The 82,351-nt window shown below is 62.7% G+C and carries 75 protein-coding genes, 1 pseudogene and 2 riboswitches; of the genes and pseudogenes, 54 read left to right on the top strand and 22 right to left on the bottom strand.

Annotation, left to right across the window (positions count from 1 at the left end; genetic code table 11):
- On the top strand, positions 1–229 hold a 229-nt coding region (locus FB481_RS23265), incomplete at its 5' end, for a hypothetical protein (protein ID WP_218571909.1).
- A 238-nt stretch (positions 230–467) separates the two neighbouring features.
- On the opposite strand, the gene FB481_RS18300 is transcribed toward FB481_RS23265, so the two are convergent.
- Entirely contained in the window at positions 468–686 is a 219-nt protein-coding gene (locus tag FB481_RS18300) for a hypothetical protein (RefSeq protein WP_013790309.1), read from the bottom strand.
- A gap of 315 nt (positions 687–1,001) precedes the next feature.
- Here FB481_RS18300 and FB481_RS18295 point away from each other — a divergent pair, with 315 nt between their 5' ends.
- Positions 1,002–2,558, top strand: a complete 1,557-nt coding sequence (locus FB481_RS18295; protein WP_178109897.1) for a YdgA family protein — start codon at positions 1,002–1,004, stop codon at positions 2,556–2,558.
- A gap of 63 nt (positions 2,559–2,621) precedes the next feature.
- Here FB481_RS18295 and FB481_RS18290 read toward each other — a convergent pair whose 3' ends face one another.
- Positions 2,622–4,802, bottom strand: coding sequence for a TonB-dependent siderophore receptor (locus FB481_RS18290; RefSeq protein WP_147177276.1), 2,181 nt, complete (start codon positions 4,800–4,802; stop codon positions 2,622–2,624).
- Between the two features lie 179 nt (positions 4,803–4,981).
- Here FB481_RS18290 and FB481_RS18285 point away from each other — a divergent pair, with 179 nt between their 5' ends.
- Positions 4,982–5,503 (top strand): GNAT family N-acetyltransferase, encoded by a 522-nt coding sequence (locus FB481_RS18285; RefSeq protein ID WP_147177275.1) that lies wholly within the window; start codon positions 4,982–4,984, stop codon positions 5,501–5,503.
- On the opposite strand, the gene FB481_RS18280 is transcribed toward FB481_RS18285, so the two are convergent.
- Complete coding sequence (locus tag FB481_RS18280) at positions 5,463–6,710, bottom strand: MFS transporter (protein WP_147177274.1); 1,248 nt, start codon at positions 6,708–6,710, stop codon at positions 5,463–5,465. The genes FB481_RS18285 and FB481_RS18280 overlap by 41 nt on opposite strands.
- Before the next feature lie 225 nt (positions 6,711–6,935).
- Between FB481_RS18280 and FB481_RS18275 the strand changes: the two genes are divergently transcribed.
- Both FB481_RS18275 and FB481_RS18270 read left to right on the top strand, forming a co-directional pair.
- Positions 6,936–7,301, top strand: a complete 366-nt coding sequence (locus FB481_RS18275; protein ID WP_147177273.1) for a hypothetical protein — start codon at positions 6,936–6,938, stop codon at positions 7,299–7,301.
- A gap of 141 nt (positions 7,302–7,442) precedes the next feature.
- Positions 7,443–8,990: a sensor domain-containing diguanylate cyclase gene (locus FB481_RS18270; protein ID WP_147177272.1), complete on the top strand. Its 1,548-nt coding sequence runs from the start codon at positions 7,443–7,445 to the stop codon at positions 8,988–8,990.
- A 26-nt stretch (positions 8,991–9,016) separates the two neighbouring features.
- On the opposite strand, the gene FB481_RS18265 is transcribed toward FB481_RS18270, so the two are convergent.
- Complete coding sequence (locus FB481_RS18265; RefSeq protein ID WP_013790316.1) at positions 9,017–9,919, bottom strand: LysR family transcriptional regulator; 903 nt, start codon at positions 9,917–9,919, stop codon at positions 9,017–9,019.
- A 91-nt stretch (positions 9,920–10,010) separates the two neighbouring features.
- Between FB481_RS18265 and FB481_RS18260 the strand changes: the two genes are divergently transcribed.
- The 6 genes from FB481_RS18260 to FB481_RS18235 all read left to right on the top strand — a co-directional run bounded on the left by FB481_RS18260 (position 10,011) and on the right by FB481_RS18235 (position 17,030).
- Positions 10,011–10,787, top strand: a complete 777-nt coding sequence (locus tag FB481_RS18260; protein WP_093506042.1) for an SDR family NAD(P)-dependent oxidoreductase — start codon at positions 10,011–10,013, stop codon at positions 10,785–10,787.
- Between the two features lie 54 nt (positions 10,788–10,841).
- Positions 10,842–11,597, top strand: coding sequence for an SDR family NAD(P)-dependent oxidoreductase (locus tag FB481_RS18255; protein ID WP_093506040.1), 756 nt, complete (start codon positions 10,842–10,844; stop codon positions 11,595–11,597).
- Between the two features lie 40 nt (positions 11,598–11,637).
- Entirely contained in the window at positions 11,638–13,029 is a 1,392-nt protein-coding gene (locus tag FB481_RS18250) for an aspartate aminotransferase family protein (RefSeq protein WP_147177271.1), read from the top strand.
- A 66-nt stretch (positions 13,030–13,095) separates the two neighbouring features.
- The gene (locus FB481_RS18245; RefSeq protein ID WP_147177270.1) at positions 13,096–14,463 is read left to right on the top strand and encodes a glutamine synthetase family protein; all 1,368 of its coding nucleotides are present in this window, start codon (positions 13,096–13,098) and stop codon (positions 14,461–14,463) included.
- A gap of 17 nt (positions 14,464–14,480) precedes the next feature.
- Positions 14,481–16,187 carry an amidase gene (locus tag FB481_RS18240; RefSeq protein ID WP_147177269.1) on the top strand — a complete coding sequence of 569 codons (1,707 nt, stop codon included), beginning with the start codon at positions 14,481–14,483 and terminating at the stop codon, positions 16,185–16,187.
- A 186-nt stretch (positions 16,188–16,373) separates the two neighbouring features.
- Entirely contained in the window at positions 16,374–17,030 is a 657-nt protein-coding gene (locus FB481_RS18235; RefSeq protein ID WP_147177268.1) for a hypothetical protein, read from the top strand.
- 244 nt (positions 17,031–17,274) lie between these two features.
- On the opposite strand, the gene FB481_RS18230 is transcribed toward FB481_RS18235, so the two are convergent.
- Positions 17,275–18,240, bottom strand: coding sequence for a LysR family transcriptional regulator (locus tag FB481_RS18230; RefSeq protein WP_027905836.1), 966 nt, complete (start codon positions 18,238–18,240; stop codon positions 17,275–17,277).
- Positions 18,241–18,406: 166 nt separating this feature from the next.
- Between FB481_RS18230 and FB481_RS18225 the strand changes: the two genes are divergently transcribed.
- From FB481_RS18225 to FB481_RS18195, 7 genes are all read left to right on the top strand, one after another.
- Entirely contained in the window at positions 18,407–19,720 is a 1,314-nt protein-coding gene (locus tag FB481_RS18225) for an MFS transporter (protein WP_147177267.1), read from the top strand.
- Positions 19,717–20,472, top strand: a complete 756-nt coding sequence (locus FB481_RS18220) for a class II aldolase/adducin family protein (RefSeq protein ID WP_147177266.1) — start codon at positions 19,717–19,719, stop codon at positions 20,470–20,472. Before FB481_RS18225 ends, FB481_RS18220 begins: the two co-directional genes overlap by 4 nt.
- On the top strand, positions 20,456–21,409 hold the full coding sequence (locus tag FB481_RS18215) for a glyoxylate/hydroxypyruvate reductase A (RefSeq protein WP_147177265.1): 954 nt from the start codon (positions 20,456–20,458) through the stop codon (positions 21,407–21,409). The genes FB481_RS18220 and FB481_RS18215 overlap by 17 nt, the downstream gene beginning before the upstream one ends.
- A gap of 59 nt (positions 21,410–21,468) precedes the next feature.
- Positions 21,469–22,485 carry a histone deacetylase family protein gene (locus FB481_RS18210; protein ID WP_147177264.1) on the top strand — a complete coding sequence of 339 codons (1,017 nt, stop codon included), beginning with the start codon at positions 21,469–21,471 and terminating at the stop codon, positions 22,483–22,485.
- Positions 22,486–22,678: 193 nt separating this feature from the next.
- Complete coding sequence (locus FB481_RS18205; RefSeq protein ID WP_147177263.1) at positions 22,679–23,107, top strand: DUF2231 domain-containing protein; 429 nt, start codon at positions 22,679–22,681, stop codon at positions 23,105–23,107.
- A complete protein-coding gene (locus FB481_RS18200) occupies positions 23,104–24,396 on the top strand; it encodes a sorbosone dehydrogenase family protein (RefSeq protein ID WP_147177262.1) in 1,293 nt (430 codons plus the stop codon). Before FB481_RS18205 ends, FB481_RS18200 begins: the two co-directional genes overlap by 4 nt.
- A gap of 194 nt (positions 24,397–24,590) precedes the next feature.
- Entirely contained in the window at positions 24,591–25,073 is a 483-nt protein-coding gene (locus tag FB481_RS18195) for an OsmC family protein (protein WP_147177261.1), read from the top strand.
- 37 nt (positions 25,074–25,110) lie between these two features.
- On the opposite strand, the gene FB481_RS18190 is transcribed toward FB481_RS18195, so the two are convergent.
- Both FB481_RS18190 and FB481_RS18185 read right to left on the bottom strand, forming a co-directional pair.
- The gene (locus tag FB481_RS18190) at positions 25,111–25,350 is read right to left on the bottom strand and encodes an Atu4866 domain-containing protein (protein ID WP_027909276.1); all 240 of its coding nucleotides are present in this window, start codon (positions 25,348–25,350) and stop codon (positions 25,111–25,113) included.
- A 128-nt stretch (positions 25,351–25,478) separates the two neighbouring features.
- Positions 25,479–25,994 (bottom strand): nuclear transport factor 2 family protein, encoded by a 516-nt coding sequence (locus FB481_RS18185; RefSeq protein ID WP_093506016.1) that lies wholly within the window; start codon positions 25,992–25,994, stop codon positions 25,479–25,481.
- A 298-nt stretch (positions 25,995–26,292) separates the two neighbouring features.
- Here FB481_RS18185 and FB481_RS18180 point away from each other — a divergent pair, with 298 nt between their 5' ends.
- From FB481_RS18180 to FB481_RS18165, 4 genes are all read left to right on the top strand, one after another.
- The gene (locus FB481_RS18180) at positions 26,293–27,216 is read left to right on the top strand and encodes an AraC family transcriptional regulator (RefSeq protein ID WP_147177260.1); all 924 of its coding nucleotides are present in this window, start codon (positions 26,293–26,295) and stop codon (positions 27,214–27,216) included.
- Positions 27,217–27,413: 197 nt separating this feature from the next.
- On the top strand, positions 27,414–28,418 hold the full coding sequence (locus FB481_RS18175; RefSeq protein WP_147177259.1) for a TerC family protein: 1,005 nt from the start codon (positions 27,414–27,416) through the stop codon (positions 28,416–28,418).
- A gap of 46 nt (positions 28,419–28,464) precedes the next feature.
- Positions 28,465–28,776 (top strand): hypothetical protein, encoded by a 312-nt coding sequence (locus tag FB481_RS18170; protein ID WP_147177258.1) that lies wholly within the window; start codon positions 28,465–28,467, stop codon positions 28,774–28,776.
- 74 nt (positions 28,777–28,850) lie between these two features.
- Positions 28,851–29,402 (top strand): GNAT family N-acetyltransferase, encoded by a 552-nt coding sequence (locus FB481_RS18165; protein ID WP_147177257.1) that lies wholly within the window; start codon positions 28,851–28,853, stop codon positions 29,400–29,402.
- Here the strand turns inward: FB481_RS18165 and FB481_RS18160 are convergent.
- A complete protein-coding gene (locus FB481_RS18160; RefSeq protein ID WP_147177256.1) occupies positions 29,380–30,240 on the bottom strand; it encodes an NUDIX domain-containing protein in 861 nt (286 codons plus the stop codon). The genes FB481_RS18165 and FB481_RS18160 overlap by 23 nt on opposite strands.
- A 122-nt stretch (positions 30,241–30,362) precedes the next feature.
- Here FB481_RS18160 and FB481_RS18155 point away from each other — a divergent pair, with 122 nt between their 5' ends.
- Positions 30,363–31,385: a GlxA family transcriptional regulator gene (locus tag FB481_RS18155; RefSeq protein WP_147177255.1), complete on the top strand. Its 1,023-nt coding sequence runs from the start codon at positions 30,363–30,365 to the stop codon at positions 31,383–31,385.
- Positions 31,386–31,394: 9 nt separating this feature from the next.
- On the opposite strand, the gene FB481_RS18150 is transcribed toward FB481_RS18155, so the two are convergent.
- Complete coding sequence (locus FB481_RS18150) at positions 31,395–32,300, bottom strand: LysR family transcriptional regulator (protein WP_147177254.1); 906 nt, start codon at positions 32,298–32,300, stop codon at positions 31,395–31,397.
- 92 nt (positions 32,301–32,392) lie between these two features.
- Here FB481_RS18150 and FB481_RS18145 point away from each other — a divergent pair, with 92 nt between their 5' ends.
- The 6 genes from FB481_RS18145 (at position 32,393) to aroQ (ending at position 36,878) form a co-directional block, all read left to right on the top strand.
- The gene (locus tag FB481_RS18145) at positions 32,393–33,343 is read left to right on the top strand and encodes a ketopantoate reductase family protein (protein ID WP_147177253.1); all 951 of its coding nucleotides are present in this window, start codon (positions 32,393–32,395) and stop codon (positions 33,341–33,343) included.
- Entirely contained in the window at positions 33,340–33,741 is a 402-nt protein-coding gene (locus FB481_RS18140; protein WP_147177252.1) for a VOC family protein, read from the top strand. Before FB481_RS18145 ends, FB481_RS18140 begins: the two co-directional genes overlap by 4 nt.
- Complete coding sequence (locus tag FB481_RS18135) at positions 33,738–34,196, top strand: MaoC family dehydratase (protein WP_147177251.1); 459 nt, start codon at positions 33,738–33,740, stop codon at positions 34,194–34,196. Before FB481_RS18140 ends, FB481_RS18135 begins: the two co-directional genes overlap by 4 nt.
- A complete protein-coding gene (locus tag FB481_RS18130) occupies positions 34,193–35,425 on the top strand; it encodes a CaiB/BaiF CoA-transferase family protein (RefSeq protein ID WP_147177250.1) in 1,233 nt (410 codons plus the stop codon). Before FB481_RS18135 ends, FB481_RS18130 begins: the two co-directional genes overlap by 4 nt.
- Entirely contained in the window at positions 35,422–36,240 is an 819-nt protein-coding gene (gene aroE, locus FB481_RS18125) for a shikimate dehydrogenase (protein WP_093505994.1), read from the top strand. Before FB481_RS18130 ends, aroE begins: the two co-directional genes overlap by 4 nt.
- 191 nt (positions 36,241–36,431) lie before the next feature.
- On the top strand, positions 36,432–36,878 hold the full coding sequence (aroQ, locus tag FB481_RS18120) for a type II 3-dehydroquinate dehydratase (protein ID WP_256662772.1): 447 nt from the start codon (positions 36,432–36,434) through the stop codon (positions 36,876–36,878).
- A gap of 244 nt (positions 36,879–37,122) precedes the next feature.
- Here the strand turns inward: aroQ and FB481_RS18115 are convergent, their stop codons facing one another.
- On the bottom strand, positions 37,123–38,046 hold the full coding sequence (locus tag FB481_RS18115) for a LysR family transcriptional regulator (RefSeq protein ID WP_147177248.1): 924 nt from the start codon (positions 38,044–38,046) through the stop codon (positions 37,123–37,125).
- 104 nt (positions 38,047–38,150) lie between these two features.
- Here FB481_RS18115 and FB481_RS18110 point away from each other — a divergent pair, with 104 nt between their 5' ends.
- Positions 38,151–39,341 carry an aspartate aminotransferase family protein gene (locus FB481_RS18110; RefSeq protein WP_147177247.1) on the top strand — a complete coding sequence of 397 codons (1,191 nt, stop codon included), beginning with the start codon at positions 38,151–38,153 and terminating at the stop codon, positions 39,339–39,341.
- A gap of 5 nt (positions 39,342–39,346) precedes the next feature.
- Here the strand turns inward: FB481_RS18110 and FB481_RS18105 are convergent, their stop codons facing one another.
- On the bottom strand, positions 39,347–40,093 hold the full coding sequence (locus FB481_RS18105; protein ID WP_147177246.1) for a sulfite exporter TauE/SafE family protein: 747 nt from the start codon (positions 40,091–40,093) through the stop codon (positions 39,347–39,349).
- 110 nt (positions 40,094–40,203) lie between these two features.
- Between FB481_RS18105 and FB481_RS18100 the strand changes: the two genes are divergently transcribed.
- The 3 genes from FB481_RS18100 (at position 40,204) to FB481_RS18090 (ending at position 42,677) form a co-directional block, all read left to right on the top strand.
- Positions 40,204–41,124: a LysR family transcriptional regulator gene (locus FB481_RS18100; RefSeq protein ID WP_147177245.1), complete on the top strand. Its 921-nt coding sequence runs from the start codon at positions 40,204–40,206 to the stop codon at positions 41,122–41,124.
- Positions 41,125–41,384: 260 nt separating this feature from the next.
- Positions 41,385–42,080 (top strand): response regulator transcription factor, encoded by a 696-nt coding sequence (locus tag FB481_RS18095; protein ID WP_147177244.1) that lies wholly within the window; start codon positions 41,385–41,387, stop codon positions 42,078–42,080.
- Positions 42,081–42,677 carry a recombinase family protein gene (locus FB481_RS18090; protein ID WP_147177243.1) on the top strand — a complete coding sequence of 199 codons (597 nt, stop codon included), beginning with the start codon at positions 42,081–42,083 and terminating at the stop codon, positions 42,675–42,677.
- Between the two features lie 111 nt (positions 42,678–42,788).
- On the opposite strand, the gene FB481_RS18085 is transcribed toward FB481_RS18090, so the two are convergent.
- Positions 42,789–43,223, bottom strand: a complete 435-nt coding sequence (locus tag FB481_RS18085; protein WP_147177242.1) for a GNAT family N-acetyltransferase — start codon at positions 43,221–43,223, stop codon at positions 42,789–42,791.
- 497 nt (positions 43,224–43,720) lie between these two features.
- On the opposite strand from FB481_RS18085, the gene nhaA reads away from it, so the two are divergent.
- A complete protein-coding gene (nhaA, locus tag FB481_RS18080) occupies positions 43,721–44,986 on the top strand; it encodes a Na+/H+ antiporter NhaA (RefSeq protein WP_147177241.1) in 1,266 nt (421 codons plus the stop codon).
- A 47-nt stretch (positions 44,987–45,033) separates the two neighbouring features.
- On the opposite strand, the gene crcB is transcribed toward nhaA, so the two are convergent.
- Complete coding sequence (crcB, locus tag FB481_RS18075) at positions 45,034–45,411, bottom strand: fluoride efflux transporter CrcB (protein WP_093505974.1); 378 nt, start codon at positions 45,409–45,411, stop codon at positions 45,034–45,036.
- A 59-nt stretch (positions 45,412–45,470) separates the two neighbouring features.
- Positions 45,471–45,531: riboswitch (Fluoride riboswitch) on the bottom strand.
- A 246-nt stretch (positions 45,532–45,777) separates the two neighbouring features.
- Between crcB and FB481_RS18070 the strand changes: the two genes are divergently transcribed.
- A complete protein-coding gene (locus FB481_RS18070) occupies positions 45,778–48,387 on the top strand; it encodes an ATP-binding protein (RefSeq protein WP_256662770.1) in 2,610 nt (869 codons plus the stop codon).
- Positions 48,388–48,435: 48 nt separating this feature from the next.
- Here the strand turns inward: FB481_RS18070 and FB481_RS18065 are convergent, their stop codons facing one another.
- On the bottom strand, positions 48,436–49,533 hold the full coding sequence (locus FB481_RS18065; RefSeq protein WP_147177240.1) for an AbrB family transcriptional regulator: 1,098 nt from the start codon (positions 49,531–49,533) through the stop codon (positions 48,436–48,438).
- 110 nt (positions 49,534–49,643) lie between these two features.
- On the opposite strand from FB481_RS18065, the gene FB481_RS18060 reads away from it, so the two are divergent.
- The 3 genes from FB481_RS18060 (at position 49,644) to FB481_RS18050 (ending at position 51,773) form a co-directional block, all read left to right on the top strand.
- A complete protein-coding gene (locus tag FB481_RS18060; protein WP_147177239.1) occupies positions 49,644–50,546 on the top strand; it encodes a LysR family transcriptional regulator in 903 nt (300 codons plus the stop codon).
- Positions 50,547–50,665: 119 nt separating this feature from the next.
- Positions 50,666–51,235 carry a TetR/AcrR family transcriptional regulator gene (locus FB481_RS18055; RefSeq protein ID WP_093506241.1) on the top strand — a complete coding sequence of 190 codons (570 nt, stop codon included), beginning with the start codon at positions 50,666–50,668 and terminating at the stop codon, positions 51,233–51,235.
- A gap of 61 nt (positions 51,236–51,296) precedes the next feature.
- The gene (locus FB481_RS18050) at positions 51,297–51,773 is read left to right on the top strand and encodes a nuclear transport factor 2 family protein (protein ID WP_013790358.1); all 477 of its coding nucleotides are present in this window, start codon (positions 51,297–51,299) and stop codon (positions 51,771–51,773) included.
- Positions 51,774–51,884: 111 nt separating this feature from the next.
- Here FB481_RS18050 and FB481_RS18045 read toward each other — a convergent pair whose 3' ends face one another.
- Positions 51,885–52,589, bottom strand: coding sequence for an SDR family oxidoreductase (locus FB481_RS18045; protein WP_147177238.1), 705 nt, complete (start codon positions 52,587–52,589; stop codon positions 51,885–51,887).
- Positions 52,590–52,823: 234 nt separating this feature from the next.
- On the opposite strand from FB481_RS18045, the gene FB481_RS18040 reads away from it, so the two are divergent.
- The gene (locus FB481_RS18040) at positions 52,824–53,477 is read left to right on the top strand and encodes a TetR family transcriptional regulator (protein WP_093505966.1); all 654 of its coding nucleotides are present in this window, start codon (positions 52,824–52,826) and stop codon (positions 53,475–53,477) included.
- 15 nt (positions 53,478–53,492) lie between these two features.
- On the opposite strand, the gene FB481_RS18035 is transcribed toward FB481_RS18040, so the two are convergent.
- From FB481_RS18035 to FB481_RS18020, 4 genes are all read right to left on the bottom strand, one after another.
- A complete protein-coding gene (locus FB481_RS18035; protein ID WP_147177237.1) occupies positions 53,493–57,038 on the bottom strand; it encodes a molybdopterin cofactor-binding domain-containing protein in 3,546 nt (1,181 codons plus the stop codon).
- Positions 57,029–57,523: a (2Fe-2S)-binding protein gene (locus tag FB481_RS18030; protein WP_147177236.1), complete on the bottom strand. Its 495-nt coding sequence runs from the start codon at positions 57,521–57,523 to the stop codon at positions 57,029–57,031. Before FB481_RS18030 ends, FB481_RS18035 begins: the two co-directional genes overlap by 10 nt.
- A gap of 486 nt (positions 57,524–58,009) precedes the next feature.
- Entirely contained in the window at positions 58,010–58,459 is a 450-nt protein-coding gene (locus FB481_RS18025) for a MarR family winged helix-turn-helix transcriptional regulator (RefSeq protein ID WP_093505959.1), read from the bottom strand.
- 116 nt (positions 58,460–58,575) lie between these two features.
- Positions 58,576–59,628 (bottom strand): 2,5-dihydroxypyridine 5,6-dioxygenase, encoded by a 1,053-nt coding sequence (locus FB481_RS18020; RefSeq protein WP_147177235.1) that lies wholly within the window; start codon positions 59,626–59,628, stop codon positions 58,576–58,578.
- A gap of 318 nt (positions 59,629–59,946) precedes the next feature.
- Here FB481_RS18020 and FB481_RS18015 point away from each other — a divergent pair, with 318 nt between their 5' ends.
- The 13 genes and pseudogenes from FB481_RS18015 to FB481_RS17960 all read left to right on the top strand — a co-directional run bounded on the left by FB481_RS18015 (position 59,947) and on the right by FB481_RS17960 (position 77,898).
- Positions 59,947–61,095, top strand: a complete 1,149-nt coding sequence (locus tag FB481_RS18015) for an FAD-dependent monooxygenase (protein WP_045735553.1) — start codon at positions 59,947–59,949, stop codon at positions 61,093–61,095.
- Positions 61,092–61,913: an alpha/beta fold hydrolase gene (locus tag FB481_RS18010; RefSeq protein WP_147177234.1), complete on the top strand. Its 822-nt coding sequence runs from the start codon at positions 61,092–61,094 to the stop codon at positions 61,911–61,913. The genes FB481_RS18015 and FB481_RS18010 overlap by 4 nt, the downstream gene beginning before the upstream one ends.
- Positions 61,910–62,662, top strand: coding sequence for an Asp/Glu racemase (locus tag FB481_RS18005; RefSeq protein ID WP_147177233.1), 753 nt, complete (start codon positions 61,910–61,912; stop codon positions 62,660–62,662). The genes FB481_RS18010 and FB481_RS18005 overlap by 4 nt, the downstream gene beginning before the upstream one ends.
- A 10-nt stretch (positions 62,663–62,672) precedes the next feature.
- A complete protein-coding gene (locus tag FB481_RS18000; RefSeq protein WP_075930846.1) occupies positions 62,673–63,311 on the top strand; it encodes an N-carbamoylsarcosine amidohydrolase in 639 nt (212 codons plus the stop codon).
- Between the two features lie 173 nt (positions 63,312–63,484).
- A complete protein-coding gene (locus FB481_RS17995; protein WP_147177232.1) occupies positions 63,485–64,801 on the top strand; it encodes an MFS transporter in 1,317 nt (438 codons plus the stop codon).
- 380 nt (positions 64,802–65,181) lie between these two features.
- Entirely contained in the window at positions 65,182–67,653 is a 2,472-nt protein-coding gene (locus tag FB481_RS17990; RefSeq protein WP_147177231.1) for an ATP-binding protein, read from the top strand.
- On the top strand, positions 67,643–68,701 hold the full coding sequence (locus FB481_RS17985) for an HD domain-containing phosphohydrolase (protein WP_147177230.1): 1,059 nt from the start codon (positions 67,643–67,645) through the stop codon (positions 68,699–68,701). The genes FB481_RS17990 and FB481_RS17985 overlap by 11 nt, the downstream gene beginning before the upstream one ends.
- Positions 68,702–68,757: 56 nt before the next feature.
- Positions 68,758–69,528 (top strand): annotated as a pseudogene (locus FB481_RS23705) (MCP four helix bundle domain-containing protein); the annotation flags it as partial.
- Positions 69,523–70,386 (top strand): methyl-accepting chemotaxis protein, encoded by an 864-nt coding sequence (locus FB481_RS23700; protein WP_372239577.1) that lies wholly within the window; start codon positions 69,523–69,525, stop codon positions 70,384–70,386. The pseudogene FB481_RS23705 and the gene FB481_RS23700, both read left to right, overlap by 6 nt.
- Positions 70,387–70,449: 63 nt before the next feature.
- The gene (locus tag FB481_RS17975; protein ID WP_147177229.1) at positions 70,450–74,532 is read left to right on the top strand and encodes a CHASE domain-containing protein; all 4,083 of its coding nucleotides are present in this window, start codon (positions 70,450–70,452) and stop codon (positions 74,530–74,532) included.
- A 4-nt stretch (positions 74,533–74,536) separates the two neighbouring features.
- Positions 74,537–75,526, top strand: a complete 990-nt coding sequence (locus FB481_RS17970; protein ID WP_147177228.1) for a diguanylate cyclase — start codon at positions 74,537–74,539, stop codon at positions 75,524–75,526.
- 723 nt (positions 75,527–76,249) lie between these two features.
- Positions 76,250–76,414: riboswitch (yybP-ykoY riboswitch) on the top strand.
- Between the two features lie 8 nt (positions 76,415–76,422).
- Complete coding sequence (gene mntP / locus FB481_RS17965; RefSeq protein WP_093505943.1) at positions 76,423–76,989, top strand: manganese efflux pump MntP; 567 nt, start codon at positions 76,423–76,425, stop codon at positions 76,987–76,989.
- 3 nt (positions 76,990–76,992) lie between these two features.
- Positions 76,993–77,898 carry a hypothetical protein gene (locus FB481_RS17960; RefSeq protein ID WP_256662769.1) on the top strand — a complete coding sequence of 302 codons (906 nt, stop codon included), beginning with the start codon at positions 76,993–76,995 and terminating at the stop codon, positions 77,896–77,898.
- An 80-nt stretch (positions 77,899–77,978) separates the two neighbouring features.
- Here the strand turns inward: FB481_RS17960 and FB481_RS17955 are convergent, their stop codons facing one another.
- The 3 genes from FB481_RS17955 to FB481_RS17945 form a co-directional block, all read right to left on the bottom strand.
- Entirely contained in the window at positions 77,979–79,598 is a 1,620-nt protein-coding gene (locus FB481_RS17955; RefSeq protein ID WP_147177227.1) for a methyl-accepting chemotaxis protein, read from the bottom strand.
- A gap of 199 nt (positions 79,599–79,797) precedes the next feature.
- The gene (locus FB481_RS17950; protein ID WP_147177226.1) at positions 79,798–80,877 is read right to left on the bottom strand and encodes an NAD(P)/FAD-dependent oxidoreductase; all 1,080 of its coding nucleotides are present in this window, start codon (positions 80,875–80,877) and stop codon (positions 79,798–79,800) included.
- 42 nt (positions 80,878–80,919) lie between these two features.
- On the bottom strand, positions 80,920–81,261 hold the full coding sequence (locus FB481_RS17945; RefSeq protein WP_013790362.1) for a helix-turn-helix transcriptional regulator: 342 nt from the start codon (positions 81,259–81,261) through the stop codon (positions 80,920–80,922).
- 208 nt (positions 81,262–81,469) lie between these two features.
- Here FB481_RS17945 and FB481_RS17940 point away from each other — a divergent pair, with 208 nt between their 5' ends.
- Positions 81,470–81,817, top strand: a complete 348-nt coding sequence (locus tag FB481_RS17940; RefSeq protein WP_093505939.1) for a metalloregulator ArsR/SmtB family transcription factor — start codon at positions 81,470–81,472, stop codon at positions 81,815–81,817.
- A 57-nt stretch (positions 81,818–81,874) separates the two neighbouring features.
- Positions 81,875–82,345: an arsenate reductase ArsC gene (locus FB481_RS17935; RefSeq protein WP_013790364.1), complete on the top strand. Its 471-nt coding sequence runs from the start codon at positions 81,875–81,877 to the stop codon at positions 82,343–82,345.
- Positions 82,346–82,351: the final 6 nt, after the last annotated feature.

Below are 82,351 nucleotides of genomic sequence, written 5' to 3'. Positions count from 1 at the left end.
TGCATTCTTTATCGGCGCTTTGGTGAAGGGGTGGGGCGAGGTCTCCTACCGTCTGTACTGCTGCGAACAGTCAGAATTGGCTTTGTCGTCCCACCCCCCCTTCGAGTATCACCATACAAGCGGCTTTAGCCGCGAGCTCTTTGTTTGCCTTGAAAAACTCGCGGCTAAAGCCGCTCCCACAAGATCGCGAGCAGCAGCAAAATGGCGTAAGCGGACGCAAGGCCCCTGACTGTGGAAGCGGGTCATGCCCGCGAAAAATCACGGTATGGACTGAGCGTTCCCGCCCGCTGCCACAATGAGTCCGCCAGCATTACCGTGTTGCTTGCACGCTCAGTGATGTAGGGAGGACAACGCTTTTTTTGTCCACCATTGCGATTGCAAAACGGTGGATGGGTGAAGCTCCATCCATCCTACGAATGGCTACACCTGCCTTGTAACTGCCGCTTCATGTACATAGAGATCGTGACTCAAATCCTCGGCGCGCTCTTGATCGTCGACAGGGCGCGTTCGATGGCTTCGTGGGGCGTCGAAGGCATGGCCTGCTCGACGTAGTTGTACTTGCTGTTGTCCAGAACCAGCATCTGGGCCTTCTTCGCCAGCTTGTCGATGTCGTAGCCCAGGTCGATGCAGGCACCCATCAAGGCCATGATGGTCTGCTCCAGCACCCTTTCATTCTGTGTCGCCATTTACCCACCTCGGTCATGGCCAGTCAGCGGCCGCATCGAGCGCGGACAATTCCGTGCTCCACTGCTGAGCTATGACTGCACGCCCTGCAGAAGGATTCAGCACAAGTTGCGCAGCTCCAGACACTTGCCGATGAGTGACCTGCCGCTGCGCTTACCACGTTATGAGCGATAGGCCGCGCGATAAAACAGCGAGCGCTCGCACAGAGCGGCAGGTGCCGGAGTGCTAAGATTGCCGCCGCCTTTCGCAGCACCGCGCACCACGCGCCAGGCCAGGAAGGCCGCATAAACTCATCATGGACAGGCATCGAACAGACGATGAAAAAATCAGCAGCACTAGCAATCGCGTTGGTAACGGTCGGCGCAATCAGTACCGGCGGGGCCTGGTACACCGGTACCCAGTTACCGGGTGTTCTCGACAATCTGATCGCCGAGGCCAACCGGCAGAGCGCCGATGCGCTGCTCGGCACCAGCGTTTCCAGCAAACTCGAACTGCTGTCGCTGGATACGCGGCTGTTCAGCAGTACGGCGCACTACCGCTTCTCGCTGGACGCACCAGACAAGGACGGTGAGCCTCGGCATATCGAGATCCTGTTGGTGGACAACATCGAGCACGGCCCGCTGCCGCTTTCGCGGCTGGCGCGCCTGAACCTGTGGCCGGTCATGGCCGCCAGCAACTATCAGCTGGAGCCTAACGAGCTGACCCAGAAGTGGTTCGACGCTGCCAAGGGCGCCGCGCCGCTGACCGGTACAGGCGTGCTGGGTTACGGCGGCGCGACCCAGGGCACTCTGGTGCTGACGCCGCTGGACTTCGCACCTTCGCCAACCGCCACGGTCAAGTTCTCGGGCATGAACCTGGATATCGAAGCCAGCAAAAATGCCCGGGACGTGCAGGTCAGTGGTGGCATGGACAGCCTGGTCGTCAGCACCACGGATGACACGCCCATGCAGGCTGACCTGCGCGGCCTGACCATCAGCAGCGAACAGCGCCTGGGCAGCGGTGATTTCTACGTGGGCGAGAGCAGCATCAAGCTGGCCACTTCGCAGATCAAGTTCGGCGACAAGCCGGCGTTGTTGATCAAGGACATCGCCCAGACCGGCAGCCTGCAAGAGGCGGGTAGCGCGCTCAATGGGCAGATCGGTTACGACATCGGCAAGGTCAGCTATGACGGCAAGGACATCGGCGGCCTGCGCATGCTGTGGTCCATCAAGAACTTCGACAGCGTGGCGATGCAGTCGCTGATCAAGCTCTATCAGGACAAGCTGACGCCTGCTCAGCAGGCCGCGGCCCTCGGTGAAGAAGCGCCGAAACCCGAGCTTTCGGCCGACGAAGAAGCGCGCATGAAGGCCGATCTCGACAAGCTGCTGGCCGGCAAACCACAGCTGGCGCTGGATAACCTGACGCTCACTACCGAACATGGCCAGGCCTCGCTGCATGTGGCGGTGGACTTGGACAAGCCTGAGTCCTTCGACCTGCCACCTGACGAACTGGCCCGCCAGGTGATCGACAAGCTGGACGCCAAACTGTCGGTCGCCAAGGCGGTGATCGGTGATGGCGTACGCGTTCAGGCGCTGGTCGAAGGCGTCACCGATGCCAAGGCCGTCGAAGAGCAGGCAGCGATGATGACCGAGATGGGCAGCGGCATGGCCCTCGGTACCGGCCTGGTGACCCTGGAAGGCGATGCCCTGCAATCCAGCCTGCATTACGCCGACAACAAGGTGACCTTCAACGGTCAGGACATGAGCGTCGATGAGTTCGTTACCCTGGTGATGGCCAAGACCGGCGGCATGGGCGGCGGTCTGGGTGACGATCCTTCGGCTTACGATTCGCAAGACGGATCGCAGTACGATGAAGGCGCTGAACAGCCCGAGTAACGCGCGCTGCTGATGCAAAAAAGCCAGTCATATCGACTGGCTTTTTTATGCGCTGGTGTTGGCTTAGAAGCTGTACTTGGCGGTCAGCATCAGGTTGCGTGGGGCGCCATAGGTGTCGCCGCCGTACTGCGTGGACGTGGAAATCGACGAGTAGTACTTCTTGTCGAAGATGTTGTTGGCGTTGAGCTGTAGATCCAGATTCTCGTTCACCGCGTAGCCTGCCATCAGGTTGGTGAGGGCGTAGGCTTGTTGCTTGAGACGGTAGCTGCTGCCGTTGTCCAACGGGATATCGTTGTACATCCGGCTCTGCCAGGAAAGGTTGCCGCCGACGCGCAACTTCTCCAGCGGGCCCTGGAAGCGATAGACGGTTGAGAGTTTGAACAGGTGCTCTGGCATATCGGTATCGAAGCGCTGATTCTCATTCTGCGGATTCTTGGCGTCCTTGATGGTGTGCACACGGGCGTAGGTATAGCCCGCGCCCAGTTGCCAGTTCTCGGTCAGCGCCCCCTGAACCTCAAGGTCGATACCCTGGCTGCGTACCTCACCGGCGGCGTCGTAGCATTTGGCCTGCGGGCAGCCCAGCGGCGTGGTTTCAACCGCACGGTTTTCCTGGTCGATGCGGAACAAGGCTGCGCTGGCATTGAGTGCGCCATCGAAGTACTCGCCCTTGATCCCCACTTCGTAGTTCTTGCCAACGATAGGGGTTACCGGGGTCCCGCTGCTGTCCTTCTCGTCTTGCGGGGTGAAAATGTCGCTGTAGCTGACATAGACCGAGTGGTGGTCATCCAGGTCGTAGATCAGCCCGGCGTAGCGGGTGACGTTGCGGGTAACCTTGTAATCGGCCGTCGAGCTTTCCTTGTCGTCGTAGTCGTACCAATCCAGGCGACCGCCGAGGATCAGTTTCAGCGGGTCTGCCAGGCTCAGGCGGGTGGTGACGTAAACGCCATCTTGGGTGGTGACGGTGCGCTTGCTGCCGGTACGCGTGAAGTCCGGTTTGCCGCCGTCTACCGGCCAGGTTGTTACATAAGGGCTGTAGCTGTGGGTGTTCATGTCCGCGATGCGTTTGCTGGCACCTACTACCAGTTCATGAGTGCGCCCGAGAGCCTCGAACGGACCACTGACGAAGCTATCCAGACCGATCTTGTGCTCGTCGTATTTGGCTTGCCAGACGGTGCGCTGCAGACTTCTGTCTGCGGCGAATCGTGATTGGTATGAGCCCGAAAAGATCGCGTTCAGGTCGGAGTAATCGGCATTGACCTGTAACTTCCAGTCATTGGCCAGCTGGTGGCGCAGTTCGGCGAACAGCGTATTGGTTTCCTGCTCCTTGTTTTCCCAGCTGGTGCCCGGGTTGTAAGAGCGCGGCAGGTCCTGGTGGCGACCATCGAGGCCGACCAGCGAGGCACCCCAGAAGTTGTTGGTCTTGTCCTTCTGGTGGGAGAAGCCGACGCTCAGGGTGGTGAAGTCGCTCAGGTCCGCCTCGGTGATGGCGTAGAACAGGCCGTGATCTTCTTCGGCGCCGTCGACGTAGCTGTTGGCATCGCGATAGGACGTCACCACCCGACCGCGCAGGGTGCCACTGTCGTTGAGCGGGCTGGAGGCGTCGACTTCGCCTCGGTAGTCGTCCCAGCTGCCGGCCGCGCCGGTGAGAGTGACGCGCTGATCGGCCAGCGGGCGCTTGCGTACCATGTTGACCGCTGCCGAAGGGTTGCCTGCACCGGTGACCAGGCCGGTGGCGCCGCGCACGATCTCCACCCGGTCGAACATCGCCAGGTTTGGTTGCACGCCCACACCGACACCGTTGTAGCCGCTGGGGATGCCGTCATACATCAGGTTGTCGATCTCGAAACCACGGGCGTAATAGGTTTGCCGGCCCGGGCCGCTGGCATAGCTGAGAAACACACCCGGCGTAGCGTCGATGGCGTCGTTGATGCTGGTCATGCCCAGGTCGTCCATGCGCTGACGGGTGATCACAGTGGTCGCCTGGGGCGTTTCGCGCATGCTCATGGGCAGCTTGGTGGCAGTGGACATGGCGCCGGTGGTGTAAGAGCGCGAGCCTTCGGTGGTGCTGCCCAGTTGAGTGTTGGTGATCTCGGTCGCGCCGAGTTCCAGCACGCCGCTTGCGGCTCCGTCCTGTATTTCTTGGCTTTCCTGAGCCATGGCCGGCGTCATAGCGGCCATGCAGATGGCCAGGGCCAGGTGATTGCGGGACGAAGCGAAGCAGCGGGGCGGGGTGAGGCGCGACATGGAGGCTTCCCTGAATATGTATTTGTAGACGTTATGATTTTGAGAATCGTTACTATTATATTGCCGAAAAGTTCCCCGATGACAACGCATCCTGATCAAATACCTCGGTTGATCAACGGTTTAATGTGTCGAGAGGCGCAAGCAGTGGCCGCTCGGCCTATGGCTACCAAGGGGGCGAGATGACACGTGAGCTCGAAAATAGTCTTGCGGTGGTGGTGCTTCGGCCGGCGCGGGTCACCGACCTGCCGGCGATCTACCGGGGCGAACTGGGCTATATCCGCCAGTGGGAACCGCAGCATGAGCACGACTGGCGAATGGTTGCCGAGCGGCATATCGAGCAGTGGGTCGAGAACTTCGAGCGGCTGACCATCGCCTGTATCGATGGCGAGCTGGTGGGTTATTCGCTATGGCGAGAGGAGCAGGGCAGTGCCGAGCTGTGCACACTGCACGTCAGCGAGGCGCACAGGCGCAAGGGGATTGGCCGCAGGTTGATGGAGGGTTATATCGAGCAAGCGCGACAGGCGGGCTTGGAGAGACTGAACCTGGATGTGCGGGGCGACAATCCGGCCCGGCTGCTCTATGAGCACGCCGGGTTCGTCGCGGTTGGCGTCAATGCTCGCGGCTACCTGCAGTACGAACTGTTGAGCCGCGGGCGGCAGCTTATCGACTGGCTGGCGTCGCCACGGGCGCCTGGGGCTTGAGCGGCTGGGTGCGCGGCAGCAGCGCGGTGGCCAGGCCCAGCAACGGCAGGAAGGACACCAGATGGTAGACCCAGACGATGCCGTGCACGTCGGCCAGCTCACCGAGTGCGGCCGCGCCGATGCCGCCGATGCCGAACATAAGGCCGAACATCAATCCAGACACCATGCCCACGCGGCCCGGTACCGCTTCCTGGGCGTAAACCACCAGGGCGGCGAAGGCCGAGGACATCACCAGCCCGATCATGATCGCCAGCACCGCCGTCGCCGTGGCGCCGACGTAAGGCAGGGCCAGGGCGAAGGGCGCCACGCCCATGAAAGAAATCCAGATCACCGCCTTGCGGCCAATGCGGTCGCCCACCGGGCCGCCGGCGAAGGTGCCGAACGCCACCGCGGCGAGGAAGATGAACAGGTAGATCTGGCTCTGCTGAACGCTCATGGCGAAGCGCTCGATCAGGTAGAAGGTGAAGAAATTGGTGAACGCCGCGATGTAAACGAATTTGGCGAACATCAGCACGCAGATCACTGCGATGGCCTGGATCACCTGGGCGCGGCCCAGGCCAGCGGTCTGCTTGCCGGCCAGGCTCTTCAGCTTGGCCTGGCCGTGGTGCACGCTCCAGATGGTCAGGCGGCAGAGCACGAAGATCGCCAGCGCGGCGGCCAGCATGAACCAGGCGATGGCGTGCTGGCCGTAGGGGATGACGATGGCCGCCGCCAGCAGCGGGCCGAGCGCCGAGCCCGAGTTGCCGCCGACCTGGAAGGTAGACTGCGCGGTGCCGAAGCGCCCGCCTGAAGCCATCCGCGCGATACGCGAGGCTTCCGGGTGGAAGGTCGCCGAGCCCACGCCGACCACCGCCGCGGCCAGTAACAGCATCTCGTAACTGCTGGCGAAGGCGAGCAGGGCGATGCCGATAAAGGTCATCAGCATGCCCGAGGGCAGCAGGTAGGGTTTGGGATGCTTGTCGGTGTACATGCCGATCCACGGCTGCAGTAGCGAGGCGGTGATCTGGTAGACCAGGCCGATCCAGCCGATCTGCGCGAAGCTCAAGGAGAATTGAGCCTTGAGCATCGGAAACACGGCGGGCATCACCGACTGGATCAGGTCGTTGAGCAGGTGCGAGAAGGCGGCGGCGCCGACCACCGGCAGCAGAAAGTTCTGGGCCTGCGGGGTGGAGGTGGCGGGGGTGAGATCGGGTGTCGTGGATTTCATGGGTAAGGCTTCATATGACGGTCGGGCCTGCTGGCGTTTCGAACCAAGTCACCCGGATGGCGGAACAGGGCGCCAAGCTTAAGGCCGCAAGCGCCGCCTGTCTTGCCCGATTCGGCAATGGCTTAAACTTCCGTGCTGCCAGGCGGGTCGACTTCCAACACACCGCGACCGATGGCAAGACTCGATGCATAACCATCAACAGCTACTGCAGGCGGCCTCTAGCCGATGAGCCGACGCAAGACTGCCGCTCTGACCACGCCCGACGGTCGTTACCTGATCGTCCGTGGTCGGCTGTGGCGCTGTTCCAGTCCGGAGCTGAACGAGACGCAGCGCCAGGCACTGGTGGGCGAGCTGATGGAGGCCCGTCGTCTGGTCAAGGCCGCCAAGGCATTGGACGACGCCGAATCGCTTCGGCAGGCACGCGGCCAGGTGCAGGCCAGCAAGGTCGCGCTGGGCGAGCGCGGGCCGGTGTGGTGGCGCGATGGCGCGCCGGACTACAACCGCTATCTGGTCGCCAATAGTCCCTACGCCGAGTGGTTCGCCAGCCTCGACTGCGCAAGGGACGAATCGTCTTGTTCGACACAACCGTGACCGAGATCTATATCGCCTGCACAGGGGGCTGGGCACTTCGCCTATCTGTGCGTACGCTGTGCGCGCCCGATTGCTCAGTGCTTGTTCGGCCAAGGGGCAGGGGCCAGGCGATGGCAGGGCGGCGAACAGGGAGTATCAGACGTGCATGATTCCGGTCGACGGCAATTCGACCTGCCTTCCGGTGCGGGTAATCCACGCAGCCTGCTGATCGCCGCGGTGGTTTTCGTCTGCGCCATTTTGCTGCTGTCCACCGCATTGCACGTGCGCTGGGACAAGGCCCAGGCCCTGGCCAAGAACACCGAAGCCATGCAGACCCTGGCGGCGGCGCTGAACAGCCAGGCAGAATCGACCATCCGCGTGGCCGATACCGTGCTCACTGCGCTGGTCTCCATGCACCGCTCCGGCGGCCATGGTGAGGCCAACATTCGTAAACTGAATCAGGTGGCCAGAACCCAGATACGTGAGCTGGGCGAGCTGGATGGCCTGTACATGTCCGACGCTCGTGGCCAGTACTTCCTGGCTACCAATGGCGACACCCAGGCGCTCAATAACGCCGATCGCGTGTATTTCCAACACCACCGCAAGAGTGGCGGCAGCGAGCTGTACATCGGCCAGCCGGTGCTGGGCAAAACCACCGGACAGTGGGTCATCACGTTGTCGAAAGGCATCTATGACGATGACGGCACCTTTCAGGGCGTCGCCCTGGCCACCCTCAGCGTCGAACGATTCCGCACTCTGTACCGTTCGCTGCCGCTTGGCGAGCAGGGCATCGTGGTGCTGGCCAAACGTGATGGCACCATCCTCGCCCGCTCCGAAAGCGATGCACAGACCTACCTGACCAACATTTCCCAGAGCCCGATGCTGCAGGCCATCAACAGTGGCACGCCAAGGGGAGCGGTAACGTTGAACGCCATCGTCGACGGCGTGCGGCGGGTCTACGGCTTCGATTCCAGCCTCAAGTACCCGATGCTGGTGGCGGTCGCCGCCCCCGAGGAGCAGGCGCTGGTGGCCTGGCGGCAGCGTGCCTGGACGATGTGGAGCTTTGCCGTTGGGGCGGTGTTCGGCGTCGGCATAATGGGCTTGCTGGTGCTGCGTGCGCTGGGCCGGCAGTCTGCCATGGCCCTTGAGCTGCGCGCTGCTCATAAGTCCCTGGCGACCGCCAATACCACTCTGAAAACCCTGGCCACTGAGGATGGGCTGACCGGTCTGGCCAACCGCCGACATCTCGACGCCTATCTGGCCAGCGCCTTTTTACGCGCTCGACACGAGGGCACTTCGCTGGCTTTCGCATTGGTCGATGTGGATTTCTTCAAGGGCTACAACGATGCCTACGGGCACCAGCGCGGCGACCAGGCGCTGATCGAGGTCGCCAAGGCGATGCGCGCCCGGGTGCGCCGTGAGGGCGATCTGGTAGCGCGTTACGGCGGCGAAGAAATGGCCATCGTGCTGCCGGGCGTGTCCGCCGAACAGGCCCTGGCCATGGCCGAACAGGTGCGGGAGGCGGTGCAGCATCTGGGTATCGAACATCGTCAGTCCGCCTATGACCAGATCACCGTGAGCGTCGGTGTGGTAGCCGGCGTGCCTGGCGTCGATTTCAGCGACGCCGAAGCCATGGTGGCCGCTGCCGACCAGGCGCTCTACGCCGCCAAGGGTGGCGGGCGCAACCGCGTGGTACTGGCTGCGCTTTAAGCTGCCGATCCGTTGCCCGTCACACCCTATGAGCGCGCCGGGCCGGCCTCCACTTGCTCGCGCAGCAACTGTAGATAACGGCGTGCGCCGAGGCCCAGCGGGCGGCTCTTGTACCAGATCACATCGACCCACAGGCGGATCTGGCTGGCCATGTTGTCGAACTTCACCGCCGCCAGCACACCCGAGTCGATCATCGGCTGTACCAGTGGGTGAGGCAGGTACGCCCAGCCCATGCCGGCCTGTACCAGATCGAGGGTGGCCATGTAGCTGTCGGTCAGCCACACCCGGTGCGACAGCACGATCTGCGGCTCCGAGGCCTGGGGGTCACCGCTGGCCACCACGATCTGACGGGTGTCAGCCATCTGCCCGGCATCCAGCCGCTTGCCCTCACTGTCGAACGGATAGCCCGGCGCTGCCACCGCGGTGAGCAGTTGGCTGCCGGCCTCGGCGAAAGCCTCGCGTTCATCGATACCGGGGCGCTCGAACATCAACGCCACCTGCGCGCTGCCCTCGTGAATCATGCGCACTGCGTCGGTCTGTGCGGCCGAGCGGATTTCGATTTCCAGGGTCGGGAATTCCCGCGCCAGGGTAGTCAGCGGCCGGCTCCAGGCGCCGGTCTGCAGCTCCGGCGCCATGGCGATCACCAGGCGCCGCTCCAGGCCCTTGTGCAGTTGCAAGGCGTGAGCATCAAGCAGGTTCAGCTGGCTGACCACCTGCCGCGCCTGTGGCTCCAGAGCGCGGGCGGCGGGCGTAGGCAGTGCCTTGCGGGTCGAACGGTCGAACAGCTCCAGGTCCAGCTCGGCCTCCAGTTGCGAGACAGCCATGTTCACGGCCGAGGGCACACGGCCCAGCACCCGGGCGGCGGCGGAGAACGAGCCTTCGTCGATGACGGCGAGAAAGACCCGCAGTGATTCGCTGGTGAAGACCATGATTGTCAGATTTCCTGATAACAGTTGTCTTTTTGTATCAGATTTATGCGCTTAGCATCCAGCCCATCAGAACTCGATTCATGAGGTGGGTATGTTCAGGGCAATGGCAGGTCAGGTCGCGTTGGTCAGCGGTGCCGGCAGCGAGAGTGGCATCGGTATGGCCATCGCGCGTCGCCTCGGTGCTGCGGGCGTCAAGCTGATCGTCACCGCCAGCAGCGCGCGCATTGCCGAGCGAGTGGCCGAGCTGCGCGCTGCGGGCTTTGAAGCCGAAGGCCGCGCGGTCGACCTGACCGACGAGGCCCAGGTGCAGGACTTCGCCCGTTGGGCCGAAGCCTGCTGGGGGCAGATCGACATCCTCGTCAACAACGCCGGCATGGCCATGCAGGGTAGCCCCGAGCCTTTCGTCGAGGTCTCCAAGATGAGCCTGGATATCTGGAACCTGTCGATCTCGCGCAACCTGACCACCGCCTTCCTGCTTACCCGCGCTGTGCTGCCGGGCATGCAGCAGCGCGGTTATGGCCGCGTGGTGCACGTCAGTTCGGTGACCGGTACCCGCGTCGGCAACCCAGGTGAGGCCGGTTACAGCGCGGCCAAGGCCGGCATGGTCGGCCTCAACCTGTCGCTGGCGCTGGAGGTGGCTGGGCAGGGGATCACCGTCAACTCAGTTGCGCCAGGCTGGATCGCCACCGGCGCCACCCAGCCGGAAGAACAGCGCGCCGCCGCCTACGTGCCGGTGGGGCGCGCCGGGCATCCCGAAGAAGTCGCGGCCGCGGTGGCCTTTCTGGCGTCGCCGGAAGCCAGCTACATCACTGGCGAGACGCTGACCATCGATGGCGGTAACGCGCTGATCGAGAACAAGGCGCCCTGAACACAACCTGTCAACCGATTACCAAACGGCTTGCAGAGCCGAGGAGTGAACCTGATGCAACCTGTCGTTCTGATTACCGGTGTGCTCGGCGGAATCGGCCAGGCCGTGTGCGAGCGTTTCGCCGCCAGCGGCTGGCGCGTGTTCGGTACCGACCTGGACGCAACCGGCCTGGCTGGCCTGCAGGCCGCTGGCAAGGTGGTCGGCGCCCACGCCGCGGACATCCGCAAGCCCGGCGCCTGCCGCGAGGTGGTCGCCGCGCTACTGGCCAGCACCGGCCGCCTGGACGCCCTGGTCAACTGCGCCGGTGTGTGGCGTGAAGGTCCGGTGGAGACATTCAGCGAAGAAGACTTCGACATCGTGCTGGACGTGAACCTCAAGGCCACCTTCTTCATGTGCTCGGCCAGTATCCCGGCGCTGCGCGAGAGCAAGGGCGCCATCGTCAACATCTCCAGCGACGCCGGCCGCCAGGGCAACCGCAACGCCGCTGCGTACTGCGCGAGCAAGGGCGCGGTGACCGTCATGACCAAGGCGCTGGCGCTGGACCTGGCCCCCGATGGCGTGCGCTGCAACAGCGTTTCGCCGGGCGATGTGGAAACCCCGATGCTCAAGTTCCAGGCCGAGCGCTACGGCAATGGCGACATGAGCGCCTACTACCAGGAGCTGCTCGCCAAGTATCCGCAAGGCGAAGCCGCCCGTTTCATCCAGCCCGGCGAAGTGGCCGATCTGGTGTTCTTCCTCTGCCAGAGCAGCACCCGCTCGATCACCGGCGCGGACCTGGCAATCGACTGTGGTGTGTCGGCCGGCAACTGAGTGTTGCGCCGACCCAATTGACAACAACAGGAGCCTTCCCATGTACCAGAGTGGCATCAACGATAAAGCCGTAGAAACCTTCGCAGCCCGTGAGCGCGAGGTTTTCCTGCAACGCAACCCGAAATCCGCCGAGCTGGCCAAGCGTGCCCGCAACTCCCTGTTCGGCGGCGTGCCGATGCACTGGATGAACGACTGGTCGATGCCCAGTTCGTTGTTCGTCAGCCGCGCCAAGGGCGCGCGTTTCTATGATGTCGACGGCCACGAGTACATCGACTTCTGCCTGGGCGACACCGGCAGCATGTTCGGCCACTCGCCGGATCCCATCGCCAAGGCTCTCGCCGAGCAGGGTGCCAATGGCCTGACCACCATGCTCCCGGGCGAAGACGCGATCATCGCCGGGGAACTGCTCGCCGAGCGTTTTGGCCTGCCGTTCTGGCAGGTGGCGACTACCGCGACCGACGCCAACCGCTTCGTGGTCCGTTGGGCCCGCGCCATTACCAATCGTAAGGTGCTGCTGGTGTTCGACGGCTGCTACCACGGTACCGTCGACGATGTGATGGTGCGCTGCAAGGAGGGCCGTACCGTGCACCGCGGCGGCCTGATCGGTCAGGCCCGCAACTTGGCCAAAACCAGCCGCGCCGTACCGTTCAACGATGTAGCGGCGCTGGAAGCGGCCCTCGCCCAGGGCGACGTGGCAGCGATTCTCTGTGAGCCGGCGATGACCAACATCGGCATGGTGTTGCCCGAGCCAGGCTTCATGGAAAAGGTCCGTGAGCTAAGCAAGAAATACGGCAGCCTGCTGATCATCGACGAAACTCACACCATCTCCACCGGCCCTGGCGGTTGTACCAAGGCCTGGAATCTGAAACCGGACTTCATCACCCTCGGCAAGCCGATTGCTGGCGGCGTGCCGTGCTCGGTGTACGGTTGCAGCCACGAAATGGCCCAGGCCATGCGCCTGGCCCAGCAGCACGCCAGCGAAACCAGCAGTGGCCACGGCCACAGCGGCATGGGCACTACGCTTTCGGCAAACGCCCTGGCGATGCGCTGCATGCGGGTGAACCTGGAGCAGGTGATGACGCCTGCTGCCTACGAGCACATGCTGTCGCTGTCGGCACGTCTGGCCGAGGGCCTGCGTGGCCTGGTCAGCAAGCACGGCCTGAACTGGTCGGTGACCGAGCTGGGCGCGCGCTGTGAGTTCCAGTTCTGTGCCACTTCGCCGAAAACCGGTGCCGAGGCCGAAGCGGCGTTCCACGACAACCTGCAGATGGCCATGCACCTGTACCTGATCAACCGCGGCATCCTTATCACGCCGTTCCACAACATGACCCTGTGCAGCCCGGAAACCACCGCTGCCGACGTCGACAAGCTGATCGCCACCCTTGATGAGGGGCTGAGCGAGCTGCTGGCGATTCCCGGTGCCCGCGCCTAACCCTGCTGGCCGGCGCGATCGCGATGATTGCGCCGGTGTTTCCGTCATCCTTTTCGAGTACTGATCATGCAATTCGCCGACATTCAGGAAGCCCGCGATTTTCTCGCTGCCCACCCCGAGGTGCGCAGCATCGAACTGATGCTGATCGACGCCAACGGCATTCCGCGCGGCAAGCTGCTGCACCGTGAAGAGCTGCTGGCGATCTACCAGAACGGTCGCCCGCTGCCCAGCTCCATCCTGGCCCTGACCATGCAGGGTGAGGACGTCGAAGCCACCGGCCTGGTCTGGGAAGTGGCCGACGCCGACTGCTGGACCTACCCGCTGCCCGGCAGCCTGACCCTGCAACCCTGGCGCAGCACGCCAACCGGGCAACTGCAGGTGAGCATGCACCCGACTCAGGGCCTGCCTGCCGCGCCAGCCGATCCGCGCCACGCGCTGGTGCGGGTTATCGACCGACTCAAGGCTGACGGTTTCTACCCGGTAATGGCTGTGGAGCTGGAGTTCTACTTGCTCGACAAGCATCGCGACGCCAGCGGCCGCCCGCAACCGGCGGTACAGATGAATGGCGTGCGCCCCGAAGCACCCCAGGTTTACGGTGTGTACGAGCTGGAGCAGGTGCAGCCGTTTGTCGATGATCTCTATGCGGCCTGCGAAGCTCAGGGCCTGCCAGTACGTACGGCGATTTCCGAATACGCACCGGGCCAGCTGGAGCTGACCCTGGAGCACCGCTTCGACGCGCTGCAGGCCGTCGATGAAGGCCTGCGCTACAAGCGCCTGGTCAAGGGCGTGGCCAACAAACACGGCCTGCAGGCCTGCTTCATGGCCAAGCCGTTCGGCGACCTGGCCGGCAGCGGCATGCACATGCACGTCAGCCTGGCCGACGAACAGGGCAACAACCTGTACGCCAGTGAGGACCCGCAGGGCACGCCGCTGCTGCGCCACTCCATTGGCGGCATGATGGCCACGCTGCTCGACTCCCTGGCGATCTTCTGCCCCAACGCCAACTCGTTCCGTCGCTTCCAGGCCAACAGCTACGCGCCGCTGGCCAAGAGCTGGGGCGTTAACAACCGCACCGTGTCGTTCCGCGTACCGGGCGGCCCGGCGATCAGCCGCCATATCGAGCACCGCATCTGCGGCGCCGACGCCAACCCGTACCTGGCGGCCGCGGCGATTCTCGCCGGCATCCATCACGGCATCCGTGAGCAGATCGACCCGGGCGCCGCCATCGTCGGCAATGGCTACGAGCAGGCCACCGAGTTCCTGCCCACCGACTGGCTGACCGCATTGCGCGCGCTGGAAGCGTCGACCTGGGCCCGCGAAGCCCTGGGCGAGGAATTCCTCAAGGTGTTCTTGGCGATCAAGAAAACCGAGTACCGTCAGTTCATGGCTGAGGTCGGCGAACAGGACTGGCGCTGGTATCTGAACCACGCCTGAGTGGAAAAGGTGACGATATGATCGAAGTAACCGAAGTCTCCATCGCCGAGCTGCGTGCGGCGCTCGAGGCTGGCCACACCACAGCGGTCGAGCTGGTGAAGGCCTACCTGGCGCGGATCGACGCTTACGATGGCGCGCACACTGCCACGGCGCTCAACGCCGTGGTGGTGCGTAATCCCGATGCCCTGAAGGAAGCCGAAGCCTCCGATGCCCGCCGCGCCTGCGGCGAGCTGCTGAGCCCGTTGGACGGCATCCCCTACACCGCCAAGGACAGTTATCTGGTCAAGGGCCTGACTGCCGCTTCCGGCAGCCCGGCCTTCAAGGACTTGGTCGCCCAACGCGACGCCTTCACCATCGAGCGGCTGCGTGCTGCCGGCGCCATCTGCCTGGGCAAGACCAATATGCCGCCGATGGCCAATGGCGGCATGCAGCGCGGCGTGTATGGCCGTGCGGAAAGCCCGTACAACGCCAACTACCTCACCGCACCGTTCGCCTCCGGCTCGTCCAATGGTGCCGGCACGGCAACGGCGGCGAGCTTTTCCGCCTTTGGCCTTGCCGAGGAAACCTGGTCGAGCGGACGCGGCCCGGCGTCGAACAACGGCCTGTGCGCCTACACACCCTCGCGCGGGGTGATCTCGGTGCGCGGCAACTGGCCGCTGACCCCGACCATGGACGTTGTGGTGCCTTATGCGCGCAGCATGAGCGACCTGCTAGAAGTGCTCGACGTGGTAGTCGCTGATGACCCTGATACCCGTGGCGACCTGTGGCGTCTTCAGCCCTGGGTGCCGCTGCCCAAACCGTCCGAGGTGCGCCCGGCGTCTTACCTTGCTCTGGCAGCCAAGCCTGAAGCGCTGAAAGGCAAACGCCTGGGCGTGCCGCGCATGTACATCAACAAGGATGAGCTGGCCGGCACCAGCGAAAAGCCGGGCATCGGCGGCCCCACCGGCCAGCGTATACATACACGTGCCTCGGTGATCGCGCTGTGGGAACAGGCTCGTGCCGCGCTGGAAAGCGCCGGTGCCACGGTGATCGAAGTGGACTTCCTGCTGGTCTCCAACTGCGAGGGCGACCGCCCAGGTGCACCGACCGTTTACAACCGTGGCCTGGTGCCGCACCAGTTCCTGCTCGACGAACTGGGTGAGCTGACGGCGTGGGCCTTCGATGATTTTCTGCGCGCCAATAACGACCCGAAACTCAATCGTCTGGCCGACGTCGACGGCCCGCAGATCTTCCCTCACGAGCCGGGCACGTTGCCCAACCGTGAAGATGACCTGGCCGTGGGCATGGACGAGTACGTGCGCATGGCCCAGCGCGGTATCACGCCGTGGAACGAGGTGGCCAGCGCACCGGAAGGCATGCGCGCCTTGGAAAAGACCCGCAAGCTGGATCTCGAGGACTGGATGGACAGCCTGCAGCTCGACGCGGTGATCTTCCCGGCAGTGGCCGATGTCGGCCCGGCGGATGCGGACGTCAATCCGGTATCCGCCGATATCGCCTGGAGCAATGGTATCTGGGTCGCCAACGGCAACCTCGCCATCCGCCATCTCGGTGTGCCGACCGTGACCGTGCCTATGGGCGTGATGGCCGATATCGGCATGCCGGTCGGTCTGACCTTCGCCGGCCGCGCCTACGACGACAACGCGCTGCTGCAACTGGCTTCCGCCTACGAGGCGACCGGCAACAAACGGCAGATCCCGCCGCGCACGCCGCCGCTCGGAGTCTGACCCTCACCAGACGTTGCCGCGTTCGGCAACGTCTGGTCCGTGGAATACCTCCCTGGGCCCTGAGTTTCGGGCTGTTGCATTTCCCGCGTTTTCATCGCCTGCGACGCATTGGCGCAGGTGAATCCAACGCCTCATATCGAGTAGCCTTGCGCCTGTATTTTTGCAGCAGTCGCTGGGAGTCGAGCTTTGAGTCACAAGAGCAAAACCTTTCTCTGGGGCGGTGTAGGCCTGAGCCTGCTGGTGCTGGTCATCGCGTTCCGGCTGTTCTTCGTCTGGGCCACCACGTTGCCGCTGGACGCCCCGGTGCGCCTCGATCAGGGCGAAACCGTCGAGCTGCCGGTAGAGACCCGGACCCTGGAATTCGACACCCTGGCCGTGGTGTTCTCCACCGCCGAGCTGCCGCTGTTCACGGTGCGCAAGCTGTCCGGCGGGCCGATCTGGGAGAACGAGCAGTGGGTCGAATACCCGCCAGCGCCGCTGACCCTGGCCTGGAAACTGCTCACCCCAAGTGGTGAACTGGTGTCCGAAGGGCAGGGTTCGCTGGGCGCCGAGCTGACCAGTTACGGCAGCGACCAGATCACCCGCGCCGTGGCGCGCCTTCCCATGCAGCCCGGTGATTACCGTCTGCAGGTGCAGGTGCTTAACCCGGATGCTCGCTTTGGCGAAGTGGATACCCGCCTGGCCTTCGTGGCCGCCGGCAAGGGCCAAACCTGGCAAAGCGGCGTGGCCTGGTGGGGCTCGATCATCGCCGGCGTGCTGCTGATTCCCTTCGTGATCATCTGCGGCCTGCTGGCCCTGCACAACTTCATTCGCTGGCGCTATGGCGAGCCGTCGGCGGACTGAGTTGCTGGCGGGCGGCCCTGGCGGCTCGCCTTAGAACCTCTTCACGATCCTTGTGTGCCTGAAGCGGCAGGTACCAGGCAGAAGCGGACATCAATGATCCATTGTGGGAACGGGCGGGGACGCCCAGTCCATGCCCGCGAAAAAATCACGGGCATGGCCCGTTCCCACAGGATAGTTGGACGGCCCCTTGCGCCATTTTGTTGCCAAAATCGCCGAACCTGAACTGAAAAATCATGACAGGCTCTCAGAACCTGTTGCGCACGTCGGTGGCCAGAAGCGCCTGTTCGAAGCGCTCCAGAAACACCGCCTCGGCGTGGGTGCGCTTCTGGTCGCGGTTCCATAGCAGGTAGACGTTCACGTCGATCACTCCCTCCGCCGGCGGCAGGCGCCACACTTCGCCGGCTTGCACGTCCTTGGCGACGATATGTTCGGGCAGGCAGCCGATGCCGTAGCCGGCGGCGACCAGGCGACGGATTTCGTCGAGGCTCGACGATGAGGCGACGATGCGCCCGGTGAAGCCCTGCTGGTCGCGAAAGATGGTCAGCGGCGACAGGTTGCCGCCAATCTGGTCGCTGGTGAAACTCACGAAGTTCTCGCTTTTCAGATCCGCCAGCTTCAGGTCGTTGCGCCCGAACAGGGCGTGGCGCTTGCCGCAGAAGAACGCATAACGCTGCTTGAGCATCACCCGTTGCTCCAGCCGCGGCTGTGGCGTGCGGCACAGGCTCAGCCCGAACGAGGCGGTTTTCTGCAGCAGGGCACTGACCACGTCGGAGCTGCGCAGCACGTCGAACTCGAACTCCACCCGTGGGTAGTCGACGTGAAAGTTGGCCAGGAAGTCGTCGTAGAAGCTCGACTCGATGCGGCTGATCATCAGAATGCGGATCTTGCCGGCGACGGTTTCTTCCGGCGCGTCGAGTGCCGGGCCCAGACGCGACACCGTGCCGTACAGTTCGGCGGCGATCTGCATGACTTCCTCGCCTGCCTTGGACAGCGTGATGCGCGGCCCGCTGCGGATCACCAGGGCGCTTTCCAGTTGCTCCTCGAGGCGCTTGAGCGCCTGGCTCACCGCCGGCTGGCTCAGGTGCAGGCGCGCAGCGGCGCGGCTGATGCTGCCTTCCTGGCCGATGACGAGAAAGGTGCGCAGCAGGTTCCAGTCCAGCCGGTCGTTGAGAAAACGGCGTGCTTCGGCGTGGCGGTAGCCGGCGTTCATAGGCGTTTAAGTATCCGTTTTACTTATACTTGAGTATTGAAATTAGAAGCTTTGCTTAGCATAGGATCGGGGGGCATGATCTGACAATGCACCGCCAGAGTGCGACCGATCCCCACCGGGGATGAGCTTTTTCTCCTGCCTATAAAAACGAATCCGGGAGCCTGCGATGACCACCCCTACCTCCACGCCGCGTCGTGCCGCGGCGGCCGCCTTCATCGGCACCACCATCGAATTCTACGATTTCTACATCTACGCCTTCGCCGCGGCGCTGGTGCTCGGGCAGCTGTTCTTTCCCAGTGACAACGCGATGCTGAGCACCATGGCGGCGTTCGCCACCTTCGCCGTCGGCTTCATCGCCCGGCCATTCGCTGGCGTGGTGTTCGGCCACTTGGGTGATCGCCTGGGGCGCAAGAAGATGCTGTTGTTCACCATGGTGCTGATGGGCGTGGCGACCACCTGCATCGGCCTGCTGCCGACCTATGCCCAGGCTGGCATCTGGGGCCCGATCGGCCTGGTGGCGCTGCGTTTCCTGCAGGGCATTTCGGTCGGCGGCGAGTGGGGCGGGGCGGTGCTGATGGCCAGCGAACACGCGCCCAAGGGCCGCAAGGTGTTCTTCGCCTCCTTCGCCCAGCTGGGCAGCCCGGCGGGCCTGCTGCTGGCGCTGATCGCCTTTCGCGCCATCAGCGAGATGGATCAGGAGGCGCTGATGACCTGGGGCTGGCGCGTGCCGTTCCTGCTCAGCGGCGTGCTGATGCTGGTGGGCCTGGCGATTCGTTTCGGCGTGCCCGAGTCGCCGGAGTTCGCCAAGGTCAAGGAGCAGAAGCAGACCTCCAAGAGCCCGGTGAAGGACGTGCTGCGCCACAACTGGCGGCAGATCCTGTTCGCCGCGGCGGCGGTGACCATCGGTTCGGGCGGTTTCTTCTTCACCAATACCTTCATGATCACCTACGTGACCCAGTACCAGGGCATCTCCAAGTCGACCATTCTCGATTGCCTGTTCCTGGTCACCATCCTGCAGTTCCTCTCCCAGCCGTGTTCGGCACTACTGGCCGAACGTTTCGGTGAAGGGCGCTTCCTGAAGGGGGTGGCGGCGCTGTGCATGCTGGTGCCGTACCCGATGTTCCTGCTCGTGCAGACCGGCAACCTGGTCTACATGACCGCCGGTATCGCCCTGGCCGTGTTGCTGCTGGCGGCGCTGTATTCGGCGATTGCCGGCTACATGGCCGAGGCCTTTGCCGCCCAGGTGCGCTACTCGGGCATTTCCATCGCCTATCAACTGGGCAGCGGCCTGACCGGCGGTCTCACGCCGCTGATCGGCACCTACCTGGCCGGGCAGTTCGCCGGGCAATGGATGCCGCTGGCACTGTTCTTCAGCGTGCTCGCCCTGATGTCGCTGGTCGGCGTGATCGGCCTGTCGCGCCTGCGCGCCGAGGAGCGCCGCCACCCTAGCCTGTCCAACCCGGAGGTCGTGACCCCATGAGCAAGCCCGAGATCATCAGCGATGCCGAGTGGCAGGCGCGCTGCGAACTGGCCGCCTTGTACCGGCTGGTCGCCTACTACCGCATGACCGATCTGATCGACACCCACATCACCCTGCGGGTGCCGGGGCCGGCGCATCACTTTCTGATCAACCGCTACGGCGTCGCGTTCGAGAAGATGCGCGCCAGCGACCTGGTGCTGATCGACCTGCACGGCAATGTGGTGGATCGCCTGGGCGGTGAGCGGCGGGTCAATGCCGCCGGCTTCGTCATCCATTCGGCGATTCACGAAGCCCGCCCGGACATGCACTGCATCGTGCACACCCACACCGCTGCCGGCATGGCCGTGGCTGCCCAGCGTGACGGCTTGCTGCCACTGACCCAGCATGCGCTGAAGTTCTACGGCAACCTGGCGTATCACACCTACGAAGGCATCGCCCTGTCGCTGGAAGAACGCGTGCGCCTGGTGGCGGACCTGGGCAGCCACAAGGCGATGATCCTGCGTAACCATGGTCTGCTGGCCGGCGGCCAGAGCGTGGCCCACGCCTTTCACGAGATCTATTTCCTGGAGCGTGCCTGCCAGGCGCAGATCCAGGCGATGGCGGCGGGCGTGGCATTGAACGTTCCCAGCGAAGCGGTGTGCGAGCACACCGCCGCGCAGTTCGCCCGCGACGGCATCGACGGCATCATCGACCTGGCCTGGCAGGCCGCTCTCAGCCTGATCGAGGAGCAGCGTGATGACTGGTGCCGCTGAAACCCTGCCCAGCGTGGTGCTGCTGTGCCGTGAGCGGCCGCTCGAAGACTGGCTCGCCGAGCTGTTCGCCCGCCATGCCCCCGAACTCAGGGTGCTGCGCCCCGATGAACCGGGCGCCGAACGGGCTCAGGTCGCGGCCTGCTGGTACCCCGCCGAGGGCAGCCTAGGCCGCTTGCCGGGGTTGCGGCTGATCCACTCGATCGGCTCGGGCGTCGACCATCTTGAACATGATCGCTCCAGGCCTGCCGGGCTTCCCGTGTGCCGGGTGGTCGACCCCGATCACTCGCAGGGCATGGCCGAATACGTGCACTGGGGCGTGCTGCATTTTCATCGCGGGTTCGACCAGGTGATCGAGGGGCGCGCGAGCCGGCAATGGCAACGGCCGGTGCAGCGCGCGGCGCGGGATTATCGGGTCGGCGTCATGGGCCTGGGCGCCATCGGCACGCCAGTGGCCGCGCGGCTGGCCCAGGCCGGTTATGGAGTGCGCGGCTGGGCGCGGACGTCGCGGGAGCTGGAGGGCATCGCCACCTTTGCCGGCGCCGACGCATTGCCCGCCTTTCTCGATGGCCTGGACCTGCTGGTCAACCTGCTGCCGCTGACCGCCACCACACGCTGCCTGCTCGACCATGAACTGTTCGGGCATCTGGCCCAGGGCGCGGCGCTGATCAACTGCGGTCGCGGCGAGCACCTGGTGGAGGCCGATCTGCTCGAAGCGTTGGCCAGCGGCCAGTTGCGCGGCGCCTTGCTGGACGTGTTCGCCAGCGAGCCGCTACACCGCGACTCGCCGCTCTGGCAGGCGCCCGGCGTGTGGGTCACGCCGCACATGGCGTCGGCGGCGTCCGACGCCTGCATCGCCCGGCAGATCGCCGACAACCTGCAGCACCTGCACGCCGGCCTGCCGCTGAACCATCAGGTCGATCCCGCGCTGGGTTACTGAATTGCCGACGGGCGCCGCCAGGGTGCGCGCCCCCTCTGTCACGACTACGGACAATCGCCATGAAAACCTTTTTCCACCCTCAGCAACGCCTGCATCATCCCCGCAGTTACCTGTCCCGTGGGCAGATGCGCGAGCCCCAGGAAATTCCGGCACGTATCGACCCGTTGCTGGCCATGGCCCGCCAGCTCGGTTTCGCGGTCGTCGAGCCGGCGGATCACGGCCTCGCGCCGCTGCGCGCGGTGCACAGCGACGCCTATCTGGACTACCTGCAAAGTGCCTATGCCCAGTGGCACGAGGTCGACGAGGACTGGGGCGACGAGGTGATGTCGAACATCTTCATCCGCGAGAACAATCCGTTGCGCGGCATCCTCGGCAAAACCGCGCGCTACCTCGCTGACGGCAGTTGCCCGATCGGCGAGCACACCTGGACGGCCGCCTACTGGTCGGCCCAGGCCGCCGTCGCCGCCGCCCTGGCGATACGTGATGGCGAGCCCCAGGCCTACGCGCTGTGCCGCCCGCCGGGTCACCACGCGCGGGCCGAGGCGGCCGGCGGCTTCTGCTTTCTCAACAACGCGGCCATCGCTGCCCAGGTGCTGCGCGCCAGTTTCGAGCGGGTCACCATCCTCGACACCGACATGCACCACGGCCAGGGCATCCAGGAAATCTTCTACGAGCGCGACGACGTGCAGTACGTCTCCATCCACGGCGACCCAACCAACTTCTACCCGGTGGTGGCCGGCTTCGACGACGAGCAGGGCGCAGGGGCCGGCAAGGGTTACAACCTGAACCTGCCGATGGCCCATGGCGCCTCCGAGGCAGACTTCTTCACCTGCCTGGGCCAGGCCGAACAGGCGATCAGCGCGTTCGCGCCGCAGGTGCTGGTGCTGTCGCTGGGCTTCGATATCTACGAGAACGACCCGCAGTCCAAGGTCGCGGTCAGCCACGCCGGGTTCGAGGCACTGGGCCGGCGCATCCGCGCCCTTGGCCTGCCGTGTGTGGTGGTGCAGGAAGGCGGGTACGACATCGCCACCCTCGACGAAAACGCCTCGCGGTTCTTCAAGGGGCTGCTGGGCTGAGCAGGCGAATTTCAGCCAGCATGAGCCGGGCCGGATGTTACTGGATCTTTCAAGATATTTCCGCCCTGAAATGGAGGTGAACTAAAGTTCCGGCAGCGCAATCTCCCCCTATGCGCTGTCAGCGCGAGCCAGATGGGCCGGTGCAGGTGCGCCGGCTTCCAGCCCCGGGATCGCTGAACGATAAGGAGCCACCGTGACCGTTACCACTCACCCCGACTACCGCTACAGGCCAGGGCCGCTGCACGCGATGCTGCTGGCCGGCACCGTTCCGCTGTTTCTCGGCGCGCTGCTGAGCGATATCGCCTATTACAACAGCTTCCAGGTCCAATGGGCCAACTTCGCGGCCTGGCTGATCGCCGGCGGCTTGCTGTTCGCCGGCCTGGCGCTGCTGTTTGCCCTGGGCAACCTGATCGGCGCACAGCGCAAGGCCGGCCGTCCGGTGCTGTATTTCCTGCTGCTGCTGGTCACCTGGGTAATCGGGTTGATCAACGCCTTCGAGCACGCCAAGGACGCCTGGGCGGTGATGCCCACCGGGCTGGTGCTGTCGGCTGTCGTTGCCGTGCTGGCGGTGATCACCGCCTGGCTGGGCCTGAGCAACCTGCGTTCGGGAGGTGAGCGATGAAAACGGCAAGTGCACTGACCACCCTGAGCATGGCGCTGCTGCTCGGCGCCTGCGGCGGCGAAGCGGACACCACCCTAGAACGCGGCCCCAACCCGAAACTGCCCGAGCCACAACGCGGCCTGCTGCCAAGCATGAAGATCGCCGAGCCGGCCGAGTGGGGCGATAAGCTGCCCACCGTGCCGGAAGGCTTCAGCATCACGGCGATCGCCACCGACCTGAAGATTCCGCGCCAGACCCTGGTGTTGCCCAACGGCGACATCCTCGTGGCAGAAGGCCGTGGCGGCAATGCGGCCAAGCTCAAGCCCAAGGACGTGATCGCCAGCTACATCAAGGCTCAGGGCAATACCAAGGTCAAAGGCGGTAACCGCCTGACCCTGCTGCGTGATGCCGACGGTGACGGCACCTACGAAACCCAGACGGTATTCGCCGAGAACCTCAATGCGCCCTACGGCCTGGCCTTCCACGAGGGCAACCTGTACGTGGCCAACCAGGATGCCGTGGTGCGCTTCGACTACCAGGACGGTCAGACCCAGGCCAGCGGCGAGCCGGCGAAGGTCACCGACCTGCCGAAAGAGATCAACCATCACTGGACCAAGGCGATGACCATCAGCCCCGATGGCCGTTACCTGTACGTCGGCATCGGCTCGAACAGCAACATCGGCGAGCGCGGTATGGAAGTCGAGGCCGACCGTGCGCTGGTCTGGCAGATCGATGCCGAAAGCGGCATGCACAAACCCTACGCGACCGGCCTGCGCAACCCGACCGCGCTGACCATCCAGCCGGAAACCGGGCAGCTGTGGGCGGTGGTCAACGAGCGTGACGAGCTGGGCCCGGACCTGGCGCCGGATTACCTGACCTCGGTGCAGGAGGGCAAGTTCTACGGCTGGCCTTACGCCTACTGGGGCCCGAACGCCGACACCCGCGTGCAGCCGCACAAGCCGGAAATGGTCGATATCACCATCAAGCCGGACTACGCCCTCGGCTCCCACGTGGCGGCGCTGGGCGTCGACTTCTCCATCCCGGAGATGGGCGAGCAGTTCGCCAACGGCGTGTTCGTCGGTGAGCACGGCAGCTGGAACCGCGACAACCCGGTGGGTTACAAGGTGATCTTCGTGCCGTTCGCCGATGGCCGTCCGGCTGGCGAGCCCATCGACTTCGCCACCGGCTTCCGCGGCGAAGATGGCAAGACCCGCGGCCGCCCGGTGGGCGTGACGGTCGACCCGAAAGGTGCGCTGATCATCGCTGACGATCTGTCCAACACCATCTGGCGCGTAACGCGCAATCAGTGAGCCTGATGTCTCGGGGCGGGCCACCGCCCCGAGATTCACTCAATCACAGCAGACGATCGAGCTGTACCGCGCTGGCAATGTCAGTGCTAAGTCGTCCTGCCGCGTTCTCCAATCACCTCGAAATCGCCACTGCCAATGCGTTTACGCGCTACGCTCGTCTGCCTGGATCAGTCATCCATTTTCAGGAGCAGCAGATGGCGGACAAGCAGCACCACTACGACGTACGCGTGACCTGGACCGGCAACGAGGGCAGCGGCACGTCCTCCTATCGCGGTTACAGCCGTGCCCACAGCATCGAGGCCGCGGGCAAGCCCGCCATCGCCGGTTCGTCCGACCCGAGCTTTCGCGGTGACCCGGCGCGCTGGAATCCCGAGGAGCTGCTGGTCGCGTCGCTTTCCGCCTGCCATAAGCTCTGGTACCTGGGCCTGTGCGCCGGTGCCGGCATCGTGGTGAGCGCCTACGAGGACAACGCCCAGGGCGCGATGCTCGAACAGGCCGACGGTGCCGGGCAGTTCACTTCGGTGGTGCTGCGGCCCAAGGTGACGCTGGCCGCCGGCAGCGATCTGGAAAAGGCCCGTGCCCTGCATCATCAGGCCCACGAAATGTGCTTTATCGCACGCTCGATGAATTTCCCGGTCAGCCACGAGCCCGAGCTGGTGATCGAGACTCCCGCCTGAAAAAGGCCGCCCCGATACCGAGGCGGCCCGCATCCCGTTAGCGGCGGCGGAAGATCATGCCGCCGTGATGCAGCGTGTCGCGGTCGACGAACTCGCCATCGGCGGTGAAGCCGGTATCGTCCCAGTAGTCGATATGGGTGCCGTTGACTTCATAGCGCCCCTGATAAGCGCTTTCTCGTGTGCCGCGTGCTTCGTCGTAGCGGTTGTTGGGCAGCAGCTCGTGGCGGATCTGACCGTCGTCGGTGACCCACATGCCGACGTAGGGATGGTTGGCCATGGTGTTCTCCTGGCTGGGCGGCGTGGTCGCCGCTGTTGACGAGGCGGCGAGCACCACTGCGGGTGTCGCCAAAAGGAGCGCACCCAGCAGCAGGGCGCGCAGGCAGATAGCTCGGCGATTCATGGTCATCACGCCGGATCGGGGATGCGCTGCAGCACATCGTCGTAGGCCGGCAGGTCGAGGTACGCCGATACCTCGTAGGCCTTGCCGTCGCGCATGCGGAAGATCCACGCGTAGCTGTTGCGATAGGGCTGGCCATCGCGGGCCACGCCGGTGCCGTCCCACTGGATGATCACGTGGTCGCCATCGGCCCACACCTGCTTGCTCACCGGCCGCACCGGCTCGGACAGGCGTGCGGCGAACGGCTGGACCGCCTGGCCTACGAAGGCGTCCACGCCGTGATGGGTGCCGGCGCTGGGTCCCGAGCCTTTGATGGTCCACACCACGTCGGGCGCCAGGATGTCGCGGAAGAAGGTATTGCCGCCGGCTGCCCAGCGATCGAACGCTTCGCTGACGGCCTGCTTGTTGCGGGCTTCGACTTCGCTGTTCACGTCCGCCTGTGCCAGGCCAGGCAGCAGAACGCCGAGCAGCAGGGCACCGCCAAGTGCCGCGGCACGGGTGTGACGCAAGGTTGCAATACGCATGGTTGATTGCCTCTCTTCCAGTTGGTCTGTCTGATCGGCGCGCCTGACCTATGCTGGCCGGCGTCGCCAATTTTGTGGAACCTGCGAACGGATCCGCCTGCCTGATCGTCTGAGTTCGTGCTGCTGTGCAGTGTTGTCCACTCAGTACGAATCAAGAGCCATACCCGCTGGCTGCCGATCTGTCGTAGAGGAGTCTGCCGGTGCGGCGCGTTATGCTCGTAGCCGGATCGTCCCGGATACTTACCCGATCATCCGCTTGAAAAACCTTGTAAAACCCTGGTTGAGCAAAGGAGACGCCATGAATTCGCTGGAGAAGCTGGTACAGATCATCGGCCGTCATACGCCGGGTAACGGCATTCAACCGACGCCGATTCCCGGTGTCAGCCTGGTGCGTTCCGCCACGCCGACCGTGCCGATGCCGGTGGTCTACGAGCCGACCCTTTGCCTGATCGTCCAGGGCCGAAAACGGGTGACAGCCGGTACCACGACCTATGTCTACGATGCGGCCAACTACCTGATCGCCTCCGTGGACGTTCCGGTGATGGGCTCGGTGATCGAGGCGAGCGAGGAGCGGCCCTACCTGTGTCTGGTGGTCGACCTGGACATGAGCGTGCTGAGTGATCTGGCCCTGCGCTATCCAGCCGACGACAAGGACGGCGCGCCTGCAGCCGGCATCCAGCTTGGTGAAACCACAGCGGAGCTGCTCGATGCCGCCGCCCGACTCGCCAGCCTGCTGGACGCGCCCGGCGATATTGCCGAGCTGGCGCCGCTGACCGTGCGCGAGATTCTTTACCGCCTGCTGATCGGCAAGAGCGGCACCATGGTGCGGCAGATGGTCAAGGCCGACAGTCGCCTGAACCAGATCGCCAAGGCCATCGTCTGGCTGCGCAGCCATTACGCCGAGGCCTGTCGGATCGACGACATGGCCGATATCGCCGGCATGAGCCGCTCGACCTTCCATGCCCACTTCAAGGCCGTCACCGCGATGAGCCCGCTGGAATTTCGTACCCACTTGCGCCTGCAGGAGGCCCGCCGCCTGATGGTCGCCGAAGCACTGGATGCAGCCGGCGCCGGCTACCGCGTAGGCTACGAAAGCCCCTCGCAGTTCAGCCGTGATTACGTGCGCCTGTTCGGCCTGCCGCCGGCCAGGGATGCCAGCCGCCTGCGCGACAGCGCCTGGGCGCCAGGCGGTAAACCAGACGCCATTCGGGAAAGCGCCTGAAACAACTTTTTACCCGCCTGTTGGGAACTTTTAAGCGAATTTGCCGGGCGTTCGCCTCGTTATAATTTGCAACGAGTCTCCCCTTGAGAAGCCCACGGCGCCTGCTAGATTGGCGCTGCGACGCCGGGCCCCTCTGACAGCTACCCAGCTGCCATGTCGGAGTTGCAGTTTGTACAACTCTGACTTAGGAGGGGCTTATGAGCACCCTAGTACCGTTCCTCACCGCCGAGTTTCTCGGCACTGCCACCTGGTTGTGGCTCATCTTCATCACCATCGTCATCAGCCTGCTGGTCTTCGACCTCGGGGTGCTTCACCGTGAGCACCGCGAAATCGGCGTCAAGGAAAGCCTGCTGCTGTCCGGCGGCTACATCACTGCAGGTCTGCTGTTCGGCCTGTGGGTCTGGCACATGAAGGGCGCCGCCTCCGGTATGGATTTCTACACCGGCTTTCTGATCGAGAAGTCGCTGTCCATGGACAACGTGTTCCTGATGGCGATGATCTTCAGCTTCCTGGCCATCCCGCGTAAGTACCAGCACGAGGTGCTGTTCTGGGGTATCCTCGGGGTGATCGTGCTGCGTGCCCTGATGATCGGCCTGGGCGCCGCGCTTATCGCTCAGTTCAGCTGGATCCTTTACGTGTTCGGCGCCTTCCTGCTGCTCACCGGCGTGAAGATGCTGTTCAGCAAGGTCGACGATCACCCGGACCTGTCCGAGAACGTGCTGGTGAAATTCCTGCGCAAGCACATGCGCGTCACCGACCGTTTGCATGAGGGCCGCTTCTTCGTCCGTCAGCCCGATGCCAACGGCAACATGGTGCGCTGGGCCACGCCGCTGTTCCTGGCCCTGGTGCTGATCGAGTGCGCCGACCTGGTATTCGCCATCGACAGCGTGCCGGCGATCTTCGCCATCACCCAGGACCCGTTCATCGTCTACACCTCGAACATCTTCGCGATCCTCGGCCTGCGTGCGCTGTACTTCGCCCTGGCCGCGATGATCCATCGCTTCGCCTACCTCAAGTACGCCCTGGCTCTGGTGCTGGTGTTCATCGGCGGCAAGATCTTCCTGGTCGGCATCATCGGCAAGACCCCGCCGGTGATTTCCCTGAGCGTGACCCTGGGCCTGTTGATCGGTGGCGTGCTGCTGTCGCTGTGGAAGACCCGCAACGACCCGCCAGCTCTCGACGCTGAAAAGACCCCTCATTGACGTCAGACGCCCCGGCGGCGCCGGGGCTTTTCACTGGAGATATGCCATGAACCCATCACCTCTTTCCGCACTGGTGCTGACCGCCGTGATCGGCCTGACCCTGGCCGGCTGCGAAATGGCCGAAGAGTCGGCGCAGAAACTCACCGAGAAAGCCGAGCAGGCCGTGCAGGAAATCGCCCGCGAAGCGGTCAGCGATACGGTCAACGCCTTCAACGAGCAGATTGACGAGGTGCAGAAATCCACCAACGAAATGCTTGGCAAACCGGAGAAGGAGGGCGCCAAGGAGGAGGGCGAACAGCAGGAGAAGCCGGAGCAGGAAAAGCCGCGCAACTTTCCCAATGACAGCGTGGAAACCTGATCGGCGATTGTTGTAATGGGGAAGGGATGCCCCCGCAATCTGTAGTCCACTTCAGCCTGCGCTAAGCTCAGCGCATGTCATCCAACTCTCTTATCGTTCGCCCAGCAACCTCCGCCGATGCGTCAGCCATCGCCAGCGTTCAGGTGCTCAGTTGGCAGCAGGCCTATGCCGGCCTGATCCCGGATCAATACCTTGGTGCTCTGCAACGCTCGATCTCGCGACGAGAGGCTTTCTGGTGCGAGTCCATCGCCGCGGGACGAACGCATTTGAGCCTCGTCTGTGTGAATCAACAAGTAATCGGTTTCATTGCCATCGGCCCCTGTCGTGACGAGGGCGTTAGTGCGGGCGAAATGGGGGAAGTTACTGCCCTCTACCTGTTGCCAGGGTATTGGCGAACCGGTGCCGGTCGTGCCCTGTGGGCGGCAGGTCTGCGCCGGCTCGTCGAGCAAGGCTATCGCCAGGCCATGCTCTGGGTACTGAGCGAAAATGTCCGGGCCCGGCGCTTTTACGATCAGGCCGGCTGGTTGCCCGAGCCTGACAGCGAGCGAAGTTTGTTGATCGGCGGGGCGAGCCTGCGGGAAATTCGCTATCGCTCGCCGATGCTCAGCTCAATGCCTGGCCGATGATCTCGTCCAATTCTCTGTAAACCCTCATCCCTTTATCTTGCGCCAACGCCACCAGCCTGTCTGCCTGACCGGACGGCCCCGCCAAACGCAGCACTGCATCACAGCGGCTGAGCAACAGTTGTCCGTAGCGCTCGGTATCCACCGGTGAATTGCCCTGCGTCGGCCAGGTTGCCGTGACTGGCAGGTGCCCGGCCTGCAGCAACCTGGCCGCGCAGCACTGCACTTCGTCATCGGCGCCAGCGATCAGGATCATCTGCGGCGCGGCGGGCATCAGCGTTTTCAGGTACTGCAGCAGGATGATGGTCTTGCCGTCCATGATGCGGCCGTCGTCGACCATCGCCAGGGCCTCGGCGAAGGGCAGTTCCAGCACCTCGATGTCTTCGCCTTCCTCGGCCAGCCCGCCACCGTCGGTGACGCGGTCCTCGGGCTGGTATTCGCCAACGAAGAAGTGCACGCGCTCGGTCACCGAGCCCGGGCTCATGAAGGCCTCGAAGATCTTGCGTACCGACCTGACCCGGTAGCCGGTTTCTTCCTCGGCCTCCAGGCGGATGCGTTCCTCGGGGCTGGCATTGTCCAGCAGCCCGGCGGCCGCTTCGATCAGGTAGCCATGGTGTTCGTTGACGAACGCCGGAATGCGAAATTGCCGGGTGAGGATCACGGTGCGCCGGGCCCGGTTGTACAGGCCGATGGTGGCACCATTGCCGCGGTCGTACACCTCGCGGGTTTGCGGCTGCCAGCTACCGTCACGGCGCTGCAGCTCGAAGTCGATCTTCTTGAGTACGTACCAATTGTCCGAAAGCAGGTGCTGCTTGAGGATGCGAACGTTGGGGCTGCTCACCGGCGGTGTCCTCGCGGGCCATCAGAGCGCTGCAGTGTTTCACAATCAAATGACCACCCCAAGTGCCGCGCCAGCTGCCACAATCGGTCAGACGTGATCGGGGCTTGCAGGCAGGGCGCACAATGGCGGAAAGACGCAGTTTCAGCGAGACGCTGCAGGGGCAGAACCTGCGCTTCGTGGCCGCGAAGAAGGATGCCTCGCGGCAGACTCGCGTGGGCTTTCTGCTGCAGGAGCACTTTTCCCTGCCGGCCTTCACCCAGGCGCTGGACGTGCTGGTCACCGCCAACCTGATCGACCGCGGGCTGTTCGTCACGCGCACCTTCAGCCTCGACGGCCATGCGGTGACCAGTGATCTGGGCATCGTCATCTGCCCGGACGCCGAGCTGACCGGCCAGGAGCTCGCCGAGCTGGATCTGCTGGTGATCTGCGCCGGCCTGCGCACGCCGCTGCGGCCGATTCCCTCGCTCAGGCAACTGTTGCGCACTGCTGCCGACAAGCAGGTGGCGCTGGCCGGTTTGTGGAGCGGCGCCTGGTTCATAGGCCAGGCCGGGTTGCTCGATGGCTACCGCTGCGCGATCCACCCCGAGCACCGTGCCGCCCTGGCGGAGATCGCCCGGCACAGCCAGGTGACCGCGGAGAGTTTCGTGGTCGACCGCGACCGGCTGACCGCGGCCAGCCCGACCGGGGCGTTCCACATGATTCTGGAGTGGATCGGCGCGCTGCATGGCAACGATCTGGTCGAGGGTATCGTCGGCATCCTGGCGTTCGAGGAATCGCGTTACAAGCGGGTCAAACCGACCCTGCACGCGAAGATGAGCGAGCCGCTGCGCACGGTCATCAACCTGATGAGCGCCAATATCGAGGAGCCGCTGAGCACCGATCAGCTGGCTACCTACTCGGGGCGCTCGCGGCGGCAGATCGAACGGCTCTTCCAGCAACAGCTCGGCACCACGCCGGCGCGTTATTACCTGGAGCTGCGCATCACCGAAGGGCGCCGCCTGCTGCAGCACTCGGACCTGCCGGTGCTGGACGTCAGCGTGGCCTGCGGCTTCGTATCGCCGAGCCATTTCAGCAAGTGCTACACGGCCTATTTCGGCAACTCACCGTCCAGGGAAATCCGCCACGGCAACGTGAAGTCTCGTTAGGGCGCTGCTTCAGCTGCCCTGAAACAGCAGCGAAAGAGTCGTGCGTAACCAGCGGTTGCCCGGGTCCTGGTGGTAGCGGGCGTGCCAGTGCTGCTTGACCAAGAAGTTTTCGATCGGGAATGGGCAGGCGTGCACCTTCAGGCCATGGGGACGGGCCAGGGTTTCGCCGATATGGCGGGGCAGGGTGGCGATCAGGTCGGTGCTGCTCACCACTGCGCCGAGGCCGAGAAAACCGGGTAGCTCCAAGACGATCTGCCGCTCGATTCCGTTGCGCGCCAGAGCTGCTTCCAACAGTTTCTGGCCGGTGCCGGCGCTGACGAACACATGGCTTTCACCCACGTATTCATCGAGCTGCATTACATCGCCAATGCGCGGGTGATTGGGGCTGACCAGGCACACCCAGTCCTGGGGGAACAGCACCTGCTGGTAGATACCTCCGCCCAGCCAGGGCACGAAGCCGACTGCCAGGTCGGCCTCGCCGGTTTCCAGGGCGCGTTCGGTGTTGCCGTCGATACGTGCGACTTCCAGGCGGATGCCCGGCGCGTCCCGGCGCAGCAGTTCGAGAATCTTCGGCAGCAGGGTGATATGGCTGGCGTCGCTCATGCACAGGCGAAAGCGCCGCTTGGCGCTGGCCGGGTCGAAGCCGATTTCCCAGGCGGTCAGCCGGCGTAGCGACTCCAGTACCTCGCGGCACGGGGTGATCAGCGCTTCGGCCTGGGGCGTGGGCGCCATGCCGGTGGGCGTGCGCACGAACAACGGGTCGCCCAGTTGCTCGCGCAGCTTGCCCAGCCACAGGCTGATGGTCGGTTGGCTCTGGCCCAGCTGCTCGGCGGTGCGGGTCACGCTGCGGGTGTCGTACAACACGTCGAACAGGTGCAGCAGCTTGGGTTCGGGCAGGGCGTCTGTCTGGATCATTATTTAATTTTCTGATAGCGCTATTGATTCCATTGTATAGCTCAACAATGGGGGCGTGTTTAAGGTGAGGAAAAAAGCAGGAGCGCCTCATCTTGAAAATCTGCATCCTCGGGTCCGGTGCGCTGGGCAGCACCTTTGGCGCCGCGCTCAGCGAGGCCGGCCATGAAACCTGGCTGCTCAACCGCGCAGGCGCACATATCGACGCCATCCGGCATAACGGCCTGGCGGTGATCGAAGACGACGTCGAGCGCAGCGTGCGCATCAATGCCACTTCGCGTGCAGAAGAGGTCGGTGCTGTCGACCTGCTCATCGTGCTGGTCAAGTCGTTCGCCACCGCCCGCGCCATCGCCGATGCCGGCGCGCTGGTCGGCCCGCAGACCGTGGTGATGTCGCTGCAAAATGGTCTGGGCCACGAGGATCTACTCGCCGAAGCGGTCGGCCGCGACAAGGTGATCGCCGGCAAGACCTACGTGGGCGGCGTGCTGCTGGCGCCCGGGCGTATCCGCTGCGGTGTGGACGGCAAGCAGACCTACATCGGCGAGCTCGATGGCCAGGTCAGCGCGCGCGTGAGCCATATCGCCGAGGTGTTCCGTGGCGCCGGCCTGGATACCACGGTCAGCGAAAATATCCTCGGCACCATGTGGGACAAGCTGCTGGTTAACGTCTCCACCGGCGCGCTGACCGGCATCACCAGGCTCACTTACGGCCAGCTCTACAGCGAGCCGCTGCTGCGCGAAACTGCCCTTGCCGCGGTGGCCGAAGCCATCGCCGTGGCACAGGCGGCGGGTGTCACCCTCAGCCTCACCGAGCCGGAGCAGGCCTGGAACCTGGCCAGCGCCGGGCTGCCGGCCTCGTTCAAGACCTCCATGCTGCAGAGTCTGGAAAAGGGCTCGATCACCGAAATCGATTTCATCAACGGCGCCGTGGTGCGGCTCGGCCAGCGCCATGGCATCGCCACGCCCGTCAACGCCACGTTGGTGGCCTGCATCAAGGGCATCGAACGGGCAATGGCCGATCAACAACAAGAGGAAACCAAGCGATGAGTATTCCCAAAGCCTATCTGGAGCACGTGGCCTTCTGGGTCAGTGATATCCACTGGTACATCAAGTTCTTCCACGACGTGTTCGGCATGACCATGCGTGAGGTGCACGGCACGCTCGAAGCGCCGACCCAGTACTGGACCCTCGGCGGCATGCAGTTCATCAGCCAGCCCGGCTTCGCCGGCCCTGAAGGGCGCATGGGCCACCTGGGCATGATGTGCGAAGACATGGAAGCGGCGCTGGCCGCTGCCCTGCGGTTCGAAGGCGTGACCGCGATGCCGCAAGGACGTAACTGGCTGCGCCTGCCCGATGGCCTGGCCGTGGAGTTCATTCAGGCCTCGCCAGCTAGCGCGGTGGCCGAAGCCCTGGCAGTGAATGCCCGTGTGGAGGTGTCGGCATGAGCATTGTCGAGAAGTACTGGGACGATGCCCAGGAGGGCGACGAAGCCATCACCCCCAGCTACACCGTGACCAAGGAACGCATCCTGGCCTACGCCGACCTGACCGGCGATCACACGCCGGTGCACGTCGATGAGCAATACGCCAAGGCCAGCCATTTCGGCGGCCTGGTCGCCCACGGGTTGATGGGCCTGTCCATCGCCGATGGCCTGAAGACCCAGTGCCATTACCGCTTCCTGCCCGGCATGTCGCTGGGCTGGACCTGGGATTTCCTGCTGCCCATCCGCGTCGGTGACGTGCTGCACGTGAAGATGCGCGTCGGCTCCATGCGCGCCAGCAAGAGCAAACCGGGCTGGGGCATCGTGGTGCTGCCCTCGGAGTTGATCAACCAGAAAGGCGAGGTGGTGCAGCGCGGTGAACACCGCCTGATGGTGCCGCGCCGGGAGTCCAGCGTATGAGCCAGCCACTGCCACTCAAAGGCATCCGCGTCATCGATTACAGCCATTTTCTCGCCGGCCCTTATGTGGGCCGTTGCCTGGCGGCCCTGGGCGCCGAGGTGATCAAGGTCGAGCGGCCGGGCAGCGGCGACGCTGGCCGGCAGCATTCCTTCATCCTCGACGACCAGCAGAGCGGCTACTTCCTGCAGCTCAACATGGGCAAGCAGGGCGTCAGCGTGAACATGAAGGACCCGCGCGGCAAAGCCTTCATGCAGAAGCTCTGCGACAGCGCCGACGTGTTCATCGAGAACTATCGCCCTGGCGCGCTGGACAAGCTCGGCCTGGGTTACAAGGAGCTCGCCGAGCGCAACCCGAAGCTGGTGTATTGCTCGATTTCCGCCTACGGCCACACCGGCCCGGATGCGCATCGGGCGGGTTTCGGGCTGATCGCCGAGGCCAAGAGCGGCATCATGCAGATGGTCGGCACGCCCGGTGAAGCGCCGCCGCTGCTGCGCATTTCCCTGGGCGACATGTACACCGGCATCCACGCGGTGGCGGCCATCAACGCCGCCCTGCTGGGCCGGGTGAACAGCGGCAAGGGCCAGCATATCGACATGGCGCTGTACGACACCCTGGTGTCGATGCACGAGTACGCAGTGCAGTGCTACACCCTGTCCGGCGGGGAGATCCTGCCGCAGCAGACCGGCCATGACATGCCGACCTCGACGCTCTACGGCGTATTCCGCGCCGCCGACGGCGACCTGGTGATCGCTGCCCAGGTCGACGACTCCTGGAAGCGCTTCGCCGCCCTGGTCGAGGCCGACGCTGGCGTTGCCGGGTTCAGCAGCGACACGCGCTTCCACACGCTCAACGGGCGCAACGAACACCGAGAGGAAATCCTCGCCGTCGTGCGTCGCTGGGTCGGTGCCAACCCGGTGGCCCGCCTGCTATCGCTGCTCGACGAGGTGGACGTGCCGAGCGCCAAGGTGCAGCGCATCGATGAAGTGGTCAACGACCCGCAGATCCAGGCGCGCGGCATGCTCATCGAGCAGCAGCATCCACGCTATGGCACCCTGAAGTTGCCGAACCTGCCGTTCCGCTTTTCCGACTGCGACACCACGGTCACCCGCGTCGCGCCGGACCTGGGTGAACACAACGCACAGGTCGCCGCTCAGCTGGGCTTCAGCCTCGAGGAAATCACTCAGCTGCAGGCCGACGGTGTGTTGTACAGCCATGGAGACAAAGCATGACAGACCAATACGCTGTGATCGGTAACCCCATCGGTCACACCAAGTCGCCGCTGATTCACGGGCTGTTCGCCGAGAGTTGCGGGCAGCAGATCGCGTACACCGCCATCGAAGGTTCGACCAGCGATTTCGCCGGTGACGTGGCGCGTTTCAAGGCCAAGGGCGGGCTCGGCATGAACATCACCGCGCCCTTCAAGCTGCAGGCCTTCGAGCTGGCCACCCAGCCCAGCGAGCGGGCGCGCCTGGCGCGTGCCGCCAACGCCTTCAAGTTCGAGGGCGATGCGGTGCTGGCCGAGAACTTCGATGGCGTTGGCCTGCTGCGCGATATCGAGCACAACCTCGGCCAGCCGCTGGCTGGGCGCCGGGTGCTGCTGCTCGGCGCCGGTGGTGCAGTGCGCGGCGCCTTGCTGCCGTTTCTGGGCGCCGGCCCGGCGCGCCTGGTGCTGGCCAACCGCGACATGGCCAAGGCGCGGGTGTTGGAAAGCGAAGTGAATGATCCGCGCCTGCTGCTCAGCACCTATGAAGAGCTGGCCGGGCAGTCGTTCGACCTGGTCATCAACGCCACTTCGGCCAGCCTCATCGGCGAGTTGCCGCCGGTGCCGGAATCGGTGTTCGCCAACGCGGCGCTGGCCTATGAGCTGGCCTACGGCAAGGGGCTGACGCCGTTTTTGCAGGTGGCCAAAAAGGCCGGCGTAAGCACCCTGGCGGACGGTGTCGGCATGCTCGTCGAGCAGGCGGCCGAAGCCTTCGAGTGGTGGCGAGGCGTGCGCCCGAAAACCGGGCCGGTGATCCAACGGCTTACCGTGCCACTGGTGTAAGAACCTGTTCAAAGTCTGCTGCGCGTCGGCACTGCGGCGTTAAAACAGGCTGGATTGCCAGCCCAGTCGGACTGCTCATTTACAGCTCGTAAAGTCGAGCGCGATTCCGACCGGTCCTCGCCTGTTTTTGCGGGGCCGCCTAGGCCTTGCATTTCTCTAGCTCGCGAGCCTTTGAACAGGCTCTAAGGGAACTGATGATGAAAGTACTTATGCTGCACGGCATCAACCACAACATGTTCGGCAAGCGTGACCCGGTGCAGTACGGCACCATCACCCTGGCCGAAATCGATGCGCGCCTGGGCGAGCTGGCCGCAACCCTCGCCGTGGAAATCGAGAGCTTCCAGAGCAACTACGAAGGCGCCATGTGCGAGCGCATCCACCAGGCCTTCCTGGAAGGTACGGACGCCGTGCTGATCAACGCCGGGGCCTGGACTCACTACAGCTACGGCATCCGCGACGCGCTGGCGATCCTTACCGTGCCGGTGGTGGAAATCCACATGTCCAACATCCACGCCCGCGAAGCCTTCCGCCACCACTCGGTGTTCGCCGACGTGGTGCGCGGGCAGATCAGCGGCTTTGGCGTGGACAGCTACCTTTTGGGCTTGCGCACCGCAGTGACGGCAGTACGCGGCGAATGAACTGGCCGCTCAGAACCTGTTCACGATCTTTTTAGGCGACATTAAATAGGCTGCTACAAGGCAGAAGCGGACATCGGGCGACCTCGTAGGAGGGGCTTTAGCCCCGAGCTTTTATCAAGGCAAACAAGAGCTCGGAGCTGAAGCCCCTCCTACAAAAGCCGCACATTTACCGACCGCTCCTGCCACTTAGCTGCTAAAGTCGTGAACGACTATGAACAGGTTCTCAGGGACGAGCGGCCCAGTTTCATTGCGCTGACGGGATCTGCTGGCCCCAGCGCGCCAACGCAAAGTCGACGAAGCTGCGCAGCTTGGGCAACTGATAGCGATCGGGCGAGTAGATCAGGTGCATCGGTCTGCTGGGCAACTGGTAGTCGGGTAGTAAGGCGACCAGTCGGCCCTCACGTAGGTCCTGTTCGGCATAGGCGTCGGGCAGCATGACGATGCCGCCGCCTACCGTGGCGCTTTTGTACAGCGCAGCGGAACTGTTCATCACCATGGTGCCGCTTATCTCCACGGTGGTTTCACCGTCCCGCCCCATCAGCCGCCAGTGTTTGTCCACGCCACTCCAGTCATCGCTGGCGGGGTAGGCGAAGGTCAGGCAATTGTGCGTCTGCAGGTCTTGCGGCTGGCGGGGGACGCCACGGCGCGCCAGGTAATCCGGCGAGGCGCATAGGGTCATGGTGTAGTCCTGCAGGGGCCTTGCGATCAGGCGGGCGTTGTCCTGCATGTTGCCCATGCGGATCGCGGCGTCGAAGCCGCTGTCGAGCAGGTCCACCCGTAGGTTGCTGAGCACCAGGTCCAGCTTGACCTTGGGAAACTGCTGCGAGAACTCGCACAACGCGGGGGCCAGCACTTCCGAGCCGAAGGTCAGCGGCGCGGTGATGCGCAAGGTACCTGCGGGCTCGGCCTGGGCCTGTTCGGCCAGGCGTTCGGAGGCGGCCACCAGCCCCAGCACTTCCAGGCAGCGCTGGTAATAGGCCATACCGAACTCCGTCAGGCGCTGACGGCGGGTAGTGCGCTTGAGCAGGCTCATGCCCAGGCGTTGCTCCAGAGCCCGCAGGTGGTTGCCGACCATGGTGGTGGAGATTGAGCACGCCTGGGCGGCGGCGGTCATGCTGCCGGTTTCCACGACCTTCACGTACACCGACATTGCCTGGAACAAGTCCATTATCAAGCCCTGGTTGAGGATTATTGAAGTTTTGCGAGGTTTATCCAGCTCAGGTGGCTAACGATACTGCAAACACCACCTGATGACTTCTGGAGCTTTACGTCATGACCACCGACTGCCTGATGTCCACCTACAAGCCCCTGGCCCTGAGCTTTGTCCGTGGCCTTGGCGCGCGACTCTGGGATCAGGCCGGTCGCGAGTATCTGGATGCCGTGGCAGGCGTTGCCGTAACCAACGTCGGCCACTCCCATCCCCTGCTGGTCGCCGCCATCAGTGAGCAGGCTGGGCTGCTGCTGCATACCTCCAACCTGTACAGCATCGATTGGCAGCAACGCCTGGCCCACAAGCTCACCCGCTTGTGCGGCCTTGACCGGGCGTTTTTCAACAATTCCGGGGCGGAAGCCAACGAGACGGCCCTCAAGCTGGCGCGCTTGCATGGCTGGCGCAAAGGTATCGAGCAGCCACTGGTGGTGGTGATGGAAAACGCCTTTCACGGGCGCACGCTGGGGACTTTGGCTGCCAGCGATGGCCCAGCCGTGCGGTTGGCGTATGGCGCCTTGCCGGGAGATTTCGTCAAGGCGCCATTCGGCGACCTGCCTGCCTTCGAGCGCATCTGTGCACAGCATGGCCAGCGCATCGCTGCCGTGCTGGTCGAGCCGGTGCAGGGCGAGGGCGGTGTACAGGTGGCACCAAAGGGCTATCTGCAAGCGCTGCGCGAGCACTGCACGCGGCGCAACTGGTTGCTGATGCTCGATGAAATCCAGACCGGCATGGGGCGTACCGGGCAATGGTTCGCCTTTCAGCATGAAGGCATCGTGCCCGACGTCATGACCCTGGCAAAAGGCCTGGGCAACGGCGTGCCCATCGGCGCCTGCCTGGCCAAGGCTGGCGCCGCCGATCTGTTCACGCCCGGCAGCCATGGCAGCACCTTTGGCGGCAACCCGCTGGCCTGCCGCGCAGCCTGTACGGTGGTGGAGATCATCGAGCAGCAAGGCCTGGTGCAAAACGCGCGTGAACAGGGGCTGCACTTGCTCGAACGGCTGCGCGAGGCGCTGAGCGGACACCCGGCGGTGGTGGCCGTGCGCGGCCTGGGCCTGATGATCGGCATCGAGCTACGCAAGCCGATCCCCGACCTGGTTACGCTGGCCGCTCGCGATCACGGCTTGCTGATCAACGTGACACGGGGCCAGACCATCCGGCTTTTGCCACCCCTGATCGTGGGTGCGGCGGACGTTGAGGCGATCGTGCAGGGCATCGCCGATACCCTGAAGGGCGCCGAGGACGTTCGCGAATGAGCGCCTCAGAACAACGGCCGCGCCGCCAGTTCCAGGCCGAGCAGGATCAGGAACGCCATGAAGCACTGCCGAAAGCGCACGGGCCTGATCCGTGCGCGCAGCCGCTGGCCCAGCCACATGCCGAGCAACGCCGGGACGATGGCCGCGGTTGACGTGCCGAGCTGGCTGACCTGAAACGCGCCGTGCCAGTAGAGGCCGATGGCGAGCGCCAGGGTGGACACGCTGAAGGACAGGCCCAGCGCCTGCACCAGCTCGTCGCGGCTCAGGTTCAGCGAGCCCAGGTAGGGCACCGCCGGCATCACGAATACGCCGGTCGCGCCGGTCACCACACCCGTCGCCAACCCCACCACTGGCGATAACCAGCGCTCCAGCCGCGCCGACACGCGCAAGGCCGGTGCGAGCAGAGCGTAGAGCGCGTATACGATCAGCGCGATGCCCAACCAGAACCCCGACCAGAGCGGAGTGGCCACCACCAGCAAGGTCGAAGCGGCCAGCGTGCCGAGCACGATGCACAGCATCATCGGCCACAGCCGGCGCAGCAGTGGCGCCAGTGCAGGGCCGCTGAACAGTTGCCAGAGGTTGGTCACGAAAGACGGCACGACCAGGATCGCCGCTGCTGCCGCAGGCGCCATCACGGTACCCAGCAACCCCATGGCCACGGTCGGCAGGCCCATGCCTGTCACGCCCTTGACCAGCCCGGCGGCGAGAAAGGTGCCGAGCAGAAACAGCAAGTAGAAGGTGGCGTCGTGCATGGGGCAAGGCTCGATTGAGTGACCTGTGCAATTGAAGCCGCTCAGGGGACTCGGCACAATGCGGAAAACTCAGTGCAGCCTTCGGCAAAACCAGAGGCAGAGAGGCTCCGATGCGACTCGATCTGGCAGATTTGCAGCTGTTCCTGTGCATCGCCGATGCCGGCAGCATTACCGCGGGTGCGCAGCGGGCGAACCTCGCACTGGCCTCCGCCAGCGAACGGCTGCGCAAGATGGAACGTGCCGTCGGAGTAGCCCTGCTGGAGCGCCGCGCCCGCGGCGTGACCACCACCGAGGCTGGTGAGGCGCTGGCCCATCATGCACGGCTGATACTGCGCCAGCAGGACACCTTGAAGGGTGAGCTGCTGGACTACGCAGCCGGCGCCCGAGGCACCCTCCATCTGTACGCCAATACCGCCGCGCTGGCGGTGTTCCTGCCCAACCGGCTCGCGCCGTGGCTGGCCGAGCGGCCGCGCCTGCGCATCGAACTCAAGGAGCGCACCAGTGTGGATATCGTGCGCAACGTGGCCAGCGGCCTGGCCGAGGCGGGCATCGTGTCCAGCGCCGTCAGTGCCGAAGGCCTGCACCTGCAGCCGGTGGCCAGTGACCATCTGGTACTGGTCGCCGCGCCCCATCACCCGCTGGCCGATCGCCGCAGCCTGGCGTTCGCCGAGGTGCTCGGCGAAGCGTTCGTGGGGTTGGCCCAGGGCAGTGCGCTGCAGGATCACATCAACGAGCACGCACGGGTGGCCGGTCGGCCACTGGATGTGCGCATTCGCATGAACAGTTTCGAGGCGCTTTGCCAGATGGTCGCCCATGGCATCGGCCTCGGCATCCTGCCGCTAGGCATCGCCCGGCTGCACAGGCGCCGCCATGGCCTCAGGGTGATCGCCCTGAGCGACGCCTGGGCCCGGCGCGAGCTGTGCCTGTGCTTCAGGGATTGGAGCGAGTTGTCGATGCCGATGCGCAGCCTGCTCGGCCATCTGGGTGGCCATCCAGGCCCCGCTGAAGCGGGCTGGCCTGCAGGCAGATAACCGCCGAAATACGTCGATTGCTTCCCCGGGAAATACGCCTCCGCATCCACTATCGGTGGGCTTTTCAGCCCACTGCAAGGCAAAGAAAAATACGTTTTTTTTACGCGCCTGATGGTTTTTCGCCCTCGATAATTCGCCCACTTCCCAACGACTTTTCACACCTCGGGAATTTCTATCCGGGGAGCGAGCGATGAATCATCTCCATGCCAACTCCCAGCCTCAGTCACTGGTCTGCCGCGTCGACGTGGCAGGAAGCTCCGATGAATGAGGCGCCGCGTGTGCTGCTGATCGACGATGACAAGCCGATGCGCAAACAATTGCGCACCGGCTTGGCGAGTCAGTCGTTCACCGTGCTGGAAGCCGCTACTGGTGCCAGGGGCCTGACGCTGGCGGCCAGCCAGGCGCCACACCTGATCATTCTCGATGCCAGCCTGCCGGACATGGACGCCAGCCAGGTGCTGCGCGAGTTGTGTGCCTGGTCGACGGCGCCATTGCTGGTGCTGTCAGCACGCGAAGGCGAGGAGGAGAAGGCGCGCTTGCTCGACCTGGGTGCCACGGACTACGCCGCCAAGTCCGTCGCCATTCAGGAATTCGTCGAGCGCGCCCGGGCGCTATTGAGCAATACGGCTCAGGCGCTGGTGCTGCAACCCGCCGTGCGTTCGGGGCATCTGCACGTCGACCTATCCCGACGCCTCGTGACCCTGCGTGGCGAAGAGGTGAGCCTGAGCAGAAAGGAATATGCCGTTCTGGAAATTCTGGCCCGTAACCACGGGCGCATCATCGCCGCCGAACATCTGATCCGCCTGGTGTGGGGTGCCAGCCACCTGGGCGACAGCCGCAGTCTGCGCACGGTCGTCGGCCGGCTTCGCCACAAGCTCCAGAACGGCGCCGGCAGCGTGCGGGTGATTCAGACCATCGTGGGCGTCGGCTACCGCCTCAACGCCGAGGAGTGTTGAGTGCAGCGCACAGCCACCACCGGCATACCTGAGACAGCAGGACGCCTTATCGGCTACGCCCGCGCCAGCCGCGACGAGCCGGATGCGCAGGCGCAGGTGCTCGCGCTCAAGGCCGAAGGCTGCGCTGAGCTTTACGTAGAGCAAGGCCAGAACGCCTGGCGCAGCCGACCCGAGCTGGCGCGCCTGCTGGATGCCATCCAGCCCGGCAACACGTTGATGGTCACCCGGCTCGACCGCCTGGCGCGTAGTACGCGGGACCTGCTGGAGATCGCCGAACACATTCACGCCACCGGTGCACGGCTCGCCAGCCTCGCCGAGCCCTGGGTCAGCGGTAATGCCGCGGTGCTGGCGGTGTTCGCCGGCATCGTTGCCTTCGAGCGCTCACTGATCGTCGAGCGCACCAGCCTCGGCCGGGAAGCCGCCAAGGCGCGCGGCGTGCAATTCGGCGCCAAACCCTGCCTGGCCGAGGAGCAGATATGCCTCGCCAACCAGATGATCGCGCAGGGCAGCTCGGTCAGCGAGGCCGCCAGCAAACTGGGCGTGCACCGTTCGACGCTTTACCGGGCACTGGGGCGAGTGAAACAGGCGGCACGCTGAGCGTATGTCCACTTGCCGTGCCCCAGCGTTGGGATGCGTGGCTAACGCACCGGCCCGGCCGCTTGGTTTTACCGGTAGAGCAGGGCGGTGCTGCCTTGCATCGCCCGGCGATCAGGCGTTCTCGTTACCCGAGCGGATAAACGAATAACGGTCGATATCGGTCCGCAGCTGCCAGCCCTGGCTTTGCCAGTAATCGGCCGCTGCCTGGTTGGTCCTGAGAACGTCCAGATGGCACTTGTAAATGCCGACCGCCTCCAGGCTCGCCAAACAACGTTCCACCAAGGCATTGGCGATGCCCTGGCGCCGATAGTCCGGGAGCACCAGCAGATGCTGCAGATACCCGCGCCGCCCGTCATGCCCGCACATCACGCAGCCGCACAGCACGCCGTCGACCTCGGCCACGAAACTCATACCAGGGTTACGCTGCAGATACCGCGCGGTCGCTTCTCGCGAGTCGGCATCGCGTAGCGAAATCCCGGGTGTCGAGCGCATTAGGGCGATGACGACGTCGTAATCGGCCAGGGTCATTGTGCGGATGTTGAGCATTGGGGCCTCGGTCTAGGATGTTGTGACGGCGGTGTGGCATTGATGAGTGGCGGTGGGGGGCAGAAGATCCGCGTTTGGCGGAAGTAAGCTCTAGCTCTCGTCTGCTTTCGGGCAGAAGCGGACATTCGAGGTCGGAAGGTTCTCTCCGTGCGCAATGAAATAGCCTGCAATGCTGCCGGGTTGAATCCCCCCTGAGAGCCACGTTAAAATTCTGCTCACTACGGCGTGTGCTGCGTGCGCCCGGGGTTAGCCCCGTATACGGAGAACGATTAGTCGTTTTCCGTGAGGCTTTCCAGAGACATGCAGCAGTCCAACTTTTCATGGCAACGCCCCGCTTCTTTGAAGCTCCGCTGGTTACATCCTGCCAACTCAACATTCCGCATTCATACCGCTGACCAGCGTACTTCCTGGCCAGCGTTTCGCTGTATCCGCTATTTAACGGCTGCGTGCTCCGCGCGATACAGCGCCAGTTTTCATTCGCTAAAGGAGAATCCTGCGTGACCCAATCGTCATCCTCCCTAAGGCAGTCGGCGCTCAAGCGCTTTCTCGCTAGCGAGGCATCCGGTGGCATACTGCTGATGATCGCGGCCGCAGCCGCCGTGATCGTTGCCAACAGCCCGCTTGCCAGCACCTACTTGCACCTTCTCCATGCTGAAACAGGCCCTATGCTCAGCGACAAGCTAGGCCCTATGACTCTGCATCTGTGGGTCAATGACGGCCTCATGGCAGTATTCTTTCTGCTGGTTGGCCTGGAAATCAAGCGCGAGCTGGTAGATGGACGTCTATCTTCTTGGGAGCAGCGCCGGTTGCCGGCCTTGCCAGCTCTGATGGGTATGGCAGTGCCGGCAGTAATCTATTTGACGCTAACCCAGGGCGACCCTCTGTTGACTAATGGCTGGGCCATTCCCGCCGCTACCGATATCGCTTTTGCCATCGGTGCCCTGGCTCTGCTGGGGCGCCATGCACCGCTATCTCTCAAGCTGATGCTGGTTTCCGTGGCTATCATCGATGACATGGGTGCAGTGGCCATCATTGCAGTCTTTTACACCTCCTCAATCAACCTAATGGCGCTGCTCGCAGCAGCAGTGACCATCGGCGTGCTGTTCGTGCTCAATCGCATGCGAGTGATGGTGCTCTGGCCTTATCTGATCGGCCTGGCCCTGCTTTGGTACATGACTCTTCTCTCAGGAGTGCATGCCACCATTGCAGGCGTCGTGGGTGCATTTCTGATTCCCTACATACCTTCACTTGGAGAGCCGGACGCCGCTAACTCGCCCTTGCACCGCTTGGAGCACGGCATCGCACCATGGGTGGGCTTCTTGATCGTCCCCGCCTTCGGCTTCGCCAACGCAGGAGTATCCTTCGTAGGCTTTTCCATGGCGGACCTTCTCGCGCCACTGCCGCTCGGCATCGCAGCAGGACTTTTTATCGGCAAGCAACTAGGGGTGTTCGGCGGCGTACTGCTGGCGGTGAAATCAGGTTTGGCGGCCAAGCCTCGCGGCTGCACTTGGTTGCAGATCTATGCGATATCGATGCTCTGCGGGATTGGCTTCACCATGAGCCTTTTCATCAGCGGCCTCGCTTTCCCTGGCCACCCTGAGTTAGTCGAAGAATCCAAAATCGGAATTATGCTGGGCTCGCTGCTATCCGCCGCTGTGGCTTGCCTGATCTTGCGCCTTGCACCCAAAGCGCAGGATCAGTTGCAGGAGGAGGAGCAACAGAAAGTCGAGATTCAACAGGACGGAGACGTGCAACGGATCTGATCCCGATGCCGAAAAGACCCGTCACAGACGGTTCTTTTCGCTGGGCTCTACGAGAGTTTGGCAGCCACGTAATAGCCGGCGAAGCTCATCAGCAACGAGCCCAGCACGTGTGTTGTTATTGTGACCGCCGCCCACCCTAAGCGCTCCTGCTGAAGCATGAACATCACTTCGGCAGAAAACGCGGAAAAGGTCGTCAGCCCGCCACAGAAACCAGTGGTGATCAGCAACTTCCACGCTGGGTCAAGATTCGGAAAACGGGCAAAAAACGCCATCGCCATTCCAATGATGAATCCGCCGATCAAGTTGACCATCAGAGTGCCCAGCGGCAGATTCGGAAACAGGTGGTTGAGCTTCATCGATAGAAGCCAACGACTCACGCAACCGAGAGATCCGCCGATGATGACGGCAAGCAGAGAACTATACATAGGCTTTCCAAAAGAGGGACTGGTACTGGAAAGCGCGCAATAACCTACGGCCCTTTCCAGGGTTCGTAGGCATCATTAGCCAGAGGCGGTTTGAGGAGGAATGCCATCTCCTTAACCAGATCTTAGTTGCAAATACATGCTAGATAAAGTGGTGCCAATGGCCGCTTTCGGCCGAAAGCAGGCACTAGCTACTGGTCTCAAGCAGCCTTCATTACCTCTCCCTAACTTCCCAACCGCAATACCGACCAATCACCTTCCCGGCGACCCGAAACCCAACCATACTCAGCAGGCCACGCCACCACTCCTTATTCCACCTTCACATAAACCAGTCTGCGGTCCACGAGCCGTAGCCGTTGGGAGATCCATTTGCTGACCGTTCCGATGGATCTCACCGCCGATGACCGCCTGTCTCATGTGCTCAGTGCCAGCGAGCGGCTGGCGATGGCGGCTTCGCTGGACGAGGTGGTTGCCATCCTGCGTGATACCGCGCGGGCCACGGTGGGCGCCGAGGGCATTGCGGTGATCATCGAGCAGCAGGGGCGCTGCGCCTATGTCGCCGAGGATGCGGCTTCACCACTTTGGCAGGGCCAGAAATTCGCGAGCGATGCGTGCGTTTCCGGTTGGTCGATGCTTAACCGTGAGACGGTGGCGATCCGCGATGTGCGCGACGATCCGCGCGTTCCGCAAACGGCCTATACGACAACTTTCGTGCGTAGCCTGGTGATGGTGCCCATCGGCCGGCCTGCACCTGTCGCGGCACTTGGCGCTTACTGGGGCGATGTGCGTGACCATCATCCCGATACCATCGCGCGGTTGGAAAGCCTGGCACGGCTGGCGACCATCGCCATCGAAAACGCGCGCCTGACCCAGGCGCGCAATCGCGAGACGGCCATCGGCGCTGCGCAGCACCGCATTCTGGAGCTGGCAGTCGCGGAAAGGGCGCTCAGTGACACGCTCGACGGCGTCGTCCACGAAGTGGACGCGTTGTCCGTATCGGGTTTTCTGGGCGGCATCCTGCTGCTCAACGAGGGTGGCGAGCACCTGGAGCATTGCGCGGGGCCGAGCCTTCCCCGCGCCTACAAAGAGGCCGCCAAAGGCATCGCCATTGCCCCGAGCACCATCACCGCCGCGGCTGATATCGGTGGCGACCCTGATTGGGGCGCCTTGCGTGAGCTGGCCGGCAGGCATGGGCTGCACATCTGCTGTTCGATCCCGATCCGCTCGGCACAGGCTGCGCTGCTCGGGGCCTTCGTGCTCTATCACCCCAAGTGCCGCGAGCCGCTGGCGGCTGATACCGAGATCATCGACTTCGTGGTGCACACCGTGGGGCTGCTCGTGCATCGCACCCGCGCGGATTCGGCGATTCGTATCAGCGAGGCACGTTTGCGCCTGGCCGTCGACCATGCCGATGTGGGTTTCTGGGATGTGGATTTCGTGGACAACACGCTGGTCTGGCCGGTGCAGACCAAGACGATGTTCGGCATCTCGCCCCATGTGGATGTCACCCTGCAGGACTTCTATGACGGCTTGCACCCCGATGATCGTGAAGCGACGATTGCCGCCTTCACCGCTGCAGCCGACCCCGACCGACGCGCACTTTATGAGGTCGACTACCGCACCATTGGCCGCGAAGATGGCATCGTGCGTTGGGTTGCGGCCAAGGGGCGGGGCGTGTTCGACGCCGCGGGCAAGTGTTTGCGAGTGACCGGCACCGCCATCGACATTACCGCCCGCAAGGTGGCCGAGGAGGAGCTGCGCGAGCTTAACGACACCTTGGAAAAGCGCGTCACCGCGGCCATCGCCGAGCGTGAGGAAGTCCAGAAAGCGCTGCGCCAGAGCCAGAAGATGGAGGCCATGGGTCAGCTCACCGGCGGCGTCGCCCATGACTTCAATAACCTGCTAACGCCTATCGTCGGCACGCTGGACATGCTTCAGCGCCGCGGTGTGGGCGGCGAGCGCGAGCAGCGGCTGATCTCTGGCGCCATGCAGTCCGCCGAGCGTGCCACAACGCTGGTGCAGCGGCTGCTGGCCTTTGCGCGTCGGCAACCGCTACAGACTGTGCCGGTCGATGTGGCCAAGCTGGTCAGCGATATGGGCGACCTGCTGGCCAGCACCACCGGGCCGCAGATCCGGGTGATCGTCGACGCGCCGGACAATCTGCCTGCGGCCATCGCCGATCAGAACCAGCTGGAGATGGCGCTGCTCAATCTTTCGGTGAACGCCCGCGACGCCATGCTCGAGGGCGGCACCATCCGTATCTCGGTGAGCCTGGCGACTGTCGACGACGGCCACCGCTGCAAACTGCCAGCGGGCGAGTATCTGTGCCTGTGCGTCGCCGATACCGGCACGGGTATGGAGGCGGCAACCCTGGCCCGCGCGGTGGAGCCGTTCTTTTCCACCAAGGGTGTGGGCAAGGGCACCGGCCTGGGCCTTTCCATGGTGCATGGGCTGGCCTCGCAATTGAATGGCGCGCTGACCATCCAGAGCGCGCCTGGGCTCGGCACCAGTGTGGAACTGTGGTTGCCGCGCAGCCTCGCCGAGCCAGCCGCTGCGCTGCGCCTGGTCGGGGTCGTCGAACCGCGATTGACCCGCGGCACTGCGCTGCTGGTCGATGACGAGGAACTGGTGCGCACCAGCACCTCGTACATGCTGGCCGAGCTGGGGTATCGGGTGATCGAGGCTGGCTGCGGCGAGGAAGCCATGCAGCGGGTGGCCAGTGGCGAGCCTTTCGATCTGCTGGTTACCGACCACCTGATGCCCGGCATCAACGGCACCGACCTGGCCCGGCTGGTGCGCGCCTCGCGTCCTGGCATCGACATCCTGCTGGTGTCCGGCTACGCCGAACGCGAAGGTCTCGACCCGGAACTGCCGCGGCTCACCAAACCGTTTCGCAAGAGCGAGCTGGCGGCGAGCCTGGCTCGGCTGCGCGGCGAGTCATGGGAGGAGGCGCTCGAGGCGCAAGCCGTGGCGCCCTGAGCCAGCGGCTCGCACTGCCACGTGACGGCAGGGGCGTATCACTGCCAGTCAGACCGGCCTGTCCCGTTCTTCCTGCCTTGGGGCTGCTGGTGCCGTCAAACGAATGATCTGCCTGGCCAAGAATGCCCCGGTGAGGATCACACCGAACAATCTCAGCGTTTGCATGGCCAGGACCAGGCCCGCGTCGGAGTGGGTTTCCACCGCGATGATCGCCATTGCATCCAACCCGCCGGGACTGGTCGCCAGGTACATCGATAGGAAGTCCGCTCCGGTCAGCGCAGCGAGCAGCCCGGCGAGCCCGGCGCAGAGCATGATCAGCACCAGGGCGCCGATGATCATCGATGGCAGGCGCCGCCAGACGTAGCGCAGGGTTTCGCGATCGAAGCGCAAGCCGATGTAGCAGCCGATGGCTCCATAGCCGAACGCCAGCAGCTCGCTGGGCAGGGTGATGGTCAGAAGGCCGGCCAGCTGCAGTGCGGCGCCGAGCAGCAAGGGCACCAGCAGCGCCCCGGCGGGCAGAAACGCACCGGCTGCAACGCCGGCCAGGATCACGCCGATACCCAGCACCAAGTTCCCATGGCTCGCCACTGCTGCGCTGGCGATGGCCTGGCTCACCCCGGTCGTTGCGCCCAGCAGGTGGCTGACCAGCGCGCCTACCATCACCACGCACACCACTCGTACGTACTGCATGGTGGCCACCAGACGCGAGTCGGCGCCGTAATCTTCGGCCATGGCAACCATCGCCGATGCCGCGCCGGGCGCAGTTCCCCAGGCGGCGGTATGGCCGGGGATGCCGCCGAACCGCACGGTACCCAGGCCCACCAGCGCACTCAGGCAGACCGTCAGCACCGTCGCCAGCAGCATGATGTGCCAGGAGGTCGCCAGCGACATCAGCACCGACCAGGTCATGGTATGGGCGACCAGCAGCCCAACGCAGCCCTGGCCAAACCGGAAGACGTTCTTGTGCAGGCGCAGCCCCGCACCACACACACCGAACACGATGGCCACCAGCATGGGGCCCAGAAATAGGCCCGCCGGCACCTCGACGGCATGCAGGGCTTGCCCGGCAACCGCGGCGCTGAGGCTCAGAGCGAGCCAGCGCAGTGCCTGGCCGGACGATGTGAGAGGGGGATTGGGCGCTGACATGGGCATCCTGTAAATCACGCGCGTGAACGCTTTGATGCAAATTATCGACAGGCCAATTCATCACGTCTATTTTCTAATTTTTCTTAAACGATAACTTTTGTGAATGAATTATGGATCTGCGTGACCTCGGTTATTTCGAAACTATCGCCGAAATTGGCCATCTGGGCCGGGCTGCCGACAAGCTCAATCGCAGCCAGCCGGCCCTGACCAAGAGCATCCAGCGGCTCGAGGAGTCACTGGGTGCGCGGCTGTTCCAACGTGAGGGGCGGGGCATCAAGCTGACCGAGGTGGGCGAGCTGCTGCTGATCAGAAGCAAACAACTGCAGATGAGCGTTTCCGAGACACAGCGCGAGGTGCGGGACCTTGCCAACGGCCTGATCGGCAACGTGCGCCTGGGGTGCGCAGCCAGCATGGCCGAGTATCTGCTGCCGCAGTTGGCGGCTTCGTTGCTGGAGCGCGCTCCCGAGGTGCGGCTCAGCCTGTCGATCGCGCAGGACGACGTGTTGAAAAACTCGCTGAAATCCGGGCAATTGGATGCAATCATCAGCCCATTGCATGCCGAGGATCCGCAGTTCGTCACCTACCCGATCCTGCAGGATGAAGCGGTGGTGGTGGCCAGCGTCGATCATCCGATTTTCGCCGCGCCCTACGGCCTTGCCGATCTGACCCGCTACCGCTGGATATTGCCGTCGCCAGCGGTTTCGTCTCGGCGTTGGGTGGACAACGTGTTCGCCGCCCACAAGTTGGCCGCACCCGTAGTGCAGATCGAGACCAACACCATCTCCATGCTTCCCAGGCTGATCGCCCGCACCAACCTGCTGAGCTTTCTGGCCAGGGAGACGCTGCAGTTCAGCCAGGGCATGAACCGGCTACGGGAAGTGCAGTTGCCGGAAACCACCATGCAGCGAACCGTAGCGGTGACGGTCCGAGCAGAGGGCTATCTGCCGTCGGCGGCGGCTACCCTGGTCTCGATGCTGCGTGAAAATGGCCGTCAGTTCTTCAGTGGCGACTGAGCGACGGTCGAATAGGCAAGCGCCGTTGCCAAGGTCTTTTGGCGGCCGCTATCCGCTGCGCGAAAAAGAGTTTTCAGCTGATGCTTGACGAGGTAGAACGATCGTTCTACCTTTGAGCCATGAACAAGACGACGACTGATACCCGCGAAAAGATCCTGGCCACCGCCGAGCAGCTCATCTATCAGAACGGCATCCATGCCACCGGCATGGACCTTCTGGTGAGAACCTCAGGCGTCGCCCGGAAAAGTATTTACCGCTACTTCGTAACCAAGGACGAAGTGGCCGAAGCTGCGCTGAAAGCCCGCGATATCCGCTGGATGTACTGGTTCAGAACCGAGTGCGACAAGGCGGATACACCCCAGGCGCGCATCCTGAGCATGTTCACCGTGCTCAAGGGCTGGTTCGAATCCGAGGGTTTCTGCGGTTGTGCGTTCATCAACACGGCAGGGGAGGTGGGCGACCCCGATGACCCCATCCGCCAGCTCGCCAAGCTGCACAAACAGAAGTTGCTGGATTACACGCTCGAGTTGACCGAGCAACTGGATATCGAGCAGCCGCAGGCGTTGGCCAGGCAGTTGCTGGTATTGATCGAGGGCGCAATCACCATGGCACGTGTGATGGGTGATTACAGCGCCGCCGACAGCGCAAGGGACGTTGCGCAGCTGTTGTTAAAACAGGCCTCGCCCTGACGGCCTGAGCTTCAAAGACGCTACCCCGACCGATCTATCCACGTTGCCTGGAGGCACTACCATGTCCGATGCCCAAACTCGCCCGCCACTTCCTCCTTTCACCCGCGAAACCGCGATCGAGAAAGTACGACTCGCCGAAGATGGCTGGAACAGCCGCGATGCGGAAAAGGTTTCGCTCGCGTACACGCTGGACACCAAATGGCGTAACCGCGCCGAGTTCGCCACCAACCGCGAAGAAGCCAAGGGCTTTCTCACCCGCAAATGGAAGAAGGAGCTGGATTATCGTCTGATCAAGGAGTTGTGGGCCTTCACCGACAACCGCATCGCCGTACGCTACGCCTACGAATGGCACGACGATTCGGGTAACTGGTTCCGCTCCTACGGCAACGAAAACTGGGAGTTCGAGGCCGATGGCCTGATGCACCGCCGTTTCGCCTGCATCAACGACATGCCCATCAAGGAAAGCGAGCGCAAGTTCCACTGGCCGCTCGGCCGCCGCCCGGACGATCACCCAGGCCTGACCGAGCTGGGCCTGTAAGCGCGGGCTTGCCGGATAGAAAGAGCCCCCAACGGCAGTGCCGGTTGGGGGCTTTTTTACAGCTGCCAATTGTACGGTGATTCGCTCCACTGCGAGAGTGGCCTGCCAGGCTCAGACGCTGCGCGTGACTCCGCCATCGACCCTGATGTTCTGCCCGGTGATATAAGCCGCACCGGCGCTTGCCAGAAACGCGATGGTGGCAGCCACCTCGTCGCTGGTGCCGTAGCGCTGGAGTGGTACACCCTGGCGCCGCTCTTCGGTTGCTGGAAGGCTGTCGATCCAGCCGGGCAACACGTTGTTGATGCGAATGTTGTCCTTGGCATAGGTGTCGGCGAATACCTTGCTGAACGAGGCGAGGCCTGCACGGAACACAGCCGAGGTCGGGAACAGGTCGCTGGGCTCGAACGTCCATGCGGATGAAATGTTGATGATCACCCCGTCCTGCTGCTTCTGCATGATCGGCGTGACCAGGCGCGCCGGGCGCACGACATTCAGAAAGTAGGTTTCCATGCCTTGCTGCCAGTCTTCATCGGTAAGCTCCAGGATGGGCTTGCGCGGGCCGTGGCCTGCACTGTTCACCAGCACATCGATGCGACCCCATTTGGCGACCACGGCATCGACCAGGCGCTGGAGATCCTCGACCGACTGGTTGCTCCCCGTCACACCGATACCGCCCAGCTCGTTGGCCAGGGCTTCGCCCTTGCCGGATGACGAAAGAATACCGACTTTGAAACCGTCCGCCGCCAGACGCTTGGCGACGGCAGCGCCCATGCCACTGCCCGCTGCAGTGATGATCGCAACTTTTTCTTCAGGCATGCTGCCTCCCAGGGATGAAACTGCGGTAGTGCAGATAGATCCACACTAGCAGCCGACCGGCTTGCGAGGGAGCTAGCCTGGCTTCGCCTAACCAGTAGATTTGCTATCGGTAGCCTGATTCGCCACCGCCACGATCTGCTGCTTCAGGCTGGCTTTCTTTGGAGGTGACTGCCAATTGGTATCGCGCGGTCGATGTTCCATACTTCGCCATCGTCTTGGAAGGTGGAGTTGATCATGCAAAAGCCTGGGGCTGGTACCCGAGCTGCTCAGGCAGACCGTACGCGCACGTCCATTCTCAAGGCGGCGGTCAAGGTGTTCAGTCGCCAGGGCTATGCCGGTGCGCGAACCGAGCAGATCGCCAGCCAGGCGCAGTGCAACGAGCGGATGATCTATTACTATTTCGGCAGCAAGGACGAACTGTTCGTCAGCGTGCTGGAGCATATCTACGCCCAGTTCAACCGCGCCGAGGCGCGCCAGCGCTTCGATCTGGCGCAGCCCCGGCAGGCGATCCGCGATCTGGTCGCCTTCACCTGGAATTACTACCTCAAGCATCCCGAGTTCATCACCATCCTGGGAACCGAAAACCTGCTGCAAGGCGTCCATGCCCGCAAGTCGAGCAACCTGCGGGCGTTGTCCGGGACGGCCGTGGGGATGCTCGAGCCGATCGTCAGGGCAGGGCAGGAACAGGGGCTGTTTCGTGAGGACATCGACATCCGCCACGTGTATCTGATGATCGCCTCGCTCTGCTACTTCTATAACTCGAACCTGCACACCCTGAGCTGCTTTCTCGACGACGCACTGGCGTCGCCGAGCGAAAAGCACAACTGGCTGGGCTTCATTTCCGACCTGGTGCTGCGCGGGCTGGCGCGAGGGGGCGAGGGCGCCTAGCTCGCGCTGGTAGCGTCAGTGGCTTCCCGGGTTGGCGCGCACATGGGCGACCCTCTCCGGCAGGTTTTTCCAGGCCGGTTGCTCGCCGGCGAAGTGCTGGCGCAGGTAACCGGCCAGGTCCGCCACCTGGCGGTCGCTGAGGTTGTCCTTGAACGCCGGCATGTAGCCCAGATCAGGCGTGGCCGGCTTGTCGATGCCATGCAGAATGACATTCAGCAAGTTGTCCGGGACGGCACTATGCACGTTGCTGTTGACCGCCATCGACGGGCTGACGCCGAACAGCTGGGGTCCGTTGCCGTCACTGTGACAGGCCTGGCAGGCACCCTCGAAGATCCGCTGGCCACGGTTGAGGGAAAGGGTGTCGACGTCCGTGGCGGCGGTCGCTTTGGTGGTTGCGCTGGCGCCGCTATCCAGTGACACCAGATAGTGGGCGATGGCCTCCACATCGCTTTTCGGCAAGGTTGCCAGTTCGCTGACCACCGGCCCCATGGGCCCGGCGGCCACGCCATGCTGGCTGGAGAAGCCGCTGCTCAGGTACTCGCTCAGCTCGGCTTCCGTCCAGGGCACGCCACTGCTGCTCAGGGCATTCAGGGCTGGCGCTTCCCAGCCATCGACCACGCCGCCAGCCAGAAAGGATTTACCGGTTTTCTCCGCGCCCAGCAGGTTGCGCGGCGAGTGGCAGGCGGCGCAGTGGCCCAGGCCGTTGACCAGATAGGCGCCACGGTTCCACTGCTCGGAGCGGCTGGTGTCGGCCTGGTATTCGCCGCGGCCGAGAAACAGCGTGTTCCAGCCGGCCATCAGCGGGCGGATGTTGAACGGGAAGCTCATCTGGTTGGCGGGAGCGGACTGCTTCACCGGATCCTGGGACATCAGGTAGGCATAGAGCGCCTGCATGTCGGGGTCGCTGATGTTGCGAAAGGCCGTATAGGGGAACGCCGGGTAGAGATGACGACCGTCGCGGCTGATGCCTTCGCGCATGGCGCGCTCGAAGGCGCCGAACGACCAGGTGCCGATACCGGTTTCCCGGTCCGGGGTGATGTTGGTGCTGTACAGCGTGCCGAACGGCGTATCCATGGCCAGGCCGCCGGCGTTGGTCGCGCCATCCGCTGCCGTGTGGCAAACGGCGCAATCGCCAGCCGCGGCCAGCAAGCGGCCACGCTCCAACGTCGCGGCGGACCAGGTGCCTGACGCCGCGGGCGCCACCGGGGCGATTTCGGCGCGCCAGGGCATGGCGGTGGCGAACAGCCCCAATGCGGTACCGAACACACCGGCCAGGCCGCCCAGCCACCATTTGCTGCGTTTCTTGCCGGTTGTAGTGGTGGGTGCGTCTTCACTCGGTGAGTGGCCATTGAGAGCCGCTCTTACCCGTTCGGCGGTGATCGGCAGTTCGCGAAAGCGCAGGCCGGTGGCGTCATAGATCGCGTTGGCGATGGCGGCGGCGCTGGGCACCGAGGCTGACTCGCCACTGCCCATTGGTGGTTCGCTCTGGCGCGGCATCATCATCACGTCGATGGCCGGCACCTCCGGGAAAGTGAGGATCGGATAGGTGCCCCATTCGCTGCTGGCGACCCTGGACTCCTCGAATTGCACCTGCTCCTTGAGCACCCGGCTGGTGGATTGCACCACGTTGCCGTGAATCTGATGGCGCACTCCGTCGGGGTTGATCATCATGCCGGCGTCGTGGCCGATCACCACGCGGGTCACCGCAACCTCGCCGGTACGCTTGTCCACCGCCACGTCGGCGACCCAGGCTGCCCAGGCCGCGCCGAAGCCGGGAAACTTGCTGTGGATGTAGCGTGCGTAAGCGAAGCCGCGACCGCGCAACACGTCACCCTCGGGCGGGGTCTGCTGCGGCTGGGTGTGGGGTTGCCAGTCGGCGCGCTTGGCGGTGGCTTCGATCAGCTCGCGGGCTCTGGGATCTTCCAGATGCTGCAGGCGGTACTGAACGGGGTCAATGCCGGCGGCAAAGGCCAGCTCGTCGATATACGACTCATGGGCGAAGCTGTTGGGCAGCGCCGAGACGCCGCGCATCCACGAGGCACGCACCAGCGGCGCCATGTCGTTGATAGTCACGCGCATGTGTTCGTAGTCGTAGGGCGGTATCGAGGTGCGGTCGCCCATTTCGAACATCATCGGCAGCGGTTCGACCCGGCCGGTCAGCAGCAGGGCCAGGGTGGGCGCACCGTTGGACGGGTAGCTGGTCTGGAAATCATAGGCGCTGATGCTGCCATCGGCGTTCAGGCCGCCGTCCACTTCCATCAGTTGCGCGGTGCCCTTGGGCTCCCACACGTGTTCCTGTTCGCGGGTCAGCTGCACGCGCACCGGTTTGCCCACGGCGCGCGACAGCAGCAGGGCATCGGCGCAGACGTCGTCGGCACAGTTGCGGCCATAGCAGCCCGAGGCCTCCATGCGGATGATCTCGATACGGCGCTCGTCGCACTCCAGCAGCCAGGCCAGATCGGCACGCAGCAGGTGCGGGTTCTGCGTGCCGGACCAGACCCGCGAATGTTGCTCGCCGTAATCGGCCAAGGCGCAGGAAGGACCGATCGACGCGTGCAACTGGTAGGGCCATAGGTAGGTGCGGGTGAGGCGTTGGTCGGCATCCTTCAGGGCCTGCTCGACGTCGCCCTTGTCCAGCACGGTACGGGCGATGCGCGGGTTGTCGCGAATGGCCTGGGCGACATCACGCAGGTCGGGCAATTGCTGCTGCCAGGGTTTCCACTCGATGCGCAGTTGCTGGGCGGCGCGGATGGCTTGCTCCTCGCGCTCGGCGACCACGCCGACGAAGTCGCGGATCACCACCACGGCAACGATGCCGGGAAGCTCGGCGATGGAGCTTTCATCCACTGCGAGCAAGCTGTTGCCGACGAAGTCGCCACTGTCGTAACCGGCGTAGGGCGGGCGGATGACGCGACCGTGGAGCATGCCGGGCAGGCGCATGTCATGCACGTAGGTGAGCTCGCCGGTGGCCTTGGCCGGGATATCCACCCGCGCCGCGCCCTGGCCGACCAGGCGGTATTCGCTGGCGGGTTTGAGCGGTGCGTCGCCGCTGATTTGCAGGCGAACATGCCCGCCCGTGATCAGCTCACCGAAAGCCAGCTGGCGGCCATCGGGATGGCTGAACACGCCGTCCTCGAGGGTCAGCTGTTCGCCTGGCGTCTGCCAGCGCTCGCTAGCCAGTTGCAGCAGGTGGCGACGGGCTTCGGCAGCGGCATTGCGCAAGGGCACGGCACTGATCTGGATGGTCGCACTGGCGATGGTGGCGCCCTGGTTGGGCGCGCGCTCGGTATCGCCCAGCACCATTTCGACCTGGTCCAGCTGCAGGTAAAGCTCTTCGGCGACGATCTGCGCCAGGGAGGTGCGAATCCCCGTTCCCAGATCCACGTGCCCGTTGAAGGCATACACCTTGTCGGCCCCGGTGATGGCCAGGAACAGACCCAGTTCCCTGGGCTTGAGTGTGGCGCTCCGGCCCTTGGGCATTGGCCCGGAGGGTGGCTGGATGGTGTCGACGACCAGCAATACGTCGGGCTGGGCCAGCCATTGCTCGAGGGTCAGCTGCATGGGGTGTCTCCGTGCGGGGCGGCCGGGCGGCCGGCGGCGCGCAGGGCGGCGCGCATGATTTCGACGTGGGTGCCGCAGCGGCACAGGTTGGCCGACAGCTCACGGCGCAGTTGTTCGTCGCTGGGGTTGGGGTCGCGCAGCAGCAGGGCCTTGATGGTCATGATCATGCCGTTGAGGCAGTAGCCGCATTGCGCTGCCTGTTCGGTGATGAAGGCTTGTTGCACCGGATCGGGGCATTGCCGGCTGCCGAGCCCCTCCAGGGTAGTCACGCTGCGGCCTACCGCGCCGCCGACGGGAAATACGCAGGAGCGGGTGGCGCGGCCATCGACGATTACCGTGCAGGCGCCACATTCGCCAAGGCCACAGCCGTACTTGGGGCCATTGAGGGCCAGGTCGTTGCGCAGGATGTAGAGCAGCGGCGTCTGCGGCTCAGCGTCGAGCTGCAGCGTCTGTCCGTTTACCTGCAGGGTCAGGGTCTTTTCCATGGGCCGCCTTTTCTGGCCGATTTCCAGCGTTACCGCAGTACCCAGGAAATAGGCGTTTTGTTCGTTAAGTGCTTACTTCATGAAATATGCTTTTGGGTACGCAAGGAATGGGCCAGGGCGAGTGATTTGGGTAAATCGGGGATTATTGCCACCAGCTAGCTGCCCGCGACTCCGAGGAGGATCTTGGATGCAATGTCTGCAGGGTGGAGGGAGCTGCGGCTGACCGGCATTTGTGGGAGTGCGCCATGCGCACGAATCGCGGGCATGGGCCGGCGGAACGGCCGGCGTTCCGGTCCGTCCTAAGGGCTGCCAGTTGATTGTCACGGTTGCGGGGCGACGGTGCGCCAATTGGTGGGCTGAAGCCCACCCTACCCGAAGGTGCGCGGCTGTAGGGTGGGGCGGGCGGTGATCCGCTTCAGCCCACCACAGTCGAATGTTCGCTACCGGCGCACTGTTTGTCGTAAGCAGGGCGCAGCAATCTGTTAACTACTCGCCGCTGTCGTTCATCTTGCGCAGCAGGTAGAGGATTGCGATGCGTTCGCCCGGGTTGAGGCTGCCCATGGTCAGCTCGCTGATCTGCTGGGCGCAGGGGATCATGTCGGCGAGCAGTGCGCTGCCGGCGGCGGTGAGCTCGACGATGACCTTGCGCTTGTCGCTGGGGTCCGGCGACAGGGCGACCAGGTCGCGTGCCTTGAGGCGATCGACGATGCCGCGGATGGTGGCCTGGTCGACCGCCGTGGCCTTGATCAGCTCGGCTTGGGAGCTGGGGCCATGGTCGCGCAGGGCGCACAGGGTGACGAACTGGATGGAGGTGAGTTGGGCGTCGCAGGCGTTCTGCTGGAAGATCGCGGTATGGCGCTGGTAAGCCTTGCGCAGCAAGTGGCCGATCTGTTCGGTGACCTGGTAGGTGGTGGCGGACGAATCGTCGATCGACATGGGAAAACTTCGCTGACAGGCGCTGGGCGCCGAGTATAACCGCGCAAGCCGGCGAGGTGTTCGCTGTGCCGGCTTGCGGGCGTTGGGGCGGTGGCTGACGCTGCGCTGCGGCGTTGTCAGTCGGCCTTGGATTCCGGCGGGTAGACCACGTCGCCGGCGAGCACCACGGCCCTGTCATCGAGGTAGATATCGCAGCCGCGCAGCGGGATGTCCAGGTGGCACGGCGTCTTGCGAGTACCGCCGACTTCGGTGTTCGGGCCAGTGGAGAACAGGAAGTTGCCGTAGAAGGCGCGGGCGTCCATGCACATGCCGTCGTTGCGGTCGTGCAGGCCCATGGCGGTCCACTGGGCGCGCGGCTGCAGGCCCCAGCCGATGTGGGAAATGCCGTAGACCTCGGGGTCCTTGAAGTACTTCAGGTAGTCGCGCAGGTACTCGGCCTCGAAGCCGCCGTGAATGTCGGTGATGAAGCCCTTGTCGATTTCCAGGGTAATGCGCTCGCGGCAGTAGTTCTTGAACGGCAGCACGATGTCACCGACATCCAGCACCAGGGTGCCCTGGGCGGTTTCTTCGTTGGGCCAACTGAACAGGAAGCCACTGGGCCAGTGGTCCCAGCGCCCGGGCTCGTCGGCGAAGCCATATTCGGTCACCGCCGGGTACTGCCCCAGCTCGGCGTGGAAGTCGCTGCCCGCCGCCGAGCGCACGTGAATGCGGCGAGCCTGCTTGAGCAGTGCCTCGCTGGCCAGCACACGGCGCTTGTCGTCCTCGGTCGGCAGCATGCGCGCCAGTACTTCGGGTGGCTCCACGGCCAGCAGAATGCGTGTGCCGGTCTTGAGGATCTGCTCCTGCTCGGGCGAGTGCAGCAGCATCATGGTGTCGACCACCAGGTCGGCGGCTTCCAGTGCACGCTGCGCGGCCAGGTTGCCGGTCAGGGCGGTGTCGCCACAGTAGGCCGTCATGTCGTTACCCATGGCCCGCGGATGGTTGAAGGACGGCAACTCCACGGCATACACCTTGGCTTTCAGGCGCTGCGCGGCGTCCATCGCCGCACGCACGGTGCGCGGGTTCGAATAATGGCTCTTGAGAATGGCCACGCTCTGAGTCTCGTCGACCCGCGAGAGGGTCAGCACCTGTTCGAACATCTGGGTCAGTTCACTATCGCTTACCGGCATGGCAGGTCTCCTGGTCGCTCTGCTTTGGCTGTGCACCACGGTGAGTCGTGTTGCTGGATGTTGGTGCATTTTTATAGAGTGTTCACTCTATCTGTTTAAATAAAACCTCATGCAAAGTCGATTGGCAATCTTTCTGTTTTGGCGTTACAAATCTACACAAATGCCGTTTTGTGTGGCCTATAAGCGTTTTTAGATCTTTTTAAGACCCTCCGGATATTTTTCGAGAAAGCCTCTTCACTTTCTAAAAATATAGTGCATACACTGTAATTGTCTTGCGGGCATCGTCCCGCTTCGTAGCCAAGAAGAGGAGAGATGCCCATGGGCGCTCAGCAGAAAATCGCCATCGTCGGTGCCGGCCTCGGCGGGGCCGCCGCCGCCACCTTGCTGCAGCAGGCTGGCTTCGAGGTGACCGTTTATGAACAGTCGCCGGAGTTCTCGCGTCTGGGAGCCGGTATCCATGTCGGCCCGAACGTGATGAAGATCTTCCGACGCATGGGGCTGGAGCAGCCGCTGGAGCAGATGGGCTCGCACCCGGACTTCTGGCACAGCCGCGATGGCATCAGCGGCGACTACCTGTCGCGCATCCCTCTGGGTGAGTTCGCACGGCGCGAGTACGGCGCAGCCTACGTCACCGTGCACCGCGGCGACATGCACGACTTGCAGATCAACAGCATCGCGCCGGGTACGCTGCAGTTCGGCAAGAAGCTGGAGACCATCGTCGACGAGGGCGACCAAGTGCGCCTGACCTTCACCGACGGCAGCCAGGCCACGGCGGACATCGTGATCGGCGCTGACGGCATTCACTCGAAGATCCGCGAAGAGTTACTGGGCGTCGAAGCGCCGATCTACAGCGGCTGGGTCGCGCACCGGGCGCTGATTCGCGGCGAGAATCTGGTACGCCATGCCGATGTGTTCGAGCCCTGCGTGAAGTGGTGGACCGACGACCGCCACATGATGGTCTATCACACCACCGCCAAGCGTGATGAGTACTACTTCGTCACTGGCGTGCCTCACGAGGCCTGGGACTTTCAGGGCAACTACGTGGACAGCAGCCAGGAAGAAATGCTGGCGGCGTTCGAGGGTTATCACCCCACGGTGCAGAAGCTGATCCGCTCTACCGAGGACATCACCAAGTGGCCACTGCGCAATCGCAATCCCTTGCCGCTGTGGAGCCGTGGCCGGCTGGTACTGCTGGGCGACGCCTGCCACCCGATGAAGCCGCACATGGCCCAGGGCGCCGGCATGGCCATCGAAGATGCGGCCATGCTCACCCGCTGCCTGCAGGAAACCGGGCTGACCGACTACCGCACCGCGTTCGAACTCTACGAGGCCAACCGCAAGGAGCGGGCGTCGCGCGTGCAGGCGGTTTCCAACGCCAACACCTTCCTGCGCACCCAGGAAGACCCGGCCTGGGTCTACGGGTATGACGTCTATGCCCAGCCGTTGAAGAGTGGGGTCGCAGCATGAGCACGCTGATCGGCGGCGGCAACGTGCAGGCCAATGGCATTCGCCAGCACTACCTGCGCTATGGCGGCAAGGGGCCGGTGTTGCTGCTGGTGCCGGGCATCACCAGCCCGGCGATCACTTGGGGCTTCGTCGGCGAAGTGCTGGGCCGCCAGTTCGACACCTACATTCTCGATGTACGTGGGCGCGGCCTTTCTTCCAGCGGGCCGCAGCAGGCCTACGACACCGACACCTGCGCCGCGGACATCATCGCCTTCGCGGCCGCCCTTGGTTTCGAGCGTTACAGCCTGCTCGGCCACTCGATGGGCGCGCGCTTCGCCATTCGCGCCGCAGCGATGGGCGCCGAGGGATTGGAGCGCTTGGTGCTGATCGACCCGCCCGTGTCCGGGCCGGGGCGCCGTGACTATCCGAGCAAGCTGCCCTGGTACGTCGACTCCATTCGCCAGGCGGAGCAGGGCATGGACGGCGAGGCGATGAAAGCCTTCTGCCCGAGCTGGACGCCCGAGCAACTGCAGTTGCGCGCCGAATGGCTGCACACCTGCTACGAGCCGGCCATCGTGCAGGCCTTCGAAGAGTTTCACAGCGTGGATATCCATCAGCACCTGCCCGCCGTGCAGCAGCCAGCGCTGCTGATGGTAGCCGGCCGTGGCGGAGTGATCGAGGCGGTCGACGAGGCCGAGCTGCGCGAACTCAAGCCGGACCTGCAGATCGCGCGCGTCAGCGATGCCGGCCACATGATTCCCTGGGACGACCTGGACGGCTTCTTCGCCGCCTTCGGCGATTTCCTCGGGCAACCCATTCATCACGAGGTTCTGCCATGAACAGGCTCTATCGCATCGGCCAGATCGTGCCGAGCTCCAACACCACAATGGAAACCGAGATCCCGGCGATGCTCACCGCGCGCCAGGCCATCCGCCCGGAGCGCTTCACCTTTCACTCGGCGCGCATGCGCATGAAGCAGGTGAAGAAGGAAGAGCTGGCGGCCATGGATGCCGAGTCTGACCGCTGCGCGCTGGAGCTGTCCGACGCCAAGGTCGACGTGCTCGGCTATGCCTGCCTGGTGGCGATCATGGCCATGGGCCTGGGCTACCATCGCCAGTCCGAAAAACGCCTGCGCCAGGTGACCGCCGACAACGACGCCAACTCGCCGGTGATCACCAGCGCCGGTGCCCTGGTCGAGGCGCTCAAGGTGATGAAGGCCAAGCGCATCGCCATCGTCGCGCCCTACATGAAGCCGCTCACCGAGCTGGTGGTCGATTACATCCGCGAGGAAGGTTTCGAGGTGGTCGACTGGCGGGCCCTGGAGATTCCCGACAACCTGCAGGTCGCGCGTCACGACCCGGCCAACCTGCCGGACATCGTTGCCGGCATGAACCTGGAAGGTGTGGATGTGGTGGTGCTGTCGGCGTGCGTGCAGATGCAGTCGCTGCCGGCGGTGGCCAAGGTCGAGGCGCTGACCGGCAAGCCGGTGGTCACGGCGGCCATTGCCACCACCTATTGCATGCTCAAGGCGCTGGATCTGGAGCCGATCGTGCCGGGCGCCGGCGCGCTGTTGTCAGGCGCCTACTGAGGAGACGACCATGAGCGCGCAAAGCCTTAGCGACAACTATCAAGGCGTCTGGGGGCAGCGTATCGGCTTCGGTGCGCGACCTGCCCTGTTGATGATCGACTTCATGCAGGGCTACACCACGCCAGGCGCGCCGCTGTATGCGCCGGGTGTGGTCAGCGCGGTCGAGCAGTCGGTGGCGTTGCTGGATGCGGCGCGCAGGCTGGGTGTTCTGCTGGTGCACAGCAACATCCGCTACCACGCCGCCGATTGTGCTGACGGTGGCATGTGGGTGCGTAAGGCGCCGGTGATGAAGGACATGGTCGACGGCAACCCGCTGGCCGAGTTCTGCGCAGCGGTCGCACCGCTGCCGGGGGAGCAGGTGGTGACCAAGCAGTACGCCAGCGTGTTCTTCGCTACCAGCCTGGCTGCACAGTTGCATGCCCAGGGTGTCGATACCCTGATCCTGGCGGGCTGTTCGACCAGCGGCTGCATTCGGGCGAGCGCCGTGGACGGCGTGCAGCATGGCTTTCGCACCATCGTCGTGCGCGAGTGCGTCGGCGATCGCCACCAGGCGCCCCACGAGGCCAATCTGTTCGACATCGACAGCAAGTATGGCGATGTCGTCAGCCTGGAGGAAACACTCGACTATCTGCAGCGGCTCGCCCGCTGATTCACCATAAGGAGCTGGCGGTACGCTGCCTGTTCCATTGATCGCCCCACCGAGGGCGGTCGCCATGCATGCATGGCACTGACGCTGCCTTGGGAAGTCGCCGTTGCGACGCTCAACGCGTCGACGACTGCTGGCTTCAACAAAAATCACAAGTCACCGCCAGGAGACACGCAATGCCTTACGTACCCGCTACCAGCACCGCCATGGGCAGTGCTGCCGACAGCTCGAACGAGCTGTACCGCAAAGTGACTTGGAAGCTCATTCCGTTTCTGTGCTTCTGCTACCTCGCCGCTTATCTGGACCGCATCAACGTCGGCTTCGCCAAGCTGCAGATGCTCAGCGACCTGCAATTCAGCGAGGCGGCCTATGGCCTGGGCGCCGGATTGTTCTTCGTCGGTTATATCCTCTTCGAGGTGCCCAGCAATCTGGTGCTGGAGAAGGTCGGCGCCAAGGTGTGGATCGCCCGCATCATGATCACCTGGGGCCTGCTGTCGGCCTGCACCATGTTTGTCACCACCACCACCGAGTTCTACATCATCCGCTTCCTGCTCGGTGCGGCGGAGGCCGGCTTCCTGCCGGGCGTGCTGTACTACCTGACCACTTGGTACCCGACCTACCGACGCGGGCGCATCATCGCCTTGTTCATGATCGGCCTGCCCCTTTCCAGCGTGATCGGCGGGCCGATTTCCGGCTGGATCATGAACCACTTCGACCAGGTCAACGGCCTGCGTGGCTGGCAGTGGCTGTTCCTGCTCGAGGCGATTCCCAGCGTGCTGCTCGGTATCCTCACCTTCTGGGCACTGCCCAATCACTTCAACCAGGCGAAGTGGCTCAGTTCCGAGGAGAAGGCGCAGCTGGCCACTGACCTGGCAGCCGACGACGCGGAAGGCAAAGACAGCAAGCACAGCTTTCGCGACGGCTTCTTCAACCTCAAGGTGTGGATGCTGGGCGGCATCGACTTCTCCATCCTGCTCAGCGCTTACGCCATGGGTTTCTGGATGCCGACCTTCATCCGCAACACCGGGGTGACCGACACCTTTCACATCGGCCTGCTGACCGCCATTCCCAGCCTGGCGGCGCTGGCCGGCATGCTGCTGATCGGCGCTAGCTCGGACCGCCATCGCGAGCGCCGCTGGCACATCATCGTGCCCTTCATCGTCGGTGCCGCCGCCATGGCCAGCAGTACGCTGTTCAGCCATAACCTGGTGATGACCGTGACCCTGTTCGCCATCGCTTCGGCCGCCATCATTGGTGCCGTGCCGGTGTTCTTCAGCCTGCCGGCGACTTTCCTCAAGGGCACGGCAGCGGCGACCGGCTTCGCCCTGGCCTGCTCGGTGGCCAACATCGCCGGCCTGGTGAGCAACTCGCTGATGGGCTTGGTCACTGACCTGACCGGCACCAGCCATGCCGCGCTGTGGTTCTTCGCCGGCTGCCTGATCCTCAGCTGCCTGCTGGTGATCGCCCTGCCAGCCAAGCTGGTCAACCGCTAGCCGGAACCTCCTCCTGGCGTTGCCGGGGCGTGAATCCTCACGCCCCGGCTTATCTCTCTGATCCTTTCTTTTGGCCGTTCATAGGCGCTGCGCTGACGCAATGTCACCGTGGGCCAACCACTGCACCGAGATGCGGTTGTGCGGGAACCATCAATCGCTCCTACGCTTAGGGCGATTACGCCAAATCAAGGCCCTCGCGAAACAAGAACATCCACGACGCGATGCGTTGCTGGACGCCCCTCTGCGACGCTCGGCCTGGAAGGCTGCTCGGCGCGGCGAAATCTGCCGCTACTACTAATGGATGAGTGCCAAAGTTTGTTGCGAGCAATATCATATTGCTATCTCATCCTGTCGACCGCGCATCATGCGGAGCGTGCACCATGGGTAGCAAATCGAAGGTCACTATCCGCTCGTGGATATGGAGCCTTTTCGTTCAAACGGCGTTGATACCGCTCATCCTGGTCGAAACGCTGTTGATTGCGGCTTATCTGCATACCAATGCGTCTATTCGCGACGCGCAGATTGCCAACCTGCGGTCGGTGGTGCTCGAGAACCTAGAGTCAACGTCACGCCAGGAAGCGCAAATTCTGCAAGGCGAGCTCCACCATATTGCCAAGTTGGCCGATACCTATGCTTCGCTCTCTCAGGAAACACTGCGCTCCGCTCATGCTCTGCCAGCCGCCAAGCTGAGCGAGAGCGCCAATGGGGTTCGCTATAGCGAGCACGATGATGGTGGCGCTGCCTCGTTTTACTCCAATGCCACGCCACTGGCGCAGCAGGATCTGCACAAGGTCGCCGGCCTGGCGCAGCTGGATCCGTTCATGCGCGAAACCGTTCGCAATAACGACCTGGTATCGAGCATCTACTTCAATAGCTGGGATAACTACAGCCGCAGCTACCCGTGGATCGATACGCTGAATCAGTTCCCGCCAGGTACGGTGATTCCTTCCTTCAACTTCTATTACCTGGCGACCGAAAAGCACAATCCTTATCGGCAGACCACCTGGACGGACGTCTATCTCGATCCGGCCGGGCAGGGCTGGATATTGTCGGCAATCGCTCCGGTCTTCCTGCGGGATTTTCTCGAAGGTGTGGTGGGGCTGGACATCACGGTCGATAAACTACTCGAGCATCTCGATAGTCTGGATATGCCTTGGGGTGGCTATACCCTGATCGTCGATGATCATATGGGGGTCATCGCGCTTTCCGAGGATGGAAAAGCTGACCTTGGCCTTCAAGGCAGTAGCTCAGAGAGCTCATCGGCGGATGAGCCTAGGTTCATTCCCGATACGTTCAACTTGCTGGCGCGAACCGATACGCGCCCGCTGGCCGAGGCGATGGCTGTGCATGACAGCGGTGTCATGTCCGCTTCGTTCAGCGGTCACCAACACCTTGTGGCCTGGGCCACGATCAAGGAGACCAATTGGCAGCTTCTGACCGTTGTCGAGGAGCAGCAGGTTTTCCAGCAAACCAATACTCTGGCCAGCCAGTACCGGGCCATCGGATATCTGCTTATCGCCGGCCTGGTAGCGTTCTATCTGGTGTTTTTCGCGATGATGTGGGGGCGGATCCGCATCCTCAGTGGCCGGCTGAATACGCCGATCGTGGGTATCGATTCGATGCTGCAGGACATTGGTGCCGGCAAATGGCGTCCAGCGCGGCCAGACACGAATATCGTCGAGCTGCAGGGCATCATCGACAATGTGCTGGTGATGGGCGAGAAGCTCGAATGCAGCTCGTCCCGCCTGGCCAGTGCCAATCAGGAAGCTGAACAAGGCAACCTGGCGAAATCACGCTTCATCTCCAGCATGAGCCATGAGTTGAGAACCCCGCTCAATGCGATACAGGGGTTCGCGCAACTGATCCGAATGAAGGGAAGTACCCGCTCAGAAAATGGTGAGCAGGATTACCTGGAAGAGATACTTCTCGCCAGTCGGCATCTGAATCAGGTGCTGGGCGATATTCTCGATTGGTCGACGGCAGAAGGCGAACAGCTTCGTCTCGATATGCGCAAGGTCGACGCCACTGCGTTGATGCATGAGTGCGCTGAACTCGTGGCACTCGATACGACCGCCAATGGCCTGAGTCAGCAACTGGACCTGCCAGCTGAAGCACTCTACGTGAATGCCGACGTGCGGCGCTTGCGTCAGGTGCTTCTCAACCTGTTATCCAACGCCATCAAGTACACCACTCAGGGCTCAGTCAGCCTAGATTGCTGTCTGCGCGATAGTGTCGTGCGGATGACGGTCAGCGATACCGGCCCAGGCATTGCGCCGCAGCACTATGAACGGTTGTTCGAGCCGTTCCAGCGGCTCGGTCAGGAGAAAACCTCGATACCAGGCACGGGCATCGGTTTGTCCATTTGCAGAGACTATGCGCGATTGATGGGCGGTGAGCTTGGCTTCCAAAGCCAAGTCGGTGTTGGCAGTCAGTTCTGGATCGAACTGCCTCTCTATATCGAAAGCGCGCCGGAGCGAGCCAGGGCAATACGTGTCTATCTCGGTGACCAGGATCGGACCACCATCGAGGCGGTACGCAGCGCACTGCAGGGCATAGCGCTCGAGCAGTTTGATCGGGGACAGGATCTGCTCGAGGCACTGCTGCGCGAGCGTCCGGATCTGGTGCTCATCAGTGGCGATCTTGGTGGCTTGAGCGCAGCCGAGTTGCTGGGTGAGATCCGTCGAACGCCGCAGCTCTCAAGTGTGCCAATTGTTCTACTCTGCAGGGAGGATCAAGTCAGGCAAATGGTGGCGCTCGGCGCGAATGGGCTGTTGTCGGTACCTATCGATGGGCTGGAGCTCCAGCAACTGGTCGATGCCCTTACCAACAAGGAGGTAGGCGGTGCTCTCTAAGAATTTCAGCCATTGTCGTGTCGTCATCGTGGACGACGTGGTTGCCAACGTACGTCTGCTCGAGTCGAGCCTAAAAGCCTTCGGCCTGCGCAATACCATCAGCTTTTCGGATTCTGCCGTCGCTTTGGACTGGCTGAAGAAGAATCCCTGGAACCTGCTGTTGCTGGATATCGACATGCCGGCGCCGAATGGCTTCGAGATCCTTCGTCAGCTTGCGGATCGGGACCGCAGTGCCAGCCCCATCATGATCATCACTGCCCTGGGGGATGCCGAAAACCGCCGTACCGGCCTGGAGCTGGGGGCCAACGATTACATCAGCAAACCTGTCGATTTGCCGGAAATCATCCTGCGCGTGGGCAGCAACCTGGCGCTGAGCGAGGCGCGGACAGCCTTGTTGAATGCCAAGGCCGGGCTCGAGGATCGAGTGCGTGAACGCACTGCCCAGCTCGACCAGAGTTATGGCGCGGTAATCCGTACGCTTACCCGTGCCGCAGCCTATCGTGATAACGAGACGGGCAATCACATCAATCGGATCGGTGAAACCTCCGCCCTGGTTGCCAGTGTCATGGGGATGGATGAGGCCTGGGTCGAGCTGCTCCGCCAGGCCGCGCCCATGCATGACGTAGGCAAGATCGGCATACCCGACAGCATCTTGCTCAAGCCGGGCGCTCTTAACGAGCAGGAGCGACTGATCATGAATGAGCATCCGCTCATCGGGTTCTCGATACTCAATGATGACCATCCATCGGCGCTTACGCAGATGGCTGCGGAGATTGCGCTCAATCATCACGAAAAATGGGACGGCAGTGGCTACCCCAATCGGCTGCAGGGCGAGCAGATACCGCTGAGCGCTCGCATCGTTGCGCTCTGCGACGTCTATGACGCCTTGCGAATGGAGCGCCCCTACAAATCGGCGTGGCCGGTCGAGCAGGCGCTCGCTCATATCCATGAGCAGTCAGGCCTGCATTTCGACCCTGCTCTCGTCGTCATTCTGGAGGCCCTGATTCCCGATATCGAAGCGATTCGTCAGCGCCTTGGGGATCCGTAACGCGATACCGATTTACCAGCAGTACCGGCAGAACCATCCATTACCGCGAGTATTAGATGATGAACTCAAGATCGATTTCCATCGCTCCGCGAGCCGCACTGGGCTTCTCGATTATTGCGCTTCTGGTCTTTGTCCTGGGCGGTTTCGCGCTCATGCAGATGTCGGTCATGCATCAGCGATCCAGCGAGGTCGAGCAGAACTGGGTACCCAGCCTCAATGCACTGAGTGATGTCTCGGAAGATATCCTGCGGCTCCGTGCCGCCACCCTGCGGCTGCTGCTGAGCGAAGATCAGCAGCAGCTGCAAAGCGGCTTCGCTACGGCCCAGACACTGCGCGAAGGACTGCAAAAAGCCCAGTCGGGCTATCGAAAGCTTGTCAGCTCCGCAGAGGAGGAGCAGCAGTTTCAGCGCTTCGAAATGGCCGAACAGGCGTACCTCGAATTGCAGCAGCAACTGACCAAGTATCTTGAGGAAGGCGATCGCTCAGCAGCACTGTCCATCGTCCACTCCGGATTGAATCAGCGTGCCGACGAGATGATCGCCGCACTGAACGAGCTGATCGCGCTCAATCGCGCGGGCGCTGCGGCGGCTGCCAAGGCCTCGAATGAAGCTTATAGCGTTGCACAGCATGGAACACTGTTGGCCATGGCGCTGGCGGCAATCGCTACCGTGATACTGGCGACCATGTTGACGCGGAGCATCGTTCGGCCGCTGGCCGATGCCGTGCAGGTCGCAGACTCGGTGGCTGAAGGTGACCTTACCGTGCAGATCGAATCCGAAGGCAATGACGAGCCTGCTCGGCTGCTCAAGGCGCTCCAGAGTATGCAGACACGCTTGCACGGTACCATCGGCCAGATTGCCCAGGCATCAAGCCAATTGGCCTCGGCGGCAGAGCAGCTTTCCACTGTCACGGAAAGCTCTGCGCGCAATCTTCACCAGCAGAGCCTTGAAATCGATCAGGCGGCTACCGCCGTTACCCAGATGAGTAGTGCGGTCGAGGAAGTTGCGCATAACGCGGCGAGTGCATCGAAGAGTTCTCAGGAGTCTGATCGCGTCGCCAAGTTCGGCGATGAGCGCATTCGCCTGACGCTGGCGACCATCACGCAACTGGCCGAAAACGTTGGCTCGACATCGTCGAACGTCGACGTGCTGGCCAGCAAGATAAACGGTATCAGTAAGGTGCTCGATGTCATCCGCAGCATCGCCGAACAGACCAACCTACTCGCGCTGAACGCGGCTATCGAGGCTGCCCGCGCAGGCGAGGCCGGCCGCGGCTTTGCGGTGGTGGCCGATGAGGTACGCGCGCTTGCCCATAAAACCGAACAGTCCACCCGTGAAATTGAATCCATGATCGGTGACATCGAAGTGGATACCGCCAAGGCGGTTCGCTCGATGGACACCTGCAATGATCTCGCCAAGCAGACTCAGGATGTGGCTCAGGGCGCGGGATCCGCTTTGCAGCAAATCATCGAATCGGTCGCCAACATCACCGAGCGCAACCTGGTGATTGCCAGCGCTACCGAGGAACAAACCCATGTGGCGCGAGAGGTCGACCGCAATCTGGTGAACATTCGCGACCTCTCTTTACAGAACTCGGCGGGCTCGGAGCAAGCCAGCCTGGCGAGCCGCGCGCTGTCGGATCTGGCGCTCGATCTGCAGGGGACAGTGGCACGCTTCAAAGTCTAGAAACGCTTAGGCAAGGCCTGAAGCCATCGACAAGCTACCCGATCCACCAAGAGTCCCGAGCTAATGAAAGTTTCCTCACCTGCGCGCATCACCCTCTGGATGGCTTTGGTGCTGGCGGTCGGTATCACCATCAGTTGGCTGATCGAGCGTGAGCAGAGCAAGGATGTCGACAAGCATGTGGAGAGGGCGCTAACCGATGCCAGCCGAGAGCTGGAAAACGATCTGTTAGCTCGCCTGCGCGTCTACGAATACCGGCTCAGGGGCATGCGCGGCGCCGTGCATATGCTCGATGCGAACAATGTCAGCACCCATCTCATGCGCCGCTATAGTCGCGGTCGTAACCTGGATAAGGAATATCCGGGCGCCCGTGGCTTTGGCTTCATTCGTCGCGTCGCGCCGGCCGATGAAGCTCAATACGTCGCGCAAATACGCCGTGGCGGACAACCCGACTTCAAGGTGAAGCAGTTCAAGGCGCATGAAGGAGAGCGCTTCATCATTCAGTTCATCGATCCTGTCGAGCGCAATGCGCAGGCGATCGGGCTGGACATCGCGTCGGAGGCCTTGCGGCGGCGGGCTGCTGTCGATTCGATGCGCAACGGCCAGGCTACGCTGACAGCACCGATAACGCTTCTTCAGGATGCGGGCCAAAAGCTCAGCTCGTTCCTGTTCCTGCTGCCTGTTTATAGCACGCCGGAAATGCCTCCCGAGTCGCAGCGAGAAGCCATGGCGATTGGTTGGACTTATGCGCCTTTGGTCATGCGCGAGGTGATGGGCAACCTCAATCTGCCTGACCACCGTCTGCATCTGAAACTCTACGATGTGGCATCCGCTGGCGAGCAACTGATCTACGAGACCCAGGAAGACGGCCCCGAGCCTGAGCTGCTGCATACCCGCTCATTCGAGCGCGAGGTCTATGGCCGTCTCTGGCGAATCGAGGTAAGCGCGCACCCGCTTTTCGTCGATGCTGTCGACCCGACGCCACCTGGGCGTTTTTTTCTGATTGGCCTGGTGGCCAGCATTCTGTTGACCGGTCTGGTCGGCACCTTGCTGGTCGCTCGCCAACGCAAGCAGCAAGTAGCCGCTGAGCAGGGCCGCTTGGCCACCATCGTGGAGAACTCCAGTGATGCCATCATCGGTGAGGCTCTCGACGGCCGAATCATCACCTGGAATCGTGCCGCAGAGGTGATGTTCGGGTATGCCGAGGCAGAAGTGCTGGGCAGACCGCTGGCACCTCTGCTGGTACCTGCCTCGAGACTCGCAGAAGATGAGGAGTTGCTCGAACGCATTGGTCGGGGGGACCGCGGGGCACCGTTGGAAACTCAGCGCTTGCACAAGTCGGGACGGTTGATCGACGTGACCATCACCTGCAGTTTCATCAGGGAGGCTGATGGTCGGATCCTGGGCGCGGCCAAGATGATGCACGACATCAGTGACAGCAAGCGCGTGCAGCGTTATCTGATGGAATTCAATGCCGAGTTGGAGCAGCAGGTCAGCGAGCGCACGGCCGAACTGTCTCGGGTGGCCGGGCTGTTGCAAACGGTGCTGGACGCATCATCGGAAGTGTCGATCATCGCGACCGATGTGCAGGGCGAAATCATCGTCTTCAACCGCGGCGCGCAACTGCTACTTGGCTACAGCGCAGAGGAAACCATCGGCCGCAAGAGTGTTCTCGACTTTCATCTTCAGTCTGAAATAGGCGCGCGCGTAGAGGAGCTCGCTGCAGAATATGGAGATCCTTTGGAAGATGTGGATGTGTTTCGCTACAAGCCTGACAGGGAAGGGGCCGAAACACGCCAGTGGACCTATGTCCGCAAGGACGGCTCTCAGGTCCCCGTGTCGATGGTCGTGACGCCAATTCGCATGGACTCGGGCGAGCTCAGCGGCTATCTGGGCATCGCTCAAGACATAACCGAGCGGCTACAGAGCAGCGAGCAGTTGCACGCAGCCAAAGCTCAGGCAGAGGCTGCCAACGCTGCAAAAAGTCTGTTCCTAGCCAATATGAGCCACGAAATCCGCACGCCAATGAACGCGGTAATTGGTGTCGCTCACCTGCTGCAGAACACATCATTGGACGACCAGCAGCGCATGCTGCTTGGCAAATTGCAGATCGCTGGGCGGTCGCTGCTGGGCATCATCAACGATATTCTCGATATCGCGAAAATCGAAGCCGGGGCGATGAAACTCGAGCATGCGCCTTTCAGTCCACGCCAGTTGATGGATGACCTCGTCCAGCTCTTCACCCCCCAGGCGGAACTCAAGGGGCTGCAATTTACCGTCGAAACGGCCGGGCCGCTGCCAAATTTACTGCTGGGCGATGCGCTGCGAATCAATCAGATCCTCATGAACCTGATCGGCAACGCCCTCAAGTTCACCGCTAAAGGCAGCGTGAAAGTCACACTGGACTGCGACCAGCAACGCGATGCTCGCTGCTGGCTGCATATCACGGTCGCTGATACCGGCTGTGGTATTGCCCATGACGTTGCCGAGCAGTTGTTCTCACCGTTCACGCAGGCTGATGCCTCTACAACCAGACGGTTCGGCGGAACCGGTTTGGGCCTGTCGGTGGTGCGTGGCCTTGCCGAGCAAATGGGTGGGCGAGTGGGCGTGCACAGTCAGTTGGGTACTGGTAGCGAGTTCACTGTCGACTTGCCTCTGCAAATGGCGAGTGAGTCAGACGAGCATGCTAGGTCAGATAAAGCGCTCGATGTCTGGCTGCTCAGTGATGGTCTGAGTGAGACTCAGCAACTCACTCGGATCGCTAAAGACCTTGGTTGGCGCACGACTCATGTAGAAAGTCCGACCGATTTTCAGGTGCTTCTGGAACGGCCCGACACACAGGAGCATCGCCTGCCGGACGCTTTGCTTGCCTCTCTCGACCAGGTGCGGCTGCTGCGGCAGGTGATGCAACGTTGTGGCTGCGAGAGGCTGCCGCTGGTGTTGATCATGGAGCAGACGCAGCAATTGGCCATGCAACGCGAACCCCTTGAGCCTTGGCAGCGAGTAGTACCCAGCCCTGTGGACGGTGCGCGTTTGTTCAATGCCGTCAATGAGTGCCTGGTGTATCGCGATGGCGATACCACGCGGATCAATCTCGCCAGCGAGTTCGATACTTCTGTAGCCCGCTGGCTGGAGGGCATGGAGGTACTGTTGGTCGATGACAGCGCCATCAACCTCGAGGTCGCCAGCTTGCTGCTCGCCCAGCAAGGTGCCCAGGTGCAGACATGCAGCAATGGCCGTGAGGCCCTCGAGCGTCTCAAGCAGATGCCCGATCATTTCGATGCCGTACTGATGGACGTGCAGATGCCGGAAATGGATGGCTATGAAGCCACCCGTAGGCTACGCGACGATCTTGGGTTGGCTCTCCTGCCTGTGCTTGCCCTGACCGCTGGCGCCATGGCCGAGGAGCGCCAGCAGGCCCAGGCGGCGGGCATGGATGATTTCCTGACCAAGCCTCTGGAGCCTTCTGCCCTGATTCGTGCCCTACGCCTCGCTGTGGAGCGCAAGCGTGGGGGCCCGCTTCCGGTACTCGCACTGTCTTCGCCAAGCAAAGGCCCGGACGATTGGCCAAGTATCCCGGGAATTGATGGCCAGGATGTCGCGAATCGACTGGGAGATGATCAGGCTCTTTTCATGTCTTCGCTGAAGCGGTTCTTTGCGGACTTCGTGGAGTTCGCTGACCATCGTCTCTTGTCACAGCCATCCCATGAGTTGGTAGCGCGCTTGCACAAGCTGCGTGGGACCGCGGCGTTGCTGGGAGCCAAGGAGCTCGCCGCCCGCGCGGGAAATGTAGAGCAATTGCTGCGTGACGGTGCGGCCGATGCGGCGACAAGACCTGCGCTCGAGGCCTTGTTGGCCGCTTATGCCGAACTGGACGGTCACACTCGTCTGCTCCGGGATAAGGCACCCTCGTTGCCAGTGGACGATATCGATCAAACCCAGGCGCAACAGGCACTCGCCATGCTTGAAGAACAATTGCGCAACCGCGACATGGCCGCATTGGACAGCTTTGCCCATGCTGCCAGCGCCATTCGCGAGATGGCAGGCGATTCTCAAGTAGCCGAGATTTGGCAGGCAGTCGACAATCTGGATTACGCGTTGGCGCTGGTGTTACTAGACCAGGCCCGTGCCAAGAGCAAGGAGCGTTAGAACGATGGAGCGCGCTACGACGATATTGATCGTTGACGATGATGTTTCGGCTGTCCGAGCCCTCAGCAAGGCCATCTCGGGGCTTGGACAGGTCTTGTTTGCTACCCAGGGCGACGCGGCTGTGGAGTTGGCTCGTCAGCAACAGCCTGACCTCATACTGCTCGACGCGCAGATGCCAGGCATCAGCGGCTTTGAGGTCTGCCGCATTCTCAAAGGCGACCCGTCGACCAGCAACATTCCAGTGATCTTCGTCACCGCCCATACCGAAGCGAGCATGGAAGAGGAGGGGCTGGAGCTCGGCGCCGTGGATTTCATCGGCAAGCCGATCCGTCCTGCTATCGTCGCCGCGCGGGTCAAAACCCATCTTCATCTGAAGCTGGCAATGGACCGATTGAACCGCCAGGCGCAGACCGACGGCATGACGGGGCTGGCCAACAGACGTGCGCTGGATCAGTCGATCGAGCGCGAATGGCAGTCGGTGCTGCGCACGCAGCGTGCATTTTCTCTGTTGCTGCTCGATATCGATTTCTTCAAGCGCTACAACGACCACTATAGTCATCTGATGGGGGATGAATGCCTGAGTGCGGTGGCGCGCGTGCTTGCTCGCTGTGCAGAGCGCCCCATGGACCTGGCGGCACGGTATGGGGGCGAGGAGTTCGCGATCGTGCTGCCCGAAACCACGCGTGATGGCGCATGCCGGGTTGCCGACAAGGTCATCGAAAATGTACGCGCCTTGAACATTGCACATGCGACGAGTGAGCTTGGCGTTGTGACTGTGTCGGTAGGTGTTGCGAGTTTCGATGCACAGAGCGCCGGCTGGAGCCTGCTGAATCATATATCAGCCAACCCGCCGGGGTTGTTGTTCGGCGCCGCGCAATTGCTCAGCGTGGCAGACAGGGCGCTCTATGCCGCCAAGCAATCCGGCCGTAACAGCAGTCGTTTCGAGGCTATAGAAGCGCTCGATGCACCAGGCAGTCCCGCGAGCTCCAGCTGAGATGCATCTGGCGCGTAAGCCAGGCCACAGGCGATCCGGCCTCGCTCAGATCGCTTTCGAGTTGGGGTAAGTCGCCAGATACCGTGATAGCTCATCTCTACCAGGTGCCCGATAAGGCGCGCCTGGCCCATCGCTCGGGATGAAGTAAGTATCTGCGCTTGGGTACCTGTCCCGCGCTTTGGCAACGTTGTCCGGCGGTAGCCAAGGCAGGACTATCGAGCCCGACTGAAACGAACTGCAGCCACATAACGAGACAAGATGCACTGTTCTTTCCCCGCCATGCCTGAGAACCGTCACCTCGTGCTCATTGAGAAGCTGCTTTGTACCCATGGCGCCAAGAAGTTTCTCCAGAGGGACATTGAGGTTCCTCATGTCCCCAGGCACTGCCAGCAGGGTGTGGCGGTGTTTGTCCATCGCCAGGCCTAGAACTCGGGCGAGTTCGTCTGGGCAAATACCGTACTTGAGGGTGTGGTGCAGCATGCTTTGCATCCTTGCGTCGGTTGATCCTGATCCTTGAAGAGCCGAGATATTAGGTAGAGCCACTAGGTCGGATGAATCGCTTTTCCGGGCGTGATTCAGCCTGTCAGGATCTGCTGGTCTTTCGCGCTGATTTGCAATGATCACTTCCCGGCTATGTGATGGCTTGAGACTAGTGAAAGCTGCCTCGCGTGAGTAGCCGCAATGAGGCTTTCTACAGGCTATGACTTTGAGTATAGTAGCCGCCCTTGTTGGGGAGTAGCCTGCTCACGGCTTTGGTCGTAGAGCGTTCGTGTCAACATTATCGGCAACATGCCGTGGCACGAACACCTGCCGGTTGGCGAGACCAACGATGCATCCACACCTAAAGTCGGGCGTGTGGACGTGTCGTTGACTCATAGCCCGGCTGGTAGTTAACCGTGAATCCCATCTCTCTCCTGTTCCTCGCCTTGGCGATGTCGACCGACGCCTTTGCAGCAGCCATTGGCAAAGGCGCCAGCCTTCATAAACCTCGCTTTACCGAAGCCCTGCGCACGGGCCTCATCTTTGGCGCCATCGAAGCCATCACTCCCATCATCGGCTGGTTCATCGGCCAAGCTGCCGTCAGCTTCGCAGAGGAGTGGGATCACTGGATCGCCTTCACGCTGCTCGTGCTGCTTGGTATTCATATGATCTACAACGGCTTGCAGGAGGACGAAGAGGAGCAAGAGCGTTCCGGCCAGCACTCCTTCTGGGTTCTGGCCGTCACGGCATTTGCGACCAGCATCGATGCGCTCGCCGTTGGCGTAGGCCTGGCATTTGTCGACGTCAACATCTTGGTTGCAGCAGCTGCCATCGGCGTCGCTACGGCGGTGATGGTGACCCTTGGCGTGATGCTTGGGCGTGTCTTGGGAACCGTCGTCGGCAAACGTGCCGAGATCATTGGTGGTGTAGTGTTGATGCTGGTTGGCGCCGGCATCCTCTTTGAACATCTGTCAGCGGTGTGATCAATGAGCGAGGTGATGCGTGAACACAATCAGCCTACCGTCAGGGCTCGCCGTGTACGTTTCGCTCTTAGCGCCTGCGCGCTATTGATCGCAGCTGCTTTGGCATTTTTTGCCTGGCAGAACTTCTACCCGGTACAGGCTTCGGAGGGCTGGCGTTATAGCGTCGCCCATGATCGATTGCCCAAGGTCGCCTCGTTGATTCCCTTGGCAGATGGGGCACTGATCCTGTCGCAGGAGCTTGATCATGGACAGGGGAGCATCGTGCAGATAGCTCCTGACGGCAGCCAGAAAACCCTATTGAACAACCTGTCCAAACCCGACGGCATGATAGCGGCTCGGGGAGGCTGGGTTTACAGCCAGGAAGCTGAAGGGGCGGTGGTGCGTTACTTCAAGGATGGCGTATCCACCGATCTCTTCACGGGCCAGAAAGTGCAAGGCTTGTGGGACGACGGTGACTACCTGTATGCGATAGAGGACCGCAAGGGGGACGGGCGGCTGCTACGTTATCGGTGGAGCGATGGTGCCCTTGAGACGGTCCGTGATCACCTCGACGAAGCGGAGTCCGTCACGCGCTGTGGCGATGGCAGGATGCTCTACACGGAAAAGCAGAAGGGCGTGGTACGTCAGTTGACCGACGATGGAAGCGATCCTGTCGTACTGGACAACCTGAACCAACCTACGTACCTGCTGTGCGACCGGCGCGGACTGTGGATCGGCGAAGACGCCACGCACCGTGCGCGTCTTCTGCTGCTCGACTCACAGGGGCGCCTGCAGACCGTACTGTCTTTCCTGAAGGCTCCCCAGATGCTTACGCCTACACCCCAAGGCACTTACCTGCTTGCAGAGGGGGGCCGGGATCGAATCCTGGAGATCACGCCGCCAGGTGGTGATGACGATCACGCTCAGTAGCGCTCGTCATCCGCTCGGTCATGCATGTCATTGCCTGGGAGGTATCTGCCCCAGGCAAAAGTAACCGCCTTGGACGTGCCTCAGACTACGAAGCGAGTCACCAGCTGGTTCAGATTGATGGCCAACTGGGACATCTCGCCGCAAGCGCTGGCTGTTTGGCTGGCGCCTGCGGCGCTCTGCGAAGCAAGATCACGAATACGCAGAAGGTTCTGATCCACCTCACGCGCAACATGCGATTGCTCTTCAGATGCAGTGGCAATCTGCAGGTTGCGCTCATTGATGTGGGTGATCGCCGTTGCGATTTGATCCAGGGAGCTGCTTGCCTCCTGCGCGATGTCCAGGGATTGGTTGGCCAGGTCACGGCTGGTGCCCATCGCCTGAACAGCGTGTTCGGAATCAGTCTGAATGGCCGCAATCATCTGCTCGATTTCCTGGGTCGACATCTGGGTGCGATGCGCCAATGCCCTGACTTCGTCAGCGACCACTGCGAAGCCGCGCCCCTGTTCGCCAGCACGGGCCGCTTCGATTGCGGCGTTCAAGGCCAGGAGGTTGGTCTGTTCTGCGATACCGCGAATGACTTCCACGACCTTGGAGATATTCTGCGCACGATCCGACAGCCCCTGGATCTGTTCGCTCGTCTGTTCCACGTTGCCGCTCAGGCGCTGGATCGATTTCAGCGTCTGCGACACTCGCTCCAAACCGGCCTCGGTGAAGCCCTGGGTGCGCTTGGATTCTTCTGAGGCTGACTCGGCGTTGCGGGCTACTTCATCCACTGCAGCGCTCATTTCCGTGACGGCCGTCGCGGCCTGATTGACCTCGTCATTCTGCGCGACCATGCCGCGGCTGGAGGCCTCCGTGACCGCCGTCATTTCCTCGGCGGCTGAAGCCAGCTGGGTCGAAGAGTCCGAGATCTGCACGATCGTATGGCGCAGGTTCTGCTGCATCTGCGCGAGCGCCCTGAGCAGCCTGCCTGCTTCGTCGGTTCCGCTTACGTGCACTTCTTTGGACAGGTTGCTGCCTGCGATTCGTTCTGCAACGGTCAGTGCATCGTTTATCGGCGCTGTAATGCTCCTGACCAGCAGGGCTGCAAGAGCAATGGTCAACAGCACCACGGCGATCACTATCGCGATAGTAAGCGCCATACCCGACGAGTAGATTTCAGCTGCGTTTTGACCGGCGTGCTCTGCGCCCTTGTCGTTAAAGTCGGTGAGGTCCTTGATCTGCTCTTCCATCTTGTTTGTCAGCGGTCGGATGCCTGTGCTGACAAGACTCACAGCTGAGGCGATGTCACCAGCCCTCATCATGGGTTCCAACAGGTCCAACTGCTTGGCATAGGCCTCGGCGCTGCCCTTCACTGCGTTAAATAGTGTGCGTTCGGTATCGCTGGCGATAAGCGGCTCGTAGTTTGCGACGGCATCCGTTAAGGCCTTGCGGTACCCGGGAAAGCTTTCGATGGTGCGCTGGATGCTTTTGGGATCAGCCAAGCCACGTTGGGTTTCGAGCCTCAGCCGAAGCGTAGCCGCGTTCATGATCCCGGTTTGGCGCACACTGGCCATCCAGTTCTGTTCAACGTCCATTTCGATATCGCGCAGTTTTCCCATCTGTAGAACGGCGACCACACCGAGCACGAAAACGAGCCCTACGATCAGTGCGAAGAAGAGGGCAGCGCGTGGAGCAAGGTTGAGATTTCTAAGGCTCATGGGAAAGATTCCGGGCGTTGAAGGTGGATGACCTGAGTGAGCTATCGACCTTGCCCAGGGAATATTTAAATATCAGCGTGCGTTTCCGACGGGCTGCTAGGTCACTCGCTAGCAGCTGGATAGCTCGTCCGGCCGGAACATCTTTTTAGTGTTTCAGTAGCTGGTCGAGTGCGTCGGACTTGCCATGGATGGTGAGCGATCAACCAACGTAGCGTTGACTTGATTGAGCCTGTTTTAGATGTCGTATCAGATGGGGAAGGATGTATTCTGCATCGGGGCCTACACCTCGAAGCGTGGCTGACGCGAAGTTACGTTGTCGAGGCAAGCCAACGAAGAACAGTCCCGGTAGCGTCTGAGCCACCCCATTTTTCTGCAGTAGGCGCCCATGCTGATCTCGTACTGGCAGGTTATCTAGAAAGGAAATGTTCGGCTGAAAACCGGTAGCGAAGATCAGGCTGTCGACGGTTTCGTGATGATCGTCTGCCCATATGACCCCATCTGAGGTAAGGCGGGTAAACATAGGCTTGCGCTGCAGCAAGCCAGACCTTATCGCCCGACGATATTTGCCCTGATCAAGCACAGGGGTTCCTTGATCAGTCAGCCAGCGCGTTTTCCCAAAACCGGTCCATTTCAACCATGTATGAAAGTCGACTCCCAGCATCCGCTGAGGGAAAAAGCGTATTTTTTCTCTTGTCGCCAAGGTGGTCACCGCAACGTTCGCAAGCTCGTAAGCGATCTGAACGGCCGAGTTGGCTGCTCCGATCACTACAACTCGTTCGCCATGGAAAGGGTATGTACTGCGATACTGAGCGCTGTGAATTATGCGTCCTTCAAACATGCCAAGGCCTGGGATGTCCGGGACGTACGGTCTGTTGAACCCGCCAGAAGCGACAACCACCGACTTCGCGCAAAGGCTCTCGCCGTTAGCAGTTTGTACTTCGAATCCTTGAGGGTGGGTTCGTACATGCGCCACTCGCGCGCCTTGGCGGATCGGCAGTCGGAAATGTTCTGCGTACCCCTCAAGGTATGCCACCACCTGGTCTCTGGTCGGATAGTTTTTTTGCGGGCCAGGGAAAGGTTGCCCTGGAAGAGCAGAGTACTCAGCTGGTGAAAAGAGCTGCAGGCTTTCGTAGTAATTTCGCCAGTTTCCGCCTGGTGCACCTTGTTCATCGATGATCAAGAATCTCAGGGCATGCTGCTGTAGCAACCGTCCGGCAGCAAGGCCTGCCTGGCCTGCGCCAATGATGATCGCATCGAGTTGCGGTTTTTTAATGTTCATATATGCGTACCTGTACACATAATGGCTTGAGCAAAATGGCCCTTAACTTGGGCAGCAGTGCGGCGCAATTTTCTTGATGTGATCAAGGATGGACTCAAGCCGAGTGATGATTGCAGAACCATTCACTTCGTAGAAAACTTGGCGGCCGCTCTTGGCTGCCCGAACGATGTCAGCCTCCAGCAGTATCTGCAGATGTCGTGAAACCACCGAGCGTTCTTGGGGGAGCCCTGCAGAGATTTCGCTCACGTCCGCGCGGCCCAACAGCATGACTCGCTTTAAAACGGCTATTCGCGACGGCTCGCACAGAGCTTTGAAGAATGCACTATCGAGCGAGGCGACGGCAGCCTCGATGGCTTGGGTTCGGGAAGTGGCGGCTGTTTTCATGGTTGTGAATATATGTGTGCAAGTATGCACATGTAAAGGAGTGCCTATTAACAAGCAGCGGTAGGTCAGGCTTGGATGCGGTCGTTGTGGCGCACTCATATGCATCTCATGATGCCGCGATCTCTTCAATATTTAGGGCGCACTAGCTAAGGGTTGGCTATATATGTGAATATCCGCATATTCGATTTTCCATGTATGTATATTTGCCATGCTGACTCCACCCGAAGCCTTCAAATGTTTGGCAGACGAGACCAGGGCTCGCGCAACCCTGTTGATTGCCGAGCATGGCGAGCTTTGCGTCTGCGAGTTGATGTGTGCGCTACACGACAATCAGTCCAAGATCAGCCGTCATCTGGCTCAGCTGCGAGCAGCCGGCGTGCTGCTGGATCGTCGGCAGGGGCAGTGGGTGTACTACCGGCTCAATCCCGGCCTTCCTGAGTGGTTCAAGGACGTGCTGCGCATTACCTGCGAAGGCAACGCTGCCTGGCTGAGCGATAGCACATCCCGGCTGAGCACGATGGATGGACGCCCGCAGCGCGCCGCCAGTTGCTGCTGAGGCCTGCCGTTTTTTGAAACCTTCGTTGAAGCCCGCCAATGGCGGCAGGAGTCAGTAATGCGAGTGCTTTTTATGTGCACGGCCAATAGTTGCCGGAGCATCCTTTCCGAGGCGATGTTCAACCACATCGCACCTCAGGGATTCGAGGCCGTGAGTGCCGGTAGTTTCCCCAGGGGGCAAGTGCTACCCCGCAGCCTGCAAACGCTACAAGAGGCAGCTATATCTACCGCGGGCTTGAGCAGCAAGGGGAACGATGCCTTCGAGGCGAACCCGCCGGATATCGTCATCACCGTGTGCGACAAGGCCGCGGGTGAAGCATGCCCGGTTTACTTCGGCCCGGCGCTCAAGGCGCATTGGGGGTTGGCAGATCCTTCCGACGTACAGGGTGACGACGCCGATATTTCAGCCGCCTTCAAGGCGACGCTTGCGCAGATCGAACGGCGTTGCCGCGCTTTTCTGGCGCTGCCTTTTGCCGACTTGAGCCGCGATGAACTCAAGCGCGAGCTGGATCGCATTGGCCGATTCTGAGGACTC

The organism is Pseudomonas sp. AG1028 (assembly GCF_007993955.1).
Lineage (GTDB): Bacteria > Pseudomonadota > Gammaproteobacteria > Pseudomonadales > Pseudomonadaceae > Aquipseudomonas > Aquipseudomonas straminea.
The sequence above is the reverse complement of the archived record's forward strand: the minus strand, read 5'-3'. Positions and strand labels throughout refer to the sequence as shown.

Excerpts from the sequence above, each read along its gene's own strand:
- FB481_RS23700 (WP_372239577.1), top strand. The coding sequence starts at position 69,523 with ATGCAGACACGCTTGCACGGTACCATCGGCCAGATTGCCCAGGCATCA.
- FB481_RS18045 (WP_147177238.1), bottom strand. The coding sequence starts at position 52,589 with ATGCCTGAAGAAAAAGTTGCGATCATCACTGCAGCGGGCAGTGGCATG.
- FB481_RS17970 (WP_147177228.1), top strand. The coding sequence starts at position 74,537 with ATGGAGCGCGCTACGACGATATTGATCGTTGACGATGATGTTTCGGCT.
- FB481_RS18095 (WP_147177244.1), top strand. The coding sequence starts at position 41,385 with ATGAATGAGGCGCCGCGTGTGCTGCTGATCGACGATGACAAGCCGATG.
- FB481_RS18000 (WP_075930846.1), top strand. The coding sequence starts at position 62,673 with ATGAGCGCGCAAAGCCTTAGCGACAACTATCAAGGCGTCTGGGGGCAG.
- FB481_RS18060 (WP_147177239.1), top strand. The coding sequence starts at position 49,644 with ATGGATCTGCGTGACCTCGGTTATTTCGAAACTATCGCCGAAATTGGC.
- FB481_RS18200 (WP_147177262.1), top strand. The coding sequence starts at position 23,104 with ATGAAAACGGCAAGTGCACTGACCACCCTGAGCATGGCGCTGCTGCTC.
- FB481_RS18105 (WP_147177246.1), bottom strand. The coding sequence starts at position 40,093 with ATGCACGACGCCACCTTCTACTTGCTGTTTCTGCTCGGCACCTTTCTC.
- FB481_RS18300 (WP_013790309.1), bottom strand. The coding sequence starts at position 686 with ATGGCGACACAGAATGAAAGGGTGCTGGAGCAGACCATCATGGCCTTG.
- FB481_RS18115 (WP_147177248.1), bottom strand. The coding sequence starts at position 38,046 with ATGGACTTGTTCCAGGCAATGTCGGTGTACGTGAAGGTCGTGGAAACC.
- FB481_RS18010 (WP_147177234.1), top strand. The coding sequence starts at position 61,092 with ATGAGCACGCTGATCGGCGGCGGCAACGTGCAGGCCAATGGCATTCGC.
- FB481_RS18280 (WP_147177274.1), bottom strand. The coding sequence starts at position 6,710 with ATGAAATCCACGACACCCGATCTCACCCCCGCCACCTCCACCCCGCAG.
- FB481_RS18130 (WP_147177250.1), top strand. The coding sequence starts at position 34,193 with ATGAGCCAGCCACTGCCACTCAAAGGCATCCGCGTCATCGATTACAGC.
- FB481_RS18210 (WP_147177264.1), top strand. The coding sequence starts at position 21,469 with ATGAAAACCTTTTTCCACCCTCAGCAACGCCTGCATCATCCCCGCAGT.
- FB481_RS18030 (WP_147177236.1), bottom strand. The coding sequence starts at position 57,523 with ATGGAAAAGACCCTGACCCTGCAGGTAAACGGACAGACGCTGCAGCTC.
- FB481_RS17940 (WP_093505939.1), top strand. The coding sequence starts at position 81,470 with ATGCTGACTCCACCCGAAGCCTTCAAATGTTTGGCAGACGAGACCAGG.
- crcB (WP_093505974.1), bottom strand. The coding sequence starts at position 45,411 with ATGTATAGTTCTCTGCTTGCCGTCATCATCGGCGGATCTCTCGGTTGC.
- FB481_RS17945 (WP_013790362.1), bottom strand. The coding sequence starts at position 81,261 with ATGAAAACAGCCGCCACTTCCCGAACCCAAGCCATCGAGGCTGCCGTC.
- FB481_RS18135 (WP_147177251.1), top strand. The coding sequence starts at position 33,738 with ATGAGCATTGTCGAGAAGTACTGGGACGATGCCCAGGAGGGCGACGAA.
- FB481_RS18040 (WP_093505966.1), top strand. The coding sequence starts at position 52,824 with ATGCAAAAGCCTGGGGCTGGTACCCGAGCTGCTCAGGCAGACCGTACG.
- FB481_RS18140 (WP_147177252.1), top strand. The coding sequence starts at position 33,340 with ATGAGTATTCCCAAAGCCTATCTGGAGCACGTGGCCTTCTGGGTCAGT.
- FB481_RS18290 (WP_147177276.1), bottom strand. The coding sequence starts at position 4,802 with ATGTCGCGCCTCACCCCGCCCCGCTGCTTCGCTTCGTCCCGCAATCAC.
- FB481_RS18085 (WP_147177242.1), bottom strand. The coding sequence starts at position 43,223 with ATGCTCAACATCCGCACAATGACCCTGGCCGATTACGACGTCGTCATC.
- FB481_RS18190 (WP_027909276.1), bottom strand. The coding sequence starts at position 25,350 with ATGGCCAACCATCCCTACGTCGGCATGTGGGTCACCGACGACGGTCAG.
- FB481_RS18295 (WP_178109897.1), top strand. The coding sequence starts at position 1,002 with ATGAAAAAATCAGCAGCACTAGCAATCGCGTTGGTAACGGTCGGCGCA.
- FB481_RS18110 (WP_147177247.1), top strand. The coding sequence starts at position 38,151 with ATGACCACCGACTGCCTGATGTCCACCTACAAGCCCCTGGCCCTGAGC.
- FB481_RS18100 (WP_147177245.1), top strand. The coding sequence starts at position 40,204 with ATGCGACTCGATCTGGCAGATTTGCAGCTGTTCCTGTGCATCGCCGAT.
- FB481_RS18175 (WP_147177259.1), top strand. The coding sequence starts at position 27,414 with ATGAGCACCCTAGTACCGTTCCTCACCGCCGAGTTTCTCGGCACTGCC.
- FB481_RS17955 (WP_147177227.1), bottom strand. The coding sequence starts at position 79,598 with ATGAGCCTTAGAAATCTCAACCTTGCTCCACGCGCTGCCCTCTTCTTC.
- FB481_RS18285 (WP_147177275.1), top strand. The coding sequence starts at position 4,982 with ATGACACGTGAGCTCGAAAATAGTCTTGCGGTGGTGGTGCTTCGGCCG.
- FB481_RS18240 (WP_147177269.1), top strand. The coding sequence starts at position 14,481 with ATGATCGAAGTAACCGAAGTCTCCATCGCCGAGCTGCGTGCGGCGCTC.
- FB481_RS18255 (WP_093506040.1), top strand. The coding sequence starts at position 10,842 with ATGCAACCTGTCGTTCTGATTACCGGTGTGCTCGGCGGAATCGGCCAG.
- FB481_RS18065 (WP_147177240.1), bottom strand. The coding sequence starts at position 49,533 with ATGTCAGCGCCCAATCCCCCTCTCACATCGTCCGGCCAGGCACTGCGC.
- FB481_RS18020 (WP_147177235.1), bottom strand. The coding sequence starts at position 59,628 with ATGCCGGTAAGCGATAGTGAACTGACCCAGATGTTCGAACAGGTGCTG.
- FB481_RS18225 (WP_147177267.1), top strand. The coding sequence starts at position 18,407 with ATGACCACCCCTACCTCCACGCCGCGTCGTGCCGCGGCGGCCGCCTTC.
- FB481_RS17975 (WP_147177229.1), top strand. The coding sequence starts at position 70,450 with ATGAAAGTTTCCTCACCTGCGCGCATCACCCTCTGGATGGCTTTGGTG.
- FB481_RS18250 (WP_147177271.1), top strand. The coding sequence starts at position 11,638 with ATGTACCAGAGTGGCATCAACGATAAAGCCGTAGAAACCTTCGCAGCC.
- FB481_RS17950 (WP_147177226.1), bottom strand. The coding sequence starts at position 80,877 with ATGAACATTAAAAAACCGCAACTCGATGCGATCATCATTGGCGCAGGC.
- FB481_RS18220 (WP_147177266.1), top strand. The coding sequence starts at position 19,717 with ATGAGCAAGCCCGAGATCATCAGCGATGCCGAGTGGCAGGCGCGCTGC.
- FB481_RS18195 (WP_147177261.1), top strand. The coding sequence starts at position 24,591 with ATGGCGGACAAGCAGCACCACTACGACGTACGCGTGACCTGGACCGGC.
- aroE (WP_093505994.1), top strand. The coding sequence starts at position 35,422 with ATGACAGACCAATACGCTGTGATCGGTAACCCCATCGGTCACACCAAG.
- FB481_RS18215 (WP_147177265.1), top strand. The coding sequence starts at position 20,456 with ATGACTGGTGCCGCTGAAACCCTGCCCAGCGTGGTGCTGCTGTGCCGT.
- FB481_RS17990 (WP_147177231.1), top strand. The coding sequence starts at position 65,182 with ATGGGTAGCAAATCGAAGGTCACTATCCGCTCGTGGATATGGAGCCTT.
- FB481_RS18055 (WP_093506241.1), top strand. The coding sequence starts at position 50,666 with ATGAACAAGACGACGACTGATACCCGCGAAAAGATCCTGGCCACCGCC.
- FB481_RS18185 (WP_093506016.1), bottom strand. The coding sequence starts at position 25,994 with ATGCGTATTGCAACCTTGCGTCACACCCGTGCCGCGGCACTTGGCGGT.
- FB481_RS18265 (WP_013790316.1), bottom strand. The coding sequence starts at position 9,919 with ATGGTCTTCACCAGCGAATCACTGCGGGTCTTTCTCGCCGTCATCGAC.
- FB481_RS17935 (WP_013790364.1), top strand. The coding sequence starts at position 81,875 with ATGCGAGTGCTTTTTATGTGCACGGCCAATAGTTGCCGGAGCATCCTT.
- FB481_RS18050 (WP_013790358.1), top strand. The coding sequence starts at position 51,297 with ATGTCCGATGCCCAAACTCGCCCGCCACTTCCTCCTTTCACCCGCGAA.
- FB481_RS18260 (WP_093506042.1), top strand. The coding sequence starts at position 10,011 with ATGTTCAGGGCAATGGCAGGTCAGGTCGCGTTGGTCAGCGGTGCCGGC.
- FB481_RS18180 (WP_147177260.1), top strand. The coding sequence starts at position 26,293 with ATGAATTCGCTGGAGAAGCTGGTACAGATCATCGGCCGTCATACGCCG.
- FB481_RS18155 (WP_147177255.1), top strand. The coding sequence starts at position 30,363 with ATGGCGGAAAGACGCAGTTTCAGCGAGACGCTGCAGGGGCAGAACCTG.
- FB481_RS18005 (WP_147177233.1), top strand. The coding sequence starts at position 61,910 with ATGAACAGGCTCTATCGCATCGGCCAGATCGTGCCGAGCTCCAACACC.
- FB481_RS18035 (WP_147177237.1), bottom strand. The coding sequence starts at position 57,038 with ATGCAGCTGACCCTCGAGCAATGGCTGGCCCAGCCCGACGTATTGCTG.
- FB481_RS17995 (WP_147177232.1), top strand. The coding sequence starts at position 63,485 with ATGCCTTACGTACCCGCTACCAGCACCGCCATGGGCAGTGCTGCCGAC.
- FB481_RS18165 (WP_147177257.1), top strand. The coding sequence starts at position 28,851 with ATGTCATCCAACTCTCTTATCGTTCGCCCAGCAACCTCCGCCGATGCG.
- FB481_RS18275 (WP_147177273.1), top strand. The coding sequence starts at position 6,936 with ATGAGCCGACGCAAGACTGCCGCTCTGACCACGCCCGACGGTCGTTAC.
- FB481_RS17960 (WP_256662769.1), top strand. The coding sequence starts at position 76,993 with ATGAGCGAGGTGATGCGTGAACACAATCAGCCTACCGTCAGGGCTCGC.
- FB481_RS18025 (WP_093505959.1), bottom strand. The coding sequence starts at position 58,459 with ATGTCGATCGACGATTCGTCCGCCACCACCTACCAGGTCACCGAACAG.
- FB481_RS18150 (WP_147177254.1), bottom strand. The coding sequence starts at position 32,300 with ATGATCCAGACAGACGCCCTGCCCGAACCCAAGCTGCTGCACCTGTTC.
- FB481_RS18170 (WP_147177258.1), top strand. The coding sequence starts at position 28,465 with ATGAACCCATCACCTCTTTCCGCACTGGTGCTGACCGCCGTGATCGGC.
- FB481_RS18245 (WP_147177270.1), top strand. The coding sequence starts at position 13,096 with ATGCAATTCGCCGACATTCAGGAAGCCCGCGATTTTCTCGCTGCCCAC.
- FB481_RS18230 (WP_027905836.1), bottom strand. The coding sequence starts at position 18,240 with ATGAACGCCGGCTACCGCCACGCCGAAGCACGCCGTTTTCTCAACGAC.
- FB481_RS18015 (WP_045735553.1), top strand. The coding sequence starts at position 59,947 with ATGGGCGCTCAGCAGAAAATCGCCATCGTCGGTGCCGGCCTCGGCGGG.